General features: G+C 65.7%; 122 protein-coding genes (1 of these 122 cut by a window edge). 67 read left to right on the top strand and 55 right to left on the bottom strand.

All coding sequences use genetic code 11. The features are described from left to right. The 3 genes from CLM60_RS06585 to CLM60_RS06575 all read right to left on the bottom strand — a co-directional run. Positions 1-78, bottom strand: partial view of a hypothetical protein gene (locus CLM60_RS06585; RefSeq protein ID WP_095588370.1) — the start only. The gene continues 339 nt to the left of window position 1, outside the view; 78 of the gene's 417 nt are visible here — the first part of the coding sequence; the start codon lies at positions 76-78; the stop codon falls past the left edge of the window. A 33-nt stretch (positions 79-111) separates the two neighbouring features. Beyond that, on the bottom strand, positions 112-639 hold the full coding sequence (locus tag CLM60_RS06580) for a GbsR/MarR family transcriptional regulator (RefSeq protein WP_095588369.1): 528 nt from the start codon (positions 637-639) through the stop codon (positions 112-114). 72 nt (positions 640-711) lie between these two features. Then, positions 712-1254: a TetR/AcrR family transcriptional regulator gene (locus CLM60_RS06575; protein ID WP_095588368.1), complete on the bottom strand. Its 543-nt coding sequence runs from the start codon at positions 1252-1254 to the stop codon at positions 712-714. Positions 1255-1327: 73 nt separating this feature from the next. On the opposite strand from CLM60_RS06575, the gene CLM60_RS06570 reads away from it, so the two are divergent. Further along, on the top strand, positions 1328-2194 hold the full coding sequence (locus CLM60_RS06570; protein WP_095588367.1) for an alpha/beta hydrolase family protein: 867 nt from the start codon (positions 1328-1330) through the stop codon (positions 2192-2194). A gap of 6 nt (positions 2195-2200) precedes the next feature. Here CLM60_RS06570 and plsY read toward each other — a convergent pair whose 3' ends face one another. The 6 genes from plsY to CLM60_RS06545 are packed head-to-tail and all read right to left on the bottom strand — an operon-like array spanning position 2201 to position 6406. Next, the gene (gene plsY / locus CLM60_RS06565) at positions 2201-2809 is read right to left on the bottom strand and encodes a glycerol-3-phosphate 1-O-acyltransferase PlsY (RefSeq protein WP_095588366.1); all 609 of its coding nucleotides are present in this window, start codon (positions 2807-2809) and stop codon (positions 2201-2203) included. Positions 2810-2850: 41 nt separating this feature from the next. Continuing rightward, a complete protein-coding gene (gene pyrC, locus CLM60_RS06560) occupies positions 2851-4128 on the bottom strand; it encodes a dihydroorotase (RefSeq protein ID WP_095588365.1) in 1278 nt (425 codons plus the stop codon). Next, positions 4121-4693, bottom strand: a complete 573-nt coding sequence (locus CLM60_RS06555; RefSeq protein WP_095588364.1) for a hypothetical protein — start codon at positions 4691-4693, stop codon at positions 4121-4123. The genes pyrC and CLM60_RS06555 overlap by 8 nt, the downstream gene beginning before the upstream one ends. Beyond that, on the bottom strand, positions 4690-4911 hold the full coding sequence (locus CLM60_RS20630; RefSeq protein WP_141246472.1) for a hypothetical protein: 222 nt from the start codon (positions 4909-4911) through the stop codon (positions 4690-4692). The genes CLM60_RS06555 and CLM60_RS20630 overlap by 4 nt, the downstream gene beginning before the upstream one ends. Further along, positions 4908-5456 (bottom strand): hypothetical protein, encoded by a 549-nt coding sequence (locus CLM60_RS06550; RefSeq protein WP_141246471.1) that lies wholly within the window; start codon positions 5454-5456, stop codon positions 4908-4910. The genes CLM60_RS20630 and CLM60_RS06550 overlap by 4 nt, the downstream gene beginning before the upstream one ends. Then, positions 5453-6406 carry an aspartate carbamoyltransferase catalytic subunit gene (locus tag CLM60_RS06545; RefSeq protein WP_095588362.1) on the bottom strand — a complete coding sequence of 318 codons (954 nt, stop codon included), beginning with the start codon at positions 6404-6406 and terminating at the stop codon, positions 5453-5455. Before CLM60_RS06545 ends, CLM60_RS06550 begins: the two co-directional genes overlap by 4 nt. A 92-nt stretch (positions 6407-6498) precedes the next feature. Between CLM60_RS06545 and CLM60_RS06540 the strand changes: the two genes are divergently transcribed. The 7 genes from CLM60_RS06540 (at position 6499) to CLM60_RS06510 (ending at position 14466) form a co-directional block, all read left to right on the top strand. Further along, positions 6499-7287 (top strand): uracil-DNA glycosylase, encoded by a 789-nt coding sequence (locus CLM60_RS06540; protein ID WP_095588361.1) that lies wholly within the window; start codon positions 6499-6501, stop codon positions 7285-7287. After that, positions 7284-7883 (top strand): metallophosphoesterase family protein, encoded by a 600-nt coding sequence (locus tag CLM60_RS06535; RefSeq protein ID WP_095588360.1) that lies wholly within the window; start codon positions 7284-7286, stop codon positions 7881-7883. Before CLM60_RS06540 ends, CLM60_RS06535 begins: the two co-directional genes overlap by 4 nt. Further along, entirely contained in the window at positions 7880-8491 is a 612-nt protein-coding gene (locus CLM60_RS06530; protein ID WP_095588359.1) for a LysE family translocator, read from the top strand. Before CLM60_RS06535 ends, CLM60_RS06530 begins: the two co-directional genes overlap by 4 nt. After that, positions 8491-9027, top strand: coding sequence for a molybdenum cofactor biosynthesis protein B (moaB, locus tag CLM60_RS06525; protein ID WP_095588358.1), 537 nt, complete (start codon positions 8491-8493; stop codon positions 9025-9027). The genes CLM60_RS06530 and moaB overlap by 1 nt, the downstream gene beginning before the upstream one ends. After that, positions 9024-9470 carry an NUDIX domain-containing protein gene (locus CLM60_RS06520; protein ID WP_095588357.1) on the top strand — a complete coding sequence of 149 codons (447 nt, stop codon included), beginning with the start codon at positions 9024-9026 and terminating at the stop codon, positions 9468-9470. The genes moaB and CLM60_RS06520 overlap by 4 nt, the downstream gene beginning before the upstream one ends. Positions 9471-9596: 126 nt before the next feature. After that, entirely contained in the window at positions 9597-11057 is a 1461-nt protein-coding gene (locus tag CLM60_RS06515; RefSeq protein ID WP_095588356.1) for an efflux RND transporter periplasmic adaptor subunit, read from the top strand. A 4-nt stretch (positions 11058-11061) separates the two neighbouring features. Continuing rightward, a complete protein-coding gene (locus CLM60_RS06510; RefSeq protein ID WP_095588355.1) occupies positions 11062-14466 on the top strand; it encodes an efflux RND transporter permease subunit in 3405 nt (1134 codons plus the stop codon). A gap of 9 nt (positions 14467-14475) precedes the next feature. Here CLM60_RS06510 and CLM60_RS06505 read toward each other — a convergent pair whose 3' ends face one another. Further along, the gene (locus tag CLM60_RS06505; RefSeq protein WP_095588672.1) at positions 14476-15282 is read right to left on the bottom strand and encodes a protein-disulfide reductase DsbD domain-containing protein; all 807 of its coding nucleotides are present in this window, start codon (positions 15280-15282) and stop codon (positions 14476-14478) included. Positions 15283-15408: 126 nt separating this feature from the next. On the opposite strand from CLM60_RS06505, the gene CLM60_RS06500 reads away from it, so the two are divergent. Continuing rightward, the gene (locus CLM60_RS06500; protein ID WP_245848283.1) at positions 15409-15972 is read left to right on the top strand and encodes a YqgE/AlgH family protein; all 564 of its coding nucleotides are present in this window, start codon (positions 15409-15411) and stop codon (positions 15970-15972) included. Here CLM60_RS06500 and CLM60_RS06495 read toward each other — a convergent pair whose 3' ends face one another. Then, a complete protein-coding gene (locus CLM60_RS06495; RefSeq protein ID WP_095588353.1) occupies positions 15973-16941 on the bottom strand; it encodes an L-threonylcarbamoyladenylate synthase in 969 nt (322 codons plus the stop codon). 121 nt (positions 16942-17062) lie between these two features. On the opposite strand from CLM60_RS06495, the gene CLM60_RS06490 reads away from it, so the two are divergent. Genes CLM60_RS06490 through CLM60_RS06470 form a run of 5 tightly spaced genes read left to right on the top strand, consistent with a single transcriptional unit; the run spans position 17063 to position 21176 of the window. Next, the gene (locus CLM60_RS06490) at positions 17063-18778 is read left to right on the top strand and encodes an acyl-CoA dehydrogenase (RefSeq protein WP_095588352.1); all 1716 of its coding nucleotides are present in this window, start codon (positions 17063-17065) and stop codon (positions 18776-18778) included. After that, positions 18778-19833, top strand: a complete 1056-nt coding sequence (locus CLM60_RS06485; protein WP_095588351.1) for an MBL fold metallo-hydrolase — start codon at positions 18778-18780, stop codon at positions 19831-19833. The genes CLM60_RS06490 and CLM60_RS06485 overlap by 1 nt, the downstream gene beginning before the upstream one ends. Beyond that, positions 19830-20339 (top strand): DUF6173 family protein, encoded by a 510-nt coding sequence (locus CLM60_RS06480; RefSeq protein WP_095588350.1) that lies wholly within the window; start codon positions 19830-19832, stop codon positions 20337-20339. Before CLM60_RS06485 ends, CLM60_RS06480 begins: the two co-directional genes overlap by 4 nt. A gap of 44 nt (positions 20340-20383) precedes the next feature. Then, positions 20384-20518, top strand: a complete 135-nt coding sequence (locus CLM60_RS06475; RefSeq protein ID WP_095588349.1) for an aa3-type cytochrome c oxidase subunit IV — start codon at positions 20384-20386, stop codon at positions 20516-20518. A gap of 55 nt (positions 20519-20573) precedes the next feature. Continuing rightward, positions 20574-21176: a hypothetical protein gene (locus CLM60_RS06470; protein WP_095588348.1), complete on the top strand. Its 603-nt coding sequence runs from the start codon at positions 20574-20576 to the stop codon at positions 21174-21176. Between the two features lie 3 nt (positions 21177-21179). Here the strand turns inward: CLM60_RS06470 and CLM60_RS06465 are convergent, their stop codons facing one another. The 4 genes from CLM60_RS06465 to greA all read right to left on the bottom strand — a co-directional run bounded on the left by CLM60_RS06465 (position 21180) and on the right by greA (position 23810). Continuing rightward, complete coding sequence (locus tag CLM60_RS06465; protein ID WP_095588347.1) at positions 21180-21509, bottom strand: AzlD domain-containing protein; 330 nt, start codon at positions 21507-21509, stop codon at positions 21180-21182. Further along, positions 21506-22216: an AzlC family ABC transporter permease gene (locus CLM60_RS06460; RefSeq protein WP_095588346.1), complete on the bottom strand. Its 711-nt coding sequence runs from the start codon at positions 22214-22216 to the stop codon at positions 21506-21508. The genes CLM60_RS06465 and CLM60_RS06460 overlap by 4 nt, the downstream gene beginning before the upstream one ends. 77 nt (positions 22217-22293) lie before the next feature. Continuing rightward, on the bottom strand, positions 22294-23316 hold the full coding sequence (locus CLM60_RS06455; protein ID WP_095588345.1) for a hypothetical protein: 1023 nt from the start codon (positions 23314-23316) through the stop codon (positions 22294-22296). A 23-nt stretch (positions 23317-23339) separates the two neighbouring features. Then, positions 23340-23810: a transcription elongation factor GreA gene (gene greA, locus CLM60_RS06450; protein WP_095588344.1), complete on the bottom strand. Its 471-nt coding sequence runs from the start codon at positions 23808-23810 to the stop codon at positions 23340-23342. Positions 23811-24059: 249 nt separating this feature from the next. On the opposite strand from greA, the gene CLM60_RS06445 reads away from it, so the two are divergent. From CLM60_RS06445 to CLM60_RS06435, 3 genes are all read left to right on the top strand, one after another. Continuing rightward, a complete protein-coding gene (locus CLM60_RS06445; protein WP_095588343.1) occupies positions 24060-25712 on the top strand; it encodes an electron transfer flavoprotein-ubiquinone oxidoreductase in 1653 nt (550 codons plus the stop codon). Positions 25713-25808: 96 nt separating this feature from the next. Further along, entirely contained in the window at positions 25809-27533 is a 1725-nt protein-coding gene (locus CLM60_RS06440) for a tetratricopeptide repeat protein (RefSeq protein WP_095588342.1), read from the top strand. Then, the gene (locus CLM60_RS06435; protein ID WP_095588341.1) at positions 27526-28425 is read left to right on the top strand and encodes a 4-(cytidine 5'-diphospho)-2-C-methyl-D-erythritol kinase; all 900 of its coding nucleotides are present in this window, start codon (positions 27526-27528) and stop codon (positions 28423-28425) included. The genes CLM60_RS06440 and CLM60_RS06435 overlap by 8 nt, the downstream gene beginning before the upstream one ends. Here the strand turns inward: CLM60_RS06435 and CLM60_RS06430 are convergent. Then, positions 28418-29419 (bottom strand): polyprenyl synthetase family protein, encoded by a 1002-nt coding sequence (locus CLM60_RS06430; protein ID WP_095588340.1) that lies wholly within the window; start codon positions 29417-29419, stop codon positions 28418-28420. The genes CLM60_RS06435 and CLM60_RS06430 overlap by 8 nt on opposite strands. Positions 29420-29475: 56 nt before the next feature. Between CLM60_RS06430 and CLM60_RS06425 the strand changes: the two genes are divergently transcribed. The 3 genes from CLM60_RS06425 (at position 29476) to CLM60_RS06415 (ending at position 30723) form a co-directional block, all read left to right on the top strand. Further along, positions 29476-29694, top strand: coding sequence for a putative signal transducing protein (locus tag CLM60_RS06425; protein WP_095588339.1), 219 nt, complete (start codon positions 29476-29478; stop codon positions 29692-29694). Next, positions 29687-30472 carry a tRNA1(Val) (adenine(37)-N6)-methyltransferase gene (locus CLM60_RS06420; RefSeq protein WP_095588338.1) on the top strand — a complete coding sequence of 262 codons (786 nt, stop codon included), beginning with the start codon at positions 29687-29689 and terminating at the stop codon, positions 30470-30472. The genes CLM60_RS06425 and CLM60_RS06420 overlap by 8 nt, the downstream gene beginning before the upstream one ends. Positions 30473-30555: 83 nt before the next feature. Beyond that, the gene (locus CLM60_RS06415; RefSeq protein ID WP_095588337.1) at positions 30556-30723 is read left to right on the top strand and encodes a YdcH family protein; all 168 of its coding nucleotides are present in this window, start codon (positions 30556-30558) and stop codon (positions 30721-30723) included. Here the strand turns inward: CLM60_RS06415 and yddG are convergent. Next, positions 30714-31586, bottom strand: coding sequence for an aromatic amino acid exporter YddG (gene yddG / locus CLM60_RS06410; RefSeq protein ID WP_095588336.1), 873 nt, complete (start codon positions 31584-31586; stop codon positions 30714-30716). The two genes, CLM60_RS06415 and yddG, sit on opposite strands and share 10 nt — an antisense overlap. After that, positions 31583-32530, bottom strand: coding sequence for a transcriptional regulator GcvA (locus tag CLM60_RS06405; RefSeq protein ID WP_095588335.1), 948 nt, complete (start codon positions 32528-32530; stop codon positions 31583-31585). The genes yddG and CLM60_RS06405 overlap by 4 nt, the downstream gene beginning before the upstream one ends. Before the next feature lie 109 nt (positions 32531-32639). Between CLM60_RS06405 and CLM60_RS20855 the strand changes: the two genes are divergently transcribed. Next, entirely contained in the window at positions 32640-32786 is a 147-nt protein-coding gene (locus tag CLM60_RS20855) for a hypothetical protein (RefSeq protein WP_176473814.1), read from the top strand. Positions 32787-32840: 54 nt separating this feature from the next. On the opposite strand, the gene phbB is transcribed toward CLM60_RS20855, so the two are convergent. The 3 genes from phbB to CLM60_RS06390 all read right to left on the bottom strand — a co-directional run bounded on the left by phbB (position 32841) and on the right by CLM60_RS06390 (position 35920). Then, positions 32841-33563, bottom strand: a complete 723-nt coding sequence (gene phbB / locus CLM60_RS06400; RefSeq protein ID WP_095588334.1) for an acetoacetyl-CoA reductase — start codon at positions 33561-33563, stop codon at positions 32841-32843. A 175-nt stretch (positions 33564-33738) separates the two neighbouring features. After that, entirely contained in the window at positions 33739-34914 is a 1176-nt protein-coding gene (locus CLM60_RS06395; RefSeq protein ID WP_095588333.1) for an acetyl-CoA C-acetyltransferase, read from the bottom strand. Positions 34915-35077: 163 nt separating this feature from the next. Then, positions 35078-35920 (bottom strand): EAL domain-containing protein, encoded by an 843-nt coding sequence (locus CLM60_RS06390; protein ID WP_095588332.1) that lies wholly within the window; start codon positions 35918-35920, stop codon positions 35078-35080. A 126-nt stretch (positions 35921-36046) separates the two neighbouring features. Here CLM60_RS06390 and CLM60_RS06385 point away from each other — a divergent pair, with 126 nt between their 5' ends. Together CLM60_RS06385 and argC are read left to right on the top strand one after the other, a co-directional pair. After that, positions 36047-36646: a DNA-3-methyladenine glycosylase I gene (locus CLM60_RS06385; RefSeq protein WP_095588331.1), complete on the top strand. Its 600-nt coding sequence runs from the start codon at positions 36047-36049 to the stop codon at positions 36644-36646. A 27-nt stretch (positions 36647-36673) separates the two neighbouring features. Further along, on the top strand, positions 36674-37594 hold the full coding sequence (argC, locus tag CLM60_RS06380) for an N-acetyl-gamma-glutamyl-phosphate reductase (RefSeq protein WP_095588330.1): 921 nt from the start codon (positions 36674-36676) through the stop codon (positions 37592-37594). Here argC and CLM60_RS06375 read toward each other — a convergent pair. Both CLM60_RS06375 and CLM60_RS06370 read right to left on the bottom strand, forming a co-directional pair. Beyond that, positions 37591-38526: a sterol desaturase family protein gene (locus tag CLM60_RS06375; RefSeq protein WP_095588329.1), complete on the bottom strand. Its 936-nt coding sequence runs from the start codon at positions 38524-38526 to the stop codon at positions 37591-37593. The two genes, argC and CLM60_RS06375, sit on opposite strands and share 4 nt — an antisense overlap. Then, positions 38523-38918: a hypothetical protein gene (locus CLM60_RS06370; RefSeq protein ID WP_095588328.1), complete on the bottom strand. Its 396-nt coding sequence runs from the start codon at positions 38916-38918 to the stop codon at positions 38523-38525. The genes CLM60_RS06375 and CLM60_RS06370 overlap by 4 nt, the downstream gene beginning before the upstream one ends. A 167-nt stretch (positions 38919-39085) precedes the next feature. Here CLM60_RS06370 and CLM60_RS06365 point away from each other — a divergent pair, with 167 nt between their 5' ends. Next, positions 39086-40138: a cytochrome-c peroxidase gene (locus CLM60_RS06365; protein ID WP_176473813.1), complete on the top strand. Its 1053-nt coding sequence runs from the start codon at positions 39086-39088 to the stop codon at positions 40136-40138. A 46-nt stretch (positions 40139-40184) separates the two neighbouring features. Here the strand turns inward: CLM60_RS06365 and CLM60_RS06360 are convergent, their stop codons facing one another. After that, complete coding sequence (locus CLM60_RS06360; RefSeq protein ID WP_095588326.1) at positions 40185-40748, bottom strand: TlpA family protein disulfide reductase; 564 nt, start codon at positions 40746-40748, stop codon at positions 40185-40187. Between the two features lie 24 nt (positions 40749-40772). On the opposite strand from CLM60_RS06360, the gene argH reads away from it, so the two are divergent. The 4 genes from argH to CLM60_RS06340 are packed head-to-tail and all read left to right on the top strand — an operon-like array spanning position 40773 to position 46291. Then, on the top strand, positions 40773-42164 hold the full coding sequence (argH, locus tag CLM60_RS06355; RefSeq protein ID WP_095588325.1) for an argininosuccinate lyase: 1392 nt from the start codon (positions 40773-40775) through the stop codon (positions 42162-42164). A gap of 23 nt (positions 42165-42187) precedes the next feature. Beyond that, on the top strand, positions 42188-42340 hold the full coding sequence (locus CLM60_RS06350) for a hypothetical protein (RefSeq protein WP_245848280.1): 153 nt from the start codon (positions 42188-42190) through the stop codon (positions 42338-42340). A 60-nt stretch (positions 42341-42400) separates the two neighbouring features. After that, a complete protein-coding gene (gene lysA / locus CLM60_RS06345; RefSeq protein ID WP_095588323.1) occupies positions 42401-43666 on the top strand; it encodes a diaminopimelate decarboxylase in 1266 nt (421 codons plus the stop codon). Between the two features lie 36 nt (positions 43667-43702). Beyond that, positions 43703-46291 (top strand): TIGR02302 family protein, encoded by a 2589-nt coding sequence (locus CLM60_RS06340; RefSeq protein ID WP_095588322.1) that lies wholly within the window; start codon positions 43703-43705, stop codon positions 46289-46291. Between the two features lie 10 nt (positions 46292-46301). On the opposite strand, the gene CLM60_RS06335 is transcribed toward CLM60_RS06340, so the two are convergent. Next, positions 46302-47432: a zinc-ribbon domain-containing protein gene (locus CLM60_RS06335; RefSeq protein WP_176473812.1), complete on the bottom strand. Its 1131-nt coding sequence runs from the start codon at positions 47430-47432 to the stop codon at positions 46302-46304. A gap of 159 nt (positions 47433-47591) precedes the next feature. Here CLM60_RS06335 and CLM60_RS06330 point away from each other — a divergent pair, with 159 nt between their 5' ends. The 6 genes from CLM60_RS06330 (at position 47592) to CLM60_RS06305 (ending at position 51431) form a co-directional block, all read left to right on the top strand. Then, positions 47592-48269, top strand: a complete 678-nt coding sequence (locus CLM60_RS06330) for a cell division ATP-binding protein FtsE (protein ID WP_095588320.1) — start codon at positions 47592-47594, stop codon at positions 48267-48269. Further along, positions 48269-49171, top strand: a complete 903-nt coding sequence (locus tag CLM60_RS06325) for a cell division protein FtsX (protein WP_176473811.1) — start codon at positions 48269-48271, stop codon at positions 49169-49171. Before CLM60_RS06330 ends, CLM60_RS06325 begins: the two co-directional genes overlap by 1 nt. Continuing rightward, positions 49171-49902: a lysophospholipid acyltransferase family protein gene (locus CLM60_RS06320; protein WP_095588318.1), complete on the top strand. Its 732-nt coding sequence runs from the start codon at positions 49171-49173 to the stop codon at positions 49900-49902. Before CLM60_RS06325 ends, CLM60_RS06320 begins: the two co-directional genes overlap by 1 nt. A gap of 3 nt (positions 49903-49905) precedes the next feature. After that, complete coding sequence (locus CLM60_RS06315; protein WP_095588317.1) at positions 49906-50508, top strand: pyridoxamine 5'-phosphate oxidase family protein; 603 nt, start codon at positions 49906-49908, stop codon at positions 50506-50508. Positions 50509-50589: 81 nt separating this feature from the next. Next, entirely contained in the window at positions 50590-50970 is a 381-nt protein-coding gene (locus tag CLM60_RS06310) for a VOC family protein (RefSeq protein WP_095588316.1), read from the top strand. A gap of 38 nt (positions 50971-51008) precedes the next feature. Then, positions 51009-51431 (top strand): DUF1801 domain-containing protein, encoded by a 423-nt coding sequence (locus CLM60_RS06305; RefSeq protein ID WP_095588315.1) that lies wholly within the window; start codon positions 51009-51011, stop codon positions 51429-51431. Here CLM60_RS06305 and CLM60_RS06300 read toward each other — a convergent pair. The 3 genes from CLM60_RS06300 to CLM60_RS06290 form a co-directional block, all read right to left on the bottom strand. Continuing rightward, positions 51428-52381: a 1-phosphofructokinase family hexose kinase gene (locus tag CLM60_RS06300; RefSeq protein ID WP_095588314.1), complete on the bottom strand. Its 954-nt coding sequence runs from the start codon at positions 52379-52381 to the stop codon at positions 51428-51430. The two genes, CLM60_RS06305 and CLM60_RS06300, sit on opposite strands and share 4 nt — an antisense overlap. Before the next feature lie 87 nt (positions 52382-52468). Next, on the bottom strand, positions 52469-53383 hold the full coding sequence (locus CLM60_RS06295) for an MBL fold metallo-hydrolase (protein WP_095588313.1): 915 nt from the start codon (positions 53381-53383) through the stop codon (positions 52469-52471). A 106-nt stretch (positions 53384-53489) separates the two neighbouring features. Further along, entirely contained in the window at positions 53490-53888 is a 399-nt protein-coding gene (locus CLM60_RS06290; protein ID WP_095588312.1) for a metallopeptidase family protein, read from the bottom strand. Positions 53889-53951: 63 nt separating this feature from the next. On the opposite strand from CLM60_RS06290, the gene gltX reads away from it, so the two are divergent. Continuing rightward, positions 53952-55274, top strand: coding sequence for a glutamate--tRNA ligase (gene gltX, locus CLM60_RS06285; RefSeq protein ID WP_095588311.1), 1323 nt, complete (start codon positions 53952-53954; stop codon positions 55272-55274). A 12-nt stretch (positions 55275-55286) separates the two neighbouring features. Here gltX and CLM60_RS06280 read toward each other — a convergent pair whose 3' ends face one another. Both CLM60_RS06280 and CLM60_RS06275 read right to left on the bottom strand, forming a co-directional pair. After that, entirely contained in the window at positions 55287-56003 is a 717-nt protein-coding gene (locus CLM60_RS06280; protein ID WP_095588310.1) for an LrgB family protein, read from the bottom strand. Further along, complete coding sequence (locus tag CLM60_RS06275; RefSeq protein WP_095588309.1) at positions 55996-56343, bottom strand: CidA/LrgA family protein; 348 nt, start codon at positions 56341-56343, stop codon at positions 55996-55998. Before CLM60_RS06275 ends, CLM60_RS06280 begins: the two co-directional genes overlap by 8 nt. Positions 56344-56450: 107 nt before the next feature. Between CLM60_RS06275 and CLM60_RS06270 the strand changes: the two genes are divergently transcribed. After that, positions 56451-56903, top strand: coding sequence for a methylated-DNA--[protein]-cysteine S-methyltransferase (locus tag CLM60_RS06270; RefSeq protein ID WP_095588308.1), 453 nt, complete (start codon positions 56451-56453; stop codon positions 56901-56903). An 8-nt stretch (positions 56904-56911) separates the two neighbouring features. On the opposite strand, the gene CLM60_RS06265 is transcribed toward CLM60_RS06270, so the two are convergent. From CLM60_RS06265 to fsa, 5 genes are read right to left on the bottom strand one after another with little or no spacing between them, the layout of a single operon-like run. Then, entirely contained in the window at positions 56912-57607 is a 696-nt protein-coding gene (locus tag CLM60_RS06265; RefSeq protein ID WP_095588307.1) for a CDP-alcohol phosphatidyltransferase family protein, read from the bottom strand. Between the two features lie 48 nt (positions 57608-57655). After that, positions 57656-58156, bottom strand: coding sequence for an ankyrin repeat domain-containing protein (locus CLM60_RS06260; RefSeq protein WP_095588306.1), 501 nt, complete (start codon positions 58154-58156; stop codon positions 57656-57658). Continuing rightward, positions 58153-59082 (bottom strand): tyrosine recombinase XerC, encoded by a 930-nt coding sequence (locus CLM60_RS06255; RefSeq protein ID WP_095588305.1) that lies wholly within the window; start codon positions 59080-59082, stop codon positions 58153-58155. The genes CLM60_RS06260 and CLM60_RS06255 overlap by 4 nt, the downstream gene beginning before the upstream one ends. After that, on the bottom strand, positions 59079-59786 hold the full coding sequence (locus CLM60_RS06250; RefSeq protein WP_095588304.1) for a DUF484 family protein: 708 nt from the start codon (positions 59784-59786) through the stop codon (positions 59079-59081). The genes CLM60_RS06255 and CLM60_RS06250 overlap by 4 nt, the downstream gene beginning before the upstream one ends. A 44-nt stretch (positions 59787-59830) precedes the next feature. Continuing rightward, complete coding sequence (gene fsa / locus CLM60_RS06245; RefSeq protein WP_095588303.1) at positions 59831-60484, bottom strand: fructose-6-phosphate aldolase; 654 nt, start codon at positions 60482-60484, stop codon at positions 59831-59833. A gap of 107 nt (positions 60485-60591) precedes the next feature. Between fsa and CLM60_RS06240 the strand changes: the two genes are divergently transcribed. After that, the gene (locus CLM60_RS06240; protein ID WP_095588671.1) at positions 60592-62787 is read left to right on the top strand and encodes a primosomal protein N'; all 2196 of its coding nucleotides are present in this window, start codon (positions 60592-60594) and stop codon (positions 62785-62787) included. Between the two features lie 102 nt (positions 62788-62889). Here CLM60_RS06240 and CLM60_RS06235 read toward each other — a convergent pair whose 3' ends face one another. The 4 genes from CLM60_RS06235 to CLM60_RS06220 form a co-directional block, all read right to left on the bottom strand. Continuing rightward, the gene (locus CLM60_RS06235; protein ID WP_095588302.1) at positions 62890-63648 is read right to left on the bottom strand and encodes an anti-sigma factor family protein; all 759 of its coding nucleotides are present in this window, start codon (positions 63646-63648) and stop codon (positions 62890-62892) included. After that, positions 63645-64178, bottom strand: a complete 534-nt coding sequence (locus tag CLM60_RS06230; protein ID WP_095588301.1) for a sigma-70 family RNA polymerase sigma factor — start codon at positions 64176-64178, stop codon at positions 63645-63647. The genes CLM60_RS06235 and CLM60_RS06230 overlap by 4 nt, the downstream gene beginning before the upstream one ends. Positions 64179-64191: 13 nt before the next feature. Next, a complete protein-coding gene (locus tag CLM60_RS06225; protein WP_095588300.1) occupies positions 64192-64572 on the bottom strand; it encodes a COG4315 family predicted lipoprotein in 381 nt (126 codons plus the stop codon). 111 nt (positions 64573-64683) lie between these two features. Then, a complete protein-coding gene (locus CLM60_RS06220) occupies positions 64684-65745 on the bottom strand; it encodes a YeeE/YedE family protein (protein WP_095588299.1) in 1062 nt (353 codons plus the stop codon). Between the two features lie 205 nt (positions 65746-65950). Between CLM60_RS06220 and CLM60_RS06215 the strand changes: the two genes are divergently transcribed. From CLM60_RS06215 to CLM60_RS06190, 6 genes are all read left to right on the top strand, one after another. After that, complete coding sequence (locus CLM60_RS06215) at positions 65951-66379, top strand: cupin domain-containing protein (protein WP_095588298.1); 429 nt, start codon at positions 65951-65953, stop codon at positions 66377-66379. A gap of 56 nt (positions 66380-66435) precedes the next feature. After that, complete coding sequence (locus CLM60_RS06210; protein WP_095588297.1) at positions 66436-67692, top strand: MFS transporter; 1257 nt, start codon at positions 66436-66438, stop codon at positions 67690-67692. Positions 67693-67790: 98 nt separating this feature from the next. Next, positions 67791-68411, top strand: coding sequence for a peptide-methionine (S)-S-oxide reductase MsrA (gene msrA / locus CLM60_RS06205; RefSeq protein ID WP_425427211.1), 621 nt, complete (start codon positions 67791-67793; stop codon positions 68409-68411). 8 nt (positions 68412-68419) lie between these two features. Beyond that, complete coding sequence (locus tag CLM60_RS06200; protein WP_095588295.1) at positions 68420-68980, top strand: P-loop NTPase family protein; 561 nt, start codon at positions 68420-68422, stop codon at positions 68978-68980. A gap of 34 nt (positions 68981-69014) precedes the next feature. Further along, positions 69015-69884: a 50S ribosomal protein L11 methyltransferase gene (locus tag CLM60_RS06195; protein WP_095588294.1), complete on the top strand. Its 870-nt coding sequence runs from the start codon at positions 69015-69017 to the stop codon at positions 69882-69884. 103 nt (positions 69885-69987) lie between these two features. Next, positions 69988-70296: a hypothetical protein gene (locus CLM60_RS06190; protein ID WP_095588293.1), complete on the top strand. Its 309-nt coding sequence runs from the start codon at positions 69988-69990 to the stop codon at positions 70294-70296. A 79-nt stretch (positions 70297-70375) separates the two neighbouring features. Here the strand turns inward: CLM60_RS06190 and CLM60_RS06185 are convergent, their stop codons facing one another. Beyond that, entirely contained in the window at positions 70376-70567 is a 192-nt protein-coding gene (locus CLM60_RS06185; RefSeq protein WP_095588292.1) for a DUF1127 domain-containing protein, read from the bottom strand. A 314-nt stretch (positions 70568-70881) separates the two neighbouring features. On the opposite strand from CLM60_RS06185, the gene ruvC reads away from it, so the two are divergent. The 21 genes from ruvC to CLM60_RS06080 all read left to right on the top strand — a co-directional run bounded on the left by ruvC (position 70882) and on the right by CLM60_RS06080 (position 91317). Next, positions 70882-71388 carry a crossover junction endodeoxyribonuclease RuvC gene (gene ruvC, locus CLM60_RS06180; RefSeq protein WP_095588291.1) on the top strand — a complete coding sequence of 169 codons (507 nt, stop codon included), beginning with the start codon at positions 70882-70884 and terminating at the stop codon, positions 71386-71388. After that, positions 71385-72053, top strand: a complete 669-nt coding sequence (ruvA, locus tag CLM60_RS06175; RefSeq protein WP_095588290.1) for a Holliday junction branch migration protein RuvA — start codon at positions 71385-71387, stop codon at positions 72051-72053. The genes ruvC and ruvA overlap by 4 nt, the downstream gene beginning before the upstream one ends. A 7-nt stretch (positions 72054-72060) precedes the next feature. Further along, complete coding sequence (gene ruvB / locus CLM60_RS06170; RefSeq protein WP_095588289.1) at positions 72061-73089, top strand: Holliday junction branch migration DNA helicase RuvB; 1029 nt, start codon at positions 72061-72063, stop codon at positions 73087-73089. Positions 73090-73172: 83 nt separating this feature from the next. After that, positions 73173-74021, top strand: coding sequence for a hypothetical protein (locus CLM60_RS06165; protein ID WP_095588288.1), 849 nt, complete (start codon positions 73173-73175; stop codon positions 74019-74021). Continuing rightward, positions 74018-74920 carry a DMT family transporter gene (locus CLM60_RS06160; protein ID WP_245848278.1) on the top strand — a complete coding sequence of 301 codons (903 nt, stop codon included), beginning with the start codon at positions 74018-74020 and terminating at the stop codon, positions 74918-74920. Before CLM60_RS06165 ends, CLM60_RS06160 begins: the two co-directional genes overlap by 4 nt. Before the next feature lie 31 nt (positions 74921-74951). Next, positions 74952-75587 carry a hypothetical protein gene (locus CLM60_RS06155; protein WP_095588287.1) on the top strand — a complete coding sequence of 212 codons (636 nt, stop codon included), beginning with the start codon at positions 74952-74954 and terminating at the stop codon, positions 75585-75587. A 212-nt stretch (positions 75588-75799) separates the two neighbouring features. Next, a complete protein-coding gene (locus CLM60_RS06150; RefSeq protein ID WP_141246470.1) occupies positions 75800-77308 on the top strand; it encodes a hypothetical protein in 1509 nt (502 codons plus the stop codon). Beyond that, positions 77305-77697 carry a tol-pal system-associated acyl-CoA thioesterase gene (ybgC, locus tag CLM60_RS06145; RefSeq protein ID WP_095588285.1) on the top strand — a complete coding sequence of 131 codons (393 nt, stop codon included), beginning with the start codon at positions 77305-77307 and terminating at the stop codon, positions 77695-77697. The genes CLM60_RS06150 and ybgC overlap by 4 nt, the downstream gene beginning before the upstream one ends. A gap of 105 nt (positions 77698-77802) precedes the next feature. Further along, the gene (tolQ, locus tag CLM60_RS06140) at positions 77803-78498 is read left to right on the top strand and encodes a protein TolQ (RefSeq protein ID WP_095588284.1); all 696 of its coding nucleotides are present in this window, start codon (positions 77803-77805) and stop codon (positions 78496-78498) included. 3 nt (positions 78499-78501) lie between these two features. After that, positions 78502-78978: a protein TolR gene (gene tolR / locus CLM60_RS06135; protein WP_036557288.1), complete on the top strand. Its 477-nt coding sequence runs from the start codon at positions 78502-78504 to the stop codon at positions 78976-78978. Between the two features lie 12 nt (positions 78979-78990). Further along, the gene (locus tag CLM60_RS06130; RefSeq protein WP_095588283.1) at positions 78991-80103 is read left to right on the top strand and encodes an energy transducer TonB; all 1113 of its coding nucleotides are present in this window, start codon (positions 78991-78993) and stop codon (positions 80101-80103) included. After that, positions 80100-81428 (top strand): Tol-Pal system beta propeller repeat protein TolB, encoded by a 1329-nt coding sequence (gene tolB, locus CLM60_RS06125; RefSeq protein ID WP_095588282.1) that lies wholly within the window; start codon positions 80100-80102, stop codon positions 81426-81428. Before CLM60_RS06130 ends, tolB begins: the two co-directional genes overlap by 4 nt. Positions 81429-81502: 74 nt before the next feature. Next, positions 81503-82024, top strand: a complete 522-nt coding sequence (gene pal / locus CLM60_RS06120; protein WP_095588281.1) for a peptidoglycan-associated lipoprotein Pal — start codon at positions 81503-81505, stop codon at positions 82022-82024. Positions 82025-82028: 4 nt separating this feature from the next. Beyond that, positions 82029-82862 (top strand): tol-pal system protein YbgF, encoded by an 834-nt coding sequence (gene ybgF / locus CLM60_RS06115; protein ID WP_095588280.1) that lies wholly within the window; start codon positions 82029-82031, stop codon positions 82860-82862. Next, positions 82859-84112, top strand: a complete 1254-nt coding sequence (gene tilS / locus CLM60_RS06110) for a tRNA lysidine(34) synthetase TilS (RefSeq protein WP_245848274.1) — start codon at positions 82859-82861, stop codon at positions 84110-84112. Before ybgF ends, tilS begins: the two co-directional genes overlap by 4 nt. 76 nt (positions 84113-84188) lie before the next feature. Further along, the gene (gene ftsH, locus CLM60_RS06105; RefSeq protein WP_095588279.1) at positions 84189-86105 is read left to right on the top strand and encodes an ATP-dependent zinc metalloprotease FtsH; all 1917 of its coding nucleotides are present in this window, start codon (positions 84189-84191) and stop codon (positions 86103-86105) included. Beyond that, positions 86102-86893 (top strand): methyltransferase domain-containing protein, encoded by a 792-nt coding sequence (locus CLM60_RS06100; protein WP_095588278.1) that lies wholly within the window; start codon positions 86102-86104, stop codon positions 86891-86893. Before ftsH ends, CLM60_RS06100 begins: the two co-directional genes overlap by 4 nt. Before the next feature lie 11 nt (positions 86894-86904). Beyond that, positions 86905-87510, top strand: coding sequence for an MOSC domain-containing protein (locus tag CLM60_RS06095; RefSeq protein ID WP_095588277.1), 606 nt, complete (start codon positions 86905-86907; stop codon positions 87508-87510). 138 nt (positions 87511-87648) lie between these two features. Then, complete coding sequence (locus CLM60_RS06090) at positions 87649-89325, top strand: formate--tetrahydrofolate ligase (protein WP_095588276.1); 1677 nt, start codon at positions 87649-87651, stop codon at positions 89323-89325. A 75-nt stretch (positions 89326-89400) separates the two neighbouring features. After that, a complete protein-coding gene (gene folD / locus CLM60_RS06085; RefSeq protein WP_095588275.1) occupies positions 89401-90303 on the top strand; it encodes a bifunctional methylenetetrahydrofolate dehydrogenase/methenyltetrahydrofolate cyclohydrolase FolD in 903 nt (300 codons plus the stop codon). 285 nt (positions 90304-90588) lie between these two features. Beyond that, a complete protein-coding gene (locus CLM60_RS06080; protein ID WP_176473810.1) occupies positions 90589-91317 on the top strand; it encodes a LytTR family DNA-binding domain-containing protein in 729 nt (242 codons plus the stop codon). 7 nt (positions 91318-91324) lie between these two features. Here the strand turns inward: CLM60_RS06080 and pdeM are convergent, their stop codons facing one another. Further along, positions 91325-91993, bottom strand: a complete 669-nt coding sequence (pdeM, locus tag CLM60_RS06075) for a ligase-associated DNA damage response endonuclease PdeM (protein WP_095588273.1) — start codon at positions 91991-91993, stop codon at positions 91325-91327. Positions 91994-92032: 39 nt separating this feature from the next. Next, on the bottom strand, positions 92033-94438 hold the full coding sequence (locus CLM60_RS06070; RefSeq protein WP_095588272.1) for a ligase-associated DNA damage response DEXH box helicase: 2406 nt from the start codon (positions 94436-94438) through the stop codon (positions 92033-92035). A 97-nt stretch (positions 94439-94535) separates the two neighbouring features. On the opposite strand from CLM60_RS06070, the gene CLM60_RS06065 reads away from it, so the two are divergent. Beyond that, entirely contained in the window at positions 94536-95018 is a 483-nt protein-coding gene (locus tag CLM60_RS06065; RefSeq protein WP_095588271.1) for a DUF4405 domain-containing protein, read from the top strand. A gap of 61 nt (positions 95019-95079) precedes the next feature. Here CLM60_RS06065 and CLM60_RS06060 read toward each other — a convergent pair whose 3' ends face one another. The 13 genes from CLM60_RS06060 to CLM60_RS06000 form a co-directional block, all read right to left on the bottom strand. Next, a complete protein-coding gene (locus tag CLM60_RS06060; RefSeq protein ID WP_095588270.1) occupies positions 95080-96390 on the bottom strand; it encodes an ATPase in 1311 nt (436 codons plus the stop codon). A gap of 78 nt (positions 96391-96468) precedes the next feature. After that, complete coding sequence (locus tag CLM60_RS06055; protein WP_095588269.1) at positions 96469-96963, bottom strand: prepilin peptidase; 495 nt, start codon at positions 96961-96963, stop codon at positions 96469-96471. A gap of 3 nt (positions 96964-96966) precedes the next feature. After that, positions 96967-97824 (bottom strand): tetratricopeptide repeat protein, encoded by an 858-nt coding sequence (locus tag CLM60_RS06050; protein ID WP_095588268.1) that lies wholly within the window; start codon positions 97822-97824, stop codon positions 96967-96969. A 27-nt stretch (positions 97825-97851) separates the two neighbouring features. Continuing rightward, positions 97852-98415 (bottom strand): tetratricopeptide repeat protein, encoded by a 564-nt coding sequence (locus tag CLM60_RS06045; RefSeq protein ID WP_095588267.1) that lies wholly within the window; start codon positions 98413-98415, stop codon positions 97852-97854. A 6-nt stretch (positions 98416-98421) separates the two neighbouring features. Further along, on the bottom strand, positions 98422-99411 hold the full coding sequence (locus CLM60_RS06040; protein ID WP_095588266.1) for a type II secretion system F family protein: 990 nt from the start codon (positions 99409-99411) through the stop codon (positions 98422-98424). Positions 99412-99421: 10 nt separating this feature from the next. Then, a complete protein-coding gene (locus CLM60_RS06035; protein WP_095588265.1) occupies positions 99422-100390 on the bottom strand; it encodes a type II secretion system F family protein in 969 nt (322 codons plus the stop codon). A 5-nt stretch (positions 100391-100395) separates the two neighbouring features. After that, the gene (locus tag CLM60_RS06030) at positions 100396-101856 is read right to left on the bottom strand and encodes a TadA family conjugal transfer-associated ATPase (RefSeq protein ID WP_095588264.1); all 1461 of its coding nucleotides are present in this window, start codon (positions 101854-101856) and stop codon (positions 100396-100398) included. 23 nt (positions 101857-101879) lie between these two features. Beyond that, entirely contained in the window at positions 101880-103127 is a 1248-nt protein-coding gene (locus CLM60_RS06025) for a CpaE/TadZ family protein (protein WP_095588263.1), read from the bottom strand. A gap of 171 nt (positions 103128-103298) precedes the next feature. Continuing rightward, positions 103299-103949 (bottom strand): OmpA family protein, encoded by a 651-nt coding sequence (locus CLM60_RS06020; RefSeq protein WP_095588262.1) that lies wholly within the window; start codon positions 103947-103949, stop codon positions 103299-103301. A gap of 4 nt (positions 103950-103953) precedes the next feature. Continuing rightward, on the bottom strand, positions 103954-105378 hold the full coding sequence (locus CLM60_RS06015; protein WP_095588261.1) for a type II and III secretion system protein family protein: 1425 nt from the start codon (positions 105376-105378) through the stop codon (positions 103954-103956). Positions 105379-105594: 216 nt separating this feature from the next. Continuing rightward, entirely contained in the window at positions 105595-106431 is an 837-nt protein-coding gene (gene cpaB, locus CLM60_RS06010; RefSeq protein WP_095588260.1) for a Flp pilus assembly protein CpaB, read from the bottom strand. A gap of 178 nt (positions 106432-106609) precedes the next feature. Then, positions 106610-106801, bottom strand: a complete 192-nt coding sequence (locus CLM60_RS06005) for a hypothetical protein (RefSeq protein WP_095588259.1) — start codon at positions 106799-106801, stop codon at positions 106610-106612. A 246-nt stretch (positions 106802-107047) separates the two neighbouring features. After that, the gene (locus tag CLM60_RS06000; protein ID WP_095588258.1) at positions 107048-107248 is read right to left on the bottom strand and encodes a Flp family type IVb pilin; all 201 of its coding nucleotides are present in this window, start codon (positions 107246-107248) and stop codon (positions 107048-107050) included. Between the two features lie 358 nt (positions 107249-107606). On the opposite strand from CLM60_RS06000, the gene CLM60_RS05995 reads away from it, so the two are divergent. Together CLM60_RS05995 and CLM60_RS05990 are read left to right on the top strand one after the other, a co-directional pair. Next, on the top strand, positions 107607-108428 hold the full coding sequence (locus CLM60_RS05995; protein WP_095588257.1) for a lytic transglycosylase domain-containing protein: 822 nt from the start codon (positions 107607-107609) through the stop codon (positions 108426-108428). Positions 108429-108620: 192 nt separating this feature from the next. After that, complete coding sequence (locus CLM60_RS05990; protein WP_095587995.1) at positions 108621-108926, top strand: hypothetical protein; 306 nt, start codon at positions 108621-108623, stop codon at positions 108924-108926. The last annotated feature ends 2 nt before the right edge of the window (positions 108927-108928 follow it).

Below are 108928 nucleotides of genomic sequence, written 5' to 3'. Positions count from 1 at the left end.
CGGCGCCCAGAATGTCGCCAGGACAAAGGGCCAGAATTCCGCGCGGGGCCTGCTATTGTATTCTGTATTTGTGGTCATTTCTGTAATTTCCGAAATTTTAGCGCAAAATTTTTAGCCGCTGCCGGGTAGGAACCGCGCGATGCGCGCACCCAGCTTGATCGCGGCCATCTGCACCTTGCGCGGCAGGCGCGAGACCTCCTGATACCAGCCGTCGAACATCTCCATCACCTGCAGGGTTTCGCGCATCCGGTCGCGCACGGGTGCGGGGGTGTTGTCGGTCTCGGCCTCGGCCAACACGTCGCGCAGGGCCTCGATCGTGGGCAGGAACTCGCGCTCGCGCCGTTCGGCGATCACGGTGTCGACCAGATCCTGCATGTCGCGGATCGACGTGAAATGATCGCGCCGGTCGCCCAGCTGGCGGCTGGCCTTGACCAGCTTCCAGCCCTGCAATTCCTTCAGCGCGGTCGACACGTTCGAGCGCGCCAGGTTCAGCGTCTCGCAGATCTCGTCCGCCGTCATCGGCTCGGGCGCGATGTGCAGCAGCGCGTGGATCTGGGCCACGGACCGGTTGGTGCCCCATTTGGCGCCCATCTCTCCCCAATGAAGGATAAAGGCCTGCATGGCGGGGGTCAGCTGCATCGACTCTCTCCTAATTTCTGTAAAGGCAGAAATATCAGAATTGACTGCAGAGTCAAGCGATCTGCGCGCGCCTCAGGTTTTCAGCGCGGCCAGACGTTCCAGCGGGCGGGGGCTTTGTTCGGCCAACGCCAGCAGCCAGGCGCCCTCCATCTGCATCAATAACAGGTCGGCGGCGTCCTGCGGGGCGGCGTGGCCCAGCCGCGTGGCGTGGGCGGCCAGACAGGCAGCCCAGTCGTTCATAACCTGCCGGGCGGCGTCGCGCAGCGCGGGTTCCTGTCCCGACGCCTGCAGGATGCTGGCCACCGGACAGGCCTGCACCGGGCCACCCGGGGGGATCAGCGCGGCAATGGCCCGTGCCAGCGCGGCGGCGCCGGTGGCGAAACTGTCGGCATCGGCAAAGGCGCGGTCGATCAGACGCTGGATCGCGGCACCGGTACACAAGGTGGCGGCGGTCGCCAGCTCGCGCTTGCCGCCGGGAAAGTGGTAATAAAGCGACCCTTTGGGCAGTCCCGATGCGCTCAGGATCTCGGCCAGACCAACCCCGTCATAGCCCTTTTGCCGCAACAGGGTCGCGGCGCAGCGCAGCAGCGTGTCGCGGTTCGTGGGGGCGTTCATGCGCCCGTCATAGCGGGGCTGGACCGATCGGTCCAGATGTCTTATAGACCAACCGGTCTAATAAGGGGATCGCATGAGCGCCGACACCAACCCGGAATTCACGCCCGTCACCATCCGGGCCAAGGGCGCCAGGCTGACCGCGCGGTTCACACCCGCCGTGGGACCGACGCGCGCCAATCTGGTGCTGCACGGGGCGACCGGCGTGCCGCAACGCTATTACCAGCCCTTCGCGCGTTGGGCGGCGCAGCGCGGCGTGGGGGTGCTGACCTATGATTATCGTGATTTCGGTGCCTCGCGGACGGGGCCGATGCGGGACAGCCGGGCAAACTTTGCCGACTGGACGCTGCACGATCAGGGCGCGGCCGAGCGCTGCTTGGCCGAACTGGCACCGGACGGGCCGCTCTGGGTGCTGGGCCATTCGCTGGGTGGGTTGGGCATCGCATTCCGGCAGTTCGATCCGCGCGTGTCGCGGATCACCACCATCGGGGCGGGCATGGCGCATCACACCGACCACCCGTGGAGTTATCGGCCCATCGCGCTGGCCTTCTGGTTCGTGCTGGGGCCGGTCGGCACCGCGCTGGCGGGATACCTGCCGGGGCGGCGGATGCTGCTGGGCGCGGACCTGCCGGCGGGGGTCTATTGGCAATGGCGGCGATGGTGCACGCGGCGCAGGTTTTTCCATGATGATATCGGCGACAGCCTGCCACAGCCGGATTTCACCCTGCCGGGTCCGCGGATCCGGATGCTGACCATGACCGACGATGTGGTGGTCCCGCCCGTGGCGGTGCGGCGCTATGCCGATGCCTTTGCCGCGGGGCGGGTCGACTTCGCCGCGCTGGACCCGGCCGATTACGGCCTGACTTCGCTGCGCCATATCGAGGTTCTGTCCCAGCGCAGCGCCGCCGCCTGGCCCGCGATCCTGGACCTGCCCCCGGCATAGGGCGGCTCAGCCCTTCTGGCCGATCTTGGGCTCGGTCCCGGCCTTCAGCCGCTTCAGGTTCGGCGCATGGCGGATATAGATCAGGATGGTCAGACAGATGCCCAGAAGGATGAACGTGCCATAGCCCAGAAACACCATCCACAGCGGCGTCAGCGCCGCCGCCACCAGCGCGGCCAGCGACGAATACCGCGCCACCAGCGCCATCACCAGCCAGGTGGCACAGGCCGCCAGCCCCACGGGCCAGGCCAGCGCCAGCAGCGTGCCCAGGAAGGTCGCCACCCCCTTGCCGCCGCGAAAGCCCAGATAGATGGGAAAGCAATGCCCGACAAAGGCCGCCAGCCCGGCAAGCTGCGCCGCATCCTCGCCCGCCAGCGCGCGCGCAATCAGCACCGCGAGCCCGCCTTTGCCCGCATCCAGCACCACCGTCAGCGCCGCCGCCACCTTGTTGCCGGTGCGCAGCACGTTGGTGGCGCCGATATTGCCGGACCCGATGGCGCGCAGATCGCCCAGCCCGAAGGCCCGCGCGATCACGATCCCGAAGGGCACGGACCCCAGAAGATAGGCCAGCACCGCCACCAGCGCCAGAACGGGCAAAGCGGTCTCAATCAAAGGCATGGTTCATTGTTCCCCAAATACTCCCGCCGGAGGCATGAAAATCAGTCCGCCCCGAAGACTTGCGCGCCCGCGACGAAGGTTGCAATCACCTTGCCCTGCATCCGCGCGCCGTCAAAGGGGGTGTTCTTGGATTTCGACCGCAGCTTGAAGCGGTCCAGCACGAAAGGCGCGTCCGCGTCGAACAGCACCAGATCGGCGGGCGCGCCGGGGGCCAGCCGCCCGGTGTCCAGCCCCAGCCGCCGCGCCGGGTTCAGCGACAGCGCACGCCACAGCACCGGCAGCGCGATCTGCCCCGCATGGACCAGCCGGAGCGCGGCGGGCAACAGGGTCTCCAGCGCCACGGCACCGCTCGCGGCCTCCTCGAACGGCAGGCGCTTGCTTTCCTCGTCTTGGGGCGTGTGCATCGAACAGATCACGTCGATCAGCCCGCTGGCCACCGCATCGACCAGCGCCAGCCGGTCGTCTTCCGACCGCAGCGGCGGCTTGACCTTGAAGAAGGTGCGGTAATCCGAAACGTCGAGCTCATTCAGCGTCAGGTGATGGATCGACACGCCCGCCGTCACATCCAGCCCGTTGGCCTTGGCCCGTTCCAGCGCGGGCAGGGCGCGGGCGGTGGTGATCTGGTCGGCGTGGTATCTGACGCCCGTCATCTCGACCAGCGCCATGTCGCGGTCCAGCGCCATGCGCTCGGCCATGGGCGTGACCGACGGCAGACCCTTCAACGCGGCGAACTTGCCGCTGGTGGCCGCCGCCCCCGCCGACAGGCCCGGATCCTGCGGATGGGCGATGACCAGCGCGCCCAGGCTGCGGGCATAGGTCATGGCGCGGCTCAGCACCTTGGTATCGGTGGTGACCGTATCGCCATCGGTGAACGCTACGGCGCCGGCATCCAGCAGGAAGCCCAGCTCGGTCATCTCGCGCCCCTGCCGGCCCTTGGTCAGGGCGGCCATGGGCTTGATCCGCACCGGCGCGGCCTCGCGCGCGCGGCGGGTGACGAATTCCAGAACCTCGGGCGTGTCGATGGCGGGCAGCGTGTCGGGGCGGGTGACCATGGTGGTGACCCCGCCCGCCGCCGCCGCCAGCCCGGCGGAGCGAAAGCTCTCCTTGTGCCGCTCGCCCGGCTCGCAGATCTTGACGCCGATATCGACGATCCCCGGCGCCAGGCACTTGCCGCGCGCGTCGATCACCCGGTCCGCCTTGGGCGGGGCATCGGTGCCCGTGGCGCTGATGGTGCCCCCATCGACCGCCAGCCAGCCGGTGGTTTCGGTTCCGACCTCGGGGTCGATCAGGCGGGCATTGGTGATAAGGGTGTCAGGCATTGGTCGTCCCGTTGCTGTCGTCGGCGCGCGCGTCGCGCATGTCCTGTTGAAGCCGCTGGATCATCGGCCAGACCCTGTCGGCATCTGCAAAACGCATGAAGCCCGCAGCGAATTTCTGCGGCACATCGTTCACAGTCACGCCCTCGTCGACATAGTCAAAGATAATCGAGCCAAGCGGGCCGGGGACATAATCGTAGTCACTCTCGGCGGTTATTTCATAGGTTTTCAGCGTGCGCCGACGCCGGGGCAGGGCGATGCCCAGAATGGCGCGGCGGTTTGTCAGGGTATAGAATGTGTGGCGGCGTTTATGGGCTGGCCAATAGGATTGGCTGAACGCGAGGTAGCCGCTGATCCCGGTCCACAAGACTGCGAACAGGAATATGACGGGCTCTGCGCCGCTAATCGCAATGACAAAGAGCACAACGCCGATCGCAGAGAAGCATGCACCGATACCGAAGGCCGCCCAGCGGCTTGGGTGGATATAGATCCCACCATCGGGCTGCCCCTGCCAGAGGATCTCTTCACCCTCCCACAGGATACCCGCCCATTCGTCATCGGTGCTCAAACCATCACCCCGCCATCGGCCCGTTCCCGCAAGTTCCGCGCCAGCAGGTCCATCGCGGCCATGCGCACGGCGACGCCCCGGTTCATCGGCCCCGAGGTATTCATAATGATAGATATCAAAAGCCTAGATGCCGTTTCTAAGACAGTATGGATCGCCCCCACGGCGGAGGCGCAGCAGGTGAAAGCCATCAGGCGGCTATTCGCGGAAAGCGTGTTCATGTCTCGCCTCGTTGAATGGCGTAAACCAGGGAAAGCACCCTCTTTCCATCTGTTAAGTTTCTGAATTCAAAAGAATCCACTAATCGGGCGCCAGATCGGGACGGAGCGCCAAACCGAATCCGTTGAACCTTACCATCTTCCCAGCCGATTTCCGTATCGACGGAAATAGCTTTTGTTCTGAGTGTCTTGCCTAGGAGGCTCGTGGCAATAAATGCGCGCTTGTTGCTCAATGCGTACCACGTCGACCGACGCGTCAGATAGTCATGCGCAAACCGACCGATGGTCATATACAAGCCCACAAAAAAGAACACACCACCGAAGCAAATCGGCACCAAACCCAGCGGCGAACCGTCAAGCAATGCGGCAATACCCGCGACCATGATTATTCCACCAATCGGCACTGCAATGCCTGCCCAGGCGATTGAGAAGGGAACCAGCAACAAATCGCGCCTTTCCAGGTTGAGAAAATTTCCAGCAGGTTGCCCCTGCCACAATACATGCTCCCCCTTTTCCAGAAAATCTGCCCAATCCGAAGCTGCGCTCAAACCATCACCCCGCCATCGGCCCGTTCCCGTAGGTTCCGCGCCAGCAGGTCCATGGCGGCCATGCGCACGGCGACGCCCATTTCCACCTGTTCCTGGATGACGGATCGGTTGATGTCATCGGCGATCTCGCCGTCGATCTCGACGCCCCGGTTCATGGGGCCGGGGTGCATCACGATGGCGTCGGGCTTGGCATGGGCCAGTTTCTCGGCGTCCAGCCCATAGCGGTGGTAGTACTCGCGTTCGGACGGGATGAAGCCGCCATCCATCCGCTCACGCTGAAGCCGCAGCATCATGACCACGTCCACGTCCTTCAGCCCCTCGGCCATGTCGTCATAGACCTCGCAGCCGAATTCGGCGAACTGGCCGGGGACCAGCGTGGGCGGGCCGACCAGGCGGACGCGGTTCTCCATCTTGCCCAGCAGGATGATGTTCGACCGCGCCACGCGGCTGTGGGCGATGTCGCCGCAGATGGCGATCGACAGACGGTGCAGCCGGCCTTTGGCGCGGCGGATCGTCAGCGCGTCCAGCAGCGCCTGTGTGGGGTGTTCGTGCCGCCCGTCGCCCGCGTTCAACACCGCGCAGTTGACTTTCTGCGCCAGCAGGTCGACCGCGCCGGAATGCGGGTGCCGCACCACCAGCAGGTCGGGATGCATCGCGTTCAGCGTCAGCGCCGTGTCGATCAGGGTTTCGCCCTTTTTGATGCTGGACGCCTGCATCGCCATGTTCATCACATCCGCGCCCAGCCGCTTGCCCGCCAGTTCGAACGACGCCTGCGTGCGGGTGGAGTTCTCGAAAAACATGTTGATCTGCGTCAGTCCCGCCAGCGCGTCGGAATGTTTGACGGCGCCGCGGTTCAGATCGACATATTGATCGGCCAGGTCCAGGATTTCACGGATATCGTCGGGTTTCAGCGGCTCGATACCAAGCAGGTGCTTTGCGCGGAATGTCATGGGGCCTCCGATCCGGTCGGGTGGGTTATAGGTTTGCACGCGCGGGGCGGCAAGAGATTGTCATCGCGCGCGTGTCGGCCTAGCGTGCGGACATGATTCAATCGGCGGACAACCTGGACTATCACACCGCGCTGGCGCTTCTGGCCTGGCAGGTCGAGCTGGGCGCGGACGAGGCGATTGCCGCGGCGCCGGTCGACCGCTATGCGCTGCGCGACCAGCCCAAGCCCAAGCGCGCGGCACAGGCCGCCCCGGAACCGCAGCCGGTGCCGCAGGCCGATCCGGTGGCCGAGGCGCGGGCATTGGCGCAAGCCGCCGGCACCTTGGACGAACTGTGCGAGGCGGTGGCCGACTTCACCCATTGCGAACTGAAACAGGGCGCGCGCAACACCGTGTTTGCCGATGGCAACCCGGCGGCGCGGATCATGGTCATTGGCGAGGCGCCGGGCCGCGACGAGGATATGCGCGGGCTGCCCTTCGTGGGGCGCGCGGGCCAGTTGCTGGACCGGATGTTCGCCGCCATCGGCATGGACCGCACCGCGCCCGACAGCGAGGCTGCGCTTTATATCACCAATGTCCTGCCCTGGCGCCCGCCGCAGAACCGCGACCCGAAACCGGACGAGGTTGCGATGATGCTGCCCTTCCTGCAGCGCCATGTCGAACTGGCCGATCCGCAGGTGCTGGTGCTGATGGGCAATCACTCCTGTCAGGCGCTGCTGGGGATGCGCGGCATCACGCGGCTGCGCGGCAAGTGGGCCGAGGCGCTGGGCCGTCCGGCCCTGCCGATGTTCCATCCGGCCTTTTTGTTGCGCAACCCGGTGGCCAAGCGCGAGGCGTGGCATGACCTGCTGATGTTGCAGGCGCGCCTGCGCGGCGGCGCATGAGGATCCTGGCCTTCTCTGACCTGCACGCGGCGCGCGCCCGTGCCGCCGATCTGGTGGCCGCCGCAGCGGACGCCGATCTGGTGATCGGGGCGGGGGATTTCTGCAACATGCGGCAGGGGCTGGATCAGGCCATGCGCCTGCTGGATGGGATCGACGTGCCGCTGGTCGTGGTGCCCGGCAATGCCGAAAGCGCCGAGGAGTTGATCGCGGCCAGCGCCATGGGCACCCATGTGCTGCATGGTGCCCCGGCGGAATTCGACGGTGTGCGGCTGTTCGGGCTGGGCTATGGCGTGCCCGTCACACCCTTCGGCGACTGGTCCTGCGACTTGACCGAGGCCGAGGCGGGCGCGATGCTGGACACCTGTACGCAAGCCGACATCCTTATCACCCATTCCCCGCCCAAGGGCGTGGCGGATGTGACATCGGGCGGGCAATCGGTCGGCTCGACCGAGATCCGGGCGGCCATCGAACGCATCCAGCCGCGACTGGCGCTCTGCGGGCATATCCATGACAGTTGGGGGCAGGAAGGCATGATCGGCGCGACCCGTGTCGTGAACCTGGGCCCCACGCCGAATTGGTTCGAGGTGAGCATATGATCGACCCGCTGACCCTGTTGGCCTTCATCCCCGCGGCACTTGCGCTGAACCTGACGCCCGGGGCGGATCTGATGTTCTGCCTGGGCCAGGGGCTGCGGTCGGGGCCGCGCGCGGCGCTGGCGGCGGATTTCGGCATCGCGCTGGGCGGTATGGTGCATGTCACGCTGGCGGGTCTGGGTCTGGGCGCGCTGGTGGCGGCGCATCCCGCGCTGTTCGACGTGATCCGCTGGGGCGGGGTGGCCTATCTGCTGTGGCTGGCGTGGCGCACCCTGACGGGGCCAAGCCACCTGAACGCCGCGCCGCGCGCGCGCAATGCGTTTCGCGAGGGGCTGATGGTCAACCTGACCAACCCCAAGGTGATCCTGTTCGTGCTGGCCTTCGTGCCGCAATTCGTCGACCCCACCCGCGCGGTGCTGCCGCAATTCCTGATCCTGGGCGCGCTGATCGCTGTGGGCGGGCTGGTCGTGAACGGCGCGGTGGGGGTTTTCGCCGGCAGCATGGGGCGCCGCCTGACCGGCTCGCCCCGCTTCGCACGCGGGCTGGCCATCGTGTCGTCGGGCATTTTCGCGGGGCTGGCCATCCGATTGGCGGTATTGGAGCGGAATTGATGGCAACAGGCGAAAAACAGTTCATTCCGGTGCGTATCGCGGTTCTGACCGTGTCCGACACGCGCGGGCTGGATCAGGACCGGTCCGGCCAGACGCTGGTCGACCGGCTGAGCGCGGCGGGGCATGTGCTGGCCGACCGCAAGATCCTGCGCGACGAGCGGGATCAAATCGCCGCGCAACTGCGCGCCTGGTGCGCCGATCCGGGGGTGGATGTCGTGATCTCGACCGGGGGCACGGGGCTGACGGGCCGCGACGTGACGGTCGAGGCGCATCGCGATGTCTATGAAAAGGAAATCGACGCCTTCGGCACGGTCTTTACCATTGTCAGCATGAAGAAGATCGGCACCAGCGCGGTGCAAAGCCGGGCGACCGGCGGGGTGGCCAATGGCACGTACCTGTTCGCGCTGCCCGGCTCGACCGGGGCGTGCAAGGATGCCTGGGACCAGATCCTGGTGCATCAGCTGGATTACCGCCATGCGCCGTGCAACTTTGTCGAGATCCTGCCGCGGCTGGACGAACATCAGCGGCGCAAATGACCGACCTCTTCACCCCCTTGGGCGATCTGCCCGCCGATCCGGTCACGCGGGCGGCGGTGGTGGTGGCCTGTGACACGCGGGGGCGGGTGTTGCTGCAATTGCGCGACGATTTTCCGGGCGTCGCCGCGCCGGGGCAATGGTGCGTCTTTGGCGGCGGGGTCGAGGGGGACGAGGGGCTGGCCCAGGCCGCCGCGCGCGAGTTTGCCGAGGAAACCGGTGTGATCCTGTCGCCCGAGCTGTTTCAGCCGCTGGCCGCCGTCGCGGGCCGGGCGCACAAGGGCGCGGTGCTGTACGCGTTCCGCTGCACCGTTCCGGTCGAGGTCGCGCATATCAAGCTGGCCGAGGGCGCGGGCTTCGGCTTTTTCACCGCGCGTCAGGTGGCGGCGCTGGATCTGGTGCCCACGACACGGGCGGTTCTGACCCATGCCGGGCTGGTGGGATAAAAAACGCACCGATCTGCGACGGAATGCATCGGCGGCTGCGTTTAAGCCGGGACTTGGACGGTTGCGCCACCGGCGCTATCTTGCGGTGAAGGCTGTTATTTCCCGATCAGGGAAGGATCGAACCATATGCGTTTCCTGCGGCGAAGTCTGGTAGGGCTGTTCTTGCTGGCTGTGACGGTCGGCGTGCTGACCTATGCCGGTCACATATTCGTGAGCGCGGTGCAGGAACGCCTGGCCCGCGAGAGCCAGGAACCGCCCGCGCGCGAGCGGGTGTTTTCGGTGAATGTCGCGCGGCTTGTGGCGCAGGATATTGCACCGGTGCTGACCGCCTATGGCGAGGTACGCAGCCGCCGCACGCTGGATCTGCGGGCCAAGTCCAGCGGCACGGTGATCGAACTGGCCGAGGCGTTCGAGGAAGGCGGCGTGGTGCGTGCGGGGCAGTTGCTGGTGCAGGTCGACCCGGCCGATGCGCAGGCCGCGCTGGACGTGGCGCGCGCCGACCTGTCCGAGGCGCAGGCCGAGCTGCGCGATGCCCAGCGGACGCTGGAGCTGGCCCATGACGAACTGACCGCCGCCGAAAAACAGGCCCAGCTGCGCGAAACCGCGCTGGCGCGCCAGCAGGATCTGCGCGGGCGCGGGGTGGGCACCGACGCGGCGGTGGAAACCGCGGCGCTTGCGGCCTCTGCCGCGGCGCAGGTGGTGCTGTCGCAACGACAGGCGCTGGCCACGGCCGAAACCCAGGCCGAGCTGACCCAGACCCAGCTGGACCGCGCCAAGGTCGCCCTGGCCGAGGCCGAACGCGATCTGGCCGATACCGCGCTTTACGCCGAATTCGACGGGGTGCTGGCCGATGTGACGCTGGTGCAGGGCGGGCTGGTGGCCAATAACGAACAGGTGGCTCAGCTGATCGACCCCGACCAGCTGGAGGTGTCGTTCCGTGTCTCGACCTCGCAATACGCGCATCTGCTGGATGCGTCGGGCGCGCTGATCCCCGCGCCGATCACCGCCACGGTCGATGTCTTCGGCACCGATCTGGTGGCGGGGGGCCGCATCGCGCGGGAAAGCCCCGCCGTGGGCGAGGGGCAAACCGGGCGGCTGTTGTTTGCGCGGTTGCAGGATGCCGCCGGGTTCCGGCCCGGCGATTTCGTCACCATCGCGATCGAAGAGCCGCAGATGCAGCAGGTCGCGCGCATCCCGGCGACGGCGCTGGATGCCAATGGCACCGTGTTGCTGATCGGCGCGGACGAGCGTCTGGAACAGGCGAGGGTCAAGGTTCTGCGTGCCCAGGGCGATGACGTGATCATCCGCGCGCCGGGGCTTTATGGCCGCGAGGTCGTGGCCGAACGCTCGCCCCTGTTGGGGGCGGGGATCAAGGTGCGCCCGATCCGGCCACAGGCCGATGCGGCGGGCGAAGTCGACGCGGGCATGGTCGCCCTGACACCCGAACGCCGCGCCCGCCTGATCGCCTTTGTCGAGGGCAATGCCCGCATGCCCAGCGAGGCCAAGGAGCGCCTGTTGCTGCAATTGGCGCAGGACGAGGTGCCCGCCCAGACCATAAGCCGGCTGGAAAGCCGGTTCGGGGGCTAGGCCCGTGGCGCGGCGGCTTTCCGGTGCGGCGGGCGGGGTCCTGTCCTATTTCACCCGGCACCGCACGGCGGCCAATCTGGTTCTTGTGATCCTGATCGCGCTGGGTATGGCGGCTGTGCCGCGCATGCGGGCACAGTTCTTTCCCGATGTGATCGTCGATGATGTCACCGTCAACGTCCAGTGGGACGGCGCCGGGGCCGAGGATGTGGACGACGCCATCGTCCAGCTTCTGGAACCCGCGCTGAAGGCGGTCGAGGGGGTCGCCGAAACCAGCAGCACCGCGTCCGAAGGATCGGCGCGGATCAACCTGGAATTCGAACCGGGCTGGGACATGGGCCGCGCCGCCGACGAGGTTCAGACCGCCGTCGACGGGGTGACCGACCTGCCCGAAGAGGCCGAGGAGCCGACAGTACGGCGCGGCGCCTGGCGCGACCGGGTGACCGATGTGGTGATCACCGGGCCGGTGGGCGTCGACCAGCTGGGCCGGTTCGCCGATGAATTCGTGGCCCGCCTGTTCGAGGCCGGCGTCACCCGCACCACGATCCGGGGCCTGGCCGCGCCCAACACGATTGTCGAGGTCCCCTCGGCCGCGCTGGTGCGCCATCAGGTCAGCATGGCCGAGATCGCCGCAGCCATCGAGGCCGAGGTCGCGACCGATCCGGCAGGCGACGTGGCGGGGGCCAGCTCGCGCGTGCGCACGGGTGTTGCCAAGCGCAGCGCCGACGAGATCGCGGGCATCGTGCTGCGGTCGAATGACGATGGCTCGAACCTGACCGTGGGCGATGTGGGCCGCGTGATCGTCGAAGGCGTCGACCGTAACCGGGCCTATTTCGTGGGGGAAAACCCGGCGATTTCGGTGCGCGTCGACCGGTCGGACAAGGGCGACGCCATCGCGATCCAGCATGTGGTCGAGGATGTCGCCAACACGCTGGAGGCGACGCTGCCCACCGATGTGCGCATCGACCTGATCCGCACCCGGGCCGAGGCGATCTCGGGCCGGTTGAACATCCTGCTGGACAATGGCCTGACCGGGCTGATCCTGGTTGTGGGGCTGCTGTTTCTGTTTCTGAACGCGCGCACCGCCTTCTGGGTCGCGGCGGGCATTCCGGTGGCGATGCTGGCCACCATCGCGATCATGTATGCCGCCGGTCTGACGATCAACATGATCTCGCTTTTCGCACTGATCATCACGCTGGGCATTGTCGTGGACGATGCCATCGTGGTGGGCGAACACGCCGATTTCCGCGCCCGCCAGCTGGGCGAGGGGCATTACGAGGCCGCCGAAAACGCCGCCCGCCGCATGGCCGCGCCGGTGTTTTCCGCCACTCTGACCACGGTCATCGCGTTTTTCGGGCTGACGGTGATTTCGGGCCGGTTCGGCGATCTGATCGCCGATGTGCCCTTTACCGTCATCGCCGTGCTGATGGCGAGCCTTGTGGAATGCTTCCTGATCCTGCCCAACCACATGGCGCATGCGCTGTCCCATGTGGGGCGGGGGCATTGGTATGACTGGCCGTCGCGCACGGTCAATCGCGGCTTCAACTGGTTCCGGCGGGCGATCTTCCGGCCCTTTGTCGCCGGGGTGGTACAGGCGCGCTATCCGGTGCTGGCCATCGCGATCCTGGCGCTGGCCTCGCAGGCGGCGCTGTTTGCGCGGGGCGATGTGACCTGGCGGTTCTTCAACGCGCCCGAGCGCGGCTCGGTCTCGGGCAATTTCGCGATGTCGCCCGGCGCCACGCGCGAAGACACGCTGGGGATGATGCGCGAGATGCAGCGCGCCACCGAAGAGGTCGCCGCGCGGTACGAGGCCGAATACGGCACCAACCCGCTGGATTATGTCGTGGCCGAGATCGGCGGTAATACCGGGCGCGGGCTGTCGGGGGTCGACGCCAAGGACGCCGATCTGCTGGGCTCGATCGCGATCGAGCTGATCGACGCCGATCTGCGGCCCTATAGCTCGTTCCAGTTCGTGGGCGAATTGCAGGACGCGGTGCGCCAGCACCCGCTGGCCGAAATCGTCAGCTTCCGTGGCTGGCGGTCGGGCCCCGGCGGCGACGCGCTGGACGTGCAGTTCTTTGGCGCGGGGGCCGACGATCTGAAGGCCGCCGCCGAACAGCTCAAAGCCGCGCTGATCGACTTCCCCGAGGTGTCGGCGGTCGAGGACAGCCTGGCCTATGACAAGGAAGAACTGGTGCTGGACCTAACCCCGCAGGGCGCGGCGGTGGGGTTCACCATCGACGCGCTGGGGCGGGTGCTGCGCAACCGGCTGAACGGGATCGAGGCCGCGACCTATCCCGACGGGCCGCGTTCGGCCACGATCCGGGTCGAGCTGCCCACCGGCGAGCTGACCGCCGATTTCCTGGACCGGACCCTGCTGCGCACCGACGCGGGGCAATACCTGCCGCTGGCCGATATCGTGTCGGTGTCGCGCCGCACCGGGTTTTCGACCGTCAACCGTGAAAACGGCCTGCGGGTGGTGTCGGTCACCGGCGACATTTCCGAAGACGACCCGGCCCGCGCCGAAGACGTGATGCAAAGCATCGAGACCGAGATCCTGCCCCGCATCGCCAGCGAAAAGGGTGTCGATTGGCGGATGTCGGGCCTGTCGGAACAGGAGGACACGTTCCTGCAGGACGCGCTGCTGGGCTTCATGCTGTGCCTGCTGGGGATTTACCTGACGCTGGCGTGGATATTTGCCAGCTGGACCCGGCCGGTGGTGGTGATGGCGATCATCCCTTTCGGGCTGGTGGGCACGATCTATGGCCATGCGCTGTGGGAGGTGCCGCTGTCGATGTTCTCGGTCGTGGGGATCATCGGCATGACGGGGATCATCATCAACGATTCCATCGTGCTGGTGACGACGGTCGATGAATATGCCGAAAATCGCGGCCTGATCCCGGCCATCATCGACGGCACCAGCGACCGGTTGCGCCCGGTGCTGCTGACCACGCTGACCACGGTGCTGGGCCTGTCGCCGCTGCTGTACGAGACATCGCAGCAGGCGCAATTCCTGAAACCCACGGTGATCACGCTGGTCTATGGTCTGGGCTTCGGGATGCTGCTGGTGCTGCTGGTGGTGCCGGCGCTGATGGCGCTGCAACAGGATGTGGGCGCGCAGATGCGGGCGTTCCGCCGGGCGCTGCAATTCCGGCCGGGGCTGCGCAATGTGGGGCTGATCGATGCGGCGGCGCTGGCCGGTCTGGCGGTGCTGTTCGTGCTGTCGCTGGGCTGGACGGCGCTGGGTGGCGGGGTGTCGCCGCTGGTCGCGCTGGCGGCGCCCGGCGCATCGGCATCGGTGGGGCTGGCGCTGCTGGCCTTTGTCGCGGCCAGCGCGGCGTGGATTTTGCTGGTCTATCTGGTGGGGGCGCTGTGGCTGGGGCGGCAGGCGCCCGCCGGGCCAAAGGCGTAATCGCCGGGCTTAGCCGCCGGTGCAGCCCTGGATCTCGACCGCCTTGGCGCCCGACAACAGGGTAAAGCGCAGGCCCGAACGGTCCAGCGCGAAGGGCGCGGCATCGGCGGGCACCAGATCGGCCACCGCCACCAGCGCCCCGTTGCTGTGGCGCAGCGCCGGTTCGGACACCCAGATCGCGGGGTCGGCGGTTTCGATCACCGCCTCGACCGGTTTGCCGATCCCGCGCGCGGGGATCGTCGCGGTCAGGCGTAGCCCATCGTCGATCGGGTCGATCTGACAGATCACATCGGCATTGCTGCGGTCCGGGCGGTCGTCCAGCGCGGCGCGGATCGCCGCGTTCCCGGCGCCCTGCCGGGGCAGATCGGCGCTCAGGTTCAGGGTCATGGGCACGCAGATCTCGTCGCAGATGCCGATCGATACGGTGCCGCGCACCGATAGCGGCGCGGTGCTGTCGCCCGGCGTCAGTTCGATGGGCAGCACGACATCGCTTTGATACCCGATGGAGCGGACCCCATCCAGGTGGAACACCGTCGGGCGGGGCCAGTGGATCTGTGCCGCGCTCAGGTTCTGCGACCCCGACCAGTCGAAATGCGGCGGGATGCCCGCGTCGCCCGGCGCGCGCCAATAGGTTTTCCACCCCGGCGCAAGGCTCAGACGCAGCCCGGTCATGTGCGTGCCCGATCCGGTCTGCCAACCTGGCAGGATCTCGGCCTTGACAACCTGGGACAGCGGCACCGGGCTTTCGGCGGTGGCGGCTTGCGGCAGCAGCGCGGCCAGGGGCAACGCCAGCGAGGTGAGAATGCGTGCGATCATGGCCTCAAGATAGGCGCGCGGCGCGCAAAGCGAAATCACAATCGGGCGATGCCGGTTGCGTCGATCCGCCGCCCGGCCTTGCAAACGCCCGTTGAAGCCCACATTGTCATGAGTAAGGAGACAATCATGCCGGAAATGGATCTGAGCGGAAAATTCCTGATCGCCATGCCGGGGATGGGCGACAGCAGATTCGAGAAAAGCGTGATTTATCTGTGCGCCCATTCCGATGACGGCGCGCTGGGTCTGATCGTGAACAAACCCGCCCCGGATCTGAGTTTTGGCGACCTGCTGGAGCAGTTGCAGATCAGCGCCCCCGGCGGTCCCCCCGATATCCGGGTGCATTTCGGCGGGCCGGTGGAACATGGCCGGGGCTTCGTGCTGCATTCGGGCGACTATTCCAACGCGTCCTCGACGCTTCTGGTGGATGACAGCATCGGCATGACCGCAACGCTGGATATCCTTGAGGACATCGCCCATGGCAAGGGCCCGGCGGCATCGTTGCTGGCGCTGGGCTATTCCGGGTGGGGGCCGGGGCAGCTGGAAAGCGAGATCGGCCAGAACGGCTGGCTGACCTGTGACAGCGTGCCCGATATCGTGTTCGACCGCGACAATGACAGCAAATGGGAACGCGCGCTGGCGGTGCTGGGGATAGATCCTCTGTCGCTGTCGGCGGCAGCCGGGCGGGCGTGATCAGCCCGGGCGCGGCGCGGCGGCGCGGCGCAGCCGGTCATTGATCGCACGGCCCAGCCCGTGATCGGGCACCGGCGCCACGGCGATGCCCTGACCCGCGGTCGCCAGATCGTCCAGATCCCGCAACATCCCGAACAGATTGGCCGCCGCCTCGGTCAGGTCGCCCGCAGGCGACAGGTTCCGCGTGGCGCCCGCGCAATCGGGGCCGAAACCCAGCCACAGCTCGCCCGCATCCGGTTGCGTCACGTTCAGCCGTACACCGGCCCCGGGGGCGTAATGCGATTCCAGCTGGCCCGGTGCGTTGGGCGTGTCGGTGACGGGCGCGTCGACGTTCAGCGGTTGGCCCAGGCAGGCTTCGATCGCCTCGACCGGGACACCGCCGGGGCGCAGTAGGCGCGGCGCGCCGGCCAGGCCGATGATGGTGGATTCCACCCCGACATCCGCCGCGCCGCCATCCAGAACTGCGTCGATCCGCCCCGAAAGCCCGGCCATCACATGGTTCGCCCGGGTCGGGCTGACCCGGCCCGAGGGGTTGGCCGAGGGCGCGGCCAGCGGACAGCCGCAGGCGCGCAGCAGGTCGCGTGCCAGCGGATGGGCGGGTACCCGGATCGCGATACTGTCCAGCCCCGCGCTGACCAGCGGGGCGATGCCCGCATCCGCGCGCAATGGCAACACCAGCGTCAGCGCGCCGGGCCAGAACGCCTGGGCCAGATCGCGGGCGGTGTCGGAAAAGACCGCGATACGCTCGGCCGCGGCCAGATCCGGCACATGGACGATCAGCGGATTGAAGCTGGGCCGGTTCTTGGCCGCGAAGATCCCGGCAACGGCCCGGTCGTCGCGCGCATCCGCCCCCAGCCCATAGACGGTTTCGGTGGGAAACGCGACCAGCCCGCCGCGACACAAAATCCCGGCGGCGCGTGCGATGCCCCCTTGGTCCGGGCCAAGAATTTCCGTATGAAGGTCGGACATTTTATGACGTGGCGTTCGACTTGATGTGTTTCAGTGGGCCGATAGGCTGGTTTTCAACAACAATTAAAATGACATACTTAGGCGCCGGTATTTTCACAAGGCGCGTTTCTGGGAGAGTGCCATGGCATATCGCGCGCCGGTTGGCGATTTTCGTTTCATCTTCGACCATATCGTGGATCTGGACCAGGTGACCGCGACCGAGCTGTTCGCCGAAGCCGATGCGGATGTGGTGAATGCGATCCTGGCCGAGGCCGGCAAGCTGTGCGAGCAGGTGATGGCCCCGCTGCAGCGCCCCGGCGACCTGAACGGTGCGGTGCTGGAAAACGGCGTGGTGCGCACGACGCCCGGCTTCGCCGAGGCCTTTGCCCAGATCGCCGAGGGTGGCTGGATCGGGATTTCGGCCTCGCCCGAATATGGCGGCATGGGTCTGCCGCACACGGTGGCGACCGCCGTCAACGACATGATGAGCGCCGCCTGCCTGTCGCTGCAGCTGAACCCGCTGATGAGCCAGGGCCAGATCGAGGCGCTGGAGCATCACGCCAGCGACGCGATCAAGGAGCTGTATATCCCCAAGCTGATCTCGGGTGAATGGTGCGGCACGATGAACCTGACCGAGGCGCAGGCGGGTTCGGATGTGGGCGCGCTGGCGACCAAGGCCGAACCCAATGGCGACGGCACCTATGCGGTGACGGGCCAGAAGATCTTCATCAGCTGGGGCGACAATGATTTCGCCGGCAACATCTGCCATCTGGTGCTGGCGCGGCTGCCCGACGGGGCGCCGGGCACCAAGGGGATCAGCCTGTTCATGGTGCCCAAATACCTGCCCGACGACAATGGCGAGGCCGGGCCGGCCAACAGCCTGAAGGTGGTCAGCCTGGAACACAAGCTGGGCCTGCATGGCAGCCCGACCGCGGTGATGCAGTATGACGGCGCGACCGGCTGGCTGGTGGGCGAGCCGCACAAGGGCATGGCCGCGATGTTCACCATGATGAACAACGCCCGGCTGGGTGTCGGCGTGCAGGGGATCGGCGTGGCCGATGGTGCCTATCAGCACGCGCTGGCCTATGCCACCGACCGCAAACAGGGCCACACCCCGCCCGAGGGCGGCACCGGCACGATTTCCGACCACGCCGATGTGCGCCGGATGCTGACCACGATGAAGGCCGACCTGTTCGCGTCGCGCGCGATCGCGCTGGCCTGTGCGGCGGCGATCGACATGGGCCGGGCCACCGGCGATGCGGATTGGGACGCGCGCGCCGCGTTCCTGACGCCCATCGCCAAGGCCTTTGGCACCGATACCGGGATCGAGGTGGCCAGCCTGGGCATCCAGGTGCATGGCGGCATGGGCTTCATCGAGGAAACCGGCGCCGCGCAATATCTGCGCGATGTGCGCGTGACCGCGATCTACGAGGGCACGAACGGCATTCAGGCGATGGATCTGGTCGGCCGCAAGCTGATGGATGGGGGCGAGGCCGCCTATCGTCTGCTGGAAGAGATCGAGACCAGCGCCGAAACCAATCGCGGAACCTTCCCCGAACTGGCGGGCGATCTGTGGTCGGCGGCCGAAACCCTGCGCGAGGCGACCGAATGGCTGGTCCAGCAGGCGCCGAATGACCGGTTCGCCGGGGCGGTCCCCTATCTGAGGGCCTGGGCGCGGGTTCTGGGCGGGCATATGCACCTGAAGGCGGCCCAGGCCGAGGGCGGCACAGGCCCCCGCACCGCGCTGGCGCAGTTCTATATCAAGAACCTGCTACCCGAATATACCGGTCTGCTGGCACAGGCGACCCGTGGCAGCGGCGATCTGTATGCGCTGAGCGCGGACGATCTGGCCGCGTGATGGACACCGGCACGGCACCGGCGCTGCGCTATCCGTTCGGTGACGTGCCGCAGGAAGGCGATGCGGTACAGGTCGCGCCGGGCGTGCTGTGGATGCGGCTGCCGCTGCCAATGGCGCTGGATCACGTCAACATCTATGCCTTTGACGATCCCGATGGCTGGACCCTTGTCGATACCGGGTTCCAGTCGAAGCGCGGGCAGGTGATCTGGCAAAAGCTGCTGGACGGGCCGCTGGCGGGCAAACCCGTGCGCCGGGTGATCGCCACCCATCACCATCCCGATCACATCGGCATGGCGGGCTGGTTCCAGTCCGAACATGGCGCCGATCTGTGGGCCACGCGCACCGCCTGGCTGTTCGCGCGGATGCTGCAACTGGACGAACAGGACCGCCCGGCGCCGGAAACGCTGGATTTCTGGCGCGGCGCGGGGATGGACCCGGCGATCCTGGAACAGCGGATGGCCGAGCGGCCCTTCAACTTTGCCGATGTCGTCGCGCCGATGCCGCTGGGCTTCGTGCGCCTGTCCGAGGGGCAGGTGGTGCGGTTCGGCGGGCGCGACTGGGACGTGCGGCTGGGGCAGGGGCACGCGCCCGATCACGTGACCTTGTGGAGCCGCGACGACAACCTGGTGATCGGCGGCGATCAATTGCTGCCGTCGATCTCGCCCAATCTGGGGGTCTATGCGACCGAACCGATGGCCGATCCGGTGGCGGAATGGCTGGCCGCCTGTGAACGGTTGGCGGGGTTCGCGCAGGCGGGGCAGCTGGTGCTGCCGGGCCACAAGCTGCCCTTTACCGGGCTGCCGCTCAGGATGCGGCAGCTGATCGACAACCATCACGGGGCGCTGGACCGGCTGCGCACGCATCTGTCCGAACCGCGCAGCGCGGCCGACTGTTTCGCGCCGCTGTTCAAGCGCAAGATCGGAACCGGCGAATATGGGCTTGCCCTGGTCGAGGCGGTGGCGCATCTCAATCATTTGTATCATCTTGGACAGGTCACGCGCAGCCGGCGCGATGACGGGGCCTGGATGTGGCAGATGAAAGGGACCGTGGCGTGAGCGACGAAATCAGGACGACGGCCGAACTGGTCGAGGATCACCACCTGCCGCGCGCCCGCGTGGTGCATTCCGATCCCGACGCCCCCGAAAGCGCCGAGCAGAAGCCGCTGCCCGAGGGGGTCAAGCGCAAGCCGGTGGACCAGAAAAGCCCGGCGGAATGGGCCTATGAGCGGCTGATCCTTTATATCAAGAACTTCGAGGAACAGCTTGATAGCGAACATGAAATCGCCATGGGCTTTACCGGCGGCAATGCCGGTGTGCTGCGGATCGAGGGGGTCGGCTATTTCGATCCCGATATCGTCACCTTTTACGGCACCGACGAACACGGCACGCGCACGCAGCTGGTCCAGCATGTCAGCCAGCTGAGCGTGATGCTGCGGGCGCTGCCCAAACCCTCGCCCGAGGTCAAGGCGAAGCGGATCGGGTTCCGGCTGGCCTCGGACCTGGAGGACCCCGCGCCGGACCCGTCGTCGCAGGGCGATCTTGCGGGTGACAGCGCCGGGTGAATCGACTATCTGAGGGTCAGCGAACACTGAAGGGAGATTGCATCATGGCAGAGCACAAGCAGGGCTCGATGAATATCGAAGAACAGGAAAAGACCTTTGACGGGTTCATCAAGTTCGTGACCTATGGCGCCGCGCTTTCGATCGGCGTTCTTCTGTTCATGGCGATCTTCAACAGCTGATCGCGACGGGGGCTGCGGCCCCTGCATGCTTGTGTAACGATTGCGGGAACTGCCGATGCGCCGCCTGTGGATATTGATTTTTCCGGTGCTTTTGGCGGCCTGCACGGCCGAACCGGTCTGGGCCCCCGATGACGCGGTCAGCCGCGCCGCCTATCGCGCGGACGGGCCGCCTTCGATCACCCTTGTGACGATGATCAACAACCGCTCGAAAGAGGGGGCGCATAGCGCGATATTGATCAATGCCAGCCAGCGGGTCATCTTCGACCCCGCGGGCAGCTGGTGGCACCGCAACGCGCCCGAACGCAATGACCTGCATTACGGGATGCGGCCGATCCTGCTGGATTTCTATATCGATTATCACGCGCGCGAGACCTATCACGTCGTGATGCAGCGCAAGGTCGTGTCGCCCGAGGTGGCCGAGCGTGCGCTGCAACTGGCACAAGGGTATGGCGCGGTGTCCAAGGCGCGTTGCGGCAGCGCGACCAGCGCGATCCTGCGCCAGCTTCCGGGGTTCGAGGGCATCCGGCAAAGCTGGTATCCGGGCCGCATCATGCGCAATTTCGAGGAATTGCCGGGGGTCGAGACCACCCGCTATTTCGACGATGATTCCGATGACAATGGCGGTGTGCTGCGGGTCCAGAACGACCCGGCGCAATAGGGGTCAGCCCAGCAAATACAGCCCGCCATAGAGCACTGCCGCCCCGCTCAGGATCGACAGGATCACGTTGCGGGTCCACAGCCCCACGCCCAGTGTCGTCAGCGCCGCCAAGAGCCGCGCCGGATCGGTTTGCCCGCCCGTGGCGGCGGGCCACAGCACCAGTGGCGCGATCAGCGCGGGCAGCACCGCCACCGGGGTATAGCGCAGGTGCCGCAGCACCCAGGGCGGCAGCTTGCGATCGCCGATCAGCCCCAGGAACGAGAACCGCGTCAGAAACGTTCCGATTGCCAGGCCGACGATCACCGCCCAGATTTCCCAGCCGCTTGCCGTCATCGCGCCTGCCTTTCCTGCCACAGTTCGACCTGTGCGCCCACGGCCATCGCCGCCAGCGCCGCAATCATCAGCCCCAGGTTATAGGGCATGAAGGCCAGCAAAAGCCCCAACAGCACCGACGTGCCCGCCGCCGCCATATGCGCCAGCGTGCGCAGCCCCGGCGCGATCAGCGCCAGAAAGGTGATGGGCAGGGCGAAATCCAGCGCGAATTCGGGGGGGATCGCGCTGCCGATCTTTGCGCCGATCAGGGTCGACAGGTACCAAAGCGGCGCAATCGGCGCGATGGTGCCGAAGAAATAGGCCAGCTTCTGCGACAGCGGACGGTCGGGCTCGGCCTCGTATTTCGCGGCCGCCAAGGCATAGGACTGGTCGACCATCATGTAGGACACCAGCGCGCGTTTCCACAGCGGCGCCGCCCCCAGATGCGGGGTCAGCGATGCCGAATACATCACCATCCGCAGGTTCACCGCCAGGCCCGTTGCCACCGCGATAAAGGCGGGGGCGTTTTCGGTCAGCAGCTGCAGCGTGGCGAATTGCGCCGCGCCCGCGATCACCAGAACGCTGAACCCCATCACCTCGGCCAGGTTCAGGCCAGCTTCGGTGCCGACCACACCAAAAAGCGCGCCAAAGGGCAGGATCACCAGCAAGAAGGGCGCGCCGTGGCGGAAGCCCTGCCAAAATAAGGATCTGTCGGAATCGCCTGTCATGGGGGGCCTCGAAATAGGGCAACCCCTTTGACATAGTCCACGCGCAGGCCGGTGGCAAACCGGTATTCCGGGCCGCCTCAGAAGATGCCCGTCACCCGCCCCAGCAGCATGAAGGCCCGTGCGGTGCGGGTGTCGGCCAGATCGTTCAGCTCCTGGTCCGACGCGGTTTCCTCGAAGCCCGACAGGGTGTGATCGAAGAGACGCAGGAAATGGTGCACCGTGTCGCGGAACACAGGGTCCTGACGCATCCGGCCCGCCGCCAACGCAAGGCTGGACCGGTCGCGGATGCCCCCGATGGCGGCGATGGACGGCCCGCGCTCGCCGCCCGCGAACTTGCGCCAGATCTCGGGCCGGGCGCGGTCCGGGTTCAGGTCATCCATATAGATGCCTTCCTGGCTGAGCAGGGTCAGGATGTCCTGGGCCGCGCGCACCAGCTTGGCGGCGGTGCGGTCCTGCAACGCGCGGCGCAGGGCGTCGAACCCGGCGCGGTCCTCGGCGTTTTCGGGGAAGTTCAGCGCGCGGATGAAATCGGTGTTCGAGAGTGGCGGGCGCAGCGCCTCGGCCGGGGTGCCAAGCGCCAGCGACGGCTGCGGATCGTCGCGATGTGCCGGGGCGGACGCGGGGGCGGCGGCCAGTGGCGCGGCCTGCGGCCCGCTGCGGCTGGAGGCGAAGGTCGCCATGCGCGTTTCGGTCTGTTTCTGGGCCTGGGCCAGCTCGTCCAGTTTCTTTTCGACCGACGGCCGCACCCCCATATTGGCGGCCTGCTGCTGCTGGATATAGGCCTGGCGCATGGCATCGACCGTCGCCTGCAGCCGCGCGGATTCCTCGCGCACGATCCGCGCGCTTTTGACCGTGGTGGTGCCGATCCAGATCAGCGCAATCGGCATCGCCACCGCCAGAAAGGTCATCAGGAAGGTCAGCGGATCGAATTGCAGATCCGCCCCGCCCATCCGCGCCACGGCAAAGAACACCGCCGCGGCCAGAAGCCAGACCATGCTGAGCACGATGGCGATGATATCGGCCGACGACATCGCGCCACGGCCCGATGCGCGCCCGAAAATTCCCAGATGAACCGATGAAGACTGATGTTCTTCAGACATGCAAAAGCGCTCCGACCGTATCGTCAGATATACTTGATACTCAGAATCTCATAGCTTTTTTCGCCGCCGGGTGTCTTGACCTCGACGCTGTCGCCCGCGTCCTTGCCGATCAGCGACCGGGCCAGGGGGGATTTGATGTTCAGCAGCCCGCGTTCGATGTCGGCCTCGGCCTCGCCCACGATCTGATAGGTCTTTTCCTCGTCCGTATCCTCGTCGACCAGTTCGACCGTGGCGCCGAATTTGACGGTGCCCGACAGCTTGGTCGGGTCGATCACCTCGGCCAGGGACAGCAGGCTTTCCAGTTCCTTGATGCGGCCTTCGATAAAGCTCTGCTTTTCGCGGGCGGCGTGGTATTCGGCGTTTTCCGACAGGTCGCCATGCTCACGCGCCTCGGCGATCGCCTTGATCACGGCCGGGCGTTCCTCGGATTTCAGCTTCTTCAGTTCGGCGTCAAGCGCGGTGTGGCCCGCGCGGGTCATTGGTATCTTTTCCATCGCACTCTTTTTGGACGATTGACGGGGCGCCCCGGTGGGCGGATGCCCCTGATTTACATGATCTTCCCAACTGACCCCAGTGGGGCGGTGAATGCAAGCGCGATAAATCGCGATGCGCGGCGGACCGCGATGCTGCACTGCGACAAGATGATGCCGCGTTACGATTGACCGGCGGGGTCTGCCTACGATAACGCTGTTCGGAACATGCGTGAACAGACCGGGCAGCCGCCAGACGGGGAGGACCAGCAAATGGCCGAGATCGAACGGGAATCAATGGAATGCGATGTCGTGATCGTTGGGGCGGGGCCAGCGGGGCTTTCGGCTGCGATCCGGCTGAAACAGCTTGATGCGGATCTGAATGTCGTGGTGCTGGAAAAGGGGTCCGAGGTGGGCGCGCATATCCTGTCGGGTGCGGTTCTGGACCCGTGCGGGCTGGATGCGCTGATCCCCGACTGGAAGGCGAAGGGCGCGCCGCTGAACACGCCGGTGACGGCGGACAATTTCTATGTTCTGGGCGAAGCGGGCCAGATCCGGGTGCCGAACTTTCCGATGCCGCCGCTGATGAACAACCACGGCAATTACATCGTCAGCATGGGCAATGTCTGTCGCTGGATGGCCGAGCAGGCCGAGGCGCTGGGCGTCGAGGTTTTCCCGGGCATGGCCTGTTCCGAGCTGGTCTATGGCGACAATGGCGCGGTCAAGGGCGTGGTCGCGGGCGAGTTCGGCAAGAACCCCGATGGCACCCCGGGCGACGGTTATGAGCCGGGCATGATCCTTTACGGCAAGTATGTCTTCCTGTCCGAAGGGGTGCGCGGCAGCCTGGCGAAGGAAGTCATCGCCAAATACAACCTGTCCGACGGCCATTGCCCGCAGAAATTCGGCATCGGCATGAAAGAGATCTGGGAGATCGACCCCGCCAAGCACCGCGAGGGCACGGTCACCCACACGATGGGCTGGCCGCTGGGCAGCAATGCGGGCGGCGGGTCGTTCATCTATCACCTTGAGAACAATCAGGTTTACGTGGGTTTCGTCGTCCACCTGAACTATGAGAACCCGCACCTGTTCCCCTATATGGAGTTCCAGCGCTTCAAGCATCACCCGATGGTGGCCGAGCTGCTGAAGGGCGGCAAGCGCGTGGCCTATGGCGCGCGGGCGATTTCCGAGGGCGGCTATCAGTCGATGCCCAAGATGGTCGCGCCGGGCGTGGCGCTTTTGGGCTGTTCGGTGGGCATGGTCAACGTGCCGCGGATCAAGGGCAACCACAACGCGATGCTGTCGGGCAAGGCCGCGGCCGAGGCCGCCCATGCCGCGCTGCAAGCGGGCCGCGAAGGCGACGAGCTGAGCGATTACGAGACCGAGGTGCGCACCGGCGCCATCGGCAAGGACCTCAAGCGCGTGCGCAACGTCAAGCCGCTCTGGTCGAAATTCGGGCTGATGACCTCGCTCGCCGTCGGCGGGTTCGACATGTGGACGAACAACCTGTTCGGGTTTTCGGTCCTGGGCACGCTGAAACACGGCAAGACCGACGCGGCGGCCACGGGAGAGGCCGACAAGTTCAAGCCCATCGACTATCCCAAGCCCGACGGCACGCTGTCCTTCGACCGGCTGACCAATGTCAGCTTCAGCTTCACCAACCATGCCGAGGAACAGCCCTGCCACCTGCAGCTGGCCGACCCCGAGGTGCCGATCAAGGTGAACCTGCCCAAATACGCCGAACCCGCGCAACGCTATTGCCCGGCGGGCGTCTATGAGGTGGTCAGCGAAGAGGGCAAGGACCCGCGATTCGTCATCAATTTCCAGAACTGCGTCCACTGCAAGACCTGTGACATCAAGGATCCCAGCCAGAATATCAACTGGGTCACACCGCAGGGCGGCGACGGGCCAAACTATCCAAATATGTAACAATTGCGTGGGACGCGGGGCGGGAATGTGCCGCCCCGCATTGCCATGGGCCAGAGCGCAAACTAGTTTGATCGCAATGCAAACCGGAGAACGCCCGTGCCGCTGACCGCTATCCGCTCACTTTGTCTTGTTGCCGCAATCGCTTTGGGGGGCGCCGGGACCGGTGCGGCCCAGGATCAGGGCGGCCTGGCAGGGGCGTTTCTGGCGGCGCGGCATGCCAGCCTGTTCAACGACTATGCCGCGGCGGTGCAATATTACACCCGTGCGCTGGCGCGCGACCCGTCGAACCCGCTGCTGCTGGAAAGCGCGCTGGTGGCCTTTGCCGGGCTGGGGCAGGTCGACAAGGCCGTGCCGATCGCGCGGCGCATGCAATCGGGCGGCATCGACAGCCAGACCGCGCATATGATCCTGTTGGCCGAGGATGTGCGGCGCGGTGCCTTCGATCAGGTGATCGAGGACCTGGATGCTGGGCGCAGCATCGGGCCGCTGGTCGACGGGCTGATCCGCGCGTGGAGCCATTTCGGCGCCGGACGCATGTCCGAGGCGCTGGAGGCGTTCGATGCAGCCTCGGCCGAGACCGGGTTGTCGGTCTTTGGCCTGTATCACAAGGGGCTGGCGCTGGCCGCCGTGGGCGATTTCGAAAGCGCCGAGGCGGTTCTGGCCTCGGACGAGGCTCAGCCGCTTCTGGGCACACGGCGCGGCGCGCTGGCCCGGGTCACGACGCTGAGCCAGCTGGAACGCAATGACGACGCCGTGGCCCTGCTGGACGAGGCGTTCGGCCTGGATCTGGACCCCGGGCTGGCCGACATCCGGGCGCGACTGGTGGCGGGAGAGACCATCCCCTTCGACACGATCCGCAATGCACAGGACGGCATTGCCGAGGTGTTCTTCACCGTCGCGGGCGCGCTGAACGGCGATGCCAATGACAGCTATACCCTGATCTATGCGCGGATGGCCGAGTTCCTGCATCCCCAGCATGTCGATGCGATGCTGCTGATCGCGGCGCTGCTGGAATCGCAGGAACGCTATGATCTGGCGGTCGATGCCTATCTGCGCGTCCCGTCCACCGATCCGGCCTTTTACGCGGCCGAGCTGGGCCGGGCCGAGGCGCTGCGCCGCGACGACAAGCCCGAAGCCGCGATCGAGGTTCTGACCCAGCTGTCGAAAACCCATGCCGAGGTGCCGATCGTCCATATCACCCTGGGCGACATGCAGCGCCGGGACCAGAATTTCGCCGCTGCGACCCAGGCCTATGACAAGGCGATTGCCCTGCTGCGCGACCCGACGGCGGCGCAATGGGCGGTGTTCTATGCCCGCGGGATCTCGCAGGAGCGGACCGGCAACTGGGACAAGGCCGAGGCCGATTTCCGCAAGGCGCTGGAGCTGAACCCCGACCAGCCGCAGGTGCTGAACTATCTGGGCTATTCCTTTGTCGAGAAACGCCAGAACCTGGACGAGGCGCTGGACATGATCGAACGCGCCGTCGCCGCGCGGCCCAATGATGGGTATATCACCGACAGCCTGGGCTGGATCCTGTTCCGGCTGGGCCGCTATGACGAGGCCGCCCCGCATATGGAACGCGCGGCCGAGCTGGAACCCATCGACCCCATCGTGAACGACCATCTGGGCGATGTGCTATGGGCCGTGGGCCGCAAGCGCGAGGCCGAATTCCAGTGGAAGCGCGCGCTGTCCTTCGTCGACCCCGACGATGTGCCCGCCGATCTGGACCCCGACCGCATTCGCCGCAAGCTGGAGATTGGGCTGGACGCGGTTCTTGCCGAAGAGGGGGCAGAGCCGCTGAAAGTCGCCAAGGATGGTTGACGTCTTCGCTCCGGCGAAGGTGAACCTGACATTGCATGTGACCGGCCAGCGCGCCGACGGCTATCACCTGTTGGACAGCCTTGTGGCCTTTGCCCCGGTTTGCGATGAGATCACCCTGAATCCCGCCAATACCCTGTCGCTGACGGTCGAGGGCCCCGAGGCCGCGGGCGTGCCCGCCGACATGGACAATCTGGCGCTGAAGGTGGCCGCGCTTTACGCGGGCGACACAGGTGTTGCGCTTACTTTGTTGAAACGTCTGCCGGCGGCATCCGGCATTGGCGGCGGCTCGGCCGATGCGGCGGCGGCGTTCCGGGGGATGATGGCGCTGCGCGACGATCTGGACACGCTTGCGGCCCAGTCCGACGCGGCGCTGCGCACCCGTTTCGCGCCGCTGCTGGGGTTGGGGGCCGATATCCTGATGTGTCTGGCCTCGGCCCCCGCGCGGGTGCAGGGGATCGGTGACAAGCTTGAGGTCCTGCCCGATTTCACACCGCTGCCCGCGCTGCTGGTCAATCCGCGCGTGCCGGTCAGCACGCCGCAAGTGTTCAAGGCGCTGCGGGCCAAGGACAACCCGCCGATGCCCGCCCAGATGCCCGTGACGGGCGATGTGACCGACGTGGCGGCATGGCTGGCGACGCAACGCAACGATCTGCAAGCGCCCGCCATCGAGGTGGCGCCGGAAATCGGCACGGTTCTGGATGTGCTGGCGGCCAGCGACGGGTGCCTGCTGGCGCGGATGTCGGGATCGGGGGCGACGTGCTTTGCGCTTTACCCGGATGCGGAAACCGGGATCGCGGCGGGGCGCAAGCTGCGCCGGGATCATCCCGACTGGTGGGTTGCGGGCGGGCTGTTGGGCGACCAGTCGGAACTGGCCGCGCCGCGCATCAGCTGACCCGCGCCACCACGTAATCGGCCAGATCCGACAGCATGTCGCGCACCGGGTGTTCCGGCAGGACGGTCAGCGCCTCCTTGGCCCGTGCGGCCCATGCCAGCGCCTCGGTCCGTGTGTCGACCAGTGCCTGGTGCTTGTCCAGCAACGCCAGTGCGCGGTCCAGATCGCCGTCGCGCTGGTCGCCCTTTTCGATGGTGCGGCTCCAGAACGCGCGTTCCTCCGCGTCGGCCTTGGCCACCGCCTTGATCAGCGGCAGGGTCAGCTTGCGCTCGCGGAAATCGTCGCCCACATTCTTGCCCGTCGCGCTGGCCTGACCGGCATAATCCAGCAGGTCATCGACGATCTGGAAACTGATCCCCAGCGCATCGCCATAGGTATGAAGCGCACGGATCTGTTCCTCGGGCGCGCCAGCGATCACGCCGCCAACCTCGGTCGCCGCCGAAAACAGTGCCGCCGTCTTGCCGCGCACGACCTTCAGATAGATCTCCTCGTCCGTCTTCAGATCCTGCGCCGCGGTCAGCTGCAGCACCTCGCCCTCGGCAATGGTGGCGGCCGCATTGGCCAGGATGTCCAGCACCCTGAGCGAGCCGGTTTCGACCATCAACTGGAACGACCGCGCGAACAGGTAATCGCCCACCAGGACAGAGCTTTTGTTGTCCCACAGCAGGTTCGCGGTGGGCCGCCCGCGCCGCTGGCCGCTTTCATCCACCACATCGTCATGCAGCAGCGTGGCGGTGTGGATGAATTCGACGGTCGCGGCCAGATGGATGTGATGCCCGCCGCCATAGCCGCACAGATCGGCCGCCGCCAGCGTCAGCATCGGGCGCAGGCGCTTGCCGCCCGCATCGACCAGATGCGCCGACACTTCGGGGATGCGCGGGGCGTGTTCCGACGCCATCCGTTCGCGGATCAGGGCATTCACCGCCTGCATCTGGTCGGCCAGATGCGCGCCCAGTCGTTCATGTGGTTTCGTGGCTGTTTCGTCCAGGCTCATCACGCTCTCGTCACTTGGCTCGACAAACCGGGGGGCTTCCCCTTAAGTCATTGGATATGAAAGAGCTGCTTCGTACCAATGACCCGACGCTGGTGGCGTTTGTCACGGCGCTCCTCCACTCAGAGGAGATAGACTGCTTTGAAATGGATGTCCACATGAGCGTCCTGGAAGGGTCCATTGGCATATTGCCGCGGCGGATCATGATCCGCGATGCCGACATGTTCCGGGCGCGGGCGATTCTGCGCGATCACGACATTCCCTATACCGATGGCTGAGGCTGCGCTGAGCTGCGACCGGTTCCTGAACGGGCGGCTGGCGATCTGGCAGCCGCGCGCGGGTTTTCGCGCGGGCGTGGATGCGGTGCTTTTGGCCGCGGCGGTTCCGGCCCAACCCGGCGAGCGTGTGTTGGAGCTGGGCTGCGGCGTGGGCACGGCCAGCCTGTGCCTCGCCGCGCGGGTGCCGGGGCTGGACCTGACCGCGGTCGAGCTTCAGCCGGATTATGCCGCACTGGCCATCCGCAATGCGGCTGAGAATGGCATGACGATGCAGGTTGTTCAGGCCGACCTGACCGCCTTGCCCCCCGACCTGCGACAGCGCAGTTTCGACCATGTCTTTGCCAATCCGCCCTATTATCAACGTGATCGCAGCGTGGCCGCCACCGATCCGGGCCGGGAAACCGCGCTGGGCGGGGACACACCGCTGAGCGATTGGGTCGATGTGGCCGCCCGCCGTCTGGCGCCCAAGGGGTACCTGACGATGATCCAGCGGGTCGAACGCGTGCCCGATCTGTTGTCGGCGGTGCAGCGCCGACTGGGCAGCATCGCGCTGTGTCCGCTGGTGCCGCGCAAGAAACGGGCAGCGAAACTGGTGCTGTTGCGCGCGCGCAAGGATGGTCGCGCAGCGTTTAGGCTGTTACCTGAGGTTGTGCTGCATCAGGGGGCGGCGCACGAAGCCGACCGCCCCGATTACACGCCCGATATTCACGCTGTGCTACAGGATGGCGCAGCCTTTCCCTGGCCCGATGCAAAGGGCAGCGGCGATCAACTGTATTGAAATGAAGGTTTTTCTGTCCGTGACACGACTCGGATTCTGTGCTGCACTGTAACGGCTTTGTTACACAAGAGAGGAGGACGATCATGTCAATGAGTTCGCATCTGCAGGAACTCCGTCGAAAACACCAAACTCTCTCGCAACGTGTCGAAGAGGCACAGCGCGTGCTCTCAACGGATGATCTGCATATTGCCGATCTCAAGAAGCAGAAGCTTCGCATCAAGGAAGAAATCGAACGTCTGACTCACGCCTGAGTTCTGACAGCGCTGGCCCGCGCGGCCAGCGCCGCACCGCCGGTGATCAGCAGCGCCGCCAGACCAAGCGATGCCGTCGGCTTGGCAAATCCCGCCACGATCAGCACCAGCGTCGACAACAGGGGCGCGGCATAGGACGCCACCCCCAGAAGCTGGATATTGCCGCGCTTGACGCCGATATCCCACACGTAAAACGCCAGCCCCACGGGTCCCAGCCCCAGCGCCAGGCACGAGAGCCAGCCCAACGATGTCGTGGGCCAGACCGTGTCCTCTAGCGCCAGATGCAGCGGCAGCGACAGCGCCGCCGTCGCCAGGCAGAACACCGCGACCGTTTCGGTGGGGAGCTGTCCCAACCGGCGCGAGATCACCGAATAGCCCGACCATGTCAGCGCACACAGTAGTGCCAGCCCATAGCCGGGCAGGGCGGACGTGTCGAACCCCGCCGCGCCGCGCAGCACGATCAGCGCCGCCCCGGCAAACCCGATCAGCGCCCCGATGATGTGGCCCGCCCGCAGATGCTCGCCCGGCAGCAGCCCGGAAAACAGCACGATCAGCAGCGGCCAGAGATAGGCGATCAGCCCCGCCTGCGCCGCGGGCGCCATCCGCAGGGCCGAGAAATAGAGCGCGTGATAGCCGAAAAGCCCCAGCGTCCCAAAGGCATAGACGGTCCAGCGCACCTGGCGCAGCCGTCCCGCGCCGCCGGTGACCAGCACCCAGACGATGCCGATCAGCCCACCGATGGAAAAGCAGATCGCGTTCAGTTGCAGCGGCGGTACCGGGGCAGAGCCCACGGTGAACAGCGCCAGCAGCGCCCAAAGCAGCACGGCGATGAAACCGATGCCGGTGGCGGTGGTCTGTGTCATGCGGAAGGAACGTCCTTGATGGGAATGATCGTCAGGCCGTCCGATATGTGCGCGGTTTTGGCGATCTCTGCAAGGAACCAGTCGCGAAAGGCGGCGATTTGCGGGCGGTTTTCGGTGCCGTCCAGGCACAGGAACCGGAACCGCGCATCGGTTTCGATCGCCACCTTGTATGGCATGACGAGCCGTCCTTCCAACACGTCCTTGATGATCATCGACCGGCGGCCCAGCACCGCACCCATACCGGCGATCGCGGCGTCGATGGCGTGGTCGGCATTGGAAAAATGCGATCCGCGCTGCGGTGTGTGATCGACCCCCACCGCGCGGAACCAGGTGGGCCAGTCGCAGGGCGGATCGAGGAAGCTGATCGAATCGTCGAACAGAAGCGGCGCCTGGGTCAGGCTTTCGGGGGTGGGGAATTCTTCGGCCATGGCGGGTGTCATGACCGGGGTCATCCATTCCTTGCGCACGGGCACCGATACCAGCCCCTCATCCGTGCCCTGGCCGAACCGGATCGCGACATCGACGCCGTCGCGTTCCAGGTCGAGCGTGCGCAGCGTGGCCGAGAATCGCAGCTCGATCTCGGGGTGCGCGCGGGCGAATTCGAACAGGCGCGGCGCCAGCCATTTCGCCGTCAGCGCGGGGCCAGCCGTGACCGTCAGCGTCGCATCGTCCTGCAACCGGCGCGTTGCGTGCCAGGCCGCGGCCAACGCCTGGAACGCCTCGGTCGTGCCGGGTGACAGTTGGCGGCCCGCATCGGTCAGCGCGACCGCCCGGTTTAGCCGCCGGAACAGCGGCGCCCCCAGATGCTGTTCCAGCGACTTGATCTGATAGCTCAGCGCGGCGGGGGTCACGTTCAACTCGTCCGCCGCCTTGGCAAAGGACAGGTGGCGCGCGGCGGCCTCAAAGGCGCGCAGGGCGGTCAGCGGGGGCAGGCGGTCGGTCATATCGGTTAAATTTAACTTAAGTAAAGTGGCAAGAAGTCTCGTTTGTGCAGTTCTAGTCGCGGGCGCATATTCAATTCAAGACAGTTTTGCTAATGCAAAGGAGCGCCAGATGTACCTGACCAGCACCGATCCCAAGATCCGCGCCGCCATGGAAGAGGCCCGCCGCCAGCGTTCGCTGGCCTTTCTGTCCCTGTTTCGCCGAACCCGGCCGAGCCGCACCGACAAGGTGAAAGGTTCCGGCCTGGCTACGGCGTAAGAAAAGGGCCGCCCGGTTGGGGCGGCCCTTGCCAATCACGATCCGCCGTGGCGATCAGACGAAGAATTGACCGCCATTGGCCGAGATGGTCGAGCCGTTGATAAAGCCCGCATCGTCCGACGCCAGGAAGGTCACGCAGCGCGCGATTTCCTCGGGCTCGCCCAGGCGGCCGGTCGGGATCTGCGCGATGATCGAATCGCGGACCTTTTCCGGCACCGCCATGACCATTTCCGTTGCGATATAGCCCGGGCAGATCGCGTTGGCGGTGATGCCGGCGCGCGCGCCTTCCTGGGCCAGGGATTTCACGATGCCCAGATCGCCCGCCTTGGTCGCGGCATAGTTCACCTGTGCGAACTGGCCTTTCTGGCCGTTGATCGAGCTGATGACGATCACGCGGCCGAACTTGCGTTCGCGCATGCCGGGCCAGATCGGGTGGATGGTGTTGAATACGCCGGTCAGGTTGGTGTCGATCACCTCTTTCCACTGTTCGGGCGACATCTTGTGGAAGGGGGCGTCACGGGTGATGCCCGCGTTGGCCACGACCACGTCGATCGGGCCCAGATCGGCCTCGACCTGGGCGATGCCCGCGGCGCTGGCTTCGTAATCGGCAACGTTCCACTTATAGGTCTTGATGCCGGTTGCCTCGGTAAAGGCGGCGGCTTTCTCGTCATTGCCGGCATAGGTGGCGGCGACGTTGTATCCTTCGGCCTTCAGGGCCTTTGAAATCGCCTCGCCAATCCCGCGCGAGCCCCCGGTGACCAATGCTGTCCGTGCCATGAAATCCTCCTGATTGGCAGAATGCGTTGATAACTCTGTTACGCAGTTGCGACGGGATGCGCAACATTGTTGCGCTAATAAATCCCGGGATTCGCTTATCTTTTTCCGCCGAAGAAAAAGAAAAGGGGCGCCCGGATCGGGGCGCCCCTGTTGTTCATGCCGGTGCGGCGCCCGCTCAGGGGCGTTCCAGGCACATGGCCACGCCCATGCCGCCGCCGATGCACAGGGTCGCCAGACCCTTTTTCACGTCGCGGCGCTTCATTTCGAACAGCAGCGTGTTCAGCACCCGGCAGCCCGACGCGCCGATCGGGTGGCCGATGGCGATGGCGCCGCCGTTGACGTTCACCTTCTCGGGGTCCCAGCCCATGTCCTTGTTCACGGCGCAGGCCTGGGCGGCGAACGCCTCGTTCGCCTCGATCAGGTCCAGATCGCCAACCTTCCAGCCGGCCTTGTCCAGCGCCTTGCGGCTGGCATAGATCGGGCCGACGCCCATGATCGACGGGTCCAGGCCCGCGGTGGCATAGGACGCGATGCGGGCCAGCGGTTCCAGCCCGCGCTTTTCGGCCTCTTCCGCGCTCATCAGCAGGACGGCGGCGGCGCCGTCATTCAGGCCCGAGGCATTCGCGGCGGTGACAGATCCGTCCTTGGTAAAGGCCGGGCGCAGTTTCTGCATCGCTTCGATGGTCGCGCCGTGGCGGATATATTCGTCGGCATCGACCACGATGTCGCCCTTGCGGGTCTTGACGGTGAAGGGGATGATCTCGTCCACGAACTTGCCGGCCTTTTGCGCGGCCTCGGCCTTGTTCTGGCTGGCGACGGCGAATTCGTCCTGCATCTCGCGGCTGATCTGCCATTGCTCGGCGACGTTCTCGGCGGTTTGACCCATGTGATAGCCGTTGAAGGCATCCCACAGGCCGTCCTTGATCATGCTGTCGATGAATTTCATGTCGCCCATCTTGTGGCCCGCGCGCAGGTTCGCGACATGGGGGCTCATCGACATGTTTTCCTGGCCGCCCGCGGCGACGATGGCGGCATCGCCCAGCTGGATGTGCTGTGCGCCCAGCGCCACGGCCCGCAGGCCCGAGCCGCAAACCTGGTTGATGCCCCAGGCGGCGCTTTCCTTCGGCAGACCGGCATTGATATGTGCCTGACGCGCGGGGTTCTGGCCCTGACCGCCGGTCAGAACCTGACCCAGGATCGTTTCGGACACTTCGGCCTTGTCGATCCCGGCCCGTTCGACGATGCCTTGCAGGACGGCGGCGCCCAGATCATGCGCGGGTGTGTTGGCAAACGAGCCGCTGAAGCTGCCGACAGGTGTGCGGCCAGCCGAAACGATCACGACATTGGTCATCAGAAAATCCTCTCCCTCAAGTTCGGTGGGGCTGTGCGATCTTCCAGATGGGCTCGGTCGCGCAGGTGCCCCGGGCGGTGCGCATTCAGTCGTAAGCAGTTGCAAAGGAAAGGGCAACCGAAACCGGAATGGCGCCGGGGGACGGGCGCGGGCGGGGGGTGGATCAGGCTGTTTTCTGCCGTGTCCTGCCATATTCCCAGGGCGGGCTCAGGCTGGGGGCGCCATAGTAATAGCCCTGCATGCAGTCGATCCCGGCGTCGCGCAAAAAGCTTGCTTCTTCATGGGTTTCCACGAATTCCGCCACGGTGACCATGTCGAAATGCTGGCCGATCCCGATCAGGGCACGCGCCAGCACCTGATTGTCGGGATCGTCATGGATGCGGCGGATGAACTGACCGTCGATCTTCAGGATGTCGAAGTAGAACTGCTTGAGATAGCGGAAGGCGGTATAGCCCGCGCCGAAATCGTCCAGCGCAAAGGCGATTCCCTTGTGCTGAAGCTCGGCCATGAAGGCTGTGACCAGATCGGGCATCTGCATCGCAGAGCTTTCCGTGATCTCCAGGATCAGGCGTTCGGCCAGGGTGTCGTTCCGACGAAGCCAGTCTTCCAGGATCCGTTTCCAGCGGGAATAGCCGATCGACCGGGCCGACATGTTGATCGACAGCCGCAGGTCGGGCGCGGCCTGAAGCGCGGCCATGCCCATTTCCAGCGACAGGCAATCGATCTGGCGGCCCAGCTCCTTGTCCTCGATATCCTCGATGAAATCGCGCGCGGGGATGATCCGCCCGGTATCGTCCATGATCCGGATCAGCCCCTCGTAAAAGGCGGGCTGCGCGGTGCCGTCGCAGGTCATCACCGGCTGATAGGCCAGCGCCACGTTGCGGCTTCCCACCGCGTGTTGCACCATCTGCAGGACCGACTGGTCGCGGGCGGCGGTGGCCGCTGAAAGCGGGCTGTCATCGGTGTCGATCGCAGCCGGTTGCGGGGGTCGTTGGGTTGAGGTCATGTCTCTCTCCGCTTGTCCCGCCCACTCTTGGCGGTATTCGCTAAAGAGAGCTTAATGTTCCTATTTAGTTCTAATTGTGCTAAATCTGTTCCCACATGTCTTTGCAATTGAAAAGATTGAAAAAAAATGGAACATCGCTGCGACTGGTGCGGAACCGAGGAAATCTATGTCGACTATCACGACACCGAATGGGGCGTGCCCGACCCCGACAGCCGCGCGCTGTGGGAAAAGCTGATTCTCGACGGGTTTCAGGCGGGTCTGAGCTGGATCACGATTCTGAAAAAGCGCGAGAATTTTCGCGCCGCCTTTGCCGGGTTCGATCCGCATGTGATCGCCGAATGGGACGAGGCCGAGATCGCGCGGCTTCTGGCCGATCCGGGCATCATCCGTCACCGGGGCAAGATCGCCGCGACCATCGGCAACGCCCGCGCCTGGCAGCGGATCGAGGCGCGGCAGGGCTTTGACCGGTTCCTGTGGGATTACGTGGATGGTCAGCCGATTCAGAACCGTTTCCGCACCATGGCCGAGGTTCCGGCCCAGACGCCGCTGTCGCAGAAGATCTCGAAGGACCTGAAGGCGGCGGGGTTCAAGTTCTGCGGGCCGACCATCGTCTATGCCTTCATGCAGGCGGTGGGGATGGTGAACGATCATCTGGTCGGCTGTCATTGTCACGACCGCGTGGCGGCGATGGGCGCGGGGCTGGATTTCGGCGCAAAGACAGGATAGGCCGCGCCCGAGCACGAGGGGCGAGAGATGGCACAGAAGATCTTCATTGACGGCGAGGTGGGCACCACCGGGTTGCAGATTGCGGCGCGGCTGGAAACCCGTGGCGATATCGACCTGATCCGGCTGGATGAAAGCCGCCGCAAGGATCGCAATGCCCGGGCCGAGGCGCTGGACGCCGCCGATATCGCCATCCTGTGCCTGCCCGACGATGCCGCGCGCGAGGCGGCGCAGATCGTGGCGGGCGGCGACACGCGGCTTCTGGATGCGTCGACCGCGCACCGGGTCGCGCCCGACTGGGTCTATGGCTTTGCCGAGATGACCGCCGGTCAGGCGCAGGCGATTGCCGGTGCGCGGTTCGTGGCCAATCCCGGCTGCTATCCCACCGGCGCCATCGGGCTGATCCGCCCCTTGCGCGAGGCCGGGCTGCTGCCCGCCGATCTGGGTGTCAGCATCAACGCGGTCAGCGGCTATACCGGCGGCGGCAAGGCGCTGATTGCGGAATACGACGCGGGCACCGCGCCCAAGGGCTTTGTTTATGGCACCGGGCAGGCGCACAAGCACCTGCCCGAGATGGCGCAATACGGGTTGCTGGACCGCGCGCCGATCTTCGTGCCGTCGGTCGGGAATTTCGCCCAAGGGATGATCGTGCAGGTGCCGCTGCATCTGGCCGACCTGGCGGACACGCCCACGCCGGGCGATCTGCACGGGGCGCTCGCCGCGCATTACGCCGGATCGCAATTCGTCACCGTCGCGCCGCTGGGCGATCCGGGCCGGATCGACGCCGAGGCGATGAACGACACAAACGGCATGACGCTTTATGTCTGTGGCGATGCGACCCGCGCGGTGCTGGTCGCGGTGCTGGACAATCTGGGCAAGGGCGCATCGGGCGCGGCGGTTCAGAACCTGAATCTGATGCTGGGTGTTGATCCGGCGACGGGCCTGACCTAACCGTCGGTGAAACCGGCGCTGCCCCGACCCTCGGGGTGGCGGGCCAGGTGTTTGGCCTTGATCCCCGCTGTGGTGTCGCGGCTGCCGTCGTGGCTCCACCCCGGGGGCGCGACGGCGTACATCAACCGCTGGCGCAGGCTCAGGCCGGGTTGTGCCATGTCGCGGAAAATGGCGACCCATTCGTGGAACGCCACGCGCAGCGGGTTGAAGGTGCCCAGGTTCACAACCAGCCCGTAATCGACCTTTTCGGCGTCTTGCTCCGGCACGAAGGTGCCGAAAAGCTTGTCCCAGATAATGAACACGCCGGCATAGTTCGCATCCAGATATCGCGCGTTGCGGCCGTGGTGGACGCGGTGGTGGCTGGGGGTGTTCATCACCGCCTCGAACCACCTGGGCATCCGGCCAATCGCCTCGGTATGGATCCAGAACTGATAGATCAGGTTCAGCCCGCCGCAGAACAGCACCAGCGCGGGGTGAAAGCCCAGCAGGATCAGCGGCGCACGCACCACCATCATGAAGGTGAAGGTATAGGTCCAGGTTTGCCGCAACGCGGTGGTCAGGTTGTAATGCTGGCTGGAATGGTGGTTCACATGGCTGGCCCAGACCCAGCGGATGCGGTGCCCGAACCGGTGCACCCAGTAATAGCGCAGGTCATCCAGCACGAAACACAAGCCGATGATGGGCCAGCTTGTGCCCAGGTCCAGCGGCGTGACCCGCCACAGCACCATGAAAAAGCCCCAGGCGATGAAGCCCAGCACCAGCCCCGAGGCCACGTTGCCCGCCCCCATGATCAGGCTGGTCAGCGCATCGCGCGTCTCGTACCGGCCGCCGCGGCCGCTGATGTGGATCCACAGGAATTCGGCCAGGATCGCGGCGATGAAGAACGGCACGGCGAGTGTCACGACATCGGGGAAGGTGATCTGATCGGTCATGGTGCGTGTCCTTCGATGCGGGTTTGCCAGGCGCGCGCCTCGTCCGGGCGCAGGTGCAGGGTGACAGTGGGGGCGGTGAAATCGCGCAGCCGCACGCGCAGCCCCGCGCCGCAGGGGGCAAGCGTCGCCCCCGTCAGCAGCCGGGCCGAGGTGTCGGCGCCAAGCGCCCAGACCAGCCCGACGCCCTGCGCGGTCTGCACCAGCGCGGCATGGCCGTCCTGCGCGACTTGGGCGCTTTGCACGTCGTCTTCGGGCCAGTGATGGCGCCACATCCGCGCCGCGTCATCGGCATCGCGGATCACGACCTGCCGGGAATGGCCCAACAGGTGCAGCAAAGCCGTGATCCCGGCAATGCCCAGAACCACCAGCGGCAACAGGACGTGCAGCGGCATGATCTCCTCCCACCCTCAGCAAGGCGCAGGGCCGCGCGGCCTGTCAACGGTGGCGCCACGTCACGGGGCAAAATGCGGGGCGTATTGATCTGGCTCAATGCGTGCTTCTGGAATCGTTCTAGATTGGGGTCGAACGCGCGTATCAGAACCAATGCAGGGAGAGGCTCATGTCTCAACTACGCACGCGCGTCATGCTTGGCGCCATCGCCGCAACCGCTTTTCATGCAGCACAGGCCGACGAGCTGCGCGACTATGCGCTGGAGATGTTCCAGCCGTTGCCGTCGACCACGCCGGCGGTGAAAAACAACCCGATCACCCCCGAGAAGATCGACCTGGGCAAGGCGCTTTACTTCGATCCGCGCATGTCCGCGTCGGGGGTGTTCTCGTGCAACTCGTGCCACAACCTTGCGACGGGTGGGGATGACAACCTGGAAACCTCGATCGGGCATGGCTGGCAAAAGGGGCCGCGCAATGCGCCGACGGTGCTGAATTCGGTCTTCAACGAAGCCCAGTTCTGGGATGGCCGCGCCGCCGATCTGGCCGAGCAGGCCAAGGGCCCGGTGCAGGCGGGGGTCGAGATGGCGAATACCCCCGACAACGTGATCGCCACGCTGAATTCGATGCCGCAATATGTGGAATGGTTCAAGGCGTCGTTCCCGGGCGAAGAGGACCCTGTGACCTTCGACAATTTCGCCAAGGCGATCGAGGCGTATGAGGCCACGCTGATCACGCCCGCGCCCTTTGACGCGTGGTTGAACGGCGATGACGGCGCGATGAGCGACGACCAGAAACAGGGGCTTCAGGTGTTCCTGGATGCGGGCTGTGCGGCCTGTCACAACGGGGTGAATGTGGGCGGGCACGATTATTACCCGTTCGGTCTGGTCGAAAAACCGGGGGCCGAGGTTCTGCCCGAGGGCGACAAGGGCCGCTTTGCCGTGACCGAAACCGTGGATGACGAATATGTCTTCCGCGCAGCGCCCCTGCGCAACATCACCGAGACCGCGCCCTATTTCCACTCCGGCAAGGTCTGGAGCCTGCACACGGCGGTCGAGATCATGGCGGAATCGCAGCTTGGGGCCGAGCTGAGCGGGGACGAGGTCGAGCAGATCGTGGCCTTTTTGGGCACGCTGACCGGCACGGTGCCTGAGGTCGAATACCCGATCCTGCCCGCTGAAACCGCAGCGACCCCGCGCCCCAGTGGCGAAGTGATCCCGAACTGATTGTCAGAAAAACACCAAGCGCCCGCCCGACCGGCGGGCGTTTGGCTTATCCTGCGGTCTGATCCAGCAGCGCGGCGATGATCGCCTTGGCGCTGTCGCTGTCCCATTCGGCATCGCCGGTCATGCGGGCGATCTCGCGTCCCTCGGGGTCCAGAATCACCGTGACCGGCAGGCCCAGAACCGCCATCTGGCGCGACAATTCCTGTTTGGGGTCGCGCAGGATCGGCAGGGTTTCGATCCCGCCATCGGCAAAGAACCGTTCGATCCCCGGCACCGGGTTGTGGCCCGTGGCCACCGGCACCACCGCGAAGGTCTCGCCGCCCAGCTCGGCCTGTAGCCGGTCGAGCGACGGCATCTCCTTGCGGCAGGGGGCGCACCAGGTGGCCCAGAAATTCAACAGAACATATTTGCCGCGATAATCCGCCAGGGCCGATTTCGCGCCGCCCGCATCCAGCAGCGTCGCCTCGACCGGGGCCTTGGCTTCGGCATGGAAATTCAGCTTTTTCATATCGCCGTCGCGCAGCGCCGCGACCGCGCCCATATCGGCCAGCGCGGCGTTTGCACACAGGCTCAGGGCCGTGTAGAGGACGACAGACCGAAACAAGCTCATATTCAATGCCTCCAAGGTGGCCAGATGACCAAAGACCAATCGAACGCCATGTGGGGCGGCCGCTTTGCCGCCGGACCCGACGCGATCATGGAAGCCATTAACGCATCCATCGGATTCGACAAGCGCATGGCCGCCCAGGACATTGCCGGATCGCGGGCGCATGCCGCGATGTTGGCCGCACAGGGCATCATTACTGATAGTGATGCCAAGGCGATTGGGGAAGGGCTGCTCACGGTCTTGTCAGAAATCGAAGGCGGGACCTTCGAATTCTCCACCGCGCTGGAAGACATCCACATGAATGTCGAGGCGCGGCTGAAGGACATCATCGGCGAACCGGCGGGCCGTTTGCACACGGGCCGGTCGCGCAACGATCAGGTGGCAACGGACTTCAAATTGTGGGTACGCGATCAGATCGACGCCGCCATCCAGGGGATCGAGGCGCTGATGCGCGCCTTTCTGTCCCAGGCCGAGGCCGGGGCCGATTGGGTGATGCCCGGCTTCACCCATCTGCAGACCGCGCAGCCGGTGACCTGGGGCCACCACATGCTGGCCTATGTCGAGATGCTGGGCCGCGATCTGAGCCGCTTCCGCGACGCGCGGGCGCGGATGAACGAATGCCCGCTGGGCGCCGCCGCGCTGGCCGGAACCAGCTTTCCCATCGACCGCGACATGACGGCACAGGCGCTGGGCTTTGACCGGCCCGCGGCCAATTCGCTGGACGCCGTGGCCGACCGCGATTTCGCGCTGGAGTTCCTGTCGGCATCGTCGATCTGCGCCATGCATCTGAGCCGGTTTGCCGAAGAACTGGTGATCTGGTCCAGCGCGCAATTCCGCTTCGTGGTTCTCAGCGACCGGTTCTCGACCGGCTCGTCGATCATGCCGCAGAAGAAGAACCCCGATGCGGCGGAACTGATCCGCGCCAAGATCGGGCGCATCCTTGGGGCGCAGGTGGCGCTGTTCACGGTGATGAAGGGGCTGCCGCTGACCTATTCCAAGGACATGCAGGAAGACAAGGAACAGGTCTTCGATGCGGCGGACAGCCTGATGCTGGCGCTGGCGGCGATGACCGGCATGGTCAGCGACATGACCGCCAACCGCCCCGCGCTGGAAGCCGCCGCCGCCAGCGGCTTTTCCACCGCGACCGATCTGGCCGACTGGCTGGTGCGCAGCCTGAACATGCCGTTCCGCGATGCCCACCACGTGACCGGCTCGCTGGTGGCGCTGGCGGAATCCAAGGGCTGCGACCTGCCTGAACTGACCATCGAGGACATGAAATCGGTGCATGAACACATCACCCCGGATGTCTTCGACGTGCTGGGCGTTCACAACTCGGTCGCCAGCCGCGTAAGCTATGGCGGCACCGCACCCGAACAGGTGCGGGCACAGGTAGCACGCTGGAAAACGGTGATGGGATGACACGGATTGCGGGATTTCTGTTGATGACGGCGCTGCTTGCGTCCTGCGGCGCCGATGGCGAACCCACGCGCCCGTCGGTCAATGCGGGCGTCGGCATCGACAGCAACGGCAATCTGCGCACCGGTGCCAGCCTGGGCACGCGAATCGGTCCGGTGGGGGTCAGCGTCGGGCTGTGACCCGCGCATGGGCGCAGCTTTGCTGTTGAAACCGCTGGGTTTTGGCCTTAATCGCGCGGCATGGATCATTTTCTGTACCGTGACGGCGTTCTGCATGCCGAAGACGTCCCCGTGGCCGAGATTGCCGCGGCGGTCGGCACCCCGTTCTATTGCTATTCCACCGCGACCCTGACCCGGCATTACCGGCTGTTCGACGAGGCGTTGGCGGGGCTGGATCATCTGGTCTGCTATGCGATGAAGGCCAATTCGAACCAGGCGGTGCTGACGCTGCTGGGTGGGCTTGGCGCGGGGATGGATGTGGTCTCGGGCGGGGAATACGCGCGTGCCCGTGCCGCCGGTGTGCCGGGCGAGCGCATCGTGTTTTCCGGCGTCGGCAAGACGCGCGCGGAAATGCGTACCGCGCTGGAGGGCGGCATCCGCCAGTTCAACGTGGAATCCGAGCCCGAGATGGAGGCGCTGAACGAGGTCGCCCTGTCGCTGGGCACCGTGGCGCCGATTACCGTGCGGGTGAACCCCGATGTCGATGCCAAGACCCACGCCAAGATCGCTACCGGCAAATCGGAAAACAAGTTCGGCATCCCGATCGCCCGCGCGCGCGAGGTTTATGCCCATGCCGCCCTTTTGCCGGGGCTGCGCGTGGTGGGGATCGACGTGCATATCGGCAGCCAGCTGACGGATCTGGAACCGTTCCGGCTGGCCTATCGCAAGGTGGCCGAGCTGACGACAGCGCTGCGCGCCGATGGCCACGACATCACCCGGCTGGATCTGGGCGGGGGGCTTGGCATTCCTTACGAACGGTCGAACACCGCGCCGCCGCTGCCAGTGGAATATGGCGCCATGGTGCGCGAGGAACTGGGCGATCTGGGGGTCGAGGTCGAGATCGAGCCAGGCCGCCTGATCGCGGGCAACGCGGGCATTCTGGTCAGCCAGGTGATCTATGTAAAATCGGGCGAGGGGCGGGATTTCCTGATCCTGGATGCGGCGATGAACGACCTGATCCGCCCCGCCATGTACGAGGCGCATCACGACATCGTGCCGCTGATCGAACCCGCGGCGGGCGTGGAATACGCGCCCTATGACATTGTCGGGCCGGTCTGCGAATCCGGCGATACCTTTGCCAAGGCGCGCCAGATGCCGCCGCTGAAATCGGGCGATCTGGTCGCGTTTCGGTCGGCGGGTGCCTATGGCGCGGTGATGTCCAGCGAATACAATACGCGGCCGATGATCCCCGAGGTTCTGGTCGACAAGGATAAATTTGCCGTCATCCGCGCGCGTCCTACCTTTGACGAGATGATAAACCGCGATACCATCCCTGTATGGTTGTGACCTGCAATGGTGCGGGCACGCCGCCCGGACCAGAGCATGCGCAAGCGCGACAACACCGACACTGACATCCGCAGGACCGTGGCCTGGCCGCTTTGGCTGACCCGGGCCGGTCTGGTGTCCGAACAGGTGACATGGGCGTTCTGGCCGCTGTGGACCTTGCTGTTCGCCCTGCTGGCGCTGTTGGCGATGGGCGTGCACGAGATGCTGCCGCAGCCGGTCGTTCTGGGCGGTGCGGTGCTGGCGCTGCTGGCGGGGGTCGGGCTTTGCTATCGCGGCGTGCGGCGGTTCCGCTGGCCGGGCATGATCCAGGCCCGCGACCGGATCGACGCCACCCTGCCGGGGCGGCCGCTGGCCACGCTGGAGGATGACCAGGCCATCGGCGCGGGGGATGCGCAATCGGAATATGTCTGGCAGGCGCATATCGCCCGGATGCGCGACCGTGCGCGCCAGGCCCGCGCCGTCGCGCCCGATCTGCGGATCGCGGGGCGTGACCCGTTCGGGCTGCGCTATGTCGCGTTCACGGGGTTTCTGGTGTCACTGCTTTTCGGATCTGTCTGGCGCGTGGCCAGCGTGGGCGACACGCTTGCCCCGCCCGCCGCGGCGCTGGCCAGCGGCCCCGCGTGGGAGGGCTGGATCGAACCGCCCGCCTATTCCGGTCAGCCGGGGCTTTATCTGAACGACATCTCGGCCGACACGGTGCGCGTGCCCAAGGGCAGCCAGATCACCCTGCGGCTTTACGGCGAGGTCGGCGCGCTGAGCGTGAGCGAAACCGTGTCGGGCCAGCCCGCCGACAGCACCGTGCCCGATGACGACGCCATGAGCCACCGGATCGAGATCGCCCAAAGCGGCGATCTGGTGATCGACGGGCAGGGCGGGCGGTCCTGGTCGGTGATCATGCAGCCCGATGCGCCGCCCACGGTCCAGATTTCGGCGGCCCAGTCGCGCGGTCGCGGGGGCGAGATCCGCCAGCCCTTTGTCGCGCGCGACGATTACGGGGTGACGGCGGGCACGGTCGAGATCACGCTGGATCTGGACGCGGTCGAGCGGCGCCATGGCCTGGTCGCCGATCCCGAGCCGCGCGAGGCGCTGGTGCTGGACCTGCCGATGCCGATCACCGGCGACCGCACCACGTTCGAGGAGGTCTTCGCCGGCAATTTCTCGGAACATCCCTGGGCGCGGATGCCGGTCCTGATGCGGTTCCGGGTGACCGATGCGCCGGGACAGGTCGGCGAAAGCAGCCCGATCAATGCCAATCTGGGCGGGCGCCGGTTCTTTGACCCGCTGGCCGCGGCCATCGTCGAACAGCGGCGCGACCTGCTTTGGACCCGGGCCAACGGGACACGCGTGGTGCAGATCCTGCGGGCGATCCGGCACGATCCGGGCGATGCGTTCCCGTCCAGCGCGACCTATCTGAAATACCGCGCGGCGCTGCGGCAGCTTGAGGGCGGGGTCGATACCGGCCTGACGCCCGAGCTTCGCGATGAGGTCGCCCAGATCCTGTGGGATCTGGCGATCGAGATCGAGGATGGCGATCTGTCGAACGCGCGCGAGCGTCTGGAACGCGCCCAAGACCGCCTGTCCGAGGCGATGAAGCGCGGCGCCAGCGACGAGGAAATCGCCGAGCTGATGGACGAGCTGCGCGAGGCGATGCAGGATTTCATTCGCGAGCTGGCCCAGAACCAGCAGCAGCAACAGGATGGCGACCAGCAGCAGGCCGAGAACCAGCAGCAGATGCAGGAACTGTCGCAGCAGGACCTGCAGGACATGATGGACCAGCTGCAGGAGTTGATGGAGCAGGGCCGCATGGCCGAGGCGCAGCAATTGCTGGAGCAGCTGCGCCAGATGATGGAAAACATGCAGGTCGCCCAGGGCGAGGGCGGGCAGCAAAGCCCGGGCCAGCAGGCGATGGAAGGTCTGGCCGAGACGCTGCGCAACCAGCAGGGCCTGTCCGACGATGCGTTCCGCGATCTGCAGGAGCAGTTCAACCCCGGCGCCAATGCCGGCGAAAGCCAGCAGAACCAGGGCCGCGATGGCGGTCAGGGGCGCGGCCAGGACCATCAGGGTCAGGGCGGGCAACAGGGCCAGGCACAGGAAGGCGACGGTCAATCGGGCGGCCAGCCCGGATCGCAGCCGCCGCAGGGTCTGGCCGAGCGTCAGCAGGCGCTGCGCGACGAGCTGCGCCGCCAGCAGCAGAACATGCCGGGCCTGAGCGGCGAACAGGGCGAGGCGGCGCGCGATGCGCTGGACCGCGCGGGCCGCGCGATGGAACGGGCCGAGGACAGCCTGCGCGAGGATGATCTGGCCGGGGCGTTGGACGACCAGGCCGAGGCGATGGAAGCCCTGCGCGACGGCATGCGCAACATGGGCGAGGCGCTGGCCCAGCAGCAACAGGAACGCGCCGGCGATCAGGGCGAGGCGATGGGCCGGGCCGACCCCAACAGCCAGCGCGACCCGCTGGGCCGTGAACGCGGCAGCCAGGGGCAGGTCGGAACGGGTGACAGCATGGTGCCGGGGGCCGATGACCGGGCGCGCGATCTGCTGGACGAGATCCGCCGCCGGTCGTCGGAACAGGAACGCCCGCAGATCGAACTGGACTATCTGCGGCGTCTGCTCGACCGGTTCTGACGCCGCCGGGTTATTGCGCGGCGGCGTTCTGTCCGGCGGTCATCTTGTCGACAAGGCTGCGCAGCAGGTCATCCAGCGCCACGCGGCCCGCATCCACCCCACCGGTATACATATCCAGCGCGGGTTTCGCCGCGGGCAGCTTCGCGGCGATGTCGGGCGCAAAGATGTAAAGCGCGACCAGAAGCCCCGCAAACAGGATCACCAACGAGAAACTGCGCCCGAACGAGCTCGATTGCGGTTCCAGGTCGTGATCGGGGGCGATTTCCTCGTCGCTGTTGAACTGGCCGTGCCGTTCAGACGTGGCGCGCAGGGTCGAGTTGATCTCTTCGATATCGGGCAGCAGATCGCGGCGCGATCCCGCATCGCGATCGTCGGAGGCGTCGTCGGCCCCGACCAGCGCCGTCACCGCCGCAGCCCCCTGCAGGCCCATCTCGCGCTGGCCACCGAACAGGGTGTCGTTTTCATCGGCCGCGCGGGCGCGCTGTTCGTGCTCGGCCTCTTCGCGCAGGACATTGACGACAGATTCGTCCAGCGCCCGGCGCGGCGGCTGCGGGGTCTCTTCGGCATCCACGGGCACATCGCCGAACGCACCGGCCATCAGCCCGGCAATCGCGGCATCGGTCCCGTCATCGGGGGTCTCTGCCGGGGCATCGGGCGCGGTGTCTTCGGGCGCGGCGGTGTCGGCGCCTTCGGCCACGGCGGGTTCTGGTGCGGGCGGAGTATCCTCGGCCAGGATCGGTGCGTCGGCTTCGGGTTCGGCTTCGGGCGCAGGGGGCGCCTCGGGTGCCTCGTCCGGCGCGGACAGATCGTCGGCCGTGTCGTCGTCGGTGTTGAATTCGTAAAAGGTTTCAGTGTCCTGATCGAAGGACACAACGCTTTCATCCGCCTCGGGCGCGGGTTCTGCGGTGTCGGGTTCGGGGATCTCGGGCTCGACCGTATCCTCGATATATTCCTCGTCGGGCTGGGTCTCTGCGACCGGGGTGTCGACGGGTTCCGGTTCGGCGGGCGTTGCGGCAATGGCGGCTGCGGGCTGGAACCAGGTCTGCCCGCAATTCGAACATTGCACGTCCCGGCCCTCTGCGGGGATCACGGAATCGTCTACCTCGTATTGCGCGCTGCAATTCGGGCAAATAAGTCGCATAATCTTTCCAACTCCGTGCAATAGATTTCGCGCGGTCCTGCCTCTAACCGTGCAATGTTTTACCATGCGATACAAAAAATCAAAGTGTTTGCAACCGCATACGATTGAAACTGCATGTCAGATCGCGCAAAACGGCCACAGATTGGGCTGGAGATTTCTGTGATCGAACTGGAAAACGTGGCGCAAAGCTATGGCGGCGAGCGGCTTTTGTCCGATATTTCGCTACAATTGGCGCCGGGATCGTTCCATTTTCTGACCGGGCCGTCGGGGGCGGGCAAGACCACGCTGCTGAAGCTGTGCTATGGCGAATTGCGGCCGAGCGCGGGGCAGGTTCGGCTGTTTGGCGCCGATGTGTCGCAGATGAGCCGCGACGACATTGCCCAGGCGCGTCGCCGCATCGGCGTGGTGCATCAGGAATGCCAGTTCCTGGATCATCTGCCCATTCACGAAAACATCGCCCTGCCGTTGACCGTGTCGAACCGCGACACCACGGCCGAGGCCGAGAACCTGAAAGAGCTGCTGATCTGGGTCGGGTTGCGGTCGCGCGCGGGCGCGTTGCCGCCAGAGCTGTCGGGCGGCGAACGGCAGCGCGCGGCGTTGGCGCGGGCGATCATCATGGCGCCCGAGGTCATCCTGGCCGACGAACCCACCGGCAATGTCGACTGGGAGATGTCGCAGCGGCTGTTGCAGCTGCTGATCGAGCTGAACCGCATGGGCAAGGCCATCGTGATCGCGACCCATGACCTGAACCTGATCCGCGCGGCCAAGTCACAGGTTTCGGCCCGCGTGCTGCGGCTGAAGGATGGGCAGGTGCACGCGGCGGGGGCGGATCTGTGATGGACCAGGTGGCGCGCGTTCTGCAATTCCTGGCCGGCGATCCCCAGGCCGACCGCGTCGTGCCGCCCACGGGGTTCACCGTGCGGCTGACGATCTTTACCGCCGCCGCGATGGCGTTTCTGGCGGTGTTCGCGCTGGCGCTGTCGCTGGCCACGGGGCGGCTGGCGGATCGCTGGTCCGATGCGCTGGCCCGGACCGCGACGGTGCGGATCTCCACCGCGCCGGGCCAGTTGCAGGCCCAGACCGACGCGGTGCTGGAGATCCTGCGCACCACCCCCGGCGTCGCCGATGCCCGCGCGCTGGATATCGAGGAACAGCGCGCGCTGCTGGCGCCCTGGCTGGGCCCCGACGTGCCCATCGACGACCTGCCGGTGCCACAACTGGTCGAGTTGACCGAGACCGAGGACGGCTTCGACGCCGAGGCGCTGCGCCTGCGGCTGAGCGCCGAAACCCCGGGCGCCGTGCTGGACGATCACACCCGCTGGCGCCGCCCGCTGGTCCGGGCGGCGCAACGGCTGCGGATGCTAGGGCTTCTATCGATGCTGCTGATCGCACTGACCACGGCGGCGATGATCACGCTGGCGGCGCAATCGGCGCTGGCGGCCAATGCGCGGGTCATTCAGGTGCTGCGGCTGGTGGGGGCGCGCGATACCTATATCGCGCGGGCCTTCGTGCGGCGGTTTACCGGCCGGGCGCTGATCGGGGCGGTGGGCGGCACCGTTCTGGGGATGCTGGCGATTGCGTTCCTGCCCAGTGCCTCGTCCGCGGGCGGGTTTCTGACGGGGCTGGGCTTTTCCGGCGCGCAATGGCTTTGGCCGCTGATCCTGCCGCCGCTGGTCGCGGTTCTGGCCTTCTGGTCGACGCGTGCGACCGTCCTGCGAATGCTGAAGGAGCTGACCTGATGGCTTATGCGTGGCGCTGGTTCCGGTCGCTGATCTTCGTGGGTCAGATGTACCTGATGATGGTGGTTCTGGGGATCGTATTCCTGCCCTGGGCGCTGGTGTCGCGGCAAGGCGCGCTGACGGCGTGCCGGACCTATTGCCGCTGGGTGCGGTGGACCGCAGCCTGGATGGTCGGGCTGCGGACCGAGGTGCGCGGCACCCCGCCCCGTGACGAGGTTCTGATCGCGTCGAAACACCAGTCGTTTCTGGACATCATCCTGATCTTCGGCAGCGTGCCCGCGGGCAAGTTCATCATGAAGCGCGAGCTGATGTGGGCGCCGGTGATCGGGCAATACGCGCTGAAGATCGGTTGTGTCCCGGTCGACCGGGGCAAGCGCGGTCAGGCGATCCGCAAGATGGTCGACGATGTGGAAAAAGGGCGCCAGGCGCCGGGGCAGCTGATCATCTATCCCCAGGGCACCCGTGTCGCACCGGGGACACACAAGCCCTATAAGGTCGGCACCGCTGCGCTTTGCGAACAGCTTGGGCAGACCTGCGTGCCGGCGGCGACGAATGTCGGCGTGTTCTGGCCCCGCACCGGGATCTATCGCAAGCCGGGGTTGGCGGTGGTCGAGTTTCTGGAGCCGATCCCGCCGGGGCTGGACCGCGATACGTTCATGCAGCGGCTGGAGTCACAGGTCGAAACCGCCTCGGACCGGCTGATGGCCGAGGCGGGCTTTGAGACGGGGTAAGCGATGGACTACATCACCGATATTGCGGCGCTCGAGGCGCTTTATGACACGCCGGGCGAGGCATCGCTGGTCAAGGTCGCCCGCCGGATGACACCGCTTTACCGCAAGTGGATCATGGCGTCGCGGTTCTGCGTGCTGACCACCGTGGGCCCCGAGGGCACCGATGGCAGTCCGCGCGGCGATGACGGCCCCGTGGTGCTGGAGCTGGACCCCGGCGCGCTGGCGCTGCCCGACTGGCGTGGCAACAACCGCATCGACAGCCTGCGCAATATCGTGGCCGATGGCCGGGTCAGCCTGATGTTCATGGTGCCGGGATCGACCAATGTGGTGCGGGTGAATGGTCATGCGCGTCTGACCACCGATGCCGACCTGCGTGCGCGGTTCGACCAGCAGGGCCGCCAACCCCGCAGCGTCATCGTGATCGAGATTGCCGAGATCTATACCCAATGCGCCCGCGCGATTCTGCGCGCGGGGCTGTGGCAGCGCGACGATGCCGCCGGTCTGCCCAGTGTCGGCGATATCCTGACCGAGAGGACCGAGGGCGCCTTTGACGGCGCCGCCTATGACACCGAATGGCCCGGCCGCGCGGCGCAAACCATGTGGTGAGTTCCGGCCCGCGCATCCGCGCTTGACCTCAACCTTGGTTGAGGTCGCATGCTGCCCCGACTCGAAATGAAAGGAGCAGTCATGTCGGAACCTTATCTGGAACACGTCAACTTCACCGTCAGCGATCCGGCGGCCACCGCGCAGATGCTGTGCGACCTGTTCGGCTGGTCGGTCCGCTGGCAGGGCCCCGCGCTTGACGACGGGGTGTCCTATCACGTGGGCGGCGCGCACAGCTATGTCGCGATCTACTCCCGGGGTGGGGCGGATGCCCATGGCGACAGCTACACCACCCCCGGCGCGATGAACCATCTGGGCGTCGTGGTTGATGATCTGGACGCGGTCGAGGAACGGGTCAAGGCCGCCGGGTTCACCCCGCATCTGCATGCCGATTACGAACCGGGCCGCCGGTTCTATTTCAAAGCCCATGACGATGTAGAGATCGAGGTCGTGTCCTATGCCTGAGCGATCCGTGATAGGATGGGCGGCGAAAGGGCCGCGCGATGAACAAGACAGCACCCACCGGGCAGGATGCGGCATCCTATCTGGATTCGGTCGCGCCCGCGCACAGGCGCGCCGACGCATTGGCGCTCGACGCCCTGTTCCGGCGCGTGACCGGGTTTCAGCCAAGGATGTGGGGGGCTTCCATCATCGGGTATGGCCGCTATCACTATCGCTATGACAGCGGGCGCGAGGGGGATTTCCTGGCCACGGGTTTCGCCCCGCGCAAGGCCAATCTGGTGGTCTATATCCTGCCCGGTTACACGGATTTTTCCGACATTCTGGGGCGGCTGGGGCCGCACAGGCGCGGCAAATCCTGTCTTTATCTGACAAGGCTGGCGCCCATCGACATGGATGTGCTGGCCGAGCTGATCCGCGCGGGCCTTGATGATCTGGGCCAGCGGTGGACGGTCCTTGCGCGTTAAAGCGGCAACGGGCTGAGGACGGTTTGCGGCAGCAGCGTGTCGAAATCGCTGCGGCGGCACAGCTGGGTGGCATCCGTCATCACCGCGGCGCTGGCCGCCGCCGCACCATATTGCAACGCGGTCGCCAGATCCCGCCCGCGTGACAGGGCCATCGCGAATCCGCCGACGAAACTGTCGCCCGCGCCGACCTTGCTGCGCACCGGCACATCGGCGGCGGTGACATGCAGGCGCTGGTCCGCCGTGGCCAGGACCGAGCCATCGGCGCCCCGCGCGATGATCACGACCTGTGCCGCGCCGCGCGCGACCAGTTCGGCGGCGAAACCCGCGCTGTCGCTGCGTTCGGGCAGGGGGCGGGTGGCCAGCTCTTCGGCCTCGGCCTGGTCCATGCGCAGGACAAAGGGCGGGGTGCCGGTGGCGTTGGCCAATTGGTGCAGCGCGGCGCCCGATGTGTCGGCGATGACCTGCGCGTGGCGTTCGGCCAGCGTGGCGCACAGCGCGTGGGGAAAATCGGCACCGACCCCGGGGGGCAGGCTGCCGCTCAGCACCACCAGACCGTGATCGGGCACCGCGGCGGAGATCGTGGCCAGAACCGCCGTGACCCGTTCATCGTCCCAGACCGGGCCGGGCAGCACGAACCGGTATTGCTCGCCGGTGGAATCGTCGGTCACGGCCAGGCTCTGGCGGGTTTCGCCCGTGGTGCGAAAGGGCAGAACGGCGATGCCCTCGGCGGCCAGCAACTGCCGCAGCTTCTTGCCCGTTGTGCCGCCGATCGCCACCAGCGCGCGGCTTTGCCCGCCCAGCTGCGCGATGGCGCGCGACACGTTGATGCCGCCGCCGCCCGGATCGGTGCGCACCGGGCCACAGCGCAGCTTGGGCCCGGCGGTGACGGCGGGGGCCGTGGTGGCCAGATCGACAGCCGGGTTGAGGGTGATGGTCAGGATGTCGGTCATGGCGCGATTCTGGCTTCTGATTGTACCGCGCCACAGTGCCAAAGCCGCGCCCCGGGGCCAAGCCCCGGAACGCCGCAGTAAGGGGTGTCAGCCCAGCATCATCTGATAGCTGGCCGGAACATAGCGGAAGCCGCTGTCGCGGGTTTCGACGAAGCCGAAACCGGGGAAGGGCATGTGATAGCCGATGAAGGGCAGCTTGTCGGCCGCCAACATGTCCAGCAGGCGGCGCCGGGTCGCTGCGGCGGCGGACTTGTCCATATCGAACTTGACCTCCCAATCCGGGTGGCCCAGCGACCAGACATAGTGGTTGGCGAAATCGGCCCCCACCAACAGGCCCTGACCGTCGCTTTCCAGCATATAGGCCATGTGCCCCGGCGTGTGCCCAAAGGCCGCCATCGCGGTGATGCCCGATGCCACGCTGCCCCCATCGTCGAGGAAGGTGAACTGATCGGCCAGCGGTTTGACCTTGGCGGCGAAGCCCTCGTTATCGGTGCCGTTCCAGTGGTCGAATTCCGCCGTGCCGGTCATATAGGCCGCGTTGGCGAATGTCGCGCCCGCGTCACCGGCCAGCCCGCCGATATGGTCGCCATGCATGTGGGTGATCACCACCTTGTCGACCTGATCGGTGCTGTAGCCCGCAGCCGACAGCGCCGCGCCGATGCCTTCGGGCGCCAGGCCGGTGTCGAACAGCACCAGCTCGCTGCCGGTGTTCACAAGCGTCGGGGTAAAGAAGAACTGCGCCTTGTCGGTGGGGATGAAGGCATCCTGCGACACGGCGGCGAAATCCTCGTCGCTGGCATTCAGGCCAAAGATCGTGTGCGGATCGGGCACGGTGCGGGTCCCCGCCAGCAGGGTCGTCACCTCGAACCCGCCCAGTTTGAACCGGTGAAAGGGGGCGTTGGCGCCATCCTGCATCGGGGCGGCGGCCAGGGCGGGGCGGGCAAGCCCGGCCAGCGGCAGCGCGGCGGTCGCGCCCAAAAGCGTGCGTCGGCTGAGTGTCATGAAATCATCTCCCGTTATTGGTCTGAAAAGGTCTGGCTCCTCGTCGAAGATGATAGCGCGAATTCCCGCGCGACCAGTGCGCGCGGGCCAGATCAAAGAACCGTGATCATTCCCACCAACGGTCGATGCGCGCGATATCGGCGTCCGACCAGCCGAAATGATGGGCCAGCTCATGCACGAACACATGGGTCACCAGCTCTGCCAGCCCAACATCGCCGCGTTCGGTCCATTCATCCAGGATCGGCCGTCGGAACAGCCAGATCACGTCCGGGCCGATGGGCTGGTCGAAGACCGATTTCTCGGTCATCGGAATGCCTTGGTACAGGCCGGTCAGCTCGAACGGATCGGTGATCTCCATCTCGTCCAACAGCGCGTCGGGCGCGAAATCCTCGACCCTCAGCGCGACCGCGCGGGCGGCGGCGTGATAGGCCTCGGGCAACGCGGCGCGGGCGGCTTCGGCCAAATCTGCGATCTCGTCCAGCGTGGGTGCATAGCGGTCATCCATCCCGCAGATATGGACAAAAGCGGCGCGATATGAAAGAGCAGCGCCCAAGTTCAGGAGCCCCCGATGACCACCACCCGTTTCGCCCCGTCGCCCACCGGCTACATCCATGTCGGCAATCTGCGCACCGCGCTGTTCAATTACATGATCGCCCGCAAGGCCGGCGGGACCTTCATCCTGCGGCTGGACGACACCGATCCGGAACGGTCGAAACAGGAATATGCCGACGCGATCCAGGAGGATCTGGAATGGCTGGGCCTGACCTGGGACCGGATCGAGCGTCAGTCGGCGCGGCTGGACCGGTACGAGGAAGCCGCGCAAACGCTGCGCGACAAGGGCCGGTTTTACGAGGCGTTCGAGACCCCGACCGAGCTGGACCTGAAGCGCAAGAAGCTTCTGAACATGGGCCGCCCGCCGGTCTATGACCGGGCCGCGCTGGACCTGAGCGACGAGCAGAAAGCCGCCCTGCGCGCCGAGCGTGGCAATGGCGTGTGGCGGTTCAAGCTGGATCACGAACGTATCGAGTGGACAGACGGCATCCTGGGCGATCTGTCGATTGACGCGGCCAGCGTCAGCGACCCGGTGCTGATCCGGGGTGACGGACAGTTCCTGTATACGCTGGCCTCGGTCTGTGACGACGTGGATTTCGGCGTGACCCATGTGGTGCGCGGCTCGGACCACGTGACCAACACCGCGACCCAGATCCAGATCATTCAGGCGCTGGGCGGGGCTGTGCCCGCCTTTGCGCATCATTCGCTGCTGACCGGCCCGCAGGGCGAGGCGCTGTCGAAACGGCTGGGCACCCTGTCGTTGCGCGACCTGCGCGCGCAAGGGGTCGAGCCGATGGCGCTGCTCAGCCTGATGGCGCGGCTGGGCTCCAGCCAGCCGATCGAGCTGGCCCGCGACATGGACGAGCTGCTCGCGGGGTTCGATCTGTCGAGCTTCGGCGCGGCGCCGACGAAATTCGACGTGAACGACCTGTTCCCGCTGACCGCCCGGGTGCTGCACGATCTGCCGCTGTCGGCGGTGGCCGATGACGTGGCCGCCCTTGGCGTGCCCGCCGACAAGGCCGAAGCATTCTGGAACGTCGTGCGCGAAAACATCACCGTGAAAGCCGACATGGCCGCCTGGTGGGATCTGTTCGCCAATGGCGCGCCCGCGCTGGTCGACGATGCGGACCGCGAATTCGTGGCGCAGGCGCTGGATCTGCTGCCCGCGCCGCCCTATGCCGCCGACAGCTGGGCCAACTGGACCGCTGCCGTGAAGGATGCCACAGGCCGCAAGGGCAAGGGGCTGTTCATGCCGCTGCGCAAGGCCGTGACGGGCCGCGAGCGCGGGCCGGAGATGGCCGATGTCCTGCCGCTGTTGCAGGTCAAGCCGCAGCTCTAGGCGCGCCGGCGCCTAGAAGAAGATCCCCCACAGGATCGGCAGCATCAGCGCGGTTGCCAGCGCGTTCAGCCCCATCGCCAGACCCGAAAAGGCCCCGGCGGTTTCATTGACCTGCAACGCGCGGGCCGTGCCGATGCCGTGGCTGGCGGTGCCGATGGCCAGCCCCCGCGCGCGCCAGTCCCGCACGCCCATCAGGTTCAGCAACGGCGGCCCGAACATCGCGCCGAAAATGCCGGTGACAATCACCAGCACGGCGGTCAGCGACGGCAGGCCGCCCAGCTCTTCGGATATCGCCATGGCGACCGGCGCGGTCACCGATTTCGGCGCGATCGAGGCCAGCATCTCTGTCGTGCCGCCCAGCAGCCACGCCACCAGCACCGCCGTGATGGCGGCGGTCAGCGACCCGGTCAGCAGGCTGACACCGATGGCCAGCGCCGATTGCCGCACCCGGTACCATTGCCGGTAAAGCGGGATCGCCAGCGCCACGGTGGCCGGACCCAGCAGGAAATGGACGAATTGCGCGCCCTGAAAATAGGTGGCGTAGTCGGTGCCGGTGGCCACCAGAACCGCCACCACCAGCAGGACCGCGCCCAGAACGGGGTTCAGCAGGGGGTTGCGGCCGGCTTTCTCGAACAGCCAATTGGCGGCCTGAAACGCGATCAGCGTCAGCGTCAGGTGAAAGAGCGGCGAGGCGCTGAGATAGACCCAGGTGTCCTGCAGGTTATCCATCGGCCTGTTCCTTTCCCAGCCACAGCATCAGCAGCGCGGTCACCGCGATCGTGGCCAGTGTGCTGACGACCAGCGCCGCGCCCAGCGGCAGAAGCGCCTGGCCCAGCAGTTGGAAATGCAGCATGACGCCCGTGCCCGCCGGCACGAACAAAAGCGACATCGCCTTCAGCAGCCCGTCTGCGGCCTGGCCCAGCCCGTCGGGCACACCGCCCCGCACCAGCAGGCCCACGAACATCACCACCATGCCCAGAACCGGCCCCGGTACGGGCAGGGCCAGCAGGCCGGTGATGACCTCGCCGATCAGTTGGCATGTCAGGATAAGGGTCAGGTGGCCGATCATCGCGTGCTCCGGATTGTTGCCGGGCCAGCTTGGCACCCTTCGGCAGGGGGCTCAACCGCGATACGCGGGGGCTTGAGTGCGGCGCCGGGGCCGGGCAGGGTGCGGGCATGGCCAGGCTTGCCTTCGATACGCCCGTGGGGGTGCTGTGCGTCACCGAAACCGATGGCGCGATCACCGCGCTGTCATGGGGCGAGGCGGGGGTGGACGAGACCCCGCTGCTGATCCGCGCGCGCGATCAGATCCGCGCCTATTTCGCCGGGGCGCGGACCCGGTTCGACCTGCCGCTATGCGTGGCGGGATCGGACCTGCAACGGGCGGTCTGCGATGCGATGTCGGCGATCCCCTTTGGCGACACCCGCACCTATGGCGATATCGCGCGCGATCTGGGCGTGCCCGCTCAGGCCATCGGCCAGGCCTGCGGCGGCAATCCGATCCCGGTGATCATCCCCTGTCACCGGGTGTTGGGGGCAAACGGTCTGGGCGGATTTTCCGGCGCGGGCGGGGTCGAGACCAAGGTCGCGCTGCTGCGCCACGAAGGGGCGGCAGGCTTGCTGATCTGAGCGTGCGCTCAGGCCGACCGGGCCGGGATCAGCTGTTGCGCGATGCCCGCGCCCAGCAGATAGACGCTGGTCGCCACCAGCCCCCAATGCGCCCAGCTGGCCGGGTGGAAATCGACCCAGGCCGCCCATCCGGCGAAAAAGGTCCAGGCCAGGATCATCGGCAGCGACACCTTGCGCCAGCGCTCGGTGCGCACCGGATGGATGAATTTCAGCGGGAGGAACATCGCCACCGCCAACGTGATGACGATAAGCAGGATGGTCCAGAACCCCGGCTGCAACCCGAAAAGAACAATCGCCACCATGTTCCAGCAGCCCGGAAAGCCCGAGAACGAATTGTCCTTTGTCTTCATCCGCGTGTCGGCGAAATAGACCACGCTGGCGAAGGTCACAACGATGATGGTGATCCAGCCCGTCCAGCCCGGCAGCATCCCCGATTTGAACAGCGCATAGGCCGGGATGAACACATAGGTCAGGTAATCGATGATCAGATCCATCAACGCGCCGTCGAATTGCGGGGCGTTGGTTTTCACATCGTATTTGCGCGCCAGCGGCCCGTCGATCCCGTCGACGGCAAAGGCCACGACCAGCCACAGGAACATCAGGCTCCATTTTTCCTCGACCGCGGCCAGCATCGCCAGCATGGCGAAAACGGCCCCGGTGGCGGTCAACAGATGGACGGAAAGCGCGCGCATGGATGGTGTCATCCGCCTGTCATGGGGTATCGGGGCGCAAAGGGCAATGACCGATTGGCCTCAGCCGGGGCGATAATCGTTGATGAAAATGGCCGACAGTTGATGGCCCAGATGCACGGCCTCTTCCGCCGGTGTGGCATGGTGGTCGATGCCGGTGCGGGCGTCGCGGTCGGCGCCGCGATCCATCAACAGCGCCATGATCTCCTGCGTGGGTCGAACCACGGCGGCGCGATGCAGCGGGGTCCAGTCGTTGAAGCCGCGCTGGTTCACATCGGCGCCGTTATCCAGCAACAGTTTCAGAACCTCGGCCCGGTCGGGCGTATCGCGGTCAATCGCGCAATGCAGCGGCGGGAACCCATCATCGGTTTTCATGTTCGGATCGGCCCCATTGTCCAGAAGCCAGCGGATGCTGTCGATCGGACAGGCGTCGACGATGTCACAGAAATTGGGGTGCGTGTTCTTGTCGGACAGGGCCGGGATGCCGGATTTCAAACGCTCCAGCTCTGCAACGTCACCTTCCCGTGCGGCGTTGTAGATCTGGCCGGTCAGGTCGTCCATCATCCCCCGGCCTTCGGGTGGGCCTTGTCATAGACCTCCATCAGCCGGGCGGCATCGACGGCGGTATAGGCCTGGGTTGTGGACAGCGAGGCGTGTCCCAGCAGCTCCTGGATCGCGCGCAGATCGCCGCCTGCGGCCAGCAGGTGGGTGGCAAAGCTGTGGCGCATGGCATGGGGCGTGGCGCTGGCGGGCAGGCCAAGCTGCATCCGGGCCTGTTCCATCGCCTTGGCGATCAGGCGCGGGTTCAGCGCCCCGCCGCGCTTGCCCCGAAAGAGCGGCGCATCGGGTTCGGCGTCATAGGGGCAAAGGTGCACATATTCCGCCACCGCATCGCGCGCGGCATCCAGCACCGGCACCATGCGTTCCTTGCCGCCCTTGCCGGTGATCCGCAACACCTGCGGCAGGGGGAAGTCGCGGCCCCGAAGCCCCAGCGCCTCGGATATCCGCAAGCCGCAGCCGTAAAGCAGCGTGACCACCGCCATGTCGCGCGCCGCGATCCAGCCGGTATCCGATTGCAGGCCGACAGTGTCGATCATCGCGCGCGCGGCGTCCTGTTCCATCGGGCGGGGCAGCTTGCGCTGGAATTTCGGGCTGCGGGCGGACAGGACGGCGGTGGCGTCGAAGCCCTCGCGTTCCGACAGCCAGCGATAGAAGGATTTGACCGCAGACAGCGCGCGGGCCAGCGACCGCGCGGCCACCCCGCGCCCGCGCTCATGCGCCATCCAGGCGCGCATGTCGGTTGTACCCACGGCGCGCAGCGCGGCCATGCCCGTGGGGGCGCCGGTATGTTCGGCCAGAAAGGCCAGAAACCCCGTCACATCCGCGCCATAGGCTTTCAGCGTGTTGTCGGCGGCGCCGCTCAGCGCCTTTTGGCCGGTCAGCCAATCGTCCAGCGCGGCCCGTGCCGCCGGGGCGATCTGCAGCGTCATGACAGCCAGCGGCGCATCGACCTTTCGAAGACGCCACCGAAAAAGCCCAGCAGGTCGGTGCCTTGCGTGGGTGCGAATTGATGCGGGTCTTCGGACCCCATCACCAGCAGGCCGGGCAGGCGGCCGGGCCCGAAATCGAGCTTCAGCAGCGCCTCGGACCGGATCCAGTCGGTATCGGCGCCAAACAGCCCCTCGGACGCGGGCAGGGTCTGGCGCAGGGTGACGGCGCGCGGCGGCACGTCGCGGCCACGGGTCAGGTACAGATCGACCGCGCCGGGTTCGACCACCTGCAACACATCGCCCAGACGGTCGACGGCCGGGTCGGCCTCGCTTTGTGTGCTTTCCAGCACCAGCCGCACGAAATCGACACGCAGGATCTCGGCCACTTCGGCGGTCAGGTTGTGCAGGAAGATCTCGAACTCGGTCGGGTCGAGCATTTTCAGCACCGCCCGATGTACCTGATTCATCCCCGCCAGATTGTCATAGGCCGCGGCGATGACCGACCGGTGGGTGTCCTCCAGCCGGTCCAGCCGCGCCTCGAGCCGTTCCATGGCGATGCCGCGCAGATCGACGATATTGCCGCCCATGCTGCGTTCATTGGCGGCGATGAGGGCCCGCATCACCTCGCGATCGTCCAGGATGACGGTCGGATCGTCCAGGATCCGGTCGCGAATATCGGATTCGATCGGCGCGGTGATGGTCATTGCTCGGGGCCCTCAATCTGGTGTGTCTGCCCCGTTTGCCGGGGTTACAGGATTTTCTGACCCGTTTTTGCCCAATCTTGCAGGAAGGCGTCCAGTCCCTTGTCGGTCAGCACATGGTTGGCCATGTTCTTGATCACGCTGGGTGGCGCTGTTGCAACATCCGCGCCGATCTTGGCGACCTCGGACATGTGGTTCGCCGTGCGGATCGACGCGGCCAGGATCTGGGTCTCGAAGTCGTAATTGTCATAGATCGTGCGGATATCCTCAATCAGATCCAGCCCGTCCAGGTTCAGATCGTCCAACCGCCCGATGAAGGGCGAGATGAAGGTCGCGCCCGCCTTGGCCGCCAGCAGCGCCTGGTTGGCGGAAAAGCACAAGGTGACGTTCACCATGTTGCCTTCGTCCGACAGCGTCTTGCAGGCCTTGAGCCCGGCCCAGGTCAGCGGCACCTTGACCGCGATATTGTCGGCGATCTTGGCCAGCTTGCGGCCCTCGGCGATCATGTCGTCGGCTTCGGTGGCCACGACCTCGGCGGAGACGGGGCCATCGACCATCTCGCAGATCTCTTTCGTGACCTCCAGGATGTCGCGGCCCGATTTCATGATCAGCGAGGGGTTGGTGGTTACGCCATCGACCATGCCCAGAGCGTTCAGCTCGGCAATGGCGTCGACGTCGGCGGTATCGACAAAGAACTTCATGGATTTCTTCCCCGGGGGCTATGTCATTTCTTCGCGCCTCTGATACAGGAAGGGGGGCGGCACGGAAAGCCCCGGCAGAGGAATTTGTTTGCGCTAACATGGTCGGCATGGATGCAGAGCCCGAGTTTCCCGAAGGCACGCTGATCGGGGTGCTGACGACCCAGCCGCTGGACCGGGTGCTGGATTACCGCGCGCCCGAAGGCGGCTGCGCACTGGGCGATTTCCTGGAGGTGCCCTTTGGCCCGCGCAAGGTGCTGGGCGTGGTCTGGGGACCGGGGCAGGGCGATTTCGACCCCGCGAAAGTGCGCCAGGCGCTGCGGGTGCTGGATGCCGCGCCGATGCGCGAGCCGATGCGGCAATTCCTGACCCGCGCCGCCGAATACACCCTGACGCCGATGCCCGCGATGCTGCGGCTGGCCACGCGCGCCCCGGGTCTGGGCGGGGCGCCGTCGATGCGCACGATCTATCGGCTGGGCCATGGCCGGGTGGACCGCGAGACCGACGCCCGCAAGCGGGTTCTGGCGGCGATGGCCGAATATGGCGGGCTGGCCTTCACGCTGGGCGAGCTGTCGCAGATCGCCGGTGTCAGCACCAGCGTGATCAAGGGCATGGTCAAGCAGGGCGCGCTGGTCGAGGAGGACACGCCGCGCGACGTGCCCTATCCCCGGCTGGATCCGGGGCAGGGCGGCAAGGACCTGACGCCCGAACAGACGAACGCCGCCGACCGGCTGCGGGCCGAGGTCGCGGGCGGCACCTATGGCACCACGTTGCTGCGCGGGGTAACGGGATCGGGCAAGACCGAGGTCTATCTGGAAGCGGTCGCCGCCTGTCTGGCGCAGGGGCGACAGGCGCTGGTGCTGCTGCCGGAAATCGCCCTGACGGCCGAATTCCTGACCCGGGTCGAGGCGCGGTTCGGCGCCAAGCCGGCGGAATGGCATTCCGGTGTCACCATGACCGAACGGCGCCGGTGCTGGCGCATGGTCGGGCGCGGCGGCGCGCAACTGGTCGTAGGCGCGCGTTCGGCGCTGTTCCTGCCGTTCCGCGATCTGGGCCTGATCGTGGTGGACGAGGAACATGACGGCTCCTACAAGCAGGAGGACGGCGTGCTTTATAACGCCCGCGACATGGCGGTGCTGCGCGCGTCGCTGGAATCGGCGCGGGTGGTTCTGGCCTCGGCCACGCCATCGCTTGAAAGCTGGGCCAATGCCGAGGCGGGCAAATACGAACGGCTGGATTTGCGGGCACGGTTCGGGGCTGCGCAGATGCCCGATATGGGCGCCATCGACATGCGTGCCGAAGAGCTGCCGGGCGGGCGCTGGATCTCACCCATGTTGCAGCACGCGGTGGAAAAGCGGATCACGGCGGGCGAACAGGCGCTGCTGTTCCTGAACCGGCGGGGCTATGCGCCGGTGACGATCTGCCGGGCCTGCGGGCATCAGATCGGCTGCGATCACTGCGACGCGCGGATGGTCGAGCACCGGTTCCAGAAGCGGCTGGTCTGTCACCAATGCGGCGAGACCAAGCCGATCCCCAAGGCCTGTCCCAGTTGCGGGGTCGAGGGGCGGCTGGCCGCCGTCGGCCCGGGGGTCGAGCGGATGGCCGAAGAGGCGCAGGCGCTGTTTCCCGACGCGCGCATCGCGGTGCTGTCGTCGGACCTGTTCGGCTCGGCCCGCGCGCTGAAGGCGCAGATCGAGGCGATTGCCGCGGGCGGGGCGGATATCCTGATCGGCACGCAGCTGGTGGCCAAGGGGCACAACTTTCCGCTGCTGACGCTGGTGGGCGTGATCGACGCCGATCTGGGGTTGCAGGGGTCGGATTTGCGCGCCGCCGAAAAGACGTTCCAGCTCCTGCGGCAGGTGGCGGGCCGCGCGGGCCGGGCGGAAAAGCCGGGCACCGCGCTGTTGCAGACATTCCAGCCCGAGCACCCCGTCATTCGCGCGATCCTGTCGGGGGACGAGGAAGGCTTCTGGCGGGCCGAGGCGGCCGAGCGCCAGGCGGCGGGCGTGCCCCCCTATGGCCGGATGGCGGGGATCATTCTGTCGGCGCCCGACATTCAGGCGGTGTTCGATCTGGGGGCCGAGCTGGCGCGCAATGACGGGCCGCTGCGCGCGGTGGGCGCGCAGGTCTTCGGCCCCGCGCCCGCGCCCATTGCGCGGGTGCGCGGGCGGCACCGGGTGCGGCTCTTGGTCAAGGCCGACAAGGGCGTGCCGCTGCAGGCTGCGCTGTCGCGCTGGGTGGCGCCATTCAAGCTGCCCGCGAACCTGCGGCTGCAGATCGATATCGACCCGCAAAGCTTCTATTGAGCCGCCCGCTGCCGGATTGCGGCGCCCCAAGGGGCGCCATTTCCCCTGTCTCGCGGGCGCCTTTCGGGCGCACGCTCGGGTCGGGGCGCGTGTCACGGGCGGTTACAGCAACTGGTCATAGGCCTGTTTGGCCACGGTTTTCAGCCGGTCGCGCGGCATCGCGCCGACCAGCGCATAGCCCAGACCATCGTCCGTCCAGTAGAGGCTTTGCGTCGTGCCATCGCCCGCGAACTGGAACGCGCTGTTGCCGCTGGGCTGGTGCGAGACATAAAGCGTGATCCGCTGCCCGTCGGCATTTTCATACATGTAAAGCCCCGCGGGCCGGTCCCCCGCCGTTGGCAGGATCCGCCCGCCCATCAGGGTGAAGCCCGCCGCCGCCAGATCGGGGGGGCGCATCTGGGTGCCCATCCGGTTCGACATCCAGGTGTCCATATGGTCGCGCTGGTCCGAGGCGACCTCGACCGGGTGGACGACCTCGACCACGTAAGTGTCATGCGCGCTGATCGCGGCCTGTGCCAGCCGGGTGGCTTCGGGCGGGGGCTGCAGGGCGGCATGGGTGGTCCAGCCCCCGGCCAGCCCGACGCCCAGAACGGCCAGCATCGCGGCGACCTGTTGTGGCCAGAACCGGCGCGGGGGCGGGGCGCGGTGCAGCGCCGCGCGCAGGCGGTCGGGCACGGGCGTGTCGGCCTGATCGGCATAAAGCGCGCGGATATCGGCGTTCTGGCGCGCCCAGTCGGCCAGTTGCGCCTGGGCCTCTGGGTCGTGCTCCAGGCGCGCGGCGACCCGGGCGCGGTCGGCGGGCGGCAGGGCGTCCTCGAAATAGGCGATCAGCTCGTCTTCGGTCAGGCGATCGGGTGTCATTGGGTCAGGTCCCTTGGGTGGTCGGCCCGGTGCGGTGCGGGGGCTTTGGGCCCGTCGCGCCCGGTCATGGTTCTCAGCGCGGCGCGCGCCCGCGCCAGTCGGGACATCAGCGTGCCCTTGGGGATTTCCAGCGCGGCGGCGGCTTCTTCGAATGTGGCCCCTTCCAGCGCCACCAGCAAGAGCGCGCGGCGCTGATCCTCGGGCAGGCGGGCGATGGCGGCCTCGGTCTCGCGCAGGGCCATATGGGCGTCCTGCGCGGCGGGGCGCGCGGGTTCGACCGACAGGCTGTCGACCGGCACCAGATGACCGGCGCGCGGGGCGCGCCGCATCAGGTCGCGGTGCCGGTTGATCAGGATGCGGAACACCCAGGCGCGCAGCGGCGCGTCGGGCCGCCGCGCGCCGTGTTTGGCCACCGCCCGTTCCAGGCAGTCCTGCACCAGATCGTCACCGGCCTCGCGGTCGCGCATCAGCGCATAGGCATAGCGGCGCAGGTCGGGGATGAGCTGTTCGATCTCGTCCAGAACGGCCATGGGGCGGGGCGCCTTACGGACGGGCCAGGTGCCAGACGTCCTTGACGCCGTCGCCGGTGATGTCGCCCGCGGCGGCATCCTTGAACCAAGTGTAAAGCGGCATGCCCTTGTGGGTCCACTGGCGGCTGCCATCGGCGCGGATGATGATGCCGAACTCGCCCTGCGGCTTGGAGTTGCTCTTGGCTTCCAGCGGCGGCCAGTTCTTGGCGCAATCGTCATAGCAGTTCGACACGGCGGCGGTGTCCTTGTCGAAGGTGTAAAGCGACATACCGGCGCCATCGGTCAGGATCGCGCCTTTGGCGCTGTCGCCGGTCTGAATGACATTCGCGGCATAGGCGGCGGTGCCCAGGGCCAGAGTGGCGAAGGCGGTGGCCAAGGTGGTTCTGAGGGTCATATCGTGGTCCTTTGATCTGCGGCTGTGCCGGTGCGTCCGTGCGACCGACATGACTGAAGACGCGCGGGCGGATGAAATCATCCGGCTGCTCACGGTTTCGTGATGTGCCGTTCAGGCGGTGGCCCGCAGGCCGGGCTGGTCGATCACGTAATCGGTGATCACGGCCCCCACCCACATGCAGAACAGCGCCAGCCAGGCGGTGGCCGCAAAGATCGACCCGCCGGTGACGCCCGCGCCGATGGCGCAGCCCCCCGCCAGCATCGCGCCGAACCCCATCAGCACCGCGCCGGTCATCGCCTTGCGCATGTTGCGCTCGCCCTCGAACCCCTGGAATTTCAGCTCGCCGGTCACAGCGGCGGCCAGAAAGGCGCCGATCACGACGCCGGGCACCAGGCCCACATCGAATTCCAGGATCGCCGAGCGGTCCAGGAAGAACATCAGCGTATGCGCCGAGGGGCCCGAGAAGGTGGCACTTTCGACCTGCATCGGCTCGAAGCTGACCTGCGCCAGACCAAAGGTCAGCACCCAGCCCACCGCCACGGCAAATCCCACGCCCGAGGCAAAGATCAGTTTGCGCGCGCCGATCCGGTTGCGCCGCGACAGCCACAGCGCGACCGCTGCCGTGGCCAGGCCCAGGATCAGGCCGCTGGATTGCGGCAGGTTCGCGGCCTCGATCAGGTTGACGTTCTGCCCGCCGGGCGTGATCCACAGCCCCGCCAGCCAATCGCGCGCCGGGGCCAGCCAGCCCTTGAGCGACATCTGCGCCACCACGGCAAAGATCAGCCCCGACACCACCGACCGCAGGTTGCCCGTGGCCGCCAGAACCAGCAGCCGCCCCGAACAGCCGCGCGCCAGAACCATGCCGACCCCGAACAGCAAGCCACCGATGACCGCGCCCGACCATGACCCCGGCACCGCCATCATCCGGGCATCCGCCGCCCGCATCAGCCCCAGCATCTGCGCGCCCTGCACCCAGACCACCGCCGTCGACCACGTCAGAAGCCAGACCGCGACCCGTGTGCCCAGCGTGCCGCGCGCGAATTCCACCGTCGCGGCCCGCAGACAGAAAGAGGATCGCTGTGCCGCGACCCCGAAGATGATGCCGGTGATCAATCCGAAAAGCGCCGCCGCCTGCGGCTCGCCCACCTGTTCCACGATCGACAGGATGTCCATGCGCGTCTCCTCCGTCCCGTTCGATGATGGGGATGTATGCAGGCATTCGCATGTCTGCGCCTTGATCCAGATCAGAGCGCCCCGGCGCGGCGCTGGCGCGCGGCGGCTGAAAACGACCGGGCCGATGTCGCAACCGGGCGCGAAAGACGGGTGGCGCTGGCCCTAGCGTTCGCGGTCAGGAACGCGTGGCAGAAGGATATGCGCGATGGAAATGCGGGATGATCTGGCCGGGACGGGACCGGTCGAACAGGTCGGGTTTTCGGTCAACTTGGACAGCTTGCCGGTCGAGGGCGGGACCGACCCCGCCTTTGGCAGTGTCACCTGGCGGACGCTGGTCTGCGGCGACCGGACCCCGTCGCGCGACATGGTGCTGGGCGTGGCGGAGTTTGGCCCCTATGGCACGTTGCTGCCGCATCGCCATGCGCATGCGGAATTCTATCTGGGCCTTTCGGGTGACGGGGTGGTGACGCTGGGCGGTGTGCCGCATCAGATCGCGCCCGGCGTGGCGATCTATGTGCCCGGCGACGCCGAACACGGGGTGGTGGCCGGTCCGGTCGGGTTGCGCTTTGCCTATGGGTTCGCGGCCGACCGTTTCGCGGATGTGACCTATCGGTTTTCCGCACATCAGCTGTGAGCGGGCCGGGGCAGTTCGCCCTCGCCTTTCGCGGCACGGGCGGCTAAGGCAGAAGCATGGAGCCGCCCGTCCGCATCAACCACAGATCCATCGTGCCGCTGGCCGAGACCGGCGCGCTGCCGCGCTGGCGCCGCCCGGTGGTGCTGCTGTTCCTGATGGCGATGGCAATGCCGGTGGCGTTCCACACCTGGTCGGCGCTGCTGAACAATTTCGTGATCGAAGCCGCGGGCTTCACCGGGGTCGAGATCGGCTGGCTGCACACGGTGCGCGAGATCCCGGGCTTTCTGGCGGTGGGGGTGATCGCGCTGATCATCTTCATCCGCGAACAGGTCCTGGGGCTGGTCGCGCTGATCCTGCTGGGGGTTGCGACGGCGCTGACGGCGCAGTTCCCGCAGCTTTACGGCATCCTGACGCTGACCATGCTCAGCTCGATCGGGTTTCACTATTTCGAAACGGTGAATCAGTCGCTGCAATTGCAATGGCTGGACCGGGCGCGCGCGCCGCAGGTGCTGGGCTGGCTGGTGGCGACGGGATCGGCGGCGACGCTGGTGGCCTATGGGCTGATCGTGCTGACATGGGAACGGTTCGAGCTGTCCTATAACTTCGTCTATCTGGCGGCGGGGGGCTTCACCGCGCTGGTGGCGCTGGCGTGCCTGCTGGCCTATCCCCAGTTCGAGGCGCCCCATCCCCAGACCAAGAAGATGATCCTGCGCCGCCGCTATTGGCTGTATTACGCGCTGCAATTCATGGCGGGCGCCCGGCGGCAGATCTTCGTGGTCTTCGCAGGCTTCATGATGGTCGAGAAATTCGGCTTCGAGGTCCACGAGGTCACCGCGCTTTACCTGATCAACCTGGTCGCCAACATGGTCTTTGCCCCGCTGATGGGGCGCGCCGTGGGGGTGTGGGGCGAACGCAATGTGCTGATCTTCGAATATACCGGGCTGGTGATCGTGTTCCTGGCCTATGGCGGGATCTATTACTTTGGTTGGGGCGTGGTTCTGGCGGCCACGCTTTACGTGCTGGATCACCTGTTCTTTGCGCTGGCCTTTGCGCTGAAGACCTATTTCCAGAAGATCGCCGATCCGGGCGACATCGCGCCCACGGCGGCGGTGGCCTTTACCATCAACCATATCGCGGCGGTGTTCCTGCCCGCGCTGCTGGGGTATCTGTGGGTGATGTCGCCCGGGTCGGTCTTTGTGCTGGCCGCGGCGATGGCCACGGGCTCGCTTCTGCTGGCGCTGATGATCCCGCGCCACCCCGAAAAGGGCCATGAAACCGTTTTCGCGCGCTTTGCGCCCGCCGCCGCGGAATAGGGCTTGAGCGGGAAAGGTTAATACGGAACACTATATATGCGGCAGTGCAACATAACGGAGGCCGCCACGTGTTCGCGTTCAATACTCAGAAAACCCGCATGATCGCCGCTGCCGACGCCCTGCCGGGCCGGGCGCAGCCGATCGAGACCGCGCAGGAACACTTTGTCTTTCACCGCCCGCTGAAGGGCCCGGTGCCCGAAGGCATGGCACAGGCCATGTTCGGGATGGGCTGTTTCTGGGGGGTGGAGCGGCTGTTCTGGACGCTTGACGGGGTCTGGCTGACGGCGGCGGGCTATGCCGCGGGCCACACGCCCAACCCCACCTATGACGAGGTCTGCACCGGCCGCACCGGCCATAACGAGGTCGTGCATGTGGTCTTCGATCCGGCGAAGATCTCCTATGACGCGCTGCTGCAGGCGTTCTGGGAAGGGCACGATCCGACCCAAGGCATGCGGCAGGGCAATGACCGGGGCACGCAATACCGCTCGGGCGTCTATACCTATGGTCCGGAACAGGCGGCGGCGGCACAGACCGCCAAGGCCGCGTTCCAGGACCGGCTGCGCGCAGCGGGCTTTGGCGCGGTCACGACCGAGATCCTGCCCGCGCCACCGTTTTACTATGCCGAAGCCTATCACCAGCAATACCTGGCCAAGAACCCGGGCGGCTATTGCGGGTTGGGCGGTACCGGCGTCACCTGCCCGATCGGAACGGGAGCCTGATCGCGGAATTGTCTGGCAGACGCATTCATATCCTGGGCGCCAGCGGGTCTGGCACCTCGTCCCTGGCGCGCGGGCTGGCCGGCGCGCTGGGCTCGCAGATGTTCGATTGCGACGATTTCTATTGGCTGCCCACCGATCCGCCGTTTCAGGACAAGCGCCCCATCGACGAGCGCGAGGCGCTGATGCAGGCGCTGTTCCTGCCGCGGGCCGATTGGGTTCTGTCGGGGTCGTTCACCAGCTGGGGCCGCCTGATCAAGCCGCGGCTGACGCATGTGATCTTTCTGAGCGTGCCGGCGGGGATGCGGCTGGCACGGCTGCGGCGGCGCGAACGGCGCCGCTATGGCGCGCGGATCGATCCGGGCGGCGATCTGGCGGCGCAATACCGCACCTTTCTGGACTGGGCGATGAGCTATGACGACCGCGGTTTCACCGGGCGCAGCCGCCATGTGCACGAAAGCTGGCTGGCCGAGCAGGAGGTGCCGGTGATCCGGCTGGATGCCAGCCTGCAACCGGCGCAAGTGCTGGATCAGGCCATCGCCGCGCTTGACCCCGCCACCGCCGAGGCCTAGGCGCAGGGGCGATCCTGTACAGAAAGGCCATGACATGCCGACATTCACCGCATTGACCACCCTGACCGGCAAGGATGCCGCAGAGGCGCTGGGCGCCGCGATGGAACGCCTGACGCCCGAGCCCACCGGCATCGGCGTGTTCGAGGTCGAGGACGGCTCGGGCATCTGGGAGGTCGGCGGCTATTTCACCGAAAGCCCCGATGCGGCCGGGCTGGCGCTGTTGGCCAGCATGCATGGGGCCAAGGATTTCACCGTGTCGGAGCTGCCCGAGGTGGACTGGGTCGCCAAGGTGCGGCGCGAACTGGCCCCGGTTCAGGCCGGGCGGTTCTTCGTCTATGGCAGCCACGATGCCGACAAGCTGCCCAAAGATGCGATCGGGCTGCTGATCGAGGCGTCGATGGCCTTCGGCACCGGTCACCATGGCACCACGCTGGGCTGCCTGCGGGCGCTGGACCGGCTGGCGTCCGAGGGGTTCGTGGGCCGCAACGTGGTCGATATCGGCTGCGGCACGGCGGTTCTGGCGATGGCGGCGGCGCGGATCTGGCCCGATACGGTCCTGGCCAGCGATATCGACCAGGTGGCGGTCGACGTGGCCCGCGCCAATGCCGCAGCGAACGGTCTGACGGACCGCGTGCGCTGTGTCGAGGCGGCGGGTTTCGCCCATCCCGACCTGGCGGCGGCGGCGCCGTTCGATCTGGTCTTTGCCAATATCCTGAAAGGTCCGCTGGTCGCGCTGGCGCCTGACATGGCGCGTCACATGGCGTCGGGGGGATTCGCGATTCTGTCGGGGATTCTGGTGCCGCAGGCCGATGATGTGGCAGCGGTTTACACCGCCAATGGCTTCATTGTTCACGAACGCGAGGAAATCGGCGATTGGGCTACGATTTGTCTGCAAAAAACGTAGGGTAAAGCCATATTCCCGCCATGTTTGGATCGCAATCATGGCAATTATGAGTAGGTGAGGAACGATTATGTCCGGTCCTTTGGATCCAGATTTTGAAGGGCGTTTGCAGCGTGTCGAACGTATCCACCGCAAGGGCGGCGGGTTCGAAGCGGCGGGCACGCTCGGTCGGTCGCAATCGCATGTGAAGCCGGTGCGCCGGTCCTATCTGCGTTCCGCGTTGCTCGTCGCGGGAAGCTTTCTTCTGATCAAGTCGCTTCTGCTGATGCAGATCGGGGCGACCGATTATCAGGATCGCGTGGCCCGGCTGAAAACCGGCGGCTATGTCGAACGTGCCGGGGCCTATGTGATGCAGATGGATCCGGTCACGGTCTGGGTTGCCGAAAAGCTGCGCGAGATCCTCAAAGGTTCTTAATACCGTCCCTCCATACGGTACAAAAAAGCCCGTTGCGACGCGATCGCAACGGGCTTTTTCGTGGGGACCCGGTCAGGCCTCAGGAGGCGATCCGGGCGATATCCGCGCGGGTCAGACCGATGTCGTTCAATTCGCGGTCGCTGAGCGCCGACAGCGCCTTTTGGGTCACGCGCGCGTCGTTCCAGGCGATCAGACGGTTCAGAAACCGTGCGACCAGGTTGGGGGTGTGCCCGCCGCTTACAGCAGGGCGCAATACGTCATATGCAGCCATCTAAGCCGTCCTTCCATTCATTTTCTCTTGCGATGTCTCTTACGGACAGGGCGCAAATAGGCCGTCGGCGCTGACCGCACAAGCGCACAGATTGCATATCTTTTATGCGGTTTATGCATGACATGAAAACTTCGTAATGCTTTGAAATAATGCCTTAAATGCGCCACAGAAAATGTCGCAAACGGCAAAATGGCTGTCGAAGACGGGCCATTTTGTCGGTGTGGTGCAAAATTAGGCGCATGTGCATTCTTTCTGGCCGATGTTCCCTTTTCGTGCTAATCCCGCAGGAACGAACGATAAAAGCAGGGGCGAGCATGCGTGTTTTGGGGGTGGACCCCGGTTTGCGCAATATGGGTTGGGGTCTGATCGACGCGCAGGGTCCCCGGATTTCCCATGTGGCCAACGGCATTTGCCATTCGATGACCGGAACGCTGGCCGAGCGGCTGTTGCATCTGCATCAGCAACTGACCGAGATCGTGGCCCGCTATGCGCCCGACACGGCGGCGGTCGAACAGACATTCGTGAACAAGGACGGCTCGGGCACGCTGAAGCTGGGCCAGGCGCGGGCGATTGCCCTTCTGGTGCCCGCGCAGGCGGGGCTGGAGGTTGGGGAATACGCGCCCAACAAGGTCAAGAAGACCGTCGTCGGCGTGGGCCATGCCAGCAAGGAACAGATCGACCACATGGTGCGGCTGCAATTGCCGGGTGTCGATCTGGCGGGCCCGGACGCCGCCGATGCGCTGGCCATTGCGCTCTGCCATGCCCATCACGCGCGCTCGGCCGACCGGTTCGCGGCGGCGCTGGAAAGGGCGGCACGATGATCGGGCGGCTGGCCGGGCGGCTGGATTATCGCGGGTCGGACCATGTGCTGATCGACGTGGGCGGCGTGGGCTATGTCGTCTACGTGTCGGACCGCACGCTGGCGGGCCTGCCGGGTGTGGGCGAGGCGGTGGCGCTTTATACCGACCTGCTGGTGCGCGAGGATCTGTTGCAGCTTTTCGGCTTTCCCAGCCTGCTGGAAAAGGAATGGCACCGGTTGTTGATGAGCGTGCAGGGGATCGGTGCCAAGGCGTCGATGGCGATCCTGGGCACGCTGGGGGCCGAGGGCGTGAGCCGCGCGATTGCCCTGGGCGATGCGACGGCGGTCAAGGCCGCCCCCGGCGTCGGCCCCAAGATCGCGCAGCGCGTGGTGAACGAGCTGAAGGACAAGGCCCCTGCCGTCATGGCGATGGGCGCGGCGGACCCCTTGGTGGAGCCGCCGGCCGGGGCCATCGAGGCCCCGCCCGCCGGGCGCCGCGATCCCAAGCCGCGGGCGCCCGGCCCGTCGGCCTCGGCCCAGTCCGAGGCGTTGTCGGCGCTTTCGAACCTGGGCTATGCCCCGGGCGAGGCCGCCGCCGCCGTGGCCGAAGCGGCAGGGCAGGACGCGGATCTGGACACGCCGGGGCTGATCCGGGCCGCGCTGAAGCTGCTGGCGCCGAAGGGGTAGGGCGACGATGAGCGAACCCGATCCCACCCTGCGCCCCGAGCCTCGCCCCGAGGATGCCGACCGCGCCTTGCGCCCCCAGGCGCTGGACGATTTCATCGGTCAGGCCGAGGCGCGGGCGAACCTGAAGGTCTTCATCGAAAGCGCCCGCCGCCGGGGCGAGGCGATGGATCACGCGCTGTTTCATGGCCCCCCCGGCCTGGGCAAGACCACGCTGGCGCAGATCATGGCGCGCGAGCTTGGCGTGAATTTCCGCATGACAAGCGGCCCGGTGCTGGCCAAGGCGGGGGATCTGGCGGCGATCCTGACCAACCTGGAAGCGCGCGATGTGCTGTTCATCGACGAGATCCACCGCCTGAACCCGGTGGTGGAGGAGGTCCTGTATCCCGCGATGGAGGATTTCGAGCTGGACCTGGTGATTGGCGAAGGACCCGCCGCGCGCACCGTCCGGATCGAGCTTCAGCCCTTTACCCTGGTCGGCGCAACCACGCGGCTGGGCCTGTTGACGACGCCCTTGCGCGACCGGTTCGGTATCCCGACGCGGCTGCAATTCTATACCGTGGACGAGCTGCACCAGATCGTGACCCGTGGCGCGCGGCTGACCGGCGTGGCGGCCGACCCCGAGGGCGCGCGCGAGATCGCCAAGCGCGCCCGTGGAACGCCGCGGATCGCCGGGCGTCTGCTGCGCCGGGTGGTGGATTTCGCGCTGGTCGAGGGCGACGGCCACATCACCCGCGCGCTGGCCGACAATGCGCTGACCCGGCTGGGGGTGGATCACCTGGGCCTGGACGGGGCGGACCGGCGGTATCTGAGCATGATTGCCGAAAACTACGCCGGTGGCCCCGTGGGGATCGAAACCATGTCGGCGGCGCTGAGCGAAAGCCGCGATGCGCTGGAAGAGGTGATCGAGCCCTATCTGCTGCAACAGGGGCTGATCCAGCGCACCCCGCGCGGGCGAATGCTGGCGCAGAAGGCTTGGGATCACCTGGGCCTGCCCATGCCCCGGCCGCCGGGGCAATCCGATCTGTTCGGGAAATGACGCGGCCGGCGCATTTCGCGATTGGGCTTCGGGGCGGCGCGGTCTAGGCTGCGGCGAACGCTGTTTCCGGGGGGGGGGATGCCATGCGCTTTCTGATATGGCTTTTGCTGATGCTGCCCGCACTGGCGCGGGCGCAATCGCTGACGCTGGGCGAATATCCGCAGGTTCAGACTCATTTCGGTCTGCTGAGCGTGGTCGAAACCCCGCAGCAGGGCGTGTCGCGGCTTTATCTTGAGGGGTATACGCAGCCGCTGCATGAAAACCGCTGGATCACCATTCGCGGGGCGTTCATCGCGCCGGGCGAAACCGCGAACTGGGTGCTGGTGCAAACCATGCACAGCGGGAACATGTGCCCGGTGTCGTATCTGGTGCTGCGGATCGAGCAGGGGCGTTTGAACCGATCAGAGCCCTTCGGCGATTGCCTGGGCCGGATCGCGGATGCGCAGCTGGTGCCGGGGCGCTTCACGCTGGTGCTGAACGATCCCGACCTGAACGTGGCGGCACGGCGGTTTACCTTTGATGGCGCGCAAATCACCGAGGAAACGCTGGCCGCCGCGCCCAACACGGCGGCCCCCGCTGGAGCGGGCACTGATGTGACCCGCTGGATCGGGCAAGCCCCCGCCGCGCTGTTCCAGGACCCTGGCGAGCGCGCGCGTTTCGCCACCATCCTGACGGCCGAGGATCTGGAAAACCTGCGCGTTTCGATCTCGGTCGCGAACCGGACCGAGGTTCGGGGCGACTGGGTGTTCGGCGCGGGCTGCATGCCGCATCAATGCAACGCGCAGGCCGGGTTCTGGGGGCTGCGGATCAGCGACGGCGCGGCGGTGGCGGGGATCTTCCACGCCGGCGGGGCGCATCGGTATTTCGGCGCGCCGCAGGTGTTGAGCGACCCCACCGTCGGTGCCTTTGTCGCCGAGAAGGCGCTGCGATGACGAAACCGGATACGCTGACCGCCGACGACATGACGGGCGCGCGCGACAACCTGACCGGCGCGATCTGGATGGTGCTGGCCATGGCCGGTTTCGCGGTCGAGGATGCGCTGCTCAAGGCGGCCTCGGTCAGCCTGCCCAAGGCGCAGGTGCTGGTGATGTTCGGGCTGGGCGGCGTGGCGGTCTTTACCCTGTGGGCGCTGGCCTCGGGCGCCCCGCTCTTTACCCCGGCGGTGGTCTCGCGCCCCATGCGCATCCGCGCTGTGTTCGAGGTCGGCGGGCGGCTCTTTTACCTGCTGGCCATCGCGCTGACCCCGTTGTCGGCGGCCACGGCGATCCTGCAGGCGACGCCGGTCGTGGTGGTCGCGGGCGCGGCGCTGGTCTTTGGCGAAAAGGTGGGCTGGCGGCGCTGGTCGGCGATCTGCGTGGGTCTGATCGGCGTGCTGCTGGTGCTGCGCCCGGGGTCCGAGGCGTTCTCGGCCCTGTCGATCCTGGCGGTGCTGGGGATGCTGGGCTTTGCCGGGCGCGATCTGGCCAGCCGCGCCGCACCGGCCAGCCTGAGCACGGCGGCGCTGGGGTTTTATGGCTTCTGGGCCATCGTCTTGGCGGGCGCGATCTATGCGCTGTGGGAGGGGCAGGCGTTCCTGTGGCCCGCGCCGACCGCCTGGGCCTGCATGGCGGGCGCTGTTGCGTTCGGCGTCTTCGCCTATGGCGGGCTGATGCGGGCCATGCGCACGGGCGAGGTGTCGGCCGTCACCCCCTTCCGCTACAGCCGGTTGATCTTTGGGCTGGCCATCGGGTTGACCATGTTCAACGAACGGATCGACATGACGATGCTGCTGGGCTGCGGGCTGATCGTGCTGTCGGGGCTTTACATCCTGATGCGCGGCAACGGGCGTTGACCCTGCATCCCGGTCTGATAGGGGAAAGGCCATGAGCGATGCGTTGACACCCGACCAGATCGAACCCCTGTTCACCCGTGCCGATGGCAGCTATCTGTGCGCGCGCTGGGGGCGGCCCATCGTGCCGATCGTTTTCGGCGTGACGGACGAGACCTTGCCCGTGGTCAAGGGCGCGTGCGAGGCTGTGGTGGCGCTGGCGGGCCACAAGATGGCCGAGACCGACCCCGAGCTTGGCGCGAACCTTATGTTCTTCTTCTTCCGCGACTGGGCCGAGCTGCTGGCGACGCCCGACCTGGACAAGCTGGTGCCCGATCTGGCCCCGCTGGTCGCCCGGTTGCAGGCGCAGGACGCCAACCAGTATCGGTTCTTCCGCTTCGACGAGACCGGCGCGATCAAGGCAGCATTCGTCTTTTTGCGGGTGGATAAGGCGCTGGCGGCGATGCCGGCCGAGGATCTGGCGCTGGGCCAGATGGTGCAGGTGATCCTGTTGTGGGGCGATCAGGCGTTCGCCCGGCAAAGCCCGCTCGCGCGCCTGCCGGACGGCACCACCGTCCTGCGCCCCGAAATCGCCGGTGTGATCCGCGCCAGCTATGATCCCGTCATGCCGCCCGTGGCACAGGATCCCAGCCACGCGCTGCGGTTGGCGGCGCGGCTGGGGGCGGGATGAAGCGCACGCTGAAAGAGTTCGGCCGCCTGACCGCGGCAGGGCGTCAATTGCGCGACACCCTGCATTTGGGGCAGGGCGTTTCTATCGGCGATGGCAAACGCCCCGGCCCAGGGGCGGGCGAAGACCGGCAGGTGCGTGCCGAATTCCTGCGCTATCTGATCCTGGGCGGCTGCGACGCGCTGCCCGGGCCAGTGCCGGAAAACGGTGTTTGGTTGGAGGGCGCGCGGATCACCGGGCAGCTGGATCTGGAAGGCGCCCGCATACCGCGCGACATTCTCTTGATCAATTGCCGGTTCGATGCGGCCCCGATCCTGCGCTCTGCGATGCTGGATACCGTGAGTTTGCAAGGTAGTGCCTTGCCGGGGTTCCATGGAGATCGCCTGTCTGCCCGGGGCTGCGTGATGTTGCGCGAATGTGAGGTGACGGAGGAGCTGTTGCTGTCGCGTGCTACACTGGGCGGGGATCTCTCTTGCCTCAATGCGCACCTGAGGGCGGGGGAAAGCGGCGATGCGCTGTTTGCAGATGGTTTGGACGCCAAAGGGGGAGTGTTCCTGCAGGGTGTGGTGGCCACGGGCGCGTTGCGCCTGCTGGGCGCGACGCTGGGTGGGGATCTCAATTGCGAAAATGTGCGGCTGACGGCGGGGAAAAGCGGCGCTGTGCTGTCTGCGGATCGGTTAAACACCAAAGGGACTGTGTTTCTGCGGGGGGCTATTGCCGAGGGGGAAATGCGCTTTATCGGCGCGCAGATCGGCGGAGACCTTGGGTGTAACGGTGCCCGGTTCACAGCGAGAACCGACGGTCGGGCGCTGAGTTTGGATTCGGCGCGCATCAATGGCACAGTGTTCCTGCGAGGGGGCGCGCGTCTGCAGGGCACCTTTGGCTTGAGTGGCGCGGTGATCGGCCAGATCAGCGACGATCCAAAATCCTGGCCACAGAAACAAGGCGACCTTCTCTTAAATCGCTGCCGCTATGGCGCCTTTGTGGGCACGGGCACACCGGTGGATGCCCCCAGCCGCACCCGCTGGCTTTCGCTTCAGGAGGAAAGCAGATGGGGGCAGGAATTCTGGCCGCAACCGTGGGAGCACTGCGCCAAGGTGCTGCGCGAGATGGGGCATCGCGAGGATGCGCGGACGATCCTGATCGAGAAGGAAAAGCGTCAGCGCGCGGCGCGTCGCGAACGGATGCGCAAAGACGCTTTGTACGAGGATGCCGCCTGGTACGGGGTTTGGGATACCGTTTTGGGCTGGACCGTGCGCTATGGGCGGCAGCCGCTTTTGGCCTTTGTCTGGCTGTTTGCCTTTTGGCTGATGGGCTGCGCGATCTATTGGAAGGCGGGGCAAGAGGATGCGATCAAGCCCAACAATCCGTTTGTGCTGCGCAGCGCCGAATGGGCCTATTGCGCGCCGGAGTATGCCCCCCAAAGCACGGATGCAAGGCTGGCACCGCGCAACGCGGGCGAAACCCAGCGCGCCTGTTTTGAGCAGCAGGCCGAGGCGCAATCCTATCCCCGCTTCAACCCACTGATCTATTCCGCCGACACGCTGTTGCCCATCGTGCATCTGGAGATGCAGGAATACTGGATCCCCAATGAAACCGCGGCCTCGCCCTGGGGGCAGGGGGCGCGGATTTTCCTTTGGGCGCAGATCGCGCTGGGCTGGGCGTTGTCGTTGCTGGCGGTCGCGGGATTCTCTGGCCTTGTGAAAACGGATAGCGGCACATGACCCACACCCTTCCCATCCGCGTTTACTACGAAGACACCGATCTTGCGGGGATCGTCTATTACGCCAATTACCTGAAATTCATCGAACGCGGGCGCAGCGAATGGGTGCGCGAGATGGGGATCGACCAGAATGCGCTCAAGGCTGCGGGCTATGTCTTTGCCGTGCGCCGGGTCGAGGCGGATTATCTGCGGCCCGCGAAGTTCGACGATCTGCTGACCGTCGAAACCGTGATGGGCCCCATCAAGGGCGCGCAATTCGTGATGGACCAGCGCGTTTTGCGTGGGGATGCGGTTTTGTTCACCGCCTCGGTCACCGTGGTGGTGATCAACGATGCGGGCCGGGCGGCGCGGTTGCCGGCAGACATCCGCCGAAAGCTGCACGACGCATAAGCGTGATTGCGCGGGCGTTTTGTTTCATTGGCAATTCCCCTTCAAACCCTGTAAGCTGCTCCCTAACTAAAGCCGCAAAACGTGGCCCAACAACGAGCAGTACAGATGGAAACCGAAACCCTTGCGATGGCGCAGGAGATTGATTTCTCCATGCTCGCCCTTTTCGCGCGTGCAACCCTGACCGTCAAACTCGTGATGATCCTGCTTCTTCTGGCCTCGTTCTGGAGCTGGGCGATCATCATCCAGAAGCACCTGATCTATCGCCGCGCCCGGCAAGAGGCCGAGGTGTTCGACCGCGCCTTCTGGTCGGGCAAGCCGCTGGACGAGCTTTATGAAAAGATCGGGCCGGAACCCTCTGGCGCGGCACAGAAAATCTTTGCCGCCGGTATGGCCGAATGGCGCCGCAGCCACCGTCAGGATGGCGGGCTGATCCCCGGCGCCGCGCCGCGCATCGACCGGTCGATGGATGTGGCGATCGCCAAGGAAAGCGACGGTCTGACGGGCGGTTTGCCGTTCCTGGCGACCGTGGGCTCGACCGCGCCCTTCGTGGGTCTGTTCGGGACCGTCTGGGGCATCATGCACGCGTTTATCGAAATCGCGCAGCAGCAAAGCACCAACCTGGCCGTTGTGGCGCCGGGCATTGCCGAGGCGCTGTTGGCAACCGGCCTGGGCCTGTTGGCGGCGATTCCGGCGGTCATCGCCTATAACAAGCTGTCGGCTGACAGCGATCGGATCCTGGGCGGGTACGAGGCCTTTGCCGACGAGTTTTCCACCATCCTGTCGCGCCAGCTGGACGCCTGAGCGATGGGCGCGGGCGTCATTCAGGGCAAATCCGGCGGCAAGCGGCGCGGACGGCGCCGGGGCCGGTCGGCGGCGATGTCGGAAATCAACGTCACGCCCTTTGTGGACGTGATGCTGGTGCTGCTGATCATCTTCATGGTGGCCGCCCCGCTTCTGACCGTGGGGGTCCCGGTCGAGCTGCCGGAAACCGCGGCCGATCCGCTGCCCGGCGAGCAGGAGGAACCGCTGACCATCACCCTGACCGCCGATGGCCAGATCATGCTGCAGACGACCGAAACGCCCGAGGCCGATCTGATCCCCAAGTTGCAGGCAATTGCCGCCGAGCGGGACAGCGACAAGGTGTTCCTGCGGGCCGATGGTGCGATCCCCTATGCCCGCGTGGTACAGGTCATGGGCGCGCTGAACGCGGCGGGCTTCCGCAATATCGGTCTGGTGACCGATACCGGAGGGCCGCGCTTTGATGGCCCCGACGAGGGCTGACAGGAAGGCCTGATGAAAACGGGCACCTATATCTCTGGCGCGATGCATCTTGGGCTGATCGGCTGGGCGTTGCTGGGCGGTCTGTTCCAGCGCGCGCCCGAACCGTTCGAGGTGGCCGAGGTGTCGATCATCTCGGGCGAGGAATTCGCCGCCCTGACCGCGCCCGCCGCCGCGCCGCGCGCCGATACCCCGTCCGAGGCTCCGGCGCCCGCGGCGGAACCCGAACCCGCGCCCGCCCCGGAACCGGAGCCTGCGCCCGAGCCGGAACCCGCGCCCGCCCCGGAACCCGAACCGGCCCCCGAGCCCGAACCCGAAGCGCCCGTGGTCGAGGCGCCGCCGCTGCCGCCGACCCCGCCGGCGGAACAGGAAAACGAGAGCCCCATCGCCGATGTGGCCGCCCCGCGGCCCGCGCCGCGCGTGGCCCCCACGCCCGCGCCGCCGCCCCCGCCCGACGCCACCCCCAGCGAAGAGGTCACGCAGGCCCCCGAACCCACGCCCGAGGCCGAAGCGGCCCAGCCCGAACAGGAAACCACCGCGCCCGAGGAAGCCACGACCGAGATCGTGACCGAGGCCGAGGAAACCCGCGAAGCGGGTCTGGCCCCGCCGCGCTCGATCCGGCCGACCTCGCGCCCCGCGCGTCCGCGCCCGGCACCGGTGGCCGAGGCCCCGACCGAAGCACCGGCCGAAACCCCGGCACCCGCCGCCGAGCCGCAGGAACAACAGACCGCCGCCATCGACGATGCGCTGGCCGAGGCGTTGGGCGGCAGCGAGACCGGCGGCACGGGCAGCGCGCCCACCGGCCCGCCGCTGACCGCGGGCGAAAAGGACGCGCTGCGCGTGGCCGTGGGGCAATGCTGGAACGTCGGCTCGCTCAGTTCCGATGCGCTGGCGACCACGGTGGTCGTGACCCTGGCGATGAACGAGGACGGCACGCCGCGCACCGACACGATCCGGCTGGCCTCGCATTCCGGCGGATCGGACGCGGCGGCGCGCCAGACCTTCGAATCTGCCCGCCGCGCGATCATCCGCTGCGGCGCACGTGGCTATAATCTGCCGAAAGAGAAGTTCAGCCGCTGGCGTGATATTGAAATGACATTCAATCCGGAGAAAATGAGGATCAAATGATGATGGTACGCATTCTGGCCCTTCTCCTGGCCCTGACCGGGCTTTCCCTGTCGCCCGCGCTGGCGCAGGACGGTCCGCTTCGGATCGAAATCGACGAGGGCGTGATCGAGCCCTTGCCCTTTGCCGTGCCCGATTTCGTGGCCGAGACCCCCGATGCGGCGCAAATGGCGGCGCAGATCAGCCGGGTGATCGCCGCCGATCTGGCGGGCACCGGGCTTTTCCGCGAGATCCCGCGCGACGCGCACATTGCGCGGGTGTCGAATTTCGGCGCTTCGGTGCAATATGCCGACTGGAAGGCGATCAATGCCCAGGCGCTGATCACCGGGGCCGTGGCGATGGCGGGCGACGGGCGGCTGACCGTCAAGTTCCGCCTGTTCGATGTCTATTCCGAGGCGCCGCTGGGCGACGGGCTGCAATTCGGCGGGACCGAGACCGCCTGGCGCCGGGTCGCGCACAAGGTGGCCGATCAGGTGTACAGCCGGATCACGGGCGAGGGTGCCTATTTCGACAGCCGTGTGGTCTTCGTGGCCGAAACCGGCCCCAAGAACGACCGCAAGAAGCGGTTGGGCATCATGGATTACGATGGCGCCAACATCCAGTATCTGACCGACAGCGCGTCGATCGTGCTGGCGCCGCGCTTTTCGCCCAATGGCGACCGGGTGCTTTACACCAGCTATGAAAGCGGGTTCCCGCGCATCTATGTGCTGGACGTGGCCAATGTGGGCCGCCGCGCGCTGGACGACCAGCCGGGCACCATGACCTTTGCGCCGCGCTTTGCCCCCGATGGGCGGACGGTGGTGTTTTCGCTGGCCCAGGGCGGCAATACCGACATCTACAAGCTGGATCTGGCCAGCGGCGCGCGCCAGCGGCTGACCGACACGCCGTCGATTGAAACGGCGCCCAGCTTTTCCCCCGATGGCAGCCGGATCGTGTTCGAAAGCGACCGGTCGGGCACGCAGCAGCTTTACGTGATGCCGGCGGGTGGGGGCGAGCCCACGCGGATCAGCTTCGGCAAGGGCCGCTATGGCACGCCCGTCTGGTCGCCGCGCGGCGATCTGATCGCCTTTACCAAACAGCATCAGGGCCGGTTCCATATCGGCGTGATGCGCACCGACGGGTCCGAGGAACGGCTGCTGACCGCGTCCTTCCTGGACGAGGGGCCGACCTGGTCGCCCAATGGGCGGGTGATCATGTTCACCCGTGAAACCGCCGGTGCGGGCGGCGCGCCCGGCCTCTATTCCGTGGATATCACCGGGCGCAACCTGCGGCGGGTGCCGGTCGACGGGGCGGCGTCCGACCCGGCCTGGTCGCCCCTGCTGCCGTGAGCGCGTTTTCAAACCCCCGGCGGGCTGCTAAAGTGCCGCTGATCGAGCATGTAACGACATCGAGGACATAACAGATGCGTATTGTAACAAGATCCCTGTTGGTGGTCGCCGCGCTGGGCGTGGCGGGCTGCACCAACCCCGACCGTTTCGGCGCGAATGGCGGCGCCGATGGCACGGCCGGTTATAACGCGGGCGGCGACGTGACCACGGGCGGTATCGACGACCCGCGATCGGTCGCCTATTTCCAGCAGCGCGTCGGTGACCGCGTGCTGTTCGCCGTCGACCAAAGCACGCTGACCCCCGAAGGGCGTGCCACGCTGGACGGTCAGGCCGAATGGCTGATGACCAACACCGAATTCACCGCCGTGATCGAAGGCCATGCCGACGAACAGGGCACGCGGGAATACAACCTTGGCCTGGGCGCGCGCCGCGCCAATGCGGTGCTGGAATATCTGGTGTCGCGCGGGGTGTCGTCGGCCCGGCTGAAAACCGTGAGCTATGGCAAGGAACGCCCGCTCGAGATCTGTTCCGAGGAAAGCTGCTATGCCAAGAACCGCCGCGCGGTGACGGTCGTGGCCGCTGGCCTGACAAGCTGATCCCATGCGCAGCCACGTCGTTTTTCCCGCCCTGCTGTCTGTCCTGATCGGGTTCGGCGCACCCGCCATGGCCCAGGATCAGGACCAGACCCTGGCCGATATCCGGCAAGAAATGTCGGTGCTTTTCGTCGAGGTGCAGCGGCTGAAGCGTGAACTGTCGACCACCGGCGGCGCGGCCAGTCCGGCGGTGGGCGGCACGGCGCTGGAACGCATCGACGCGATCGAGGCACAGCTGCAACGCCTGACGCAAAAGGCCGAGCAGCTGGAAAACCGGATCAACCAGGTGGTGTCGGACGGCACCAACCGGTTGGGCGATCTAGAATTCCGCCTGTGCGAGCTGGAAAAGGGTTGCGACATCGGCAAGCTGGGCGAGACATCGACCCTGGGCGGCGGGGCCTTGCCCGCCGCACCGGCGCCCGCACCGCAACCGGCGGCGCCCAACACGCCCGAGCTGGCGGTCAGCGAACGGGCCGATTACGACCGTGCGAAGGCCGCGCTTGATGCGGGCGACTATCGCAACGCGGCCGATCTGTTTTCGGCCTTTACCCAGACCTATCCCGGCGGGCCGCTGAGCAGCCAGGCGCATTTCCAGCGCGGCGAGGCGTTGCGCGAACTGGGCGAAACCGCCCCCGCGGCGCGGGCCTATCTGGAAAGCTTTTCCGGCGCGCCCAGCGGCGAAACCGCGCCCCAGGCGCTTTACAAGCTGGGCATCAGCCTGGGCGATCTGGGCCAGACGCGCGAGGCCTGCGTGACCTTGGGCGAGGTCGGCGTGCGTTTCCCCGGCAATGCCGCCGTGGCCCAGGCCGAAAGCGCGCGGCAGGGGTTGGGCTGCAATTGAACGATCCCGCCGCGCCGCTGATCGCGGCTTTCGCGGCGGGTCTGCCCGATCCGCGCCCCGATACGCTGGGGCTCGCGGTGTCTGGCGGCAGCGATTCCATGGCCATGTTGCTGATCGCGGCGCAATATGCCCGGGGCTCCGGTCTGGGGCTGCGCGCGGTCACGGTCGATCACGGGTTGCGCCCCGAAGCCGCGGCCGAGGCCGCGCTGGTGGCCGAAACCTGTGCGCGGCTGGCGATCCCGCATGACATCCTGCGATGGGACGGCGCCGGGGCGCAGGGCAACCTGCAGGCCGCGGCGCGGGACGCGCGATACGGGCTGATGGCCGATTGGGCGCGGGCCCACGGGATCGCCCATGTCGCGCTGGCCCATACACGCGACGATATCGCCGAGACATTCCTGATGCGGCTGGCGCGCGGGGCCGGGGTGGACGGGCTGTCGGCCATGGCTGGCGCGCGCAAGGCACGCGGGATCACCTGGCTGCGCCCGTTGCGCGATCTGGGGCGCGCGGCGTTGCAGGATTTTCTGCGCAGCGCGGGCGTGGAATGGTGCGACGACCCGTCCAATGACGACCGGCGTTTCGACCGCGCGCGCGCGCGTCAGGCGCTGGTGGCACTGGCGCCGCTGGGGCTGGACGTGACGCGGCTGTCGGATGTTGCGGCGATCCTGCGCGATGCCAGCGACGCGTTGCAGGATCAGACCCGGGCGGCGGCGCGGTCCTGCGCGCAGGTCGCGGCGGGTGACATCCTGTTCGACCGCGCGGCCCTAGCCGCCCAACCGGTCGAGATCCGCCGCCGGTTGGTGGCGCAGGCGCTGCAATGGATCGCCTCGGCCGAATATGCGCCGCGCGGGGCCAGCCTGTCGGCCTTTGTCGCGGCTCTCGAGGCGGGACAAAAGGCCACACTGCATGGCTGCCTTGGGCTGCCCCAGCGGGACGGTTACCGGCTGACGCGGGAATACAACGCGGTGCGCGATCTGCGCGCGCCGCTGTCGGGCACATGGGACGGGCGCTGGCGGCTGGAGGGGCCGGACAGGTCCGGTGCGCATGTTGCGGCATTGGGCGAAACGGGCCTGGCGGACTGTCCCGACTGGCGCGAAACGGGCCATCCGCGCGACAGCCTGCTGGCCAGCCCGGCACTGTGGCAGGACGGTCTGCTGATCGCCGCGCCGCTGGCTCGCGCGGGCGATCCCTGGCTTGCCCGGACCGTCACGGAATGCGACTTTGTCCGAGAACCGCCGATATCGCATTGAACATCGGGCAGGTATGTCTATTTTATGATGCAGATCGGCGCACGGGCCGTCCGCCGGATGTCTTGAGGAGTATATCGTGGGCAACGCGAGAAACATCGCATTCTGGGTCGTCCTGTTCCTGTTGATCCTGGCGCTTTTCAACCTGTTCAGCGGCGGGCAGAGCACGATGTCCTCGCGCGAGATCAGCTATTCCGATTTCCTGGACCGGGTCGAGGCCGGCGAGGTGACGCGCGTTACGCTCGATGGCGAACGGGCGCTGATCCGTGGCGCCGACGGATCGACCTATACCGCGATCGTGCCCGAAGGCGTCGACATGACCGACCGCCTGATCGAGCAGGATATCGAGGTTCAGGCCGAACCGCAGGAACAGAACGGGCTGCTGGCCTATATCGGGACGCTGCTGCCGTTCCTGATCCTGATCGGCATCTGGATTTTCCTGATGAACCGGATGCAGGGCGGTGGTCGTGGCGGCGCGATGGGCTTTGGAAAAAGCCGCGCCAAGCTGCTGACCGAGAAACATGGCCGCGTCACATTCGACGACGTGGCGGGGATCGACGAGGCCAAGGAAGAGCTTGAGGAAATCGTCGAATTCCTGAGAAATCCCCAGAAATTCAGCCGCTTGGGCGGCAAGATCCCCAAGGGCGCGCTGCTGGTGGGCCCCCCGGGTACCGGTAAGACGCTGCTGGCGCGCGCCATCGCGGGCGAGGCGGGCGTGCCGTTCTTCACCATCTCGGGCTCCGACTTTGTCGAGATGTTCGTGGGTGTGGGTGCGAGCCGTGTCCGCGACATGTTCGAACAGGCCAAGAAGAACGCGCCCTGTATCGTTTTCATCGACGAGATCGACGCCGTGGGCCGCTCGCGCGGTGTGGGCTATGGCGGCGGCAATGACGAACGCGAACAGACGCTGAACCAGCTGCTGGTCGAGATGGACGGGTTCGAGGCCAACGAGGGCATCATCATCGTGGCCGCCACCAACCGCCCCGACGTTCTGGACCCCGCGCTGCTGCGCCCGGGCCGCTTCGACCGTCAGGTGCAGGTGCCCAACCCCGACATCAAGGGCCGCGAAAAGATCCTGGGCGTGCATGCCCGCAAGGTGCCGCTGGGCCCGGATGTGGATCTGCGCATCATCGCGCGCGGCACGCCCGGTTTCTCGGGCGCGGATCTGGCGAACCTGGTGAACGAATCGGCGCTGATGGCGGCGCGCGTGGGGCGGCATTTCGTCACCATGGAAGATTTCGAGAACGCCAAGGACAAGGTGATGATGGGGGCCGAGCGGCGCTCGATGGTCATGACCGAGGACGAGAAGAAGCTGACCGCCTATCACGAAGCCGGTCACGCTATCGTCGGCCTGAACGTCCCGCAGCACGATCCGATCCACAAGGCGACGATCATTCCGCGCGGCCGGGCGCTGGGTCTGGTTCTGTCCCTGCCGGAGCGTGACCAGCTTTCGGTGACCTTCACCAAGTACAAGTCCAAGATCGCCATGGCGATGGGCGGCAAGGTGGCCGAGGAACTGATCTTCGGCACGGAAAACGTCACCTCGGGCGCGGCCAGCGATATTCAGCAGGTCAGCAAGATCGCCCGTGCGATGGTCACCCAGTTCGGCATGTCCGACAAGCTGGGCAATATCGACTATGCCAATGAACAGCAGTCCTATCTGGGCAATTATCAGGGCGGCTCCAGCGCCAGCCCCGAAACCCAGGAACTGATCGACGAAGAGGTCCGCCGCATCGTCGACGAGGGGTACGAGACCGCCAAGCGCATCCTGACCGAAAAGGCCGAGGATCTGGAACGTTTGGCGCAGGGTCTGCTGGAATACGAGACCCTGACCGGGAATGAGATCACCAAGGTGATCGCGGGCGAGCCGCTGAACCGTGGCGACGACAGCGACGACAGCCCCGATCAGGGCAGCGCGCCCAGCATCACGGCGATCCCGAAAACCAAGCCCAAGCCGAAGCCCGATAGCGGGCTGGAGCCGGAACCCACGGCGTGAGCGGAACACAGACAAAAGATTGGAACCCCGAAACCTATGCCAGGTTTCGGGGTTTGCGTTTGCGCCCGGCGCTGGATCTGCTGGCGCAGGTGCCCGAGGTGCCGACGGGCGATATCGTCGATCTGGGCTGTGGCGCCGGGGCGGTGGCCGCCGATCTGGCGGCGCGGTTTGCGGGCCGTCCGCTGATCGGCGTCGACAGCTCGCCCGCGATGCTGGCCGAGGCGGCGGAAACTGGGTGTTATGACCGGCTCGATCAGGCCGACGCCGCGCTTTGGGCGCCGCACGCGCCCCCGGCACTGATCTTTTCCAACGCGCTCTGCCAATGGTTGCCGGACCATCCGGGGCTTTTCGCGCGTCTGGCGCGGGCGCTGATGCCCGGCGGGGTGCTGGCGGTACAGATGCCCCGGCAATATGACGAACCCTCGCACCGGCTTTTGCGTGATCTGGCGGCCGATCTGTTCCCCGACCGGTTCGATTTCACCGGCTGGCGCGCGCCGGTCGCCCCGCCGCAGGATTACGCCCGGATGCTCATGCCGCTGGGCGCGGTGTCGGTGTGGGAAACCCACTATGTACAGGTGTTGCCCAAGGCGGATCAGGGCCACCCGGTGCGCCAGTTCACCCAGTCGACCGCGATGCGCCCCTTTGTCGACAAGCTGACCGGGGACGAGGCGCCGCGCTTCATCGCCGCCTATGACGACGCGCTTGGCACCGCCTATCCCGCCGAACCCGATGGCACCGTGCTGTTCCCGTTCCAGCGGGTGTTTTTCATCCTGACCCGTCCCAATTGAAAGCCCGCGCCGTGCCCGCATTGAAGCCCACCGCCTTTACCGCCCGTATCACCTGGCTGGGCCATGTTCCGGGCGCCTTGGGCGATCAGCTGCGGGCGGAGCCGACCGATCACCTGACGCTTGGTCTGGATGGTCCGGCGGACGAGGCGCATGCGGGCCGCACGCGCCCGTCCTGTTCGCGGGTTCTGTCCCAGCACCCAGAGCGCGGCACCCCGATTGCCAATGTGCGTCAGCTGTCGGTCCTCAGCGCCGAAGAGCTGGCGCTGATCGCCGCCGATGCGGGGCTGGACCGGATCGATCCGGCCTGGCTGGGCGCGTCGATGGTGATCGAAGGCATCCCCGATTTCACCCATGTGCCGCCCGCGTCGCGGTTGCAGGGGCCGGATCGCACCACGCTGGTGATCGACATGGAAAACCGCCCCTGCGTGCTGCCGGGGCGCGAGATCGACAAGGATCGCCCTGGCCACGGTCCCGGCTTCAAGGCGGCCGCGCGCAACCGGCGCGGGGTCACCGCCTGGGTCGAACGGCCCGGCACGCTGCGGCTGGGCGAGGCTGTCACCCTGCACATTCCCGACCAACCCGTCTGGCCGCATCTGGCACAGGCGCGGTCCGCGTGACCGCTTTGCCGCCCGAAATTTCCGATCCGAAACGCGGGGTGGCGATTTCAGGCGTTCAGGGGTCGGAAACCCGCTGGTTCAGCGCCACCAGCGGGATATAGCCATAAGAGCCGGCGCGTGTGTCATCGGGAGGATGGTGTGAGCTTCAATTCGGATATCGAGATCGCCCGCGCGGCCAACAAGAAACCCATTGCCGAGATCGGCGCCGCCTTGGGCATCGGGGCGGATCATCTGATCCCCTTTGGCCATGACAAGGCCAAGGTCAGCCAGGCCTTCATCAGATCGCTGCAGGACCGTCCCGACGGCAAGCTGATCCTGGTGACCGCGATCAACCCCACCCCCGCTGGCGAGGGCAAGACGACCACCACCGTGGGCCTGGGCGACGGGCTGAACCGTATCGGCAAGAAGGCCGCGATCTGTATCCGCGAGGCGTCCCTGGGTCCCAATTTCGGGATGAAGGGCGGCGCCGCGGGCGGCGGCCATGCCCAGGTCGTGCCGATGGAGGATATGAACCTGCATTTCACCGGCGATTTCCACGCCATCACCAGCGCGCATAACCTGCTGAGCGCGATGATCGACAACCATATCTATTGGGGCAACGCGCTGGAAATCGACGCCCGCCGCGTGACCTGGCGCCGGGTGCTGGACATGAACGACCGCGCGTTGCGCGATACGGTGACCAGCCTGGGCGGGGTGACGAACGGCTTCCCGCGCCAGACGGGTTTCGACATCACGGTCGCGTCCGAGGTGATGGCGATCCTGTGCCTGGCGCGCGATCTGGCGGACCTGCAAAAGCGGCTGGGCGACATGATCGTCGCCTATCGCCGGGATCGAAGCCCGGTCTATTGCCGCGATATCAAGGCCGACGGGGCGATGACCGTCCTGTTGAAGGATGCAATGCAGCCCAACCTGGTTCAGACGCTGGAAAACAATCCCGCCTTTGTCCATGGCGGCCCGTTCGCCAATATCGCCCATGGCTGCAATTCGGTCATTGCGACGACGACCGCGCTGAAACTGGCCGATTACGTGGTGACCGAGGCGGGCTTTGGCGCCGATCTGGGGGCCGAGAAATTCATGAACATCAAATGCCGCAAGGCGGGGCTGGCCCCCGATTGCGTGGTGCTGGTCGCCACGGTGCGCGCGATGAAGATGAATGGCGGCGTGGCCAAGGCCGATCTGGGCACCGAAAACGTGCAGGCGGTGGTCGATGGCTGCCCCAATCTGGGCCGTCATATCGGCAACCTGAAATCCTTCGGCGTGCCGGTCGTTGTGGCGATCAACCACTTTGTCACCGACACGGATGCCGAGGTGCAGGCGGTCAAGGATTATGCCGAAACTCAGGGGGCCGAGGCGATCCTGTGCAAGCACTGGGCCAAAGGATCCGAGGGGACCGAGGCGCTGGCGACCCGCGTGGCCCAGATCGCCGATGCGGGGCAGGCCCAGTTCGCGCCGCTTTACGGCGACGATCTGAGCCTGTTCGACAAGATCGAAACCATCGCCAAGCAGATCTATCATGCCGACGGGGTGCAGGCGGATGCAAAGATCCGCGACCAGCTGCACGCCTGGGAGCAAGCCGGTTACGGCCACTTGCCGATCTGCATGGCCAAGACACAATACAGCTTTTCGACCGATCCCGATCTGCGCGGCGCGCCCACCGGCCATTCGGTGCCGGTGCGCGAGGTGCGGCTGTCGGCGGGTGCGGGCTTCGTGGTTGCGATCTGCGGCGAGATCATGACCATGCCCGGCCTGCCGCGCAAACCCGCGGCAGAGACGATCGGGCTGAACGACGCGGGCGAGGTTGTTGGGCTGTTCTAGCCCGCTTGAACACTGGCTTGCGCTGGCTTAGGCAAAGGCAACGCAGGCTGCGGACCGAAGGAAAGAGGCAGGGAAATGACGGCACAGATCATTGATGGCAAAGCGTTTGCGGCAAAGGTGCGGGCCAAGGTGGCCGAGCATGTGGCGCGGCTGAAAGAGGTGCATCACATCACCCCCGGCCTGGCCGTCGTGCTGGTGGGCGAAGATCCGGCGAGCGAGGTCTATGTTCGCAACAAGGGCAAGCAGACGGTCGAGGTCGGCATGAAATCGTTCGAGCACAAGCTGGACGCCGACACATCACAGGCCGACCTGCTGGCGCTGATCGACCGGCTGAACGCCGATCCGGCGGTGCATGGCATTTTGGTTCAGCTGCCGCTGCCGGGGCATCTGAACGAGGATCTGGTGATCAACGCCATCGACCCGGCCAAGGATGTGGACGGGTTCCATATCTCGAACGTGGGGCTGCTGGGCACGGGGCAGAAGGCGATGGTGCCCTGTACGCCGCTGGGTTGCCTGATGATGCTGCGCGACCATTTGGGGGCGCTGTCGGGGCTGAACGCGGTTGTGGTCGGGCGGTCTAACATCGTCGGCAAGCCGATGGCGAACCTGCTGCTGCGCGACAGCTGCACCGTGACCATCGCCCATTCCCGCACCAAGGATATCGATACGCTGTGCCGGACGGCTGACATTCTGGTGGCCGCCGTGGGCCGGCCCGAGATGGTCACCGGCGACTGGATCAAGCCCGGCGCCACGGTGATCGATGTGGGGATCAACCGCATCGACGCACCGGAAAAGGGGCCGGGCAAGACCCGGCTGGTGGGCGATGTGGCCTTTGACAGCGCGGCGCAGGTGGCCGGCGCGATCACCCCGGTGCCGGGCGGCGTCGGCCCGATGACCATCGCCTGTCTGCTGGCCAATACCGTCACCGCCTGTTGCCGCGCGCATGGTCTGGCCGAACCCGAGGGGCTGACCGCCTGAAACAGTTGGCGGGGTTTTCGGTGGGGGTGTTTCAATGGGGGTCTTCCCCCACCGTCGCCCCCGGTTTCGGCGGTCATCTGCCCTCTGCGGGACGCCAACAAAGGCAATATTGCGTAAATCCCTGTGTTTGAATAAGTAACCGGTGCGAACGGATCAAGCGGGGAACGACCGAGGCATCCTCCCCTTTTCTGTTTGCGCGGAGCCGATATCCGGTGAGTTATGAGTGTGCAGATTGCAGGATTGAAACAGGCTTTTCGGTCTCCGTCGCTGTATCTGACGTGGGCGATGACCTCGTGTCTGGTGGCCTATGCCGGTCCCTTCGGCACCTATGATAGCTTCAGCCTCGGGTTTCGCCTGGTGTTCTGGGCCAGCGTGGTCGGCATCTCGATCGCGGCGGGGACCGCGATCCGGGTCTGGGTCCAGTCCAAGGATGCCGAACAGGGCTATTGGCGGCCGGTCCTGATTGCGTCTTTTTTGGTGACATTGCTGTTGGCACTGCCGCTGACGTTGCTCGCCCATTCGATTGCAGATCTGCACGAAGCGCATGTGCCGCCGCTGCACGAGATTTCTGTGATGGTGTTCGTGATTGCGGTGTCGGTCAGTGCCTCGCGCCAATTGCTGCCCAATGCGGAAGGTCTGCCCGTCGCGGAACCCGACCCGCCCCCCGCGCCACCGCCCGACGATCCGCCGCCGATCCAGCCGCGCCTGCTGGATCGCGTCGCGCCTGAGGCGCGCGGTGCGATCTATCGTGTGTCGGTCGATGATCATTACGTGCGGCTTGTGACCGATGCGGGGGAAACCGATCTGCTGATGCGGTTTTCCGACGCGTTGAAAGAGCTGGACGGCGCCGACGGCATGCAGGTGCACCGCTCGCACTGGGTCGCGCGGGGCGCTGTGACCGGTCACCGGACGGAAAAGAGCCGGCTGTTCCTGCAAATGCGCGACGGGGCCGAGGTGCCGGTCAGCCGCAGCTTTCGCAAACCGGTCGAGGACGGGTTGCTGAACCGCCCCTAGCAGCGGGTCAAAGCGCCGCGGCCGCGGGCAGGGCGACCATCGTGGCACCCAGCAGGAACGCCCGTGCATCCCCGCGCATCAGCGATTTCAACGGTTCGGCACCACAGGACAGCCCGCCGGTGAAGGTGCCGAAGGCCGGCAGGATCAGCCGATCCGCATCCATCAGGAAACAGGGCCGTGCGATGGTGTGACGGCCAAGTGCCACGCGCGCCTTGGGGTGGTAATGACCCGAAACCTCGGCCCGGGCGCCGGGTTGCGCGATGTGGCGAAAGACCAGCGGCGGCGCGTCCAGTTCGGCCAGATGCGTGCCGCCCAGATCGACCGGGCCGGGGTCATGGTTGCCCTCGGCCCAGATCCAGCGGCGCCCGGCCATCAGGCGCGCCAGTTGCGATTTGTCATCCGCATCCAGATGCGCGGCAGCCTGAAGATCGTCGAAACTGTCACCCAGGCACAGCACGGTCGCGGGCGACAGCGCGTCGATCTCGGCCTGCAACCGGTGCAGCGTGTCACGGGTTTCATAGGGGGGCAAAAACGCGCCGCTGCGCCGGGCGATCCGGTCGGATTTGCCCAGATGCAGGTCCGACACCGCCAGCAGCCGCCGGTCGGGCCACCAGAGCGCCCCCGAGGCGCGGGCAGAAAGCGCAGCGCCGCAAAAATCAAACCCGATCTCGTTCATGCTTCGTTCCATCGCGCACCCGCGCAGGGATTGCAAGCCCTAGGATAACCCGGCCTCGGCCAGCAACCGTTCGGCGGCATCCGCCAGCAGCCGCTCCTGGCCCTGACCGGCGATGGGCACGCGACCGACTTCCAGCAACAACGGCGCGGCCAAGGGCGTGACGCGATCAAGCTGCCGGTGGTCGATCCGCTGGTGGATGCGGGCCAGCATTTCCTCGATCCGGCCGAAATCCACCAGGCCTTTCAGCGCCTCTTCGCGGGTGATGTCCAGCATCAGGTGGCCGGGGTCGTATTTGCACAGCGTGTCATACAGGATGTCGGACGAAAACGTCGCCTGCCGCCCGGATTTGCGGCGCCCCGGCGTGTTGCGGTCGATCAGCCCGGCGATGATGGCCGCCGCCCGGAATGTGCGCTTCATCACCGCATTGCCCGCAAGCCAGGTATCGAAAGCGTCGCGCAGCCCCTCGGGCGCCAGCAGCGCACCGGGGTCCGCGACCGGGTCCAGCGACCAGATCAGCACCGCGTAATCGGTCGCCACAAAGCCCAGCGGCCCCAGCCCCGCCTGTTCCATCCGCTGCGTCAGCAACAGCCCCAGCGTCTGCATCGCGTTGCGCCCGGCAAAGCCGTAGAAACAGGTATGCGCGCGCCCGTCATGCGGGAAGCTTTCGACCAGCAGCCGGTCCAGCCGGGGCAGTTGCGACACCTGTCGTTGCAGGTCCAGCCAGTCGGCGGTGTGGCGGGGCAGGGCGGACCAGTCGCCGGTTTCGAACATCGCCAGAATGCGCGCTGATAGCTGGGTCGAGGTCGAGAATTTCGTGCCGCCGAACACCGCGACCTTGGGCTTGCGGTCGGGATTGGGCGACACCTCGACCGTCATTTCGCGCAGCCCCTCATACCGCACGATGCGCCCGCCGATCAGGAAGGTGTCGCCGGGCGAGAGGGAGGCCGCGAAATGCTCCTCGACCTCGCCCAGGGGGGTGCCGCCGCGGCTGTTCTTCATCCGCACCTTCAGCAGGTCGGCGTCGATGATCGTGCCCAGGTTCATGCGGATTTGTTTGGCGCTGCGCGGATCGCGCAAGGCCCATTGGCCATCTGCCCGCTGCACCAGCCGCTGATAGCGGTCATAGGCGCGCAGGGCATAGCCGCCGGTCGCGGCAAACTCCAGACACGCATCGAAATCCGCGCGGGTCAGGGCGGCATAGGCGCCGGCGCTCGTGACTTCGGCATAAAGCGTATCGGCGTCGAAGGGGCCCGCCGCCGCCGTTGCCAGGATATGCTGGCACAGCACGTCGCGGGGCCCGGGCCCGCGCGGATCGCCATCCAGATCGCCCGCCAATGCGGCCTGCAACGCGGCGACACATTCCACGACCTCGAACCGGTTGGCGGGCACCAGAAGCGCCTTGGACGGCGCGTTATAGCGGTGATTGGCGCGCCCGATCCGTTGCACCAGACGCTTGACGTTCTTCGGCGCGCCCACCTGCACCACCAGATCCACATCGCCCCAGTCGATCCCCAGATCCAGGCTGCCGGTGCAGACGATGGCACGCAGTTGTCCCGCGACCATCGCGGCCTCGACCCGTTCGCGCTGTTCCCGGGCCAATGAGCCATGATGGATGCCGATGGGCAGGTCGTCGGTATTGGCCAGCCACAGCTCGCGAAAGAAGATCTCGGCCTGCGCACGGGTGTTGTGGAAGATCAGCGTGGTGCGGTGCGCGCGCACCTGATCCAGGATCGCGGGAATGGCATAGCGCCCGCCGCCACCGGCCCAGGGCGGGGGCGCGTCGGTTTCCAGCATGGCGATGTCGGGGGCGGGGCCGGGATCGGCCGCGATGATCTGACAGGGCGCGGGGTGACAGGCCAGGTACCGCGCCAGGGCGGGCGGGTCCTCGACCGTGGCCGACAGGCCCACGCGCCGCAAACCGGGGCACAGGCTTTGCAGCCGCGACAGCCCCAGCATCAGTTGATCGCCCCGCTTGCTTTCGGCCAGCGCGTGAATCTCGTCGACCACCACCCGTTGCAGCCCGGCGAAGATGCGCGGCGCGTCCTCGTAACTCAAAAGCAGGGCCAGGCTTTCGGGCGTCGTCAGCAGGATATGCGGCGGATCGGCCCGCTGCCGCCGCCGCTGGGTATAGGACGTGTCGCCGGTCCGATCCTCGACCCGGATCGGCAGGGCCATCTCGTCAATCGGTGTGCGCAGGTTGCGCTTGATATCCGCCGCCAGCGCCTTCAACGGCGAAATGTAGAGCGTGTGCAAGCCCTGATGCGTGCCATCGGCCAATTCCACCAGCGATGGCAGGAATCCGGCAAGCGTCTTGCCCCCGCCCGTGGGCGCGATCAGCAGCAGCGCGGGGTCGGTCGCGCGCGCAAGCAGCGCCAGCTGGTGTGGGTGCGGCACCCGTCCGTGGCGGGCGAACCAGTCGTGAAATCGCGGTGGCAAATCGGTCATGGCAGGACAGTAGCCCGCGCCCGGAAAAAGCACATCCCGCGCGACGGAAAAATCCGCCGCGCCCGTGTCAGACCAGAGTTGAACCGAGGATTGAGAAATGACTTTACGCAGTTGGGCCACCCCGTTGACCGTCGGCGCGTTCCTGATCATGTCCGTGACCGGCAGCCTGATGTTTTTCCACCTTAACAGCGGGCTGAACAAGACCGTGCATGAATGGGCGGGCTGGGCCATGGTGATCGGGGTGGGCGCGCATCTGGTGCTAAACTGGCGGGCCTTTACCACCTATTTCAAACGGCCGCTGGCCAAGGCGGTGATGGGGTTGGGCGTGGTGGTGCTGGCGGCGTCCTTTGTGCCGACCGGCTCGGGCGCGGGCGACAGCCCGGTGCGGGCCGCGATGGGGGCGCTGGGGCGGGCGGATGTGGCGTCGGTCGTGGCGTTGACCGACCGGGACCTGCAAGCCGCGCTGGACGCGTTGCAGTCTGCGGGCATCCCCGCCACGGGGCAGGACACGATTGCCAGCCTGTCGGATGGCGACCGCGCGCGCGAGGGCCAGATCCTGAACATCCTGTTTGCCGAATGACATGGAAAAGGGGCGCCCGACCGGACGCCCCTTGATAACCGTTCCCTTGTCCCGTGCGGGATCAGTGCACGATCTTTTCGTCCTTGACGAACATGTTCGCCCAGGCGCGTTCGATCAGCTCGGGCGACATCTGATAAGGGATCCCCTCGAACTCGCAAATCGCGATCATCTGGTCGATCAGGAAGACCGGCTGATAGTTGGCGTAGATGTTGTCGATGGTCGGATATTTTTCCTTCATCAGATAGACCAGCGCCTTTTCGTTCAGCGGCATCTTCTTCTTGCGCGCGACCAGGGCGAAGATCTTCAGGTAATCTTCCTGGCAGGGGCCGTCGATCTTGATCTTGAAGAAGATCCGGCGCAGGGCCGCCTTGTCGAAGATCTCGTTCGGGTGGAAGTTGGTCGAGAAGATCACCAGCGTGTCGAAGGGGACCTCGAACTTTTCGCCCGATTGCAGCGCCAGGATATCGCGGCCTTCTTCCAGCGGGACGATCCAGCGGTTGACCAGCGCCTGCGGCGGCTCTTCCTGACGTCCAAGGTCGTCCACGATGAACACCCCGCCCGAGGATTTGAGCTGCAACGGCGCCTGATAAGTGCGCGCGGTGGGGTTATAGACCAGGTCGAGCATGGACAGTGAAAGCTCACCGCCCGTCACCACGGTCGGGCGTTCGCACAGCACATAGCGCGTGTCATACCGCCCCGAGGTGCGGCGCAGCGAATTGGGGTCGTCTTCCTGTTCCTCGGCCGCGGAATGCACGATCGGGTCATAGACGGTGATGACCTGGCCGGAATATTCGATGGCACGCGGGATATAGATCTTGTCGCCCAACGCGTCGCGGATCCCGTTCGAGATCGACGATTTACCGTTGCCCGGGGGGCCATACATCAGGATCGACCGGCCCGAGCTGACCGCCGGGCCCAGATGGCTGAGCAGCTCGTTCGGCAGGATCAGATGCCCCATCGCGCCGGTCAGCTCTTCGCGGGTGATCTGGATGTTCTTGATCGACTGGCGCTTGACCTGTTCGGCATAAACCTCCAGCGGGACGGGCATCGACCCGTAATATTCCGACTGGCTCAGCGCATCCAGCGCGCGGGCCTTGCCGCTGTCGGTTAGCTGATAGCCCATCTCGCCGCCCGAATTGGCGTGCAGGGTGCCGGTCGCCTCGATCAGCTTCTGGGTGCGGGCCATGTCGACCAGCTCTTGCGTCACCGGGATCGGCAGGCTGATGGACTTGGCGATCTCGGACACGACCTCGACATTCTTGCGAAAGATCGTCTTCAACAGGATGTCGCGCATCATCACGATGGGCAGGCGCATCTGTTCCAGGCTGCGCGGCGCGGGCGGTGCAACGACCGCGTTGGTCTGAATGTTCATCACAGGACCCTAATGAAGGCTTATCAGTCGCGTTGTAGCCGGGACCTGTGGCAACACTTGGGCGCGGCTGCGGCCAAATCAGGCGGCGCGCAGCGCCACCAGCGCCAGATAGAACACCAGCGAGGCCGCCAGCGGCAGGCCCATCGGAAATTCCTTGCGTGTCCAGCTTTCCCAATGCGGCACCAGGTTGCGCAGGGCCGGAACCGCGCGCGCGGCGCGGTGACAGGCGAGGGCGGACAGCATCGAAACCGAGAACAGCACCAGGAACCAGCCCAGATCCCCCAGCGCGATGAAGGGGGCCATGGCGGCGGCGAATTTCGCGTCACCGCCCCCGACCAGACCCGCGATGTTCAGAACGAACCCCACCGCCAGAACGACCAGCAGATGCACCCAATGCCACAGATAGGTTTCCAGCGGCAGCGCGATCAGGCCGGTCACGGCATAGACCGCGACCAGCAGATAGACCGTTTTGTTGGGGATGCGCATCGCGCTCAGGTCGCTCCACGCGACCCAAAGCGCGATGGGGATTACCCCGGGCAGGAACCACAGGGCCGCGCTGGCCGAAAGCGCCATGGATCAGAACTTGACGTTTGAATCCAGCGCTTTCAACGCGCGCGCGGCGGCGTCGAAATGCTGCGGGTGGGTGTCGATGGCCTCTTCCAGCAGGCCCTTGCCGGTGGCGACATCGCCCTGCTTGATCGCCGACAAGGCCATGGTGTGCAAAAGCTGCGCACGTTCGGTCTGATCCATGGGCATCACCGGCAACTGGTAATTGCGCTGTGCCGCACGGGCCAGAACCAGGTTGTTCTTGGCGGTGAACAGGTTCTGATCGTAGCCGATCGCCTCGATGAACAGCTTCTCGGCCCCGCCGTAATCGCCGCGCGACAGCTTGGAATAGCCCCAGTTGTTCAGCGTGGTGGCCGGCCGCGTCGTCAGGCCGATGGCGGTCTCATAGAAACTGTCGGATTTGTCCCAGGCCTGGTTCTTGTCGGCGACCATCGCCTCGAGCCGATAGCGTTTGAAGGTCTCGAATGTGGGGGGGACGCCGTTCAGGACGGTTTCCGCGTGGTCCCATTCGCTGGCGCGGATCAGGGCATCGGCATATTCCACCTTGTCGTCATTGGTGGCCTCTTTATGCTCGACCACCTTTTTCCAGGCACCGACGGCTTCGGTGTTGTGCTTGGCCCGGATCAGCGACCGCGCCAGTCCCCGGCGGAAACTGATCTTGTCGGGCTGCTCGGCCGAGGCGCGCTTGAAATAGCTGACGGCCTCTTCGGGGTCGGCCACGGTCAGCATGATGGAATTCAGGTTGTTCTCGTCCGTGGTGATCACGTCCTGAACGGCGCGCTCGACCTCGGCATCGCGATCCTTGGTACAGCCTGCCAATGTAATCGCCGTGCCCAGGCACAGCGGTACAAAAAGAAAGTGGCGCATTTTTGCGTCCTTCTTACTGCTCGGTCCTCACGGTGTGGAGAGAAGAAGGTAACGCCCGCTGCCCCGCCGCACCAAATCGAAATTATCTTTATTGGTTTCTGTATACGCGGGATTTTCCGATTTTGCGATAGCCAAGCGCAGATTTTCGCGAATTTGAGCAGATCTGCCACTATCGAGCGCAAAGGCGGTCTCGAACACGCGGCGGGCCTCGCCGGTTTCGTTGCGCTCCATCAGAACGACGCCCAGATTGTTCCACGCGGGGACGAAGCGTTCGTCGGCCTCGATCGCGCGGCGCAGCAGGCCCTCGGCCTGGCCCAGACGCCCCAGCCGCAGGTTGGCCGAGCCGAGCGCCGACAGGATATCGACATCCAGCCCCCGTTCGGCGGCGGCGCGGTAATAGGCCTTGAGCGCCAGTTCGTATTCGCCGAACGCCATCAGGCGATGCCCCACGATCAGGCCATCGACGGCCTCGGTCACTTCGGGCGTGCCCTTGGGCGGCTCGGGGCCTTCGTTCAGTTGCGAAAGGCCGCCTGTCTGTTGACAGGCGGCCAACAGGCATAGCGCCGCAAGCCCAAATCGTAACCTTGTCATGCCACCCTAGAAATTCGCCGTCGACAAGGTGGTATAGATCTCGTGGACCGAGGGGCCAAGCAGAATGATCATCAATGGCGGAACCGTGAACATCATGGTTCCCAGGGTCAGCTTGGTCGGCAGGACGTTGGCCTTTTCCTCGGCCCGCATCACGCGCTTGTCCCGCATCTCGTCGGCATAGACGCGCAGCGCGTCGGCAATCGACGTACCGAAGCTGGCCGACTGGATCAGCACGGTGACAAAGGAGGAAACGTCACTGACACCGCAGCGTTCGCCCATGTCCTTCAGGACCGACACCTTGTCCTTGCCCGCTTTCATCTCGTGGGCCACGACCTCGTATTCCTCGGCCAGGGCAGGGTAGCCGGCCTTGATCTCTTGCGAGACGCGGATGATCGACTGGTCCAACGACTGGCCGGCTTCGACACAGACCAGCATCATGTCCAAGCTGTCGGGGAAGCCGTTGGTGATTTCTTCCTGACGGGCCTGCAGGCGGCGTTTGACCCAGTATTTCGGCAGGTAATAGCCCACCGCACCAGGGATGATGACCGACAGAACCATCTTCTGCGTCGACACTTCGCCCGTCGCGCTGGCAATCACGACATAGAGGATCCCCAGCAGCAGGAACACAAGCCCCAGTGCCATCTGCGCGAAGTGGAAGGTCCGCACAGAGGATTTCGACCGATAGCCGGCCTGCATCAGCTTCAGCCGCGCGGCGGACATTTCCTCTTCGGTCTTGGGCTCCAGGAAGGTGGCGTATTTGTCCAGCTTGTCGGCCTTCGACCGCTGGCGCAGCGCCTTGACCTCGTCGTCGCTCTTGTCGGCGGTCGATGCGCGCGGCTTGGCCGATTGCTTCAGCTTGTCCAGCGGGTCCTTCTGCTTTTTCAGCAGGGTGGGCAGGGTCAGCAGGACCAGCAGGATGCCCAGCATCCCCACCGCGATCAGCGGGCCCAGCTCGCCGAATTTTTCCAGCAGAAGCGTGTTGATCTGTTCGAACATGACGGCCCCCTCAGACCTTGATGTTGACCATGACCTTCATGAAGATCACGTTGATCACCAGGAAAGTCCCCACCGCCAGAGCGGCCGGAATGAAATAGGCCGTATCCTTGACCTTGTCGTAATAGTCGGGCTTCAGCACGCTGATCATCAGCATCGCCGCAATCGGGAAGCCCGACAGGAACATGCCCGACCACTTGGCCTCGGCGGTGATGGCCTTCACGCGGCGGAACAGCTTGAACCGGGCGCGGATCACGCGCGCCAGACCCTCCAGGATCTCGGCCAGGTTACCGCCCGATTGCTGCTGGATGGTCACGGCAACCGCCAGAAAGCGCAAATCCTGCATGTCCATGCGTTCGGCCAGGTTCTTCAGGCTGTCCGAAATGTCGCGGCCATAGGCGGCCTCGTCCGCGATCACGCCGAATTCCGATCCCAGCGGATCGGCGACTTCTTTCGCGACGATGCTGATGGCCGAGCTGAACGGGTGCCCCACACGCAGGCTGCGCACCATCAGTTCGACCGCATCGGGCAGCTGTTCCTCGATCATGCTCAGGCGCTTCTTGGCCTTGCCGTTGATCCAGACATAGACGCCGCCAAAGCCCATCACGACCGACACCAGCGCCCGCACCGGCAGCGACGCGGCGGTGCCGATGGTCAGGCCCAGAAAGGCGATGATGCTGACCAGCACCATGATCATCACCAGCGCCTTGGGCGAGAAGGCGATGTTGGCCTTCTGCGCCTTGTCGGCCAGCAGCGAATAAAGCGGAATGCCCTTCGAGGACATGTGCTGGCTCATCTCCTTGCGGAGCTGTTCCAGCACCTCTTCGCGGGCGGCGCCCTTTTCCAGCATTTCCAGCCGGCGGTTGATCTTGTTGTTCAGGCTGATCGACTTGCCGAAGACGGTCAGATAGATGCCTTCGACGATGACCAGCACCGCCACGAAAATCAGGCCATAAATAATCGGTTCCGCACTGATCTGCATCTGGCTTACTCCGCGGCGATGGGTTCAAAGATCGAGGGCGGCAGGTCGTAGCCCCACTGTTTGAAGCGTTCCGAATAATGCGAGCGCACGCCGGTGGCGTTGAACCGGCCGATGATCTTGCCCTCGGGGCCAAGACCCAGGCGTTCATAGCGGAAAACTTCCTGCATCGAGATCACCTCGCCTTCCATCCCGGTGATCTCGGTCACCGAAACCATCCGGCGCGAACCGTCCTGCAGGCGGCTGGCTTGCACGATCAGGTTCACAGCGCTGGAGATCTGCGACCGCACCGCTTTCAGCGGCATTTCGATCCCGGCCATGGCGATCATGTTTTCCAGACGGCTGACCCCGTCGCGGGCGCTGTTGGCGTGGATCGTGGTCATCGAGCCGTCGTGGCCGGTGTTCATGGCCTGCAGCATGTCGATCACTTCCTCGCCGCGGGTCTCACCCACGATGATGCGGTCGGGACGCATCCGCAGCGCGTTGCGCAGACAGTCGCGCTGGGTGACCGCGCCTTTGCCTTCGACGTTGGCGGGGCGGCTTTCCATTCGGCCCACATGGGTCTGTTGCAGCTGAAGTTCGGCCGTATCCTCGATCGTCAGAATGCGTTCGGAATCGTCGATGAAGCTGGACAGCGCGTTCAGCGTGGTCGTCTTGCCCGAACCGGTACCGCCCGACACGATGACGTTCAGCCGGCACGCGACGGCGGCTTGCAGATACGCGGCCATTTCCTCGGTAAAGGCGCCGAATTTCACCAGGTCGTCGATCGCCAGCTTTTCTTTCTTGAACTTACGAATCGACACCAGCGAGCCATCCACCGCAATCGGCGGGACCATAGCGTTGAAACGCGAGCCATCGGCCAGGCGGGCGTCGACATAGGGGTTCGATTCATCGACCCGCCGGCCCACGGCCGACACGATCTTGTCGATGATCCGCAACAGGTGCTTTTCATCCTTGAAGGTGATGTCCGTCAGCTGCAGCTTGCCTTCGCGTTCGACGAAGATCTGCTGCGGGCCGTTGACCAGAATATCGTTGACGGTCTCGTCCTGAAGCAGCGGCTCCAGCGGGCCCAGGCCCATGACCTCGTTGAACAGTTCCGAATGCAGCGCGGCGCGTTCGTCCTTGTTCAGAACGACGCTCATCTCGTCCAGCGCCTCGGCCGAGATCGCCTGGATTTCCGATTTGAGTTCGGATTCGCTGGCCCGTTCCAGCGCGGCCAGGTTCAGATCCTCAAGCAGGCGCTTGTGCAGCTGAACCTTGATCTCGCTCAGACGTTCCTTGCGCTTGCGCTCCTTGTCGACGGGGGCGGCTTTGGCCGCCGGACGGCGGGGCGAGGAGATCTGCGGCTTTGCCTGCGGTGCGGCGGTCGGCTTGACCGCGGCCGGGGCGGGCTGTGCCGTCGCGGCGGGCGCGGGTTTGCCCGCTGGCTGCGGGGCGCCGGTGCCGGGTTTCTTATATCTCGAAAACATGCCTCTGTCTCACCCTCGGACGGTTATTCGCCGGTTTCGGCGGCCTGGTTCAGCTCGTAAAGCGAGGTGGCCAATTTGCGGATTTCCTTGCGCAGCGGGTTCTTGCCCGCGGTATCGGCCAGCGGCAGGCCATGATCGCCGGCCTGCGTCACCTGCTTGCCGCCATCGGGCAGCAGGATCTCAATGTCGATATCCAGGCTTTCGGCCATGCGCTTGACGCGGCTCTTGCCGTTCAGGTCGGTGAATTTGGGCGACCGGTTCAGGGCATAGCGCAGCTTTTCGAACGGCAGATCCTCGGCCTTGAGCGCGCGGATCAGGCGCAACGTGTTCTGGGCCGAACGCATGTCCAGCTCCAGCATCGCGAAATAGACATGCGCCTCGGCCAGCACGGTCTCGCTCCACTGGACCAGGGTCGACGGCATGTCGATCACGACGAAATCGAAATTCGCCCGGGCGACTTCCAGAAGCCGCGTCACATCCTCCGGCGAAATGAAATCCAGCGGCAGCATGTCCGCCGGGGCGGTCAGGACGTGCAGCTTGTCATTGAACGGCAGCAGCGCCTGCATGAAGGATTCCGCATCCATCGTGCCCGCTTCGGCCAGCAGCTCATAGACGGATTCGCGGCGGGGCAGGTCCAGGAAGGTCGAGACCGAGCCGAATTGCAGATCCAGATCCAGCAGACAGACCCGCGGCGGGTCCTTTTTATCGATCGTGGCCAGTTCCCAGGCCAGGTTGACGGCAAAGGTCGTGCCGCCCACACCGCCGGCCAGCCCGTGTACCGGCAAAAGCACGCCATCGCGATCCGATGTCGGTTTCAGGGTCGAGGGGACCTCGGTCAGGGCGTTGTGCGACGGGATCGGGGCAGGGGCCTGCAGGCGTTCGATCGCCTCGTGCAAGGCACCCTCGGGCAGGGGATAGGGGACGAAGTCATCGGCGCCCAGCCGCAGAAGCTGGTGCAGCGCCATCGGGCTGACCTCTTCGGCGATCAGGATCACCTTGATGCGGTTTTCCTTCGCGCTCTTGATCAGCTCGCCAATGAAGGGAAGCTGTTCCTCGTCCTCTTCATCGACGGCAATTGCAACGAATTCAAGGTGTTGCGCTTCGGGCTGCCCGAAGAACGCGGCGGCATCCTCGAACGACAAATCGCCCCAGCCCTCGCCCAGCTCTGCTTCCATATCCTCGATCAGCAGATCGAAGTTCTGGACATCGCGGGACACGGTGCAGGCGATGATCGGTGCCGGTTCCGGCTGCAGCGCTGCTGTACTCGTCATTGCATTTACATCCTTCCAATTGCATAGCAATCGCGGATGTCCCGGCAATGAATTTCCGGTCGTCCGCAGTTACCCGGCCCGACTCAGCGTCGGGCCTGCTGCTCCCTCTCGGAAAAAGATGTCTTGCAACTTGGGCAACATTACGGCTGAAAAGCCGAAATTGTTTGAAGTTTACCGTTCTTCAGTCTGACCCGCATTTTCGTCGATGATGACGGTGTCATGCGGTTCGGTAGCACTGGTGATGTATTCTTCATACTGGAACAGGGCATATTTGCCGTCCAGACGCTGCGGGCGACCCTTAAGGAAGCCCGAAACCTCGGTCACGGTGCGGCGGTTGCGCCGCTCGCGGCCTTCGGTCACGATCAGCGGCTGGGTTTCCCCGAAAGACACGACTGCTTCAAGCCGGCTGCGCGAAATACCCTGTGAAACCAGATAGTTCACGACCGTACGCGCGCGGCGTAGGCCCAGAGAGCGGTTATAGGAATCCGACCCGACCTTGTCGGTATGGCCGTAAACGCGGAACCGCACATAGGGGTATTGCTGGATCCAGGCCGCCTGTTGCCGCAACGCGGTCCGGGCGCTTTCGTCCAGCTCCGCCCGGTTAAACGCGAAGTTCACGGTCGAGGGGACCTCTGCCGCGAATTGACGCGACAGGTTGATGATCTGGTTGCGCTGGCCCGTGTGGACCAGGTGGTTGTTCATCGTGGGGTTGCCGAAGCCGCCCTCGTCGATGCTGGCACCGGCTTCGCGATGGAAATCCCCGGTACAGGCGCTCAGGCCCATCACGGCCGAAACTGTCAGAAGTGTAATTGGCTTGCGCATCTGATCACTCCATCACATAGCCATAGGAACCGCTGAAATCCTGCCGGGCGACTTCGCCCGCGGGACCGGTTCGGGTGTTTGCAGGTGCAACTTCGCCGAACAGGAACAATTCGCGTTCCGACGGCAGACGCACCCGGTCGGTCGGCAGGGCCAGCGCCTCGCCGCGGGTCGGTGTCACCAGATGTGCGGTGACGATGATCACCAGTTCGCTCTGATCCCGCTCAAATTCCGAGCTGCGGAACAGGGCGCCCAGGATCGGGATGTCACCCAGCCACGGCACCTGGCCCTTGAGGCTTGTGAAATCATCCTGCAACAGGCCGGCAATGGCGAAGCTTTCCCCATCCTGCAATTCGACCGTGGTCGCCGAGCGGCGGGTCGAGAAGCCGTTGAGGTTGAAGTTGCCGTTGGTGACCGAAATCGTGGGGTCGATGCCGCTGACCTCGGTGGTCATGCGCAGGTTGATGTTCTTGCCGACCACACGCGGGGTGAAGTTCAGCAGGATACCGAAGGGTTTGAAGTCGACGCTGACATCGCCATCGTCATTGGCGACGGGCACCGGGTATTCGCCACCGGCCAGGAATTCCGCGTTCTGACCCGACAGAGCGGTCAGGTTCGGTTCGGCCAGGGTGCGAACGAAGCCTTTGGTTTCAAGGGCTTCCAGCAGGATCTCCATCTGGAAGCTGCCGCGTCCGATCCCGAACCGGAAAACACCCGTGGACTCGCGGGTCAGGCCGATCGTGCCCGTGTTACCGGGAAGGAATGTGTTCAGGTTGTCGGCGTCGGAAAAGGTGCCGTTGCCGCCGGTTGCCGCGATGCCGCTTCCGGTGTTCTGGTCATAGAAGCCGACGCTGGAGCTCAGGCTCTTGCTGACAGAGCGGGACATTTCCGCAAACCGTACCTTCAGCATCACCTGTTGGCTGCCACCCACCGTCAAAAGGTTCGACACCCGCCCCGGCGCATAGCGTTGGGCCAGGTCAAGCGCGCGGTCGATCGATGCCGCAGAGGAAACGATGCCGGACAGAACCAGACCGTCATTGGCCGGGCGCACCTCGATCTGTTCGCCGGGCATAACCTCGCGCAGGCGCTCTTTCAGCTCGCTGACATCGGGGGTGACGCGCACCTCGACATTCGCGATCAGCCCGCCATCGGCGCCCAGAAGGGTCAGCGTCGTGCGGCCCGGCTCTTTGCCCAGGACATAGATCGTGCGGTCCGACAGGGTCGAGATATCCGCGATTGCCGCGTTGGCGATGGAAAGTTCGGCGAAAACGACATCGCTTTCGACCACGACGGCCCGGTTCATCGGAACGTTCAGTTTGCTGGACACACCACCGGTCATGACCCGCAGTGTTTCTGCGCCAACCTGCGGCACAGTAGTAAACGTAACGGACAGACCCAACAGGGCCGCCCTTGCAAGCGTTCTGAATTTCATGTGATCCTGCCTCTCTGATCACGCCTCAATTAACGGGTCATTTCGTGCCCATTTCGCGTTCACCATGCGTCAGGATCAGATTTTTTTCAATAATCAAGTGGTTGCGGCGGTGTTCTTATGTGGATATGCCGCAACACCGTCGAATTCGGGCCGGAATGCAAAAGCGGCCGGGAACATGTCTCGGCCGCTATATGCATCTGAATTCGTTTGGAATTTTTAGTTTGTGCAGGGGATCGGGATTTCCACCACCTCGGCACCGCGGCGGGTGCGAATGGTGCAAACCTTTTCCTGTTCTTCGACCTGAACGACCTCTTCGACGATACCCAGCAACTCGTTCTGGTCGACCTCGACCCCAGCGGTCAGGTTCTCGTCATCGGCGCCAACCAGCGACAGCGACAAGCGGCCGGTCGACTGGGCCTGGGCCAGTGCGGCAATCTGCTTGGGCGAGGTTTCGACCGTTACCGTGCGGGCGATGATCGGGTTCTGGCGGTCGACATCGGCGATCTGGTCGACCGCGATCAGCTTGACGCTGGCGCCGATCAGCTTGGTCACGCGCTTGTCGCCGCGCGAGCCGGTCCAATAGACGTCGACGCGGTCACCGGGGCGCAGGAAGCCCGACACGCCCGAACTGACGTCGACCTTGATCGCAAATGCGCGCATCCCCTTGCTGAGACGTGAGGTGATGCCGGCATCTTCGCCGGGCTCGGTCACCTTCAGCGCCAGCAGCGGCTCGTTGATTTCCATCGACCGCAGCACGGTCCGGAATTTCGGTTGGCCCTCGGGGAACAGCACTGCCGCATCGGCAAAGACGCCCTCTGGCAGGTTGCTGGCGGGCCAATCGACCAGTTCTAGCTTTTCCAGTGTGATCTGCTGGCCGTAGTTCAACTGCTCCTTGGCGACAAACACCTTGGTCAGCTTGATCTGCTTGGCGCGCTCCGCGCGTTCGCTTGCAAGGGCGCTTTTATACTGGGTCACATAGCCCTGCGCCATGAAGACAGCAAAACCTGCAAGCCCAAGCCCGACGATCAGAACCAATCCGAAAACCAAACGCATCTTTTATCCTTCCCCAAACCAGTGGCCCCAGCGGCAAACGATCCACTCACACGGATCCGCCGATCTTTGAACACGTGCGGACAATGGCACGTAATTGCGGCGAAATCTTGGATGGTCAGTGACGAAAAGCAGGATTTTCCTTCAATCCTGAACAATTTGTCGATCTGACGTTACGGCACTATTCATTGCCCGTGTCGATCCCGATCCCGGCAACGCTATCGCTGATCTTGCTGGCCACGTTCTGCGGGCCGCTGTTGAAAAGCAGTATCACGCCAACCGCCATGCCGACGACCGCCGCCGTCAGAACAACCCAGTCCACCGTGACGGCGCCACTTTCCGATTCAAAAAACTGTTTCACGAACGAGCGCATGCCGCCCTCCTTGTCTGTCGCGAACGCCCCTATTACCGCCGGCCTGTCCGCACTGTCCTCGTATTTTTTATGCCAGGAAAATGTGGCGAAACACGGGCTTGGTGAAGGTGATTCACCGGCCATGTCTGGCTGCATTTCTGGCGCGCCAAGGGTCTGTTTCCGGCCCTTTGACATGGAAAAGCCGCATCCAACGGGATGCGGCAATTCATATCCATCGCAGTGTCTGGCAGGACCAGATCGCGAGTATTACTCGCCTTCGCCGTTGTCGACGGTGATGGTGCTGACTTCGGTGCTGATGTTCGAAGCCAGGGTGTTCACGCCGGTACGAACGCTTGCGATGACGGCGATGGCCAGGCCAACGATGGCTGCGGTCAGCACAACCCAGTCAACGGTCACGGCGCCGGATTCGTCATTGTGGAATTTGTTCAGGATGTTCATCAGTTTCATTGTGTATCCCTCCATAGGATCGTCGCTAAATTTTCACTTCGCCCTTCCGGATCGCTGCGGGCCGTTGCTCATATGGCCCGCTTTCCATCGCGGCATGGCTGTAATCTGCTGTTCGATTCTGGCGAGAGTTGGGCGCGGTCTTGTCAATTTTTGTAAGTATCAAGAATTTGGTAAGAATTATCTTAAGTTCTTGAAATATAACAAAATAAAATGTTGGATTTTATGTTTTTCGGTGTTTTCACCCTATGATGCTGCCCGAAGTCGGGAACAATCAGGGCAGCGGGGCGCGGTTTTTTGTGGTCTCGGAAACGGATATTTGCGACAACTTTCCGCAAACGGACAAACCGAGCAGTAGATCATGTATTTCAAACGCGCTTTGGCACTAGCATTGGCGGTTGTGATCGCACATCCGGCGGCGGCCGAGGATCCGCCGCCCTATCCCAAGGTCGTGTCCAAGCGGGTCAAGCCGCCCAAACCGGGGGCCAGCAAGCGGATCACGGTTCAGATCCGGACCCTGCCGGGACGGCCTGCGGTCACGGTCGATCCGGCCAAGCCGCCTCAGACGCCCCGGACGCCGACCAGTGCCGCCTATGACTGGTATTGGCAGGAAGTGTCTCCGGCGCTGGACGATTCCGGGCCGGGACGGCTCAGCGCGGCGGTCACGGCGCTGTCGCAGGGGCCGAATGGCCGTAACGTCGCCACTCCCCGCCTGCAGCACATGCAAGAGATCATGTCGCGTCACGGGCCCGAGATCTTGCAGGCCACGGTCGGCACCCAGGTCTCGCCCGCGCTGGTGCTGGCGGTGATCGGGGTCGAAAGCTCGGGGCGGATCGATGCGGTCAGCCCCAAGGGCGCGACGGGCCTGATGCAGCTGATGCCCGCCACGGCGACCCGGTTCGGGGTGAATGACAGCGGCGATCCGGCACAGAACATTCGCGGCGGCGTGGCCTATCTGAACTGGCTGATGTCGGAATTCGACCGCGACCCGGTTCTGGTCATGGCGGCCTATAACGCGGGCGAGAACGCGGTACGCAACCACAAGGGCGTGCCCCCCTATGCCGAAACCCGCGATTACGTGCCCAAGGTTCTGGCGGCCTGGACCGTGGCGCGGGGGCTGTGCCGCACACCGCCAGAGCTGATCAGCGACGGCTGTGCCTTCATGCCCGGGCGGCCCGGCTGAACCTTTCCGTTCCGGCGCGCGGGGCGGGTTTTCAAGCCCGCACATCGACCCCCGCACATATGCACAGACATTTCAAACATCTCACGCTTCTGTGCATTGTAGTGAGCGATTTGCGCCCCCAGATCGGTGTCATCGGCAGCAGGCCCGCTGCCAACAAACTGAAAAGACACCGACCCTGAAAGGAACTTGAAAATGAAAACCCTCGCACTGACCACCGCCCTGATCGCTGGCCTGACCGCTCCGGCCTTTGCCAACAACTTCAGCATCGTCGACGCCGACCGCGACGGTCAGGACCGTCTGGTCTATGACCTGCCGGAAAACAATGTTGCGCTGTCGACGGCGAACTCGCTGAACCCCGTTGCCAGTGCCATCGCCGCTGACATCGTGGCCAATGGCGACGAGTTCGAACGCTCGACCGGCCGCGGCGTGACGCCGACCGTTTACGTGACGGATGGCGAGTACAACCCCGAAGACTTCCGCTCGGGCTCGAACTCGTAAGC

The sequence above is a fragment of the Actibacterium ureilyticum genome (assembly GCF_002285435.1).
Lineage (GTDB): Bacteria > Pseudomonadota > Alphaproteobacteria > Rhodobacterales > Rhodobacteraceae > Actibacterium_C > Actibacterium_C ureilyticum.
The sequence above is the reverse complement of the archived record's forward strand: the minus strand, read 5'-3'. Positions and strand labels throughout refer to the sequence as shown.

What these genes read in the sequence shown, in the direction of transcription:
- ybgF (WP_095588280.1), top strand. Translation starts at nt 82,029, where the DNA reads ATGCGCAGCCACGTCGTTTTTCCCGCCCTGCTGTCTGTCCTGATCGGG.
- cpaB (WP_095588260.1), bottom strand. Translation starts at nt 106,431, where the DNA reads ATGCGTTTGGTTTTCGGATTGGTTCTGATCGTCGGGCTTGGGCTTGCA.
- CLM60_RS06080 (WP_176473810.1), top strand. Translation starts at nt 90,589, where the DNA reads ATGACCTCGTGTCTGGTGGCCTATGCCGGTCCCTTCGGCACCTATGAT.
- CLM60_RS06060 (WP_095588270.1), bottom strand. Translation starts at nt 96,390, where the DNA reads ATGAACATTCAGACCAACGCGGTCGTTGCACCGCCCGCGCCGCGCAGC.
- CLM60_RS06570 (WP_095588367.1), top strand. Translation starts at nt 1,328, where the DNA reads ATGAGCGCCGACACCAACCCGGAATTCACGCCCGTCACCATCCGGGCC.
- CLM60_RS06300 (WP_095588314.1), bottom strand. Translation starts at nt 52,381, where the DNA reads ATGACCGACATCCTGACCATCACCCTCAACCCGGCTGTCGATCTGGCC.
- pdeM (WP_095588273.1), bottom strand. Translation starts at nt 91,993, where the DNA reads ATGAACGAGATCGGGTTTGATTTTTGCGGCGCTGCGCTTTCTGCCCGC.
- CLM60_RS06320 (WP_095588318.1), top strand. Translation starts at nt 49,171, where the DNA reads ATGGCTTATGCGTGGCGCTGGTTCCGGTCGCTGATCTTCGTGGGTCAG.
- CLM60_RS06275 (WP_095588309.1), bottom strand. Translation starts at nt 56,343, where the DNA reads ATGATCGGCCACCTGACCCTTATCCTGACATGCCAACTGATCGGCGAG.
- CLM60_RS06070 (WP_095588272.1), bottom strand. Translation starts at nt 94,438, where the DNA reads ATGACCGATTTGCCACCGCGATTTCACGACTGGTTCGCCCGCCACGGA.
- CLM60_RS06520 (WP_095588357.1), top strand. Translation starts at nt 9,024, where the DNA reads ATGACCGACCTCTTCACCCCCTTGGGCGATCTGCCCGCCGATCCGGTC.
- fsa (WP_095588303.1), bottom strand. Translation starts at nt 60,484, where the DNA reads ATGAAGTTCTTTGTCGATACCGCCGACGTCGACGCCATTGCCGAGCTG.
- CLM60_RS05990 (WP_095587995.1), top strand. Translation starts at nt 108,621, where the DNA reads ATGAAAACCCTCGCACTGACCACCGCCCTGATCGCTGGCCTGACCGCT.
- CLM60_RS06270 (WP_095588308.1), top strand. Translation starts at nt 56,451, where the DNA reads ATGGCCAGGCTTGCCTTCGATACGCCCGTGGGGGTGCTGTGCGTCACC.
- greA (WP_095588344.1), bottom strand. Translation starts at nt 23,810, where the DNA reads ATGGAAAAGATACCAATGACCCGCGCGGGCCACACCGCGCTTGACGCC.
- CLM60_RS06265 (WP_095588307.1), bottom strand. Translation starts at nt 57,607, where the DNA reads ATGACACCATCCATGCGCGCGCTTTCCGTCCATCTGTTGACCGCCACC.
- CLM60_RS06020 (WP_095588262.1), bottom strand. Translation starts at nt 103,949, where the DNA reads ATGCGCAAGCCAATTACACTTCTGACAGTTTCGGCCGTGATGGGCCTG.
- CLM60_RS06220 (WP_095588299.1), bottom strand. Translation starts at nt 65,745, where the DNA reads ATGGACATCCTGTCGATCGTGGAACAGGTGGGCGAGCCGCAGGCGGCG.
- CLM60_RS06455 (WP_095588345.1), bottom strand. Translation starts at nt 23,316, where the DNA reads ATGTCTGAAGAACATCAGTCTTCATCGGTTCATCTGGGAATTTTCGGG.
- CLM60_RS06325 (WP_176473811.1), top strand. Translation starts at nt 48,269, where the DNA reads ATGGACCAGGTGGCGCGCGTTCTGCAATTCCTGGCCGGCGATCCCCAG.
- CLM60_RS06475 (WP_095588349.1), top strand. Translation starts at nt 20,384, where the DNA reads ATGGCAGAGCACAAGCAGGGCTCGATGAATATCGAAGAACAGGAAAAG.
- CLM60_RS06445 (WP_095588343.1), top strand. Translation starts at nt 24,060, where the DNA reads ATGGCCGAGATCGAACGGGAATCAATGGAATGCGATGTCGTGATCGTT.
- CLM60_RS06535 (WP_095588360.1), top strand. Translation starts at nt 7,284, where the DNA reads ATGAGGATCCTGGCCTTCTCTGACCTGCACGCGGCGCGCGCCCGTGCC.
- CLM60_RS06295 (WP_095588313.1), bottom strand. Translation starts at nt 53,383, where the DNA reads ATGACACTCAGCCGACGCACGCTTTTGGGCGCGACCGCCGCGCTGCCG.
- CLM60_RS06395 (WP_095588333.1), bottom strand. Translation starts at nt 34,914, where the DNA reads ATGACCAATGTCGTGATCGTTTCGGCTGGCCGCACACCTGTCGGCAGC.
- CLM60_RS06460 (WP_095588346.1), bottom strand. Translation starts at nt 22,216, where the DNA reads ATGACAGGCGATTCCGACAGATCCTTATTTTGGCAGGGCTTCCGCCAC.
- CLM60_RS06225 (WP_095588300.1), bottom strand. Translation starts at nt 64,572, where the DNA reads ATGACCCTCAGAACCACCTTGGCCACCGCCTTCGCCACTCTGGCCCTG.
- CLM60_RS20630 (WP_141246472.1), bottom strand. Translation starts at nt 4,911, where the DNA reads ATGAACACGCTTTCCGCGAATAGCCGCCTGATGGCTTTCACCTGCTGC.
- CLM60_RS06575 (WP_095588368.1), bottom strand. Translation starts at nt 1,254, where the DNA reads ATGAACGCCCCCACGAACCGCGACACGCTGCTGCGCTGCGCCGCGACC.
- CLM60_RS06240 (WP_095588671.1), top strand. Translation starts at nt 60,592, where the DNA reads ATGGATGCAGAGCCCGAGTTTCCCGAAGGCACGCTGATCGGGGTGCTG.
- CLM60_RS06365 (WP_176473813.1), top strand. Translation starts at nt 39,086, where the DNA reads ATGTCTCAACTACGCACGCGCGTCATGCTTGGCGCCATCGCCGCAACC.
- CLM60_RS06335 (WP_176473812.1), bottom strand. Translation starts at nt 47,432, where the DNA reads ATGCGACTTATTTGCCCGAATTGCAGCGCGCAATACGAGGTAGACGAT.
- CLM60_RS06280 (WP_095588310.1), bottom strand. Translation starts at nt 56,003, where the DNA reads ATGGATAACCTGCAGGACACCTGGGTCTATCTCAGCGCCTCGCCGCTC.
- CLM60_RS06160 (WP_245848278.1), top strand. Translation starts at nt 74,018, where the DNA reads ATGACGAAACCGGATACGCTGACCGCCGACGACATGACGGGCGCGCGC.
- CLM60_RS06405 (WP_095588335.1), bottom strand. Translation starts at nt 32,530, where the DNA reads ATGACCGACCGCCTGCCCCCGCTGACCGCCCTGCGCGCCTTTGAGGCC.
- CLM60_RS06130 (WP_095588283.1), top strand. Translation starts at nt 78,991, where the DNA reads ATGAAAACGGGCACCTATATCTCTGGCGCGATGCATCTTGGGCTGATC.
- CLM60_RS06495 (WP_095588353.1), bottom strand. Translation starts at nt 16,941, where the DNA reads ATGTCCGACCTTCATACGGAAATTCTTGGCCCGGACCAAGGGGGCATC.
- CLM60_RS05995 (WP_095588257.1), top strand. Translation starts at nt 107,607, where the DNA reads ATGTATTTCAAACGCGCTTTGGCACTAGCATTGGCGGTTGTGATCGCA.
- CLM60_RS06390 (WP_095588332.1), bottom strand. Translation starts at nt 35,920, where the DNA reads ATGACCTCAACCCAACGACCCCCGCAACCGGCTGCGATCGACACCGAT.
- CLM60_RS06210 (WP_095588297.1), top strand. Translation starts at nt 66,436, where the DNA reads ATGGAGCCGCCCGTCCGCATCAACCACAGATCCATCGTGCCGCTGGCC.
- CLM60_RS06065 (WP_095588271.1), top strand. Translation starts at nt 94,536, where the DNA reads ATGACTTTACGCAGTTGGGCCACCCCGTTGACCGTCGGCGCGTTCCTG.
- ruvA (WP_095588290.1), top strand. Translation starts at nt 71,385, where the DNA reads ATGATCGGGCGGCTGGCCGGGCGGCTGGATTATCGCGGGTCGGACCAT.
- ruvB (WP_095588289.1), top strand. Translation starts at nt 72,061, where the DNA reads ATGAGCGAACCCGATCCCACCCTGCGCCCCGAGCCTCGCCCCGAGGAT.
- CLM60_RS06040 (WP_095588266.1), bottom strand. Translation starts at nt 99,411, where the DNA reads ATGTTCGAACAGATCAACACGCTTCTGCTGGAAAAATTCGGCGAGCTG.
- tolR (WP_036557288.1), top strand. Translation starts at nt 78,502, where the DNA reads ATGGGCGCGGGCGTCATTCAGGGCAAATCCGGCGGCAAGCGGCGCGGA.
- CLM60_RS06195 (WP_095588294.1), top strand. Translation starts at nt 69,015, where the DNA reads ATGCCGACATTCACCGCATTGACCACCCTGACCGGCAAGGATGCCGCA.
- CLM60_RS06490 (WP_095588352.1), top strand. Translation starts at nt 17,063, where the DNA reads ATGGCATATCGCGCGCCGGTTGGCGATTTTCGTTTCATCTTCGACCAT.
- CLM60_RS06545 (WP_095588362.1), bottom strand. Translation starts at nt 6,406, where the DNA reads ATGACATTCCGCGCAAAGCACCTGCTTGGTATCGAGCCGCTGAAACCC.
- pyrC (WP_095588365.1), bottom strand. Translation starts at nt 4,128, where the DNA reads ATGCCTGACACCCTTATCACCAATGCCCGCCTGATCGACCCCGAGGTC.
- CLM60_RS06230 (WP_095588301.1), bottom strand. Translation starts at nt 64,178, where the DNA reads ATGGCCGTTCTGGACGAGATCGAACAGCTCATCCCCGACCTGCGCCGC.
- CLM60_RS06500 (WP_245848283.1), top strand. Translation starts at nt 15,409, where the DNA reads ATGCCGGAAATGGATCTGAGCGGAAAATTCCTGATCGCCATGCCGGGG.
- CLM60_RS06155 (WP_095588287.1), top strand. Translation starts at nt 74,952, where the DNA reads ATGAGCGATGCGTTGACACCCGACCAGATCGAACCCCTGTTCACCCGT.
- CLM60_RS06540 (WP_095588361.1), top strand. Translation starts at nt 6,499, where the DNA reads ATGATTCAATCGGCGGACAACCTGGACTATCACACCGCGCTGGCGCTT.
- CLM60_RS06485 (WP_095588351.1), top strand. Translation starts at nt 18,778, where the DNA reads ATGGACACCGGCACGGCACCGGCGCTGCGCTATCCGTTCGGTGACGTG.
- ruvC (WP_095588291.1), top strand. Translation starts at nt 70,882, where the DNA reads ATGCGTGTTTTGGGGGTGGACCCCGGTTTGCGCAATATGGGTTGGGGT.
- CLM60_RS06025 (WP_095588263.1), bottom strand. Translation starts at nt 103,127, where the DNA reads ATGACGAGTACAGCAGCGCTGCAGCCGGAACCGGCACCGATCATCGCC.
- tolB (WP_095588282.1), top strand. Translation starts at nt 80,100, where the DNA reads ATGATGATGGTACGCATTCTGGCCCTTCTCCTGGCCCTGACCGGGCTT.
- CLM60_RS06050 (WP_095588268.1), bottom strand. Translation starts at nt 97,824, where the DNA reads ATGCGCCACTTTCTTTTTGTACCGCTGTGCCTGGGCACGGCGATTACA.
- CLM60_RS06415 (WP_095588337.1), top strand. Translation starts at nt 30,556, where the DNA reads ATGTCAATGAGTTCGCATCTGCAGGAACTCCGTCGAAAACACCAAACT.
- CLM60_RS06580 (WP_095588369.1), bottom strand. Translation starts at nt 639, where the DNA reads ATGCAGCTGACCCCCGCCATGCAGGCCTTTATCCTTCATTGGGGAGAG.
- argC (WP_095588330.1), top strand. Translation starts at nt 36,674, where the DNA reads ATGGCACAGAAGATCTTCATTGACGGCGAGGTGGGCACCACCGGGTTG.
- CLM60_RS06185 (WP_095588292.1), bottom strand. Translation starts at nt 70,567, where the DNA reads ATGGCTGCATATGACGTATTGCGCCCTGCTGTAAGCGGCGGGCACACC.
- CLM60_RS06255 (WP_095588305.1), bottom strand. Translation starts at nt 59,082, where the DNA reads ATGACGCTGCAGATCGCCCCGGCGGCACGGGCCGCGCTGGACGATTGG.
- CLM60_RS06030 (WP_095588264.1), bottom strand. Translation starts at nt 101,856, where the DNA reads ATGTTTTCGAGATATAAGAAACCCGGCACCGGCGCCCCGCAGCCAGCG.
- CLM60_RS06350 (WP_245848280.1), top strand. Translation starts at nt 42,188, where the DNA reads ATGACGGCGCTGCTTGCGTCCTGCGGCGCCGATGGCGAACCCACGCGC.
- CLM60_RS06385 (WP_095588331.1), top strand. Translation starts at nt 36,047, where the DNA reads ATGGAACATCGCTGCGACTGGTGCGGAACCGAGGAAATCTATGTCGAC.
- CLM60_RS06515 (WP_095588356.1), top strand. Translation starts at nt 9,597, where the DNA reads ATGCGTTTCCTGCGGCGAAGTCTGGTAGGGCTGTTCTTGCTGGCTGTG.
- CLM60_RS06340 (WP_095588322.1), top strand. Translation starts at nt 43,703, where the DNA reads ATGCGCAAGCGCGACAACACCGACACTGACATCCGCAGGACCGTGGCC.
- CLM60_RS06015 (WP_095588261.1), bottom strand. Translation starts at nt 105,378, where the DNA reads ATGAAATTCAGAACGCTTGCAAGGGCGGCCCTGTTGGGTCTGTCCGTT.
- CLM60_RS06260 (WP_095588306.1), bottom strand. Translation starts at nt 58,156, where the DNA reads ATGATGGACGACCTGACCGGCCAGATCTACAACGCCGCACGGGAAGGT.
- folD (WP_095588275.1), top strand. Translation starts at nt 89,401, where the DNA reads ATGACGGCACAGATCATTGATGGCAAAGCGTTTGCGGCAAAGGTGCGG.
- CLM60_RS06055 (WP_095588269.1), bottom strand. Translation starts at nt 96,963, where the DNA reads ATGGCGCTTTCGGCCAGCGCGGCCCTGTGGTTCCTGCCCGGGGTAATC.
- CLM60_RS06235 (WP_095588302.1), bottom strand. Translation starts at nt 63,648, where the DNA reads ATGACACCCGATCGCCTGACCGAAGACGAGCTGATCGCCTATTTCGAG.
- pal (WP_095588281.1), top strand. Translation starts at nt 81,503, where the DNA reads ATGCGTATTGTAACAAGATCCCTGTTGGTGGTCGCCGCGCTGGGCGTG.
- CLM60_RS06505 (WP_095588672.1), bottom strand. Translation starts at nt 15,282, where the DNA reads ATGATCGCACGCATTCTCACCTCGCTGGCGTTGCCCCTGGCCGCGCTG.
- yddG (WP_095588336.1), bottom strand. Translation starts at nt 31,586, where the DNA reads ATGACACAGACCACCGCCACCGGCATCGGTTTCATCGCCGTGCTGCTT.
- CLM60_RS06465 (WP_095588347.1), bottom strand. Translation starts at nt 21,509, where the DNA reads ATGACGGCAAGCGGCTGGGAAATCTGGGCGGTGATCGTCGGCCTGGCA.
- moaB (WP_095588358.1), top strand. Translation starts at nt 8,491, where the DNA reads ATGGCAACAGGCGAAAAACAGTTCATTCCGGTGCGTATCGCGGTTCTG.
- CLM60_RS06035 (WP_095588265.1), bottom strand. Translation starts at nt 100,390, where the DNA reads ATGCAGATCAGTGCGGAACCGATTATTTATGGCCTGATTTTCGTGGCG.
- CLM60_RS06315 (WP_095588317.1), top strand. Translation starts at nt 49,906, where the DNA reads ATGGACTACATCACCGATATTGCGGCGCTCGAGGCGCTTTATGACACG.
- CLM60_RS06310 (WP_095588316.1), top strand. Translation starts at nt 50,590, where the DNA reads ATGTCGGAACCTTATCTGGAACACGTCAACTTCACCGTCAGCGATCCG.
- plsY (WP_095588366.1), bottom strand. Translation starts at nt 2,809, where the DNA reads ATGCCTTTGATTGAGACCGCTTTGCCCGTTCTGGCGCTGGTGGCGGTG.
- CLM60_RS06305 (WP_095588315.1), top strand. Translation starts at nt 51,009, where the DNA reads ATGAACAAGACAGCACCCACCGGGCAGGATGCGGCATCCTATCTGGAT.
- CLM60_RS06430 (WP_095588340.1), bottom strand. Translation starts at nt 29,419, where the DNA reads ATGAGCCTGGACGAAACAGCCACGAAACCACATGAACGACTGGGCGCG.
- gltX (WP_095588311.1), top strand. Translation starts at nt 53,952, where the DNA reads ATGACCACCACCCGTTTCGCCCCGTCGCCCACCGGCTACATCCATGTC.
- ybgC (WP_095588285.1), top strand. Translation starts at nt 77,305, where the DNA reads ATGACCCACACCCTTCCCATCCGCGTTTACTACGAAGACACCGATCTT.
- CLM60_RS06425 (WP_095588339.1), top strand. Translation starts at nt 29,476, where the DNA reads ATGAAAGAGCTGCTTCGTACCAATGACCCGACGCTGGTGGCGTTTGTC.
- CLM60_RS06375 (WP_095588329.1), bottom strand. Translation starts at nt 38,526, where the DNA reads ATGACCGATCAGATCACCTTCCCCGATGTCGTGACACTCGCCGTGCCG.
- msrA (WP_425427211.1), top strand. Translation starts at nt 67,791, where the DNA reads ATGATCGCCGCTGCCGACGCCCTGCCGGGCCGGGCGCAGCCGATCGAG.
- tolQ (WP_095588284.1), top strand. Translation starts at nt 77,803, where the DNA reads ATGGAAACCGAAACCCTTGCGATGGCGCAGGAGATTGATTTCTCCATG.
- CLM60_RS06215 (WP_095588298.1), top strand. Translation starts at nt 65,951, where the DNA reads ATGGAAATGCGGGATGATCTGGCCGGGACGGGACCGGTCGAACAGGTC.
- lysA (WP_095588323.1), top strand. Translation starts at nt 42,401, where the DNA reads ATGGATCATTTTCTGTACCGTGACGGCGTTCTGCATGCCGAAGACGTC.
- CLM60_RS06370 (WP_095588328.1), bottom strand. Translation starts at nt 38,918, where the DNA reads ATGCCGCTGCACGTCCTGTTGCCGCTGGTGGTTCTGGGCATTGCCGGG.
- CLM60_RS06165 (WP_095588288.1), top strand. Translation starts at nt 73,173, where the DNA reads ATGCGCTTTCTGATATGGCTTTTGCTGATGCTGCCCGCACTGGCGCGG.
- CLM60_RS06290 (WP_095588312.1), bottom strand. Translation starts at nt 53,888, where the DNA reads ATGGATGACCGCTATGCACCCACGCTGGACGAGATCGCAGATTTGGCC.
- CLM60_RS20855 (WP_176473814.1), top strand. Translation starts at nt 32,640, where the DNA reads ATGTACCTGACCAGCACCGATCCCAAGATCCGCGCCGCCATGGAAGAG.
- CLM60_RS06530 (WP_095588359.1), top strand. Translation starts at nt 7,880, where the DNA reads ATGATCGACCCGCTGACCCTGTTGGCCTTCATCCCCGCGGCACTTGCG.
- CLM60_RS06360 (WP_095588326.1), bottom strand. Translation starts at nt 40,748, where the DNA reads ATGAGCTTGTTTCGGTCTGTCGTCCTCTACACGGCCCTGAGCCTGTGT.
- CLM60_RS06420 (WP_095588338.1), top strand. Translation starts at nt 29,687, where the DNA reads ATGGCTGAGGCTGCGCTGAGCTGCGACCGGTTCCTGAACGGGCGGCTG.
- argH (WP_095588325.1), top strand. Translation starts at nt 40,773, where the DNA reads ATGACCAAAGACCAATCGAACGCCATGTGGGGCGGCCGCTTTGCCGCC.
- CLM60_RS06045 (WP_095588267.1), bottom strand. Translation starts at nt 98,415, where the DNA reads ATGACAAGGTTACGATTTGGGCTTGCGGCGCTATGCCTGTTGGCCGCC.
- CLM60_RS06000 (WP_095588258.1), bottom strand. Translation starts at nt 107,248, where the DNA reads ATGAAACTGATGAACATCCTGAACAAATTCCACAATGACGAATCCGGC.
- phbB (WP_095588334.1), bottom strand. Translation starts at nt 33,563, where the DNA reads ATGGCACGGACAGCATTGGTCACCGGGGGCTCGCGCGGGATTGGCGAG.
- CLM60_RS06435 (WP_095588341.1), top strand. Translation starts at nt 27,526, where the DNA reads ATGGTTGACGTCTTCGCTCCGGCGAAGGTGAACCTGACATTGCATGTG.
- CLM60_RS06470 (WP_095588348.1), top strand. Translation starts at nt 20,574, where the DNA reads ATGCGCCGCCTGTGGATATTGATTTTTCCGGTGCTTTTGGCGGCCTGC.
- CLM60_RS06250 (WP_095588304.1), bottom strand. Translation starts at nt 59,786, where the DNA reads ATGACCATCACCGCGCCGATCGAATCCGATATTCGCGACCGGATCCTG.
- CLM60_RS06005 (WP_095588259.1), bottom strand. Translation starts at nt 106,801, where the DNA reads ATGCGCTCGTTCGTGAAACAGTTTTTTGAATCGGAAAGTGGCGCCGTC.